The organism is Robinsoniella sp. KNHs210 (genome assembly GCF_000686105.1).
Classification (GTDB): domain Bacteria; phylum Bacillota; class Clostridia; order Lachnospirales; family Lachnospiraceae; genus Robinsoniella; species Robinsoniella peoriensis.
Genome location: NZ_JMLZ01000002.1, coordinates 2,269,973 through 2,385,315, shown reverse-complemented (window position 1 = coordinate 2,385,315; position 115,343 = coordinate 2,269,973). Strand labels below are relative to the sequence as shown.

The window sequence follows — 115,343 nt, the reverse complement described above, 5'->3', positions numbered from 1 at the left end:
CGATTAGTGTTTTTCGGTCAGAGGAAAGGACAGATTCGTTTCGAAAGAAACTGTCGGCAACAGCCGGGCTGACAGAAGATAGTCCTACTTCAGCCGGGGATGCGCCCAGAAGAACTTCAATGGATTCTTCCAGTTTCACCCGGCAGTTATCTAACTTATCGGCATCCCGAATCAGTCGGGAATGAAGTAAAGTGCGGGAATCGTCTATAACCGGCAGGGTAAAATCACTGTGATGTGCAATTGCAGTTTTAATGATTCCATCCCACTGACTGTCTTCTACGAAACGGCGGATCATTCCATCTTCAAACAGAATCTGCACTCCATAGGAGGCATGGTCCATGGTATCCGGTTGAAAGCTGTCATAGCGTTTTAATTGTTCAAATCTTCCGATATCATGCAGCAGAGCGATAATTTTTGCCAGGCCGACATCTTCCGGTGAAAGCTTCATTCGGTCTGCCACCTCCTGACTATAGTCCATGACGCCATAGGTATGTATGATTTTCAGATTGATCTTATCGTTATTGCGGTCATAGCCATCTAAGTATTTCTCAAATTCTTCTTTTGCCTTTTTAAAGTCGATCATAATAATTCCTTTCTGGGTTTGCCATAATTAATGAAATACTACTGATAAAGATAACACAGATGGGGGAATGCTTCAAGAGAACATTACATCCTTCCTTGAACTGCAGAACAATTTATGCTTATTAATTTTTGTCAAACTGTGACGATCATCACCGACTGATGAATCCTCCTGGGATATAATAATTAAGAAAAGCAATAAAAATGATACACAAGAGGAAAAGGAAGGAGATTTATATGTTTCAAGAGGAAGTAGGACTTGTAGGAAATGCATCAAAAGCGAAGGTAAGTCTGCTAAAAAATAATCCGTTGGGCTATTTTCTGGCGTCTATATTTGGAGGGATGTACATAGGATTTGGTATATTGCTGATATTTACTGCAGGAGGGCTTTTAAATGCTGCAGGCTCACCGGCGACTAAGATTGTTATGGGAGCATGTTTTGGCGTTGCTCTGAGCCTTGTTGTGATTGCAGGAGCAGAGTTGTTTACCGGCAATAATTTCGTTATGACCGTTGGGCTATTAAGAAAAGAAGTGACATTGAAAGATACCCTGGCTTTATGGGTAGTCTGCTGGGTCGGGAATCTGCTGGGTTCTGTTATAATAGGTGCGTTATATCATGTTACGGGACTTGCAAATGGTCCGGTTGGAGAGTTCATAGCAAAGACAGCAGAAGCCAAGATGGCAGTTTCTTTCTTACCATTGCTGACAAGAGGGATATTATGTAATATACTGGTATGTATAGCAGTATGGTGCGGATTTAAATGTAAATCCGAAGCAGGTAAGTTAATCATGATCTTCTGGTGTCTGTTTGTGTTTATTACGGTTGGATTTGAGCACAGCATCGCAAATATGACTCTTTTAACCGTGGGACTTTTTGATCCATATACTTTTGCAGTCAGCCTGGGAGGATTTGTGTACAACCTCTTAGTGGTTACACTGGGCAATATGATTGGAGGAATCTTTTTCGTAGCTGTTCCTTACTGCGTGATAGCAAAGCAGAGAAAAAAATAATCAGAGATAAGGAGCACCTGTATGAAAGAGATATCCATAAATGAAATGAAAAAATTAGATTTTTTCCAGGAAATCCCCTGCAGCATGATTCAGACGATCTTAAACCAGTCCATGGTGGTATCTTATGAAAAGCCAGAGGTCATTTTTCATGCTAAGGATAATGTGAACTTTGTGTATATTATTATCAGTGGAAAAGCATCTATTTACAATATAACGAAACATGGAAATCGCAAGATTATTTTCATACTGGGAAAAGGGAATCTGATCAATCATAATATTTTAAGTGAAAAGCCGGTATCAGTATTTTGTGAAGCGGTCTGTCCGTTAAAGCTGCTTCAGATCAGAAAAAAGGACTTTTTAAAATGGATGGACCAGGAGCCGGCTTTGATGCATGCGGTAATGAGATCCTACGAGCGCTATCTGTGGAGAATGAGCCATCAATTGAAAAATACCACAGGCAATATGTACCTGGAACGCAAGATAGCTGCAAAGCTCTGGAAGCTGGGACGTGACTTCGGCGTGGAAACAGAGGATGGAATTAAAATTGATGTGGAGCTGACCATGAACCTGCTGGCTGATCTGTTGGGAGCTCCTCGGGAAAATGTATCCCGGGCATGTAAGAATCTGAGCAGCAGAGAGCTGCTGATCTATAAGAACCGGCATTTTATTCTACCTATGCCGGATGAACTGGCGGCATTTTATAAGGCATAGAGCGACTGGAAAATAACCCAAACTTTTTAATTGCGCTCAGGCACACTTTAAAATAAAAAAGGGAAATAAATATATAAGAAAGGAAAAAGACTATGGGAAATCTTTTAAAAAGAGAAGAAGCAGATCAGTTTTTGATCAGATTGTCAGAATCGTACGATGTTTATGCACCCATGGTATTCGAAGGAGAAGGCTGCTTTTCAGATACGGATGTAATCCGCTATGGTAAGATCAAATCCTTTAGCGATATCGTATGGGATAAGAAATCGGAGTACAGCTTTAAGGAGGTATTGCTGCCTGTTTCAGATACCATTCTTTATTTTACGGAGAAAGAAATGAAGGTCCCGGATCAGGATGAGAAGAAAAAAATCATTCTGTTACGTAGCTGTGATCTGCATGCATTAAAACGTCTGGATGAAATTTATCTGAAAAACGGAGTTGAGGATTATTATTACAAACGGATTCGGGAAAATACCCGGTTTGTTTTGATGGGATGTACCACTTCTTTTGACTCCTGTTTTTGCGTAAGTATGGGAACGAATCATTCGGAAGGATATGATGCGTATCTGAAAATGGATGAAGGACACGTATATCTGGATTGCAGGAATGAGGAACTGCAGTCTCAGCTAGAGGGTTTTGAAAGTAAACAAGAAGAGCGTACAATTGATTTTGTAACAGAAAATGAAGAAAAAATAGAAATCCCGGAAACTTTGCCAGCCGGAATCCAGGATGCAGAGTTTTGGAAAGAGTATGCGGGAAGATGTATCGGCTGCGGGCGCTGTAATTTCGTCTGTCCGACCTGTACCTGTTTTACCATGCAGGATGTGTTCTATAAGGACAATCCGAAAGCAGGCGAGAGGCGAAGAGTCTGGGGTTCCTGTCAGGTGGATGGATTTACGGACATGGCTGGAAACATCAGCTTCCGCAAAGACCAGGGCCAAAGGATGCGTTTCAAGGTGTTACATAAGGTATACGATTATAAGAAACGTTTTGGCTATCATATGTGCGTAGGCTGTGGACGCTGTGAGGATGTGTGTCCGGAATACATTTCTTATATTGCATGTATCCGCAAATTAGCAAAGGAAAAGGAAGGGGGAAATGAAAATGTGTAATGAATATATCCCTTTTTTATCAGAAATTAAAGAGGTAAAGAAGCATACAGAAATAGAATATACCTTTCGGATGGCTTATGTGGGAGATGTAAAACCGGGTCAGTTTTTTGAAGTGTCCATCCCTAAATTCGGAGAAGCGCCGATTTCCGTCAGCGGCATCGGAGAGGACTATGTAGATCTGACAATTCGTAAAGTAGGGAAAGTTACCAATGAGATTTTTGAAAATCAGGTTGGGCAGAGTCTGTTTATGCGCGGTCCCTATGGAAACGGTTTTGAACTGGAAGATTACAAGGGGAAAGAATTGATTATTGTTGCCGGAGGAACCGGAGTATCCCCGGTAAAAGGTGTCATTGATTACTTTGGAGATCATATTGGTGAAACGAAAGGTATGAGCGTGATTGCCGGTTTTAAGGGACCAAAGGATATTCTGTTTAAGGACAGTATCAAACGATGGGAAAATCAGATGAATCTTACGATCACGGTAGATAAAGCAGATGAGCCCGGTTATAAAGAGGGGATGGTTACCGCCTATATTCCGGATCTTGAAATCCGTGATTTGGATCAGGCTGCTGCAATTGTAGTAGGTCCTCCTATTATGATGAAATTTACCGTAATGGAATTGCAGAAGCGCGGTATAAAAGAAGAACAGATCTGGATTTCCCAGGAACGTAAAATGTGCTGCGGAATTGGCAAATGCGGTCACTGCAAAATGGACGATACCTATATCTGTCTGGATGGTCCGGTATTTAACTATACCAAAGGCAAAAATTTATTTGACTAAGGAGGTGTCAGAATGGATATTAATACAAAAAAGATAAAGAAAAATGCTTACCGTATCTCTAAGGAACGGGGCATCACCGCATCCAGAGTGCGAGTTCCGGGCGGAAAATGCAATGCAGAAGTCTTAGGCATGGTAAAGGAGATTGCTGATAAATACGGCAATGGAAATGTGCATTTGACAACCAGACAGGGTTTTGAAATAGAAGGAATTTCATTAGATGATATTGATAAAGTAAATGAAATGCTCCAGCCGATTATCGAAAACCTTGGAACCAACCAGATCAATCCCAATACCGGATACCCATCTTCCGGGACGAGAAATGTATCTGCATGTATCGGAAACCGTGTCTGTCCTTTCGGTAATTATAATACAGCTGAATTTGCCAGAAGAATAGAGGATGCAATTTTTCCGAATGACCTGCACTTTAAAATTGCCCTCACCGGATGTGCCAACGACTGCATCAAAGCAAGAATGCATGATTTCGGAATTATCGGGATGACACTTCCGCAGTATGATCCAACCAGATGTGTTACCTGCGGAGCATGTGTCAAAGGATGTGATAAGCTTTCGGTAAAGGCACTTTCAAAAGAAAATGAAAAGGTCGTAAGAAATGAAGAAAAATGCGTAGGATGCGGCGTCTGTGTTACAAAATGTCCAACCCGTGCATTTACCAGGAGTAAACAAAAGTATTACCGTCTGACAATCATGGGCCGTACCGGAAAGAGAAATCCCAGACTGGGAGAAGACTTTATGGTCTGGGTGGATGAAGATACAATTATCAAGGTTATTTTAAACACCTATAAATTTGTGGAAAAATACATTGACCGCAATGCACCGGGCGGTAAAGAACATGTGGGATATATCATTGACCGCGTGGGATTTACGGAGTTTAAAAAGTGGGCATTAGAAGGCGTAGAGCTGCTGCCGGAAACGATTGTAAAAGAGCATGTTTACTGGAGCGGGATTCATTATCGCTAGAGCGAATAAATTCAGCTTAAATATGGGTTTCGCTGATTAATGACGCTTTGTAGATGGAGGTAGTGTACGGAAAGATGGGTGTGGGAAACTGGCATGGGCTCCGTCAGCTGGCCGCAGAACTGGTATTTTCTAACCTTTCCGAAGCGCTTTTTGGCGGCACGCGGGCATTCGCTCCGAAATCCTGATGCATTTCGCAGCTCAGTGCCCGCTTAGTATCCGATGGGAGCCAGTCGAATACCATCCGCCAAAAAACACTCCGGAAAGGTAAGTAAATACTCAGCTCTGCTCTACGCTTCCTCCGCCCATACCAGTTTCCCACACCCATCTTTCCGAGATAGCATTCGTTGATACAAAGCTGGTTTTCTCAGCCTGGTGGAGACCCTGGGGCTGTGACGGGCTGTTTGTTTTTGGATGCAGCATAGTGTGTTTCTGCAGTGCAGTGTGAAATGTGTGAAATAAGATTAGAGTATACTTGTGTTCCTGTTCATAGACCTAACTGGCTTTAGTGCTGTAACCAAAAATATATGTAGTAGAATGAAGAAACAAGCTGTAGTGAGAAGATCAGCTGCTTTATGGATTTTATATGTTCTATGCCAATAGCGTTCAGCATGCCACAACCCCGGGGTCCCGCCGTGCTGAGAAAACCAGCTTTGTGGCGACAACCTGGATCTCGGAAAGAGAAGGGGGCGGATCATGGCAGGCGTTTGGAAGGCGTATAGCAGAGCTGAGCATTTACTTACCTTCCCGGAGTGCTTTTTGGCGGATAGTATTCGACTGGCTCCCATCGGATACTAAGCGGGCAGTGAGCTGCGAAATGCATCAGGATTTCGGAGCGAATGCCCGCGTGCCGCCAAAAAACGCTCCGGGAAGGTTAGAAAATGCCAGTTCTGCGGTAAGCCTTCCAAACGCCTGCCATGGTCCGCCCCCTTCTCTTTCCGCGCACTACATCTATCTACAAAGCGTCCTTAATCAGCAAAACCCCAATTTATCCCCATATCCAGAAAGGAGAGTAACAATTGAACAGTCTAAAGAAGATAAAATATAATTCGCCTGTTATTTTAACATTCACGATTATTTCATTTGCCGCGTTATTACTCAATTATATTACCGGAGGCTGGACGAACCGCATGTTCTTTTCGGTATATCGGTCTTCCATGGCAAGTCCTATGTACTATATCAGGCTGATTGGGCATGTATTTGGCCATAGCGGATGGGAACATTTTAGTGGAAATATAATTACCCTGTTGTTAATCGGTCCTTTGCTGGAAGAAAAATATGGCAGTATGAATATCAGTATTCTTCTTATCGTTACGGCTGTTCTGACGGGGATTGTTAATATTCTGTTTTTCCCAGGTACGGCATTACTGGGAGCCAGCGGGATTGTATTTGCGCTGATTATGCTTACCTCTTTGAGCAGCATGAGGGGTGAGGGTATTCCATTAACTTTTTTAATTGTAGCAATTTTTTACTTCGGAGGTCAGTTGTATGAAGGACTGTTTATTAAAAATAATATCGCTAATTTAACGCATATTTTAGGAGGCATATTGGGTTGCGTATTTGGGTTTGTGTTCAAACCGCAGATTAGTTATCGAAAATAAAGTTTAGCGATAAAATTTTGTAATAGTATATGTAGTATTCCCTGGTGCGCGGAAAGAAAATATAAGACTGGAACCTCAGATAACAATTGTTTATCAAAGGGACAGTCTTTTTTTGCGGAATTTCATCCGATGCTAAAAAATTATACATTCACCTCCCTTTTTTATAAAGACATAAATAAAGACATATAGTAAAGTCTATTTATAAGTAAACCCGCGTAAATGAAGGAAGGAGTACAGGAATGAAGAGTCGAATGAGAAAGATGAATCAAGTGATTGCAGCGGTAATGGTGTCCGCGTTAGTGATGTCCAATATGGGCAGCTATACGGTACTGGCAGCGCCGGACATGCAGGGGGTAGAAGCAGAGCGTCCGGTTTTAGAAGGCACGGGAGAGGTAATCTTCGAAGAGGATTTTACCAATGCAGACAACTGGAGTACTTACAGTGGATGGGATTCTGGCACATGGTCAGTAAATGACCATACCTACACCGTTACAGAAGGCAGGGGAGACAAGGCGCTGGTGAAGGATCAGAACTTCAGCGATTTTGTTTACGAAGCCGATGTAACCGTGAATAACCAGCAGACAAATCTGGACGACAAGAGCAGTGCCCAGGCAGGTGTGCTGTTTCGCGTAACAAACCCAATCGATAATCATGGGGACGGATACAATGGTTATTATTTTTGCATCGATGCCCATAACGGAAGAGTAATGCTTGGTAAAGTATCCGGGACGAAATGGACGGAAATAGCAGCGAAAGAGACCACCATTGAATATGGAAAAACCTATCATGTAACGGTTGCCGTTTCCGGAAACCATATTGTATGTTATATCGATTATGACGGAGAACACTATGCAAAACTGGATGTTACGGACAGCGACCATGGGGAAGGTACCATAGGATTTCGTAACTGGCTTTCCAGTGCATCTTTTGAGAATGTAAAGATTTCTGAATATACGGAACCGGAATTAGCAGGAGAGACTTACCAGAATCCACTGCTGGATAATTGTGCGGATCCGGATGTGTTATATTATAATGGAACCTATTATCTCTATCCAACAAACGCAGGGGCGGATGAAAACGGGATTAAAGTTTATACTTCTACGGATTTAGTGAACTGGACCGATAAGGGCTGGGCGCTGGAGAAGGATAATGTCTGGGGAAATACACATTTCTGGGCACCGGATGTCATTGAGCGGGACGGCACTTTCTATATGTACTATACCGCAGAGGAACACCTTGGTGTAGCAACCAGCAAGTCTCCCCTGGGACCATTTACCCAGGAGAACCAGGTACCGATGCATACCGATATTAAGGAAATTGACGCCCATGCTTATATGGACGATGACGGACAGTATTACTTGTATTTTGTACGTTTTGACAATGGGAACCTCATATATGGTGCAAAATTAAATGATGATATGAAGACCATTGATGAATCCACATTAAAATGTATCCTGGTTCCCGAAGACGGCTGGGAAACATCCATGGGAAGAATAAACGAAGGTCCGTTTATGCTGAAAAAGGATGGCATTTACTATCTTACCTACTCCGGTGCCCATTTCCAAAGCCCGGGCTATGGATCCGGATATGCTGTCAGCAGTAATCCGCTGGGAGATTATACAAAGTACGAAAATAATCCAATTATGCAGTCAAACAGCCTTGCACATGGTACGGGACATCATGGGATAGTAGAGTCACCGGATGGCAAAGAGTTATTTATGGTGTACCATTGCCATAACAGCCTGGAAGCGGCAGATCCGAGAAAATTCTGTATCGACAGAATACAATTTACCCGGGATCAGGCAGGTGAAACAATCTTAGAAGTGAAAGGCCCTACCGTAACCAAACAACACGTTCCTTCCGGTGCGGTAAACGTGAATAACCTCATTTCCTTTACAAAACCGGATAACCTGAATATTACTGTTGAAGAGGGCAGTGCCCCGGATACATGGCAGCTGCCGGACAGCGTGAAAGGCTTAGTGACATCAAAAAGTGAGCCGGGCGTTACCTATACAGCTGAGATCCAGTGGGAGGAACCTTCCTATGAATCAGAAAACAATGGGAGCCAGTCAGTTATACAGGGGCATATTCTGCTGCCCGAAGGAATTGAAAACCTGGGAAATCTGAATCTGGATCTGGAAGCTGTGGTGAAGTTCACTTTCCAGCCGGTGGCAGAAAAAGAAGTCGTAAAAATGGAAGCTGAAAATGCGGTCATTACAGCACCTGCAAAAATAACGGAAAGAGGAGATGCTTCCGGCAAGAAGAAAGTAGGTATGATCGATAATGGCAATGCAACAGTAACCTTTGAGGTAAATGCAAAGACAGCCGGAACCTACCGGATTGATGTAGCTGCGGGCAGCGGTACGGATCAGCTAAACGCGTCCCATAAGTATTACATTAACGGGGATCAGGAAAATGCAGGAATTGTTAAATATCAGCCGTACGGATGGGATAACTGGAGACTCTATGCAATCGAAGCAGAACTGAATGCAGGAAAAAATACCATAACGTTCACGCATTCCGGGGAAACAAACAGTTTTAGCGAATTGGATTATATCCTTTTCTATACAAGCAATCCTTCCATTGAGCAGATCAAACTAGATGGTAAAGATTTAGAGAATTACCAAAAAGATACACTGGAGTATGATGTGGATGTGGAAAGCCTGGACAATCTTCCGGAAGTAACAGCCGTATTAGGTGAGAAAGTGAGTGAAACATTTGATCTGACGATTACTCAGCCTACCAGAAAAAACCCGGTAAGTGAGATTACCCTTACGGGAAAGACAGATAAAACTTATCCTTTGACCTATACTCTGCATTTTTATGATCAGGATGCATTTACAAATCCAATCGTAAACTATGGGGCAGATCCATATGTTACCTATCAGGACGGTTATTATTACTACGTTAGGGTAAGTCAGGACAAAGCAATCTATGTTTCCAGAGCACCGGAATTAAACCGCATTGCAGCCACACAGCCGGTGGAAGTTTATCATCCCACAGGAACAGAACCATCGAGTGATTTATGGGCTCCGGAAATTCATTTTATCAATGGAAAATGGTACATCTATTATACTGCCGGAAAAGATGCTGACCACAGAATGTATGTGCTGGAAAGCAAAACAGATAATGCAATGGGCGCATATGAATTTAAAGGAAAGCTATCCCCGGATACAGACAGATGGGCTATTGACCAGACTGTTTTAGAGTACAATGGCAAACTATACGCAGTATGGTCCGGCTGGGAAGGAATGGTAAATGAAGAACAGCGGATTTATATTGCCGAAATGACAGATCCCTGCACCATTTCCGGGGAAAGGGTAATGCTTTCCAAGCCGGAATACAATTGGGAGCTGGATGGATTCCCAAGGATTAATGAAGGACCGCAGGTACTCGTTTCACCGGATGGTATTACCAGTATTATTTTCTCGGCAAGCGGTAGCTGGACGGATAATTACTGCCTGGGAAGACTGACCCTGAAAAAAGGCGGCGACCCGATGAATGCAAAAGACTGGGAAAAAGGAACAGAAGCAGTCTTTCAAAAAAATGCACCAAGTACTTATTCTACCGGACATGCCTGCTTTACCGTATCACCGGACGGAACAGAAAATTATATGGTATATCATGCGACAAAAGGTTCCGGACAGAACTGGAACGGACGCGGTGTCCGCACACAAAAATTCACCTGGAATGAAGATGGAACACCTGATTTTGGAAAAGCAATCGCCTACGATGGAAAAGTAAACCGTCCTTCCGGAACACCGGTTATCCGGCGTGACCGTTATGAAGCAGAAGAGGGCGCATTAAGCGGCGGAGCAGTGATCTGTGATACCTATAATTCTTCAGGCGGACAGAAGATCGCCAATTTAACAAAAGAAAACAGCGGTACCACAATTCAGGTTCAGGCAGAAAAAGCCGGCGATTACAGACTTTATGTTGGCGCTGCTACCAAAAGTGATAAGGCTGGAATGGAAGTAAAAGTAAATAATGGAGAGGCGTCTACTTGTAAAGCAATTCCATTTAATGCGGCAGACGCAGAAGGAATATGTCCGGATAACTGGACCGGTTATGAATTCAATGCAGAATTACATGCAGGTACCAATACCGTTTATATCGGCAAAACCAAAAGTCTGGAAGGGGTAGAGCTTGATTATCTGGATGTTGAATTGATCAGTGAGAAGATCCCGCCAGTAATTGTTGATAAATCAAAACTGCAAGGTATATATGATGTAAATAAAGATAAGAAGCAGTCAGATTATCAGGAAACCGGATGGGTAGCATTTGTACAGGAATTAAATAAAGCCAAAGAAATATTAGGCAATAAAGAAGCAACCCAGGAACAGGTGGATGCAGCAAAAACAGCATTAGAAACAGCGGCATCAAAACTGATTAAAAAAGTCCCTGTACCGGAAAAAGTAATGGTCAGCCAGCTGCGGTTTAATCATACAAAGCTTGGCATGAAAAAGGGAAGTACGGCTGCTTTGACAGTCAGTGTGCTGCCTGTGAATGCTTCCAATAAAAATGTGGTCTGGAGCTCCAGCAATCCAAAAGCGGCTGTAGTTAACAGCAATGGGCAGGTAACCGCAGTAAGCGGCGGAACGGCTGTAATCAAAGCTATTGCGGCAGACGGATCAAAATGCGAGGCAAGCTGTACGGTAACGGTAAATTACGAAGTGAAGTATTACTTAAATGGCGGAAAAAATGCAAAACAAAACCTGGCGAGTTATGATGGATCAAAAATAACCTTAAAGGCACCGCAAAAAGCCAGATATGCATTTAAGGGATGGTATAAAGACCGCAGGTTCAAGACAAAAGTGAAATACATCAGCAGCGGTGACTATACCCTGTATGCAAAATGGGAAAAAGTGAAAGTAAGCAAGCCGGCTGTCAAGACCTTGTCAGCGAAGAAAAAAGCATTTACCGTGAAGCTGAAGAAGAAAATCAGCGGAGCAAAAGGATACCAGATTGCCTATAGCACGGACAAGATGTTTAAAAAAGGTGTCAAGTATATAACTACTGGAAAAACGACAAAGTCTGTTACAAAATTGAAATCTAAAAAGACTTATTACGTTAAGGTAAGAGCTTATAAATTGGATTCCAGGGGTAAGAAGGTATATGGAAATTATAGTGCGTCAAAAGTAATTAAAGTGAGATAATAAGGACGAAACTGACAGGCAACATGTTTAAAAGACGGGGTATGTGAAAACATATCCCGTCTTTGGTGGTTTGTGGCTCTATTTATGTTTCGGATTCCATTCCCCGATCACTTCGTTAATGGTTCCCACAGTAACAAATGCTTTTACATCAATTTCACTGAGATATTCTAATAACTTAGCATATTCATTTCTGGAAAGTATGGTCTGCAGTTCCATTTTTTCTTCTTTGTTAAACCCACCGTAAGCAGGATAAAGAGTAACGCCCCGTTTGATCTCTTTTACGATGAACTCCTGGATTTCCAGGTATTTATCAGAAAGGATACAGACTCTCTTTTTCCGGTTAAAGCCGTCTATAAAGTAGTCAATTACAATGCCATTGGCATAGGTAGCTAAAATACTCATAACAACGGATTTGGTGTCGTAGACAAAGATGGAACTCACAGCTACACACATGCCGGTAAGAGTCATTGCCTTACCCATCTCAATATGTGTAATTTTATTCAGCAGTTTGGCAGCAATATCCAGTCCTCCGGAGGAGGCGTTTACATGAAACAACATGGCAAGTCCTACACTGACAAGCAAAATGTAACAGAGCGTATCGATGAGGATATCTCCGGTTAAGGATTTTACATTGGGGAAGAACAATTCAAATAAGAATAAAAATACCGGCAGCAGTGCGGAAGTATAGACCGTCTTTGCACCGAATTCTTTTCCGATAAATATAAATCCAATGACCAGGAGTACCGCATTTAAACAAAACGTCATAACTGATATGGAAAACGGCAGGAAATTAGAAAGTACAATGACAAGTCCGGACAGGCTTCCTACGATTACCTTGCTTGGAATCATAAAGAAGTATACAGAAATGGCAATCAGCAGGGTGCCAAATGTGATTGCCGAATATTCTTTTAGTATTTTATTTGTTTTCATCTCAAAATCCCTCTTATCCTTTATTTGTTTGCTATATATCATCATAAAAGATATCAGGAGAAAAAGCAATCTACTTTTTTATGAAAATAGAAGATCATATTTTTATACTAATTATATTTATAAAAGTTCTTTCTAAAACTGTAAATGTCAGATATAATGTAGTTTAGATGAAAGTAACTGTGATCATGCATACCATGTATGTCAGTTATCTATGGGAAAGAGGAGAGGTATGAAAAATTTACTCAGAGAGAAAATAGTATTTAAATTATTCTTCATGTTATTTGTCAGTATATGTATTCCAATCATTATATTTTCGGCAATTTCCTATTACATGTCATACAGAAGCATTTATGACAGCTATATGGACAGTAAGGGAAACTTAAATAATCAGATTGCCCAAAATATAAAAGAAAACTTTAATGTGTTGAAGAGCCAGTCCATTGCCCTGTATAACTTTGAGAACATCTCCTATGTGCTGGACACGGACACGGAGAACCTTACCGAGGAATACATCAATAATTATAATTCCGTTTACGGGAGCCTGGTGAGCATCATACAGGGGAATTTCAAACTGGACTGTATCAGCATGATTGATCTGGGCGGTGAAGTAAAGTTCTTTTATGACCGGAATATGGCATCACAGAATCTGAAGACGGTGGCAGACGAAAGCTGGTTCCAGGATGCTATCGATGCAAATGGACGAGCTGTCATCGTGGCTCCCCATGAAAATACTTACACCAACTCCCGTGATCCGGTGGTTTCCGTCTGCCGTACCATTGTAAATCCATACAATGATAAAACAGTAGGCGTATTAAAAATTGATCAGAAAATGAAGACCTTTGAACAGATTTTTTCCAATGTAGAGAGAGAAGAAGGGGAAATAAATATTGTATACGATCACCAGGGAAATGTCTTTTATTCAAATTCCGATCTGGATGAGAATGAAATGAAGGATATTTTTAATAATAAAGGATTTAATGACCTGGGAAGTAAAAAAATCATTACCTGGGGGGAATCAACAGACAACTACTGGAAAATGGTATCTATCCTGGATTCTGAAAATATAGCGGCGAAGGCTGAATTTATCAAAAGGAACAATACCGTCCTCACCATAATTCTGTTTTTCGTATGCACAGCCCTGTCAATCATCGTGTCCGTTACCATTAATACTCCCATTCGAAAGCTGATTTCTTCCATTAAATCATTTCAGAATGGAAATATGTATGAGCAGGTGGACATTAAAAGAAAAGATGAATTTGGGTCAATCGCGAATGCATTTAATAATATGATTGCCAACATCCGAAATTTGATTAACAAAGAATATAAATTAGAATTGTTAAAAAAGCAGGCGGAATTTGAAAATTATCAGAGCCAGATCAACCCGCACTTTTTATTTAATACCCTGAATTCCATCAAGGCCGAGGCACTGCAGGGGGACAGCGGTAAGACGGCGGATATGATCCAGTACCTTTCCGATAATTTCCGATATTCCCTGAACCGGGGAGTATATATCGTTTCTTTCTTAGAAGAGCTGGAGTACATAGATAAGTACATCTATTTGCAGAAAATCCGGTTCAATGATAAATATACGATTATAAAAGAAATTGATGACGATGTTCTGGATAATGAGATTCCAAGGATGATCTTGCAGCCCATCATTGAAAATGCTTTTAAACATGGTTTGGAAAAATCCATACAGGAGGGACAAATAAAAATTGTGGCGCTGAATGTAAGGGATGAATTTAATATCTACATCTCAAATACCGGCAAGACGATTGAAGAAGAAAAGTTAAAAGAAATAAATGAACAGCTAGCAGTAAAAGAAGATCAATATGTGATGAAAAATAAAGATAAAGTCGGGATATTTAATGTGAATGCAAGAATCCGTTATTATTATGGGGAACAATACGGCCTGAAGTTTATCAGCAGTCATGATAATGAGACCACGGTCAGAATCAGATATCCAAAGGTGAAAGTGACAAAGGGGGAAGAATGAAATGAAGATACTGGTTATTGATGATGAAAGCCTTGCAAGGGACATTTTAAAAAGTCAATTGAATAAATTTCAATACTGGGATATTTTAATGGAGGACAATGGACAGGACGCATTAAGGACCCTGGAAAGGGAATTGCCCGATGTGGTTTTTCTGGATATCTGCATGCCGGAGATGTCTGGAATAGAGTTTATGGAGAAGGCAGATGCTTTACAAAAGGATATTATCTATATTATTCTAAGCGGTCATAATAAATTTGAATATGCCCAGCGTACCATGGAGCTTGGAGCATATAATTATCTGCTGAAACCCATAGACGATAAAAAGTTAAAAGAAGCAATGGATGCAGTAGAGGAGAAGCTTTCCATTATTCAATTTAAAAAGGAACAGTATGCGGAACTGAATAAAAGCAGGGCAAGAGCCAGGGAATTATTAAAAAAGCAGTATATCTACGATATCATATCCGGCAACAACAGTAATTCGGAAAAATACGGCAATGCATTTCGTGAGGAACCGGTACGACTTGAGAAAACGTTGTTTCAAATCTGCTGCTATACCATCAAAGATTGTTCTGATCAGGAAATTACCAGGGAAGATCAGGAGATTATTCAATTTGGCATTGAGAATATAACAAATGAAATTGCAAAAATGAATGTTATGAATGCCTGTTTCTTTTCCGATAAAAATATAAACGGAATCCTCATGAATTATGATTCTGCAAATAAAGATGATAAACTGATATACCAACAGCTGTTTGATAATATCCGCCGGTATATCAGCTATTTTAAACAAGCAGAGCTGACCTTTGGAGTTGGCAGGGAAGTATCCGGATTACAAAGAATACAAGAGGCGTATACTTCCGCAAAAGATACGGTGAATAAGAGGCTTATACTGGGAGGCGGTGTGATATATTTCGCATCCGAGGAACAGACCAGTGCCAGGAAAAACAGTGATGCGGGTCAGATACTGGAAGAAGCAATTATAAAAAGTTTATATCAGGGTGATATCGGGCAGATTAAAAAATATGTGGATGATTTGTATGCGCCGTTTCTTAATTTAATGCTGGCGGATGTAAAAAAATTAAATAAAATGCATCTGAACCTTTTTGTGCTGCTGCATAAAGAACTGGAAAAAAAGGAGATTGACAGTTCCAGGGTATTGGATAATGAGTTTTCCCTCTATAATAAGATACAGACGTTCGACACGATAGAAGAGATGAAGGCCTTCCTGCTTGAAAAAATTTTATTGTGTATGAAGGCATTGGAACAACAGTCCGGGCTTGGAAATGAAAAAATTATAATCCGGGCAAAAGAATACATCGAACAGAATTTGGGATTTCATCTTACGCTGGAAAGTGTGGCGGAACATGTTAATTTCAGCCCGGCGTATTTTAGTAAGTTTTTTAAAAATGAAGAAGGGCTGAACTTTATAGACTACGTGAATAAGGTTCGGATCGAAGAAGCTAAGCGTCTGTTAGACCAAAATGCGAAAACAGCGGATATCTGTGATAAAATTGGATTTGCGGATGTGAAGCATTTTTATAAGACATTTAAAAAATGGGAGGGAATTACACCCGGACAATATAAGAAAGGGTAATATAAAAAGACCATAAAAGAGAGGAATCCAACGCCGTAAGCAGTGGGATTCCTCTCTTTTGTGGATATATTTCATATTGGGATAAAATAACCCACTGTTTATTAAAAATGACCTATTTCAGGAAATACACTTAATTCGATATAATATGGTTAGATCCAAAAAACGAAAACATTGGGAGGTATTAAAGTATGAGAAAGAGAATCTTATTACTGGCTTTAGCTGGGATCATGGCGGTAAGTGCAGCAGGCTGCTCAAAAGGAGCAGAGACGAAGGGAACAGATGCAAAAGGAGCAGAGAGTCAGTCAGCTGAAGGAGCAAAGGAAACCGGCAGTACCACAGAGCAGACCACAATCCGGTTTGTGTCATGGATGACCGGTGGGGAAGACAAGGCATTCATTGAGAAATTCATGGAAGAGAACCCGGATATCAAAGTAGAGGTTGAGGCAGTGGACGGCACTAATTACGATAAGCTGTTAAAGACCAGACTGATTTCCGATGATGCTCCGGATGTCTTTTTAATTCAGCCGGCACAGTATGAAAAGTTCGTCAAAGAAGGATATCTGATGGATGTAAGCGACCGCCCGTCAAAGGAAACCCTGGCAAAATCCAAATCTCTGGAAGATTTGTATACAATCGACGGCAAACAGTACGGCTTTCCTGTCTGCACCCAGGGAGGACCAGACCCCATCTTCTATAATAAAAAGTATTTTGAAAAATTAAATCTGGAAGAGCCAAAAACCATGGAGGACCTGTGGGCAGCGTCTGATAAAATAAAAGCAGACGGTGTGGAACCATTTGTATTTGGGGATAAAGATGCATGGACTTTTGAAATGTTTTTCAGAAGCAGACAATTTGGTGATTACTTAAAAGACACACCGGAATGGGGACTTGCACTTTACAACGGGGACAAACAGGCATCCGAGCTGTTCAAAAAAGAATTCGAACTGGCGGAAAAAATGTGCCAGGAAGGATATATAGGAAAGTCTTCCCTGACCATGACTTACCCACAGTCCGTTACCTACTTTGTAGAGGGAAAGGCCGCAATGCTGCCACAGGGAACCTGGGTGCCAGGACTGGATGAGATTAAAAATGCGGACCCGGAAAAATTTGAACTGGGATGCTTTATCACTCCGGTTGACGAAACAGACGGCAAAATATATATGACCGGCTCCTCAGACAGAAGTATTGTAATTTCGGCCAACACCAAAAATGCAGAAGCAGCCGGAAAACTGTATGACTGGTTTACGAAGGAAGAAAATTTAAGTGAATATCTGACCTCCCAGTCCTTAACCAATTTCCTGCCAATCGATTATAAAGTGGATCCGGTACTGGAAAGCTACGTAGCAGCATTATCCAGTGATAAATATGAAATCATCATGAGCCAGAAAGCGACCATGCCGGCAGGATTTATGACCATGATGGAAAACGGACTGCAGTCTATACTGGCTGGATCGCCTGCGGAGACAGAACTGCAGAAGTTAAATACAGAATTTGAAAAAATAAAATCATCGGTAGTTGTGTCTGAATAGGTGATTGTTCTTAAGAAGGTGAAAAGAAAACGATGAATAGGTTCGCATAGTTTTAAAGGCGCACGAAACACGTAACGCTGTACTAGCCTTTATGAAACATGTGCAAGGGGGAAAAGAATGAAAAAAACATTTCGTAGATTAATAGCAGTGTTATTAAGCATCTGTGTAGTATTATCTGTTGGTTTGACGGAAAATGTGACGGTTCTGGCGGGCCAGGCTAAGACCGGGAAAACGCTGCCCACAACTCAGGCAGAAGTATGGAAGCGGACGGATATTATCCTGACCAGTGATAAGGAATATACTAATCCATACCTGGATGTTGAGATTGATGCAGTGTTTGAACATACAGACGGAACAAAAATTCATTTATATGGCTTCTGGAATGGAGAAGATGAGTGGCGCGTGCGTTTTTCACCTACTAAGACAGGAACCTGGAGCTATACCATTACCAGTTCGGACGCAGCCAATACAGGGCTGCATAATGTATCCGGCAAGGTAGAGGCTGTGCCAAACACAGGAAACACAGATCTTGACCGACACGGTTTTGTACGCATCAGCGACAATGGAAGATATTTTACATACGATGACGGAACACCTTTTTACTGGCTGGGGGATACCAACTGGCAGGCACCGAACTATGTTTCCACAACCCAGTGCAACTATCCGGACTGTAAATGCCAAAACCAGTTTCAGCATGAAGTAGATGACAGACTGGATAAAGGGTTTACCGTATACCAGACTTACTTTGACAGCGGTGAAAATGATGGGGGCGGTCAGCTTGCTACAACAAGTGAGCCAAGCTTATGGCTGGATAAATACAACACCATTAATCCGGATACATTTACGGACAAGATAGACGGCATGTTTGATTATCTGGCAGATAACGGTATGGTGATTGCACTTGGTTACGGTGTGCACAGCCATACGGTGAATGGCATGGGACAGGAAGCAGTTGAGCAGATTTCACGTTATCTGACTGCGCGATATGCCAGCTATCCGGTGGTTTGGATTACCGCTCAGGAGATTACCGGAGAACCCCATTATAATGTATGGAAAGCCTCAGCTGAAATCGTAGATAAAGGTGACGGGTACAATCATCCCCAGGGAGCGCACATGTTTCCCATGGACAACAATAATGCCTATCCCAGAGATTTGGATAAACAGCCCTGGCATGAATGGTGGGGGTTGCAAAATGGACATGGCCCCACACAGCAGGGCAAGGATTTCTATAAGAGCTACTGGGATAATGAGAAGGTAAAGCCTTTCCTGGAATTAGAGGCAAACTATGAAGATATAACCTGCGGTGGTTTCAATGGATATGATGCGTCACGTATCTCAGCATGGCGCACGAATCTTATGGGCAGCTATGGATTTACCTATGGAACTACAGGTGTCTGGGCAAATAGCTACTCCACAGCCGGAAATATGGGGTGGTATGGGAGTTTTAGCTTTGAACCTTGGTATATGGGGCTGGATAAACCAGGATCATTTGAAATGACATATCTGCGCAAATTTTTTGAATATGTAAGGTTTTATGAACTGATTCCCCGGTTCAATGATACAGCGTATTCAAATTGCACAGCGGAAAATAAAGTAGTGGCATCTACCGAAGATGGGAAAACCTATGTGGCATATTTTTATAATAAGGATTTATCTACCGGTCTCTTGTCAGCCCTGAATACGGATGAAGTGTATACAGCACGCTGGTATAATCCATTAACCGGAAAGTTTACAGATGCGGGAGATGGTATCACGGCGGCAGATGGAACGTATGAGATTCCAAAGAAGCCAACTACCGGGGATTGGGTATTTTTACTGACCAGCGATGATCTGGGAGCATATGAAACAGAAGCAATATATGATGATCCGTATATTTCCCATCGGGAAAATCTGGCGGTTGGAGCTTCAGCTACTGCAAGCTCAGATAATAGCGATCTTATAAGCTTTGCCCCGGATTGTGCAGTTGATGGAGATTATGCTACCTATTGGTGTGCAGACAGCGGAGACATGCCCCAATGGCTGGAAATCGATATGGGTGATCCGAAATCATTCCAGGAAATAAATATCCTGATGCACAGAGGAATGAGTACAAGAACGGAAAAGGTTTCTTATAATCTCAAAGGTTCTCTGGATGGAGAAAACTGGGAGGAGGTCTTTGCAGCAACCGATCAAAAACCGACGGTAGTTAAAAATATGGATCGTTTACGCATCACCAAGGAGGGTACCTACCGTTACCTCAGACTGGAATATACAGACATTACATCAAACTGGGCAGCCGTGTATGAAGTTGAGGTATTTGCAGACAAGTCACCGGAAGAGGAAACAGACGAACTGGAAAATCTGGCAAGTTTTAGCATTGCAGAGTCAGGTTCAGCATCCAGTGATTCCACGGCAGATAAGGCAGTGGATGGCAACTCATCAACCTGGTGGTGTGCTGACAGCGGGAATATGCCTCAATGGCTGAGCGTAGATTTAAAGGAAGAACAGACATTTAATAATATCAAAATGTATATGTATGGAGGCACGTCTTCTGTAGACTATACAATTCTTGGTTCCAATGATAAAGAAGACTGGCAGCCGCTTTATAAAGGAGTGGATGAGAAACCGGAACAGGCAGCAAACTCACAGTCTGTTGTTTTGGATATACCCGCAGCAGGTACCTATAGGTATCTGAAGGCAGAGTTTAACAAGGTAGAAGGAAACTGGGCAACGATTGTAGAATTAGAGGTTTATAACGATCCTGCATTTTCAAATGTCAATCATGCGGCGGATGCACAGGTAACAGCAAGTTCAGCTTCTGCCCCAGTGAGCGCACCGCCCAAATCGGCAGATGGGGACAATACTACCTATTGGTGTGCAGGCAGCGGTAATATGCCCCAGTGGATTGAGTATGATTTGGGTAAAAGCAGAAAAATTGTTTTTATCAATATGTATATGGTTGGAGGAACGTCTGTTGTCAGCTATCGGCTGGAAGGGTCAGAGGATGGAAACAACTGGAGTCTCATAACAGAAGAAACAGACAAAGAAACCATAAATAAAGGTGGTCTCTCCCTTGTGGAGATACTAACAGACTGTAATTACCAGTACCTTAAGCTGACATTCAATGATGTTCAGGGAAATTGGGCTACAATGTCTGAGTTTGAGGTATATAGTGAAGCAATTGCGCCTCCGGAAGATGATGAAGTTCCGCAGTATGAAGGAGTTGTGCAGACTTCGCTGGTAAAAAGTGTCGGCAGTGGCATTTACACGGAAGACGGCATTTATTCAAATACAGATTCTGGTTTATTTGATGGTGATCCCCATATGGAATGGGTACCATACGCTCCTATTGGTTCACAGACCATATTAATGGATCTGCTGCAGGAAAACGGGCTGCACGGCATCGTGGTTAAACTTGGAAATGGTGCGTATCTGCCGAAATACCGGATCGAAGGATCAAATAACAAAACAGACTGGACGATACTGGCAGATGCAACATTACGTGATCCTCAGGTCTTCCAAAAGGATGGCGGACAGGCTGTTTATGAAACACTTGCAGGTCAATACCGGTATGTGAAGCTGTTGTGGCTGAATGCACCAAACAATTCCACGAACAAACAGATTGCTGAAATTGAACTGTATGCTGATCTGGCAACTCCGGATCATCCACAGCCAACACAGACGGATGAAATGCAGACTCTGTATAGTGACTGGAAAACAAAGAATAACAGCAGACAAATATATACAAATGCCAGCTGGGAAGAATTACAGGTACAGCTTCAGGCAGCAGGCAGACTGCTGATGGACCCGTATGCCGCTTCCGCAGATGTGGATGGTGTCACGAATGCGCTAACGGCAGCTGTAAACGGATTAGAGGAAAAGAGTGACAAAATAGATCTGCAGGCATTAGTACGTACCGCAGAGGGAAAACAGGCAAAAGATTATACACCCGAAAGCTGGAAAGTATTCGCCCAGGCGCTTGAAAATGCCAGGAGTGTACTGGCTGTTTATGATGCCGGAAAGCAAACCGTTGACAAGGCATACGTCTCCTTATACCAGGCGGATCAGGCACTTGTACGTGTTACTGTCGAGCCAAATCCTCCGGCAGAACCGGTGAAAGTGGGCAGTATCAAGCTTAATAAGGTCAGTGACAGGCTGTTTGTCAAAGACAGAATGAAGCTGAGCGCTTCCGTAAGTCCGGCAGATGCCAAAGACCGCACAGTTACATGGTCCAGCAGCAATTCCTCAGTAGCAGCGGTAGATGCATCAGGAAATGTGACAGCAAAGAAAAAGGGAACAACTGTCATTACAGCCAGAGCAATGGATGGAAGCGGTAAAAGTGCAAGCTGCAATATAACGGTAGTAAAGGCGGCGGTAAAACTCAATGCAAAATCCATTCCGCTGCAATTGAAAAAATCAACGAAGGCGATTAAAGCGTCCGGTTTACAAAAAGGCGATAAAATTAAGAGCTGGACCAGCTCCAAAAAGTCAGTGGCAGCCGTAGATAAAAAAGGAAAGATTACAGCAAAGAAAACGGGAAAAGCAACCATCACGGTCACAACCCGTAAGGGTGCATCCGCAAAGCTTACCGTTAATGTGGTAAAGAGCAAAGTTACAACTAAGAGTATCAAGGCAGATGTATCAAAACTGACCTTGGCAAAAGGCAGATCCCGAAAACTGAACGTGACAAGAAATCCAGTTACGGCAACAGAAAAAATTACTTTTGAGACTTCTGACAGAAGAGTAGCAAATGTTAATAAGAGTGGCAAAATCACGGCTAAAAGGAAGGGAGAAGCGAGAATTACAGTAAAGACAGCCAATGGCAAGATCTATAAAGTGAAAGTGAACGTAAGATAAATCTATATTTACATCAGGCACCGGGCAGATTGAACCGGCAGCTGTCAGGCAGACATATTATTTTATGAAAAATGTATAAGTTGATGCGGCCACTTAGCTGGTCGCATTTCTTATGTACTTGAAGCCATGCCGCTTCCTGCTGTGATAAAATAACCCACCTTTTATTAAAAATGACCTATTTCGGCGAATGCCTGTTATTCGCTATAATATAAGCAGATCAACAAACAACAAAAAATATAAACAGGAGGTAGTCAGATGAAAAAGAAAATCACATCAATCATTTTAGCCGCAATTATGGTCACCAGCGTTGCAGCTTGTGGTAAAGAAGCAGTTACAAATAAGGCATTCATTGGGAAATTCATGGAAGAAAACCCGGATAACGGTGGTTGTATCCGAATAAAAAATGTTTGATAAGAAGGTGAAAATGTGAACAGTAAAAGAGAAAAGATATATGGAGTATTTGCAACAATACCGGCATTGATACTCTTTTTAATATTTACGTATATTCCATTGCTGATGACTTTGGGATATTCCGTGACAGACTGGAATGGATTCAGTAAGAATTTTAATTTTGTAGGGATTGATAATTTCGTTCAGGTATTCAAAGATACCGAAGTGCTTCAGACATTTGGCAATACAATGTATTTTACCGTATTGGTAGTAGTAATCGGCCTTGCCTTACAGCTGATGCTGGCAATATTTTTATTTGAAAAACTGAAGGGCAGGAATGTACTGAGAGCAATTATTTATGCCCCCTGTATTATCAGCCCGGTCATTGTATCCCTTACCTGGGTAAACTTTTTCCAGTACGCCGGAATCATTAATGAAGTGCTGTCTAAGCTTGGATTAGAGGGGCTGCGGGTGGATTGGCTGGGAGATGTCAGCATCGTGAAAAATGTATTGATATTCATCAATACCTGGCAGTGGGCAGGATACGGTATGATAATCTTCATGACGGGCTTAAGCAGTATTTCCAAGGATGTGTACGAAGCCGGCATGTTAGACGGTGCCTGTGGATTTAAAAAATTCAGGTATATCACACTGCCTCTGTTAATGCCATCAGTAACCGTTAACGTATTTATTTCCATCACAGGAGCGCTGAGACTGTTCGACCTGCCTTTTGTTATGACAGGAGGCGGACCGATTAATGCCAGCAAGACAATCAGTATGACAATTTATGATAATGCTTTTCTATATGAAAGATTTGGATATTCAAGTGCGATCGGCGTTATTTTCTTCCTGATTATAGCTACGGTTACGGTGATCCAATTGAAAATAACCAGAAGCAGGGAGGTGGAATATTAAGATGGTTCGAAAAAAAACAATATTAACGGTTTTAAAATATATTTTCATCTATATGATTGCATTATTGATTATTCTGCCGATCTTATACATGTTTTTATCCTCCTTCAAGAACCCGGGAGAGGTGAACAAAATGGTTTCCCTCCCCTCCGGATTCTACCTGGAGAATTACAAAGCGGTATTTCAAAATGATACGGCGGTGAGAAGTTTTGCCAATTCCGGTATTATATCGATCTTTACCATAGCCATTGATATTCTTCTATGCGCTTTGGCATCCTATGCGATGGCAAGGAGAAAAGAAAAATATTTTTCCTTTCTTTACTTATTATTCTTAAGCGCCATGATGATTCCGGTAGTAGCCAATCTGCCTTCCATTTACAGTATTATCCTGAAATTTGGCTTAAAAGATACCAAGACGGCATTAGTGCTGATTTATGCAGCCACCCAGATCCCCATGGGAATTCTTTTATTCACAGGATTCATTAAGGGGATTCCCAGAGAACTGGATGAAGCGGCAATTATTGACGGATGCGGATATTTACAGCGGTTTTTCAAAGTTCTGTTTCCACTTATGAAACCGGTTATGGTCACTTATGCGCTGACCACTTTGGTATATGTATGGAACGATTTCTTAATGCCTCTTATGGTCATATCATCCGAGAAGAAAAAACCAATTACCCTGGCTGTTTACTCTTTTGTAAATGAACATCAGACGAATTTCGGTGCAATCTACGCAATGCTGGTTGTTGCAGTAGTGCCGCCGATCCTTCTTTTCATCCTGCTACAGAAACAGTTTTATCAGGGAGGGGCAGCAGGAGCAGTCAAGGGCTAAGAGAGTCAGAGAAAGAACATCTGATGGAATGGGTGGACATACAGTAGGAATCTCCCGGGGCAATGCGTAAGGCGCTGCGGTCAGCCGTTTCCGAGAATTGGGTGTTGTCTGGTAAATCCAGGCATTCACGATACATTAGATTAGTTGAAACAATTAATATTTAATACAGAAAGGAATTACATATGAATAAACAATACGAAGTAGCAGCATATTATTTCCCAAATTATCACTATGATGACAGAGTGCAGGAATGGCACGGGGAAGGATGGAATGAATGGGAGCTGGTAAAAAATGCAAAGCCCAGATTTGAAGGACATGTGCAGCCCAAGATACCTCTCTGGGGATACGAAAACGAGGCAGATCCCAGAGTGATGGAGAAAAAGATTGAAGCGGCGGCAAGCCATGGATTAAGTGCATTCATATTTGACTGGTACTGGCATAAAGAAGGGCCATTCCTGGACAGATGCCTGGAAGAAGGATATCTGCAGGCAGAAAATAACAAAGATTTAAAATTTGCAATTATGTGGGCAAATCATGACTGGCTGGAAATACATCCGGCGACCAGATTTCAGCCTTATCCGGTGAGAATGAAAGGCGAAGTCTCTGAAGAAGTATTTATCCAGGCAACAGACCACATAATCGATACCTATTTTGTACATCCATCCTATTGGAAAGTAGACGGCAGGTTATATTTTTCGATCTATGAAATGATGAGCCTCGTAAAAGGTCTGGGAGGACTTGAGAACACAAAGAGGGTATTAGAAGAACTTCGGTCAAGAGTGAGGGAGAGAGGGCTTGGCGAACTGCACTTAAACGCTGTAGTATGGGGAATCGAAACCCTTCCTACGGAAAATACGCTGACCAATCCCAATGAAATCATCGAATATTTGGGAATAGACAGTGTCACCAGCTATGTATGGGTTCACCATATCGAATTCGAACATTTTCCGGACACTTCCTATAGAAAAATGAGGGAAATATGCAAAGATGAGCATGCCAGACTGCAAAATCAGTATCCCCTTCCCTATATTCCAAATGTGACCGTAGGCTGGGATTCCACACCGAGAACCGTGCAGACAGACCGGTTCGACAGTATCGGCTATCCATATTATCCGGTGTATATGGATAATACCCCTATGGAATTTGAAAAAGCGCTGTATGATGCGAAAGAATTCCTGGATAAATCAGAAAAAAGCTTCAATATTTGTACGATAAATGCATGGAATGAGTGGACGGAAGGAAGCTACCTGGAACCGGATACGGTAAATGGAATGGCTTATCTGGATGCCATTAAGAAGGTTTTTGGTGATAAATAAATGTATGTATCCCTCCTCATATCCGAGGGGGGTTATATATTTTCTATAAGTTTTTCAGGTAAGACTTCTCTACAAAGTTAATAATCTTATAAAGTCCCATGGCGATAATGCAAAGTATAACAATGCTCATAATAACCCAATCCAACTTAAAAACCTGACTGCCATATATAATCAGGTAGCCAAGTCCCTGCTTGGAACCTATAAATTCGCCGATTACCACACCAACCAGGGCAAGACCGATATTTACCTTCATGACACTGATAATGGTAGGAATGGTGCTTGGAAGAACGACACGCAGCAGGACGTCTTTTTTCGTGCCCTGCAGAGTGTAAATCAATTTTATTTTATCCGGAGATACTTCTTTAAATCCGGTATATAGATTTAATATTGTACCGAAGATCGCTACCGAAATTCCGGCTACAATAATTGTTTTCATATTTGCACCCAGCCATACGATTAAAAGTGGAGCCAGCGCTGATTTTGGAAGGCTGTTTAAAACGACCAGGTAGGGTTCTAATATTTCAGAAAGTTTTTTGCTGAGCCATAACAGTACGGCAGTTGCGATTCCCAGCAGAACTACTAAAGCGAAGCTGATCAGTGTTTCTGCTAGCGTAACGCCAACATGGAGGAAGATGGATTTATCCTGAACCATGGAAATAAAGGTATTTAATACCCGTGAGGGGCTGCTGAAAATAAAGCTGTCGATGATGCCAAGTCTTGCAGTGATTTCCCAAAGCGCAATAAACAGTACTAAAATAAGAATCCGCATGATTGTTACCATGCGTTTATGGTGAAGCCGCTGTTTTAAATATTCTTTTTGATTGACAGAAGCGTTATTCATTTACATTCAGCTCCTTCCAGATTTGATTGAAATAATCTTTGAATTCAGGAGCGTTTCGGGATTTCATTGGAGTACGGTCTTCGATACTCATATGAACCGGTATAATGCTTTTGATTTTTGCCGGCCGTTTGGTAAGAACGATAATGCGGTCTGCAACGCTGATTGCTTCCGACAGGTCGTGGGTAACCAGAATAGCGGTTTTGTGGGCTTTCTTTAGAATAGAAGAAATATCATCACATACGGATAGGCGTGTCTGATAATCAAGAGCAGAAAAAGGTTCATCTAAAAGCAGAAGTTCCGGCTGCAGTGCCAGTGTACGAATCAGTGCTGCACGCTGACGCATTCCGCCGGATAGTTCGGAAGGCTTTTTATCCTTAAATTTGTATAATCCATAATCTTTCAGCATCTGGTCAACCATTGCTTTACTTTCATCTGTAATTTTTTTCTGAATCTCCAGACCCAGGAGAACATTGCGGTAAATTGTACGCCATTCAAACAAATGGTCTTTTTGGAGCATATAGCCTATATTCGTATGAGCTTCTTTTACATCTTTCCCATTTAGGAGAATGGAACCGGATTCAGGCTTTAAGAGTCCGCTGATTAAGGAAAGCAGAGTAGATTTGCCGCAACCGCTGGGACCGACAATAGCGATGAATTCGCCGTCATTCACCTGAAAGGAGATATCAGATAAAGCATAAGTTTCTCCGCTTACACTATGATAGGAAAAGTTCACGTCTTTTAGTTCTAATAAGGTCTGCATTTCGTACCTCCTATATTGTTATATCATAGTGTATGAAAATGACGCCGAAATGTTCAAGAATTCAGAGTAAGAGAAGCTTCAATCAATTGTTTTGCACCATAAGAACCCAGGACAGGAACATCTTCTGGATGGGTACAGTCTGTAATGCCTTTATCAAAAAGCACATTGATATTCATGGGGAACTCATCATCACCCTCCCAGAGAATATAGGTAATGGCAATCAGGGGAAACAGCTGCAGGCGTACCGACGCATCCCCATAAGTGCAGATAGTACCGTGAAGTGCTTTCCCGGCCTGTATAAACCGGTCTGTATGCCCTTCAAATGCTTTCTTCAGGGGCGGAATTGTCTCGCGAATAAAAGCAGCCTCAAAGTGGCTGACACCGCGGATGGAATGAAAGGGAATTTCCTCTCCGGTAACTGCAGCAGTATCTTTGGCATAAATCAGATAGTGGATCAGCAGCAAACGGGTATGCACCGGAATTTCCAGATCCGGACAAGCCTGGTCAAAGATGCTTCCGTCCGAGATACTGACCATATAGCATTTATCCAGAACCGGCAGCAGCAGGTATTGTCCATCCCCGGAAAATGCAAGCCCGGTTCTAAGTGCAAGTTTCTTAAAATCCATGTGCAGGAAAATCTGACGGTCATGTTCAAAGACCAGTTCATAGTTGTCAGTATTTTTTTGTTTTATTTCCATAAATAGTTCTCCTTAATTAAATATTTAATGTAGGTAAAAAGGTAGTATTCTTGTATTTTAGTTTAGCATAAGAAGAGATACGTGTATAGACTTTTACATCCAAATCAGGATAAAGTTACGATAAGTTCTCCCCAAAACCTCCCCACATTTCTTGCCCTTTATCCCATTTAATGATATAATTGCCAAATCAATAAACCAGAAAATGATAATTGGTGTTCCTCATACTACCAAAACCATATTAGAGCCTGTTTAAAATATCACTAAACCAGAACGGGTATTTTGGAACAAGTAATATCCGGGATTTTAAACAGACTCTGGAAAGCAGAGTTGATTTATGAAATATAAAAAACAAATCTTTATTACACTATTCCTGGTAATCCTATGCTCCTTTTCCATAACCGCAGCAGCAGCCGGCAGGGGAGGGCGCAGAGCGGACAGAAGAGCCGCCAGTAAAAATGCGTGGACTGTTCAGCAGTACGGCAGTGACAGTGATGGAAGTCAGTCTATGTTCTATACCATAAGCAATCGTAAAGGAAAATTAATCGTCATAGACGGTGGATGGAAACAAAACGAATCCCGGGTACGCAGTGCCATTCAAAGGCTTGGTAACAATGTGGATCTTTGGATTATCACCCATCCCCATCCGGATCATGTGGGAGCTTTTAATGCAATCGTATCCAATCCTCAGGGGATTCGTATCCGGAAGGTTTTAGCCCCTAAGATTAATCCGGCAGTTTATCAGAAATATGCCCAGGAGTGGGATGAATACAGCATATTTGAAGAGTTTAACGGCATCATGTCCGGTGCCGGAAATCTTCAGTACATAAAAGGAGGGGATACGATAGATATCTCCGGACTCAGCCTCCAGTTCTTCAGTTCCTATGATGGCAGATTAGAGAAAACCAGCAAGGATATCTGCAATGATTCTTCCCTTGTATTTAAAGCTGCCTACAATGGAAAAAGTATGATTTTTACCGGGGATATTAATTCCAGGCGTGCAAATATGCTGGTGAAAAAGTACGGGAAGAAACTTAGGTCTAACTATTTACAGGCTCCCCATCATGGAAATAATAATAAGAGAGAACGGTTCTTCAAGGCGGTGAGGCCCCGGGTAACATTTATAGATGCGCCCTCCTGGCTCCGTAAATTCCCGGCTGTGAAACATAATATATCCGTTTTGAAAAAGCAGGGAAGCAGGATTATAACCTATGGTTCTTCAAGGAGAACGGTAAAGTTAAAATAGTTACCTGCGTCTTTATTGGGAATAGAAACTTTATGGACTACCAACATCAGAAAGTGATTAAGAGAAGCCGGAGATTATCAGAAATAGTCCGGAGATAAGGAGAGTTTATGAAAAATCTGCAGGAAATGTCAAATGAAGAGTTATGGGAAATATTCCCCATTGTACTGGAGGATTATAATCCTGAATGGAAGGACTGGTACCAGAAAGAACAGGAAATCATCATTAATGCTGCAGGGAAAAATAACGCAGCCAGAATTCATCATATAGGAAGTACTTCGGTCTACGGTTTGCGTGCCAAACCAACCGTTGATATCTTGTTGGAAATAAAAAAAGAATGCGATTTGAATTTACTCATTTCGAATCTGAAAGAGGCCGGATATATGTATTCACCCCAGCCCCATAAACCTGCACCCCATATGATGTTCCAAAAAGGCTATACGCCCTTGGGATTTGAAAGGGAAGTGTATCATTTGCACATACGCTACCAGGGAGATTGGGATGAAATCTATTTTCGGGATTATCTTCGGATTCATTCAGACGCTGCGGCAAAGTATGCAGATCTCAAGGATAGACTGAAAAAAGAATATGAACATGACAGGGATGGATATACCTTTGCAAAGTCAGAATTTGTAAAAAATATCACGGAATTTGCAAGAGAAGAGAAGAAACGAAATTACCAGAAAGAACTGGATCAGGAAATAGAGAAGATCAAGAGAGACGATAAAGTTCCAACTTTGCTGCTTCACAGCTGTTGTGCCCCTTGCAGCAGCTATGTTCTGGAATATCTTTCAAATTATTTTAAAATTACCGTATTCTACTATAATCCTAACATTTATCCACAGCAGGAGTATGAGAAAAGAGTGCTGGAACAACAGCATTTTATTCAGAGCCTTCCGGCGAAGTATCCGGTAGAATTCTGCGGGGGACGCTATGAGCAGGAGGAATTTTACAGCGGTATTCACGGGCTTGAAAAAATCAGAGAGGGCGGGGAGCGCTGTTATGCCTGTTATGAGTTGCGGCTTCGTGAAACAGCACGGATTGCAAAAGAACAGGGATATGATTATTTCACCACTACATTGTCCATCAGTCCTTTAAAAAATGCAGTGAAGCTAAACGAAATCGGAGAACGCCTGGCGGCTGAAATACAGGTTCCGTATCTGGTATCTGATTTTAAGAAGAAAAACGGATATAAAAGATCCATCACACTTTCCGGCCAGTACGGACTTTACCGGCAGGATTATTGCGGCTGTATTTTTTCTAAAAAAGAAAGAGATAATCAGTGAATATACAATCAAAAATATTGTATAAATATAGAATTTATGGTAGACTTATAGGCAAATCCGGCAGATTTATGCGGACATACAGATAAAAGAAAAAGAAATGAGGAAAATATTATGGCACAGTTATGGGGCGGACGCTTCACCAAAGAAACAGATCAGTTAGTGTATAACTTTAATGCATCAATTTCCTTTGACCGGAAATTTTACAAACAGGATATCGAAGGAAGCAAAGCACATGTGACAATGCTGGCAAAACAGGGAATTCTTACACCGGAAGAAAAGGAAGAAATCATCGGGGGCTTAAATGGTATCCTGGCAGATGTGGAAAACGGAACCCTGGAAATTACGGATCAGTATGAAGACATTCACAGTTTTGTTGAAGCAAACCTGATTGACCGTATTGGAGATGCAGGTAAGAAACTTCATACGGGGCGAAGCCGTAATGACCAGGTTGCCCTGGATATGAAACTCTATACCAGAGACGAGATTTTAGAGATGGATGCATTACTGAAGAACCTCTTAAATACGCTGCTTAAAATCATGGAAGAGAATACCAGGACTTATATGCCGGGATTTACTCATTTACAAAAAGCACAGCCCATTACCCTGGCTCATCATGTAGGTGCTTATTTTGAAATGTTCAAAAGAGACCGGTTAAGGTTATTTGATATATATAAGAGAATGAATTATTGCCCACTGGGTTCCGGTGCACTGGCTGGTACTACTTATCCGCTGGATCGTGATTACACGGCTGAACTGCTGGAATTTGACGGACCTACTTTAAATAGTATGGATTCAGTGGCTGACAGAGATTATGTAATTGAATTATTGTCTGCCATGTCTACAATCATGATGCATCTGAGCCGTTTTTCAGAGGAAATTATCATCTGGAATTCTAATGAATATCAGTTTGTGGAGCTGGATGACGCTTACAGTACCGGAAGCAGTATTATGCCCCAGAAGAAAAATCCGGATATTGCAGAACTTGTACGGGGAAAGACTGGCCGTGTTTACGGTGCGCTAATGTCGATTCTGACCACAATGAAAGGAATACCCCTTGCATATAATAAAGATATGCAGGAGGATAAAGAGCTTACCTTTGATGCAATCGATACCGTCAAGGGCTGTATTGCATTATTTACCGGTATGGCAGCTACCATGCGGTTCAATAAAGCAGTTATGGAAAATAGTGCGAAAAATGGGTTTACCAATGCTACGGATGCAGCAGACTATCTGGTAAATCATGGCGTACCTTTCCGTGATGCCCATGGGATCGTGGGACGTCTGGTACTCTACTGTATTGAAAAAAATATAGCGCTGGATGATATGAGCCTTTCGGAATACAAAGAGATCAGCCCTGTTTTTGAAGAGGATATCTATGAAGCAATCAGCATGAAGACCTGCGTGGAAAAGAGAATAACGATCGGTGCTCCTTCTGAAGAAGCAATGAAGAAAGTCATCGCCCTGGAAAAAGAATATTTGCTGAAAAATTAAAAAAGTACTTGCATTTTCGGGAAAAATGGTATACTATTGTTCAAAGGAAAGACAAATGTACGTGGTAGAAAAACACAACCTGCTGTAATGTCCATTTGGCCCTTGAATTTATGAAAAACTTTCTGCCGGAAAAATGCCGGAAGCACGTTTTTTGTAAGAATAATTTGTGTGAGGAGAATGTTAAAATGAGTCAGAAATTAAAAGTAGGCGTATTAGGCGCTACCGGTATGGTAGGACAGAGATTTATTTCATTATTGGAAAATCACCCATGGTTTGAAGTAGTAACCCTTGCGGCAAGCCCGAGAAGTGCTGGGAAAACATATGAAGAAGCAGTAGGCGGAAGATGGAAAATGACCACACCGATGCCGGAAGCAGTTAAGAATATCGTTGTAATGAACGTAAATGAAGTTGAAAAAGTGGCATCTGGCGTAGACTTTGTATTTTCGGCTGTAGATATGAGCAAAGATGAGATCAAAGCCATCGAAGAAGCTTATGCAAAGACAGAAACTCCGGTTGTATCCAACAACAGTGCACACAGATGGACACCGGATGTACCGATGGTAGTGCCGGAAATTAATCCGGAGCATTTTGAAGTAATTAAATTCCAGAAAGAACGTCTTGGTACAACCAGAGGATTTGTAGCAGTTAAACCAAACTGTTCTATCCAGAGTTATGCACCGGTACTTACCGCATGGAAAGAGTTTGAGCCATATGAAGTGGTAGCTACTACTTATCAGGCTATTTCAGGTGCCGGAAAGACTTTCAAAGACTGGCCGGAGATGGTAGAAAATATTATTCCGTATATTGGCGGAGAAGAAGAAAAAAGTGAGCAGGAACCATTAAGACTCTGGGGAAATATTGAAGACGGTGTAATCAAAAAAGCAGCTTCACCAGTGATTACCTGCCAGTGTATCCGTGTTCCGGTATTAAACGGACATACAGCAGCTGTATTTGTAAAATTCAAAAAACAGCCGACAAAAGAACAGTTAATTGAAAAATTAGTGAATTTCAAGGGCTTGCCTCAGGAACTGGAACTTCCGAGTGCACCAAAGCAGTTCATCCAGTATCTGGAAGAGGATAACCGCCCACAGGTAACAGCAGATGTAGATTTTGAGAACGGAATGGGTGTCTCAGTTGGAAGACTGAGGGAAGACACCGTATATGATTATAAATTCGTAGGATTGTCCCACAACACAGTGCGTGGAGCAGCAGGCGGTGCAGTACTTTGCGCTGAACTATTAAAAGCTCAGGGATATATACAGGCAAAATAAGCAGTATGAAACAGTAGAAAACAGCATTTAAAAGAGTATACTTCTAAATGCTGTTTTTTTGTGTCCTGATGGTTTTGGCAATAAGTAATCCTCCTGTTTCGAGAAAATTAACTTGTTTTTTGCCGCATTATATCTTACAATTAATAACAGAGTTTTGTCTGCGGACAAAGCGAAAGGGTTAAAGAGTGGGATATAAATGATTAGGATAAAGAATGTAACAAAAGAATTCGGGAAAACAAAAGGAGTATTTGATTTATCACTGGAAGTAGAAGATGAAGAAGTTTTTGCCCTGATGGGGCCGGCAGGTGCCGGCAAAACTACAGCTATCCGTCTTTTGATGGGATTTATGGCTCCTATGAAAGGGAAATGTGTGATAAATGGGAAAGATACCTGTAAATGGTCCGACAATATTCAGGGATTTATCGGCTATCTGCCGGGAAATGCGGGGCTTCCTAAGGAAATGACAGGCAACAAATTCATACGGCTGATGGGTGCCATGCGGGGAATGAAGAACCTGGAGCGGGCATTTGAACTTGTAGACCGGTTTGAACTGGACATGGAGGAGAAGATACGATTCATGTCAAAGGAAGACCGGAAAAAGGTTCAGATTATCAGTGCGTTTATGCATGATCCGAAAATGCTGATTCTGGACGAGCCGGCTGTGGGTCTGGAGCCGCTGATGCAGGAACGGTTTATTGAGCTGATGCTGGAGGAAAAGGAAAAAGGAAAGACAATTTTTATGACCTCCCAGGTATTTGACGAAGTAGACAGAGTTTGTGACCGTGTAGGGATGATCAGAGATGGAAACCTGGTAAATATCAGTGATATTGAAAGCCTGAGGGCAGACCAGCGGAAGAATTATATTATTAAATTTGCCGACCAGCAGGAAGTGTTTCGATTTATGAAAGAGCCATTTGAGGTAATTCAGATTAAGGAAAAACAGATCATTGTCAATGTAAAAGGTGAGATGATGTCTCTGATTCATACACTCAATGACTACAAAGTGACGAATCTGGAAATGACAGTCCAAAGCCTGGAAGAGATATTTCCACATTTTTACGGAGGTCAGCTGCATGCTTAGTTTTCCATTATTAAAACAGAATATAAAATCAAATTATGTAATTTTCCTTGCATTCCTTGCAATACTTTTGTCGGGAATGCTGGCAGCCCTAGGGCTTCATACCGAAGGGCATACATCAGCAGGATTTTTAGCATCCTATTTTAGTGAATTTACCTTTTTCATTGTTCCTTCCGTATACAGCATTATTATGGCGGGACGTTTGACAGCTCATTTAGTGGATCGGGGAACAATGGCATATTATCTGGCAACGCCCAACAGCAGATCGAGGCTTTTATGTACCCAGGCAGTCACATTGGTGTCATATCTGGCAGTTATGTTTATTTTTACTTCGGTTCTTGGGGTAGCGGGCGGTTTGTATCAATTCGTGGAAAATTGTGATATTACATCTTTTCTGTTGTTGAATCTGGGGGCATTCTGCCTTCATATCTTTGTCAGTGGAATTTGTTTTTTAATGTCCTGTACGTGTCGGTCAGCCGGGAGAGCATGGCTTTTTTCCGGTATTATCATAGCGTTTTTTTATATAGTTCATATCGTATCAGATATGGATGATCGTATGGAGGTTCTGAAATACGGTACCTTTTTTTCACTATTCCATACCGAATATATTCTGAGGATCAATGTCAATATCCTATGGATGCTTCCGGCCTTAATTGTTGGCGGCTGGGCTATGTATTTTATAGGAATAAAAATATTTGAAAAGAGAGATTTGCCCCTGTAATGGGGAATGAGGATTTATAGATGTCAAAAGCTTTATATATTGCAGAAAAACCCAGTGTAGCTCAGGAGTTTGCCAGGGCACTGAAGATAAAAACATCCAGGCATGATGGATATCTGGAGGCTGACACGGCGGTGGTGACCTGGTGTGTTGGCCATTTGGTGACTATGAGTTATCCGGAAGTATATGATGTAAAATTTAAAAGGTGGAGTCTGGACACTCTGCCATTTCTCCCGGATGAATTCCTGTACGAGGTCATTCCTTCTGTAACAAAACAATTTAAAATTGTAAGCGGTCTGTTAAACCGGGAAGATATCGATACCATTTATGTCTGTACTGACTCCGGGCGGGAAGGAGAATATATCTATCGTCTGGTAGAGCAGATGGCAAATGTAAAAGGGAAAGCCAGAAAAAGGGTCTGGATCGATTCCCAGACAGAAGAAGAAATACTGCGGGGTATTGAAACAGCAAAAGATTTATCTGCATATGATAATTTGTCAGAGGCAGCCTATCTGAGGGCAAAAGAAGACTATTTGATGGGAATTAATTTTTCCAGGCTGCTTTCCTTAAAATATGGGAATGCCATTTCAAATTATTTACATACAAAATATACGGTTGTATCGGTGGGCAGGGTAATGACCTGTGTACTTGGAATGATTGTAAGACGGGAACGGGAAATCAGGGAATTTGTGAAAACGCCGTTCTACCGTGTTCTTAATACCATAAATTATAATGGAAAAGTATTTGACGGCGAATTCCGTGCAGTAGAAGGCTCTAAATATTATCTGTCCCCTAAATTATATAAAGAAAATGGATTTAAAGAAAAAAAAGAGGCCCAGGTATTAATTGACGAACTTAGTGTGGAACAGCCATTAACCGCAGTGGCAGATGCCGTTGAGAAGAAAAAGGAAAATAAAAATCCACCGCTGTTATTCAACCTGGCGGAACTACAGAATGAATGTTCAAAACTATTTAAAATAAGTCCGGATGAAACGCTGCGTGTAGTTCAGGAATTATATGAAAAAAAGCTGGTAACTTATCCGAGAACGGATGCCAGAGTATTGTCAACGGCAGTTGCCAAAGAAATTCATAAAAATATCGGAGGACTGCGTAACATACCTATGGTGAAAGAGTTTGCCGAAGAGATTCTAGGCGGTAGCAGTTATAAAAATATCGCAAAGACAAGATATGTAAATGATAAGCAGATTACAGACCATTATGCAATCGTTCCAACAGGGCAGGGGATCAGTGCACTTCGCTCCCTGAATAGTAATGCGGTAAATGTTTACGAGACAATCGTCAGAAGATTTTTAAGTATTTTTTATCCCCCTGCAGTCTATCAGAAAATCAACCTGACTACAAAGATGCAGGGAGAAAAGTTCTTTTCCAGTTTTAAAGTACTGATTTCAGAGGGATATCTGAAAGTAATTGAGAATTCCTTCAGCAAGAAAAAGCCCGAGGAGAACTCAGGAGGGCAGGAGGATGACACGAAATGTGATACAGCCATGCTGGAAGCATTAAAGGATCTGAAAAAAGGCGCCCAGTTAAATGTAGATAAGCTGCAGATTAAAGAAGGAGAAACCTCACCGCCAAAACGATACAACTCCGGTTCCATCATTCTGGCAATGGAAAATGCAGGGCAGCTGATCGAAGATGAAGAACTCCGCTCCCAGATCAAGGGCAGTGGAATCGGAACCAGTGCTACCAGGGCAGAGATACTGAAAAAACTCATAGGGAATAAATATATAGCATTAAATAAAAAAACGCAGATACTGACGCCCTCATTACTGGGTGAGATGATATTTGATGTAGTAAATGCGTCAATCCGTTCACTGCTGAATCCGGAATTAACCGCCAGTTGGGAAAAGGGTCTGAATTATGTGGCGGATGGGGAGATCACACCGGATGAATATATGACAAAACTGGATAACTTCATACGATCCAGAACAGAAGGGGTATTAAAAACCAACTATCAATATGCACTGCGTCAGTATTTTGATGCGGCAGCACAATATTATAAGAAAGGAAGTCAAAAATAATGGAAACATGTAAGATTAAAAACCTTTATAACCTGGAGGAAACAATTGCAAAAGAATTATTTAAGGGAGCAGAATATCCATGGGAAGTTCTTCCTAAGATCAGCAGCTTTATCCTGGAACTGGGAAATTCCCTGAGTGAAGAAGAGTATGAGAAACGTGGAGAAAATGTCTGGATTGCAAAATCAGCAAAAGTTGCTCCTACAGCGTTCATTAACGGACCGGCAATCATCGGTAAAGATGCTGAAGTGCGCCACTGCGCATTTATCAGAGGCAATGCTATCGTTGGCGAAGGTGCCGTTGTAGGGAACTCTACCGAACTGAAAAATGTTGTATTATTCAACAAAGTTCAGGTGCCTCACTATAATTACGTGGGTGATTCCATCCTGGGTTACAAATCTCACATGGGCGCAGGTTCCATTACCTCAAATGTAAAATCAGATAAAACACTGGTTGTTGTAAAAGATGGAGAGCAAAAGATTTCCACCGGCCTGAAAAAATTCGGAGCAATGCTGGGTGATAATGTAGAGGTTGGATGCGGCTCTATCTTAAATCCTGGTACGGTAGTGGGAAGCAATACTAATATTTATCCCCTGTCTTCTGTGCGCGGGGTTGTGCATGGAGGAAGTATTTATAAGAAACGTGGGGAAGTTGCAGAGAAGTTTTAATGTATTTTAGCGGGATACTCAGAATGAGTCAGTAAAAATTGCCCGTTATGTGATGAACCTCGGATAAACCGGGGTTTTTCTTAATTTATTTTAAGAATTATCGTGTGGGAATATTAAGACATTCCAACGGATTCTTTGCTAAAATAATGATAGCCTAGACTTAATTGTCCAGGCTATTCGATTCTAAGCAGAAGGATGATGGGGATATGTCAGAGAATATTTTAGTTGTAGATGATGAAAAAGAAATAGCGGATCTGGTCGAGGTCTACTTAAAAAATGAAAATTTCAATGTTTACAAATTTTACTCAGCGAAAGAGGCACTTGAATGTATTGGATCAGGAGATATTGATCTGGCAATACTGGATGTGATGCTGCCTGATGGAGATGGTTTTGAAATTTGCAGAAAGATCAGGGAAAAGCATAACTATCCGGTAATCATGTTAACTGCAAAAGAAGATGAGATTGACAAAATTACGGGTCTGACTCTAGGGGCAGATGATTATATGACAAAACCCTTCCGGCCATTGGAACTGGTAGCCAGGGTAAAAGCCCAGCTGCGCAGGTTTACACGCTATAATCAGGGGAGCTATGAAAGTCAGGATAATGTGCTTATTGTTTCGGGTCTGGAGCTTAATAAGAGCACCAGGGAATGTATTTTGAATGAAAAACCAATATCACTGACCCCTACTGAATTTTCAATCCTCTGGATTCTATGCGAAAATAAGGGGAAGGTAGTCAGCGCAGATAAACTGTTCCAGGAGGTCTGGGGCGATAAATATTTTTCCAACAGTAACAATACAATAATGGTGCATATCAGGCATCTAAGGGAAAAGATGCAAGATTCCGCTGAAAATCCAAGATATATTAAAACGGTGTGGGGAGTTGGATATCGAATTGAAAAATGAGTTTGCAAGGCTGAAACGAAAGATTGTAAAGCAGGTTTTTATTGTTGCATTATTTGCAATCTTAATAGGTGCCTGCCTGCAGTATATGGTGATCGACGGCATCTTACAGGAACCTTTTGCGGAAGGCTTTGTTGCCTGGTGCCAGAATAAATTTGATCTGGATTATATGGAGGCTGTGAATGTCTATCAGAAAGTGTTTCGCAATATCAAAGATTATCTGATGATGGCTGGATTTATTATATTAATTCTGATTTTATTTTATATCGCACTGCTGAAGTTCACACGCTATTTTGATGAAATCCGCCAGGGCATGAAAAAACTGCTGCAGGAATCCGAAGAACCAATCCGGTTGTCACCCGAGCTGGATTTCATGGAAGCAGAAATGAATCAGGTCAAAGGAACTTTAAAAAAACGCGCGGCAGATGTATTTGAGGCAGAGCAGCGGAAAAACTCCCTTGTGGTATATTTGGCGCATGATATCAAAACGCCGCTTACTTCAGTAATTGGTTATATGAACCTGATGCTGGAATTACCGGATATGCCGCCGGAACAGCGCGCCAAGTATATGGAGATAACGCTGGAAAAGGCATACCGGCTGGAACAGCTGATTAATGAATTGTTTGATGTAACCCGCTTTAACATGCAGTCCATTGAACTGGAAAAAGAAGAGATCCATCTTGCCTATATGCTGATGCAGATGGCAGAGGAGTTTTATCCGGTCTTGATGGAACAGAATAAGCGTGCCCGGGTGGACGCAGATGAATCCCTGTTGATACAAGGGGATCCAAATAAACTGGCAAGGGTTTTTAATAATATCCTTAAAAATGCAATTGCCTACAGTTATGAAAATACAATTATTGAAATTAAAGCAGAAAAATTAGAAAACAATGTACTGATCACGTTTCGCAACCGGGGTGACCAGATCCCTTATGACATGCTCATGAAAATATTTGAACAGTTTTACCGTATGGATTCGGCTAGATCCAGCAATACGGGAGGAGCCGGACTGGGGCTTGCCATTGCAAAAGAAATTGTATTGGCACACGGAGGTAAAATTTATGGACAGAGCGATGAAATTTTTACCACTTTTTCGGTAGAACTGCCATTAATGGTAATATAGTACGGGAATATTAAAAATGAGAACATTTAAACGAAGTAACCGGAGTAACCGGGAAACAGCTTTGGTGAAATGTTCTTGTTTTTATGTAAGCGGTCAGATGGAGAAGTAAACCCTTAATTTTTTATTATGATACTATTTAGGATTCCTGAAGTACTGATAAAGATGCAAAGGAAGTATCAGGAAAATGTTAATGGAGTCCTAAGTCTGGTTTTACACACTTTTCTATGCTTGCTGTTACTATAAAAGCAAGAAGAAAACGGAGGTGTGTATTCATGAGAAGACGAAAGAGAAGAAGGCATTATGGTCTGCAGATCATTTGTATAGCAATACTTTTAATGGTAAGTGCATTTGGAATGAAAAAATTGGCAGACAGCTATTTGGGGGAGGAGGCAGACAGCAGTAAAACAGTGGATTCAGATGAGACGATGCAGTTAATAAGCAACCAAGAAGATAGCGGATTAGATATTGACGGAGACAGGCTTTATAGTGCCTCAGCGCTTCTGATTGACTTGCAGAGCAGGAAAATATTATTTGAAAAAGAAAGTGATAAGAAAATCTATCCTGCGTCCCTGACAAAGATTATGACAGCAATTGCGGCAATAGAAACCATAGGAGATCTGCAGCAGACAGTTACACTTCAGCCAGACAAATTTGATTCATTATATGAAGAAGGGGCATCTATGGCAGGATTTTCACCGGGGGAAGAAGTTTCTGCCATAGACCTGATCTACGGGGCACTGCTGCCCTCCGGTGCGGAATGCAGTATCGGACTGGCTGACTACGCTGCAGGGAGTGAATCATCTTTTATTGAAATCATGAATCAGAAAGCATCTGATTACGGGATGACAGGAACCCATTTCAGCAATACAACCGGACTCCATGACGTCAATCACTATACCACTGTGAAAGATATGGCTATTTTACTGGAACACGCATTGCAAAATGAAAATTTCCGCACGGTATTTACTTCTTTTATGCATTCTGTACCGGCAACGAATCTGCATCCGGAAGGAATTACCTTCTACAGCACATTGTCGCCATATGTGGATTCCGGAGAAATCAGCGGAGGAGAGATAGAGGGAGGAAAGACGGGTTTTACAGATGAGGCAGGTCTATGCCTTGCAAGTCTGGCTAAAGTAAATGGGAGAGAATATGTTCTTGTTACCGCGGGAGCCGAAGGCAGCCATGAGACAGATCCCTTTCATGTGGAAGATGCCCGCTTTGTCTATAATCAGCTGGGACAGATAAACTGAACAGAAAGCTTCCCAAACCGATAACATTTAATTTAAAATGCAAAAAAACAATTGACAATATGCGCAGATTAATATATGATATGAGAATATTCATTTCGTGATGCATATAGCTATCACAAATTCTTATTATCAATGGCACTTTCGCCGATTTTCACAATGCAGAAAAATAAAAGTAAATGGGGTGGCGCTTATGGTTTGAATTGTTTTGAAAATGGCTTAGATTGTTTCAAATAATGGTTGACATTTTGACCGAAATATAATAGTATGGGTATAGAAAACGAACATAAGTTTGCAAATTAAAGGAGATAAATGTTATGGGACAGCAGGAAGATAGATTAAAAGCCCTGGATGCGGCAATTGGTAAGATTGAGAAAGATTTTGGTAAAGGGGCTATTATGAAGCTGGGAGAGTCCGGCGTAAATATGAATGTAGAGACGATTCCAACCGGTTCTCTAAGCCTGGATATTGCTCTTGGCTTAGGCGGTATTCCCAAGGGAAGAATCGTAGAGGTATATGGACCTGAGTCCAGTGGTAAAACCACAGTTGCTTTACATATGGTTGCAGAAGTTCAGAAAATAGGCGGAATTGCAGGTTTTATTGATGCAGAACATGCGTTAGACCCTGCTTATGCTAAAAATATAGGTGTAGATATTGACAATTTATATATATCACAGCCGGATAATGGAGAACAGGCTTTGGAAATCACTGAGACCATGGTACGTTCCGGGGCAGTTGACATTATTATTGTGGATTCCGTAGCTGCATTAGTACCTAAGGCAGAAATTGATGGAGACATGGGAGACAGCCACGTAGGTCTGCAGGCTCGTCTGATGTCACAGGCACTGCGTAAATTGACTGCGGTAATCAGCAAATCAAATTGTATTGTAATCTTCATCAATCAGCTCCGTGAAAAAGTCGGTGTTATGTTTGGAAGTCCTGAGACAACTACCGGTGGACGAGCATTAAAGTTTTATTCTTCCATTCGTTTAGATGTAAGAAGAATTGAAGCATTAAAGCAAAGCGGCGAAGTAGTGGGAAATAGAACACGTATTAAAGTTGTAAAGAATAAGATTGCACCTCCTTTCAAGGAAGCAGAGTTTGATATCATGTTTGGACAAGGGATTTCAAAAGAAGGAGATGTTCTTGATTTAGCAGCAAATCTGGGAATTGTCAATAAGAGCGGTGCATGGTATGCATATAATGATGCCAAAATTGGACAGGGCCGTGAGAATGCCAAGACATATTTGAAGGAAAATCAGGAGATTCTTGCAGAGATTGAAGAAAAAGTAAGAGTGAATTACGGATTGACAGAAGGCTCTGAGCCGGAAGCTCCTGTGAAGGAAGAAGTTACTGAGGATTAAGGATGATTATTACGAATATAGAAGCGGTTACGAAAGCGAAAAGCCGTGTATATATCGATGAACAGCTTGCATTTGTGTTATACAAAGGCGAGCTGTATCGTTATAAGATAAAAAAAGATGAAGAAATCAGCGATGAAACCTATCGTGAAATTATAGATGAAGTGCTGACAAAAAGAGCGAAGATCAGGTGTATTTATTTGCTGAAATCCATGGACCGGACTGAATATCAGCTTCGAACAAAATTAAAGCAGGGCGGTTATCCGGAAGAAGCAATTAATAGGGCAATCGATTATGTAAAGAATCTTCATTATATTGATGACAACCGTTACGCACAATATTATATTGATGGAAGAACAGGAAGCAAGAGTAAACAGCAAATCGTTCAGGACTTGCTGCGAAGAGGGATATCCAAAGAACAGATCCAGAGTATTTATGAACAAAAGGAACCGGAAGACGAGACAGAACAGATCCGTAAATGGGTGGCTAAGAAGAGAGTGGATTTAGAAACGGCAGACCCCAAAGAGATCAACAGGCTTTATGGATTCTTAATGAGAAAAGGATTTCAGGCCAGTGATATCAGCAAAGTTATCCGTGGAAGAGAATATGATTAGGGACCGCCAGCCAGCGGTCTCCAATTGAGACTTTATAGTCATTTTAATGGAGTGCTTTTTATTGAAATTTTTCTTGATTTTTAAATAATTCGTGCTATACTAATAATATGCAGATATGGTTCATCGGTAGAACGTTGGCTTCCCAAGCCGAAGAGGGGGGTTCGACTCCCCTTATCTGCTTGTAAAAGTGCCTGATTTACAGGCGCTTTTTTTGTTTTGTGCCGCACTTTACCGGAAAAAATTGCTAAGAATTCTTGTCAAAATGTTTGTTTTTAAATCAAAAAAGGAAATTTGGTCAATGTTATAAGGTTTCTATGTTTTATGTTGACTTCTTTGTGAAAATAGTATAAAATTAGTATGTTGTATTTGTACAATGAAAATTTAATAAGGAGGTGCTCCTGTGCCGAGTGCAATGTGGTTTGTCATTGCTGTTGTAATCATTGTGATTATAACTATTATTACTTGGTTTGCTGCTATTTCATATAGAAAGAAAATTGTCGAAGAAAAGATCGGCAGTGCAGAAGACAAAGCAAGAAGAATAATAGATGATGCATTAAAAGTTGCGGAGACGAAGAAACGGGAAGCTTTACTTGAGGCCAAAGAAGAGTCATTAAAGACGAAAAATGAACTCGACAAAGAAACAAAAGAGCGAAGAGCAGAGTTACAGCGTTATGAGAAAAGAGTACTGTCAAAGGAAGAATCCATTGACAAGAAAGCGGATGCAATTGAACGCAGAGAATCAGGATTAACAGCAAAAGAAGAAGAGTTAAAGAAAAAGAGTGTTGAAATTGAAAAGATTAGTGAAAAGAGAGTACAGGAACTGGAGAGAATTTCAGGCCTAACCTCCGAACAAGCAAAAGATTATCTTTTAAAAACTGTTGAAGATGAAGTAAAAAGCGATACAGCCCGTATGATTAAAGAAATGGAATGTAGAGCAAAAGAAGAAGCGAACAAAAAAGCAAAAGAGTACATTGTCACAGCCATTCAAAAATGCGCTGCAGACCACGTAGCAGAGACAACAATCTCTGTGGTACAGCTTCCGAATGATGAAATGAAAGGAAGAATCATTGGTAGAGAAGGTAGAAATATTCGTACCTTAGAAACTTTGACCGGTGTAGATTTGATTATCGATGATACACCAGAAGCAGTAATTTTATCAGGCTTTGATCCAATTAGAAGAGAAGTTGCAAGAATAGCACTTGAAAAGTTAATTGTAGACGGAAGAATTCATCCGGCTAGAATTGAAGAAATGGTAGAAAAAGCACAAAAAGAAGTAGAAGCGATGATTCGCGAAGAAGGTGAATCGGCAACTCTGGAAGTTGGTGTACATGGCATCCATCCTGAGTTAGTACGTTTACTTGGAAGAATGAAATTTAGAACCAGCTATGGCCAGAATGCTTTGAAGCACTCCATAGAAGTGGCACAATTGTCAGGTCTATTAGCAGGAGAAATCGGCGTGGATGTCAGAATGGCAAAACGCGCAGGTTTATTGCATGACATTGGTAAATCCATTGACCATGAAATTGAAGGCTCACACATTCAGATTGGTGCAGACTTATGTAAGAAATATAAAGAGTCCGCTACAGTCATCAATGCAGTAGAATCACATCATGGCGATGTAGAACCAGAATCCTTAATTGCATGTATTGTACAAGCAGCAGATACTATTTCTGCAGCGCGTCCGGGTGCAAGAAGAGAGACTCTGGAAACATATACAAACAGATTAAAACAGTTAGAGGATATTACAAATACCTTCAAAGGGGTAGACAAGTCTTTTGCAATTCAGGCGGGTAGAGAGATTCGCGTAATGGTAGTTCCGGATGTAATCAGTGATAACGACATGGTGCTGTTGGCGAGAGATATTTCAAAGCAGATAGAAGCTGAACTGGAATATCCTGGACAGATTAAAGTCAGCGTTATACGTGAAAGTCGTGTAGTTGATTATGCGAAATAGGAATCCTGTGCAGCTGCAATAGCAGCTTAAAATACAGCGTATTCCAGATATAAAAGAAGTACGATTACTTATTAATCTATGTAGTTATTATATAAAGTGTGTCACGATAATTTTATTATCGATGATGCACTTTTTTATCTTTAAAGATAAAAATGGTCGTAAAGAATGTTATGTTATATGAAATGCTTTCTGAACAGAGGGAGGGATATACTTGGAAACTCGGACAAAAAAGTCATTGGCAATCCTAATAGGTGTTTTGCTGATTTACGCAATGTGTTTTTTAACATATACCTTACATGAAGAAAAGCAATTTAAACATCTTGAGAATGACCTGAAACGGGTTTACTTTACCGGTACTTATCAAAGTAATTCTGATCTGACACCGAAAGAATTCAGAGAAGGCACTGTTATAGATGCGAATCAGAGCAGTAAAGTTACATTGACAGGACGTTTTGACCAGGAGATTAAAGAAAGTCAAAGCCTGCTGTTTCGGATTCCTAATATCAAAGTGAAAATATTTAAAGATGAAAATCAAATCTATTCTTTTGGTGAACCGGGAACTTATCCTGGATTTTCTAAATCTCCTGGAAATACATGGGATATATTCAATTCTCCTGGTATCAAAACGAGTGATGAGATAAGAATTGTGCTTGAAAATATTTATCCAAACAATGTGAAGACTGTATATAACCTTTTCATAGAACAAATATTGTCCGGAGATTCCGGAGTTTTATTTCATGCGATTTTTCCCAGAGTAGGATTATCGGTGTTCCTGGGTGGGGGCATTTTCCTTTTAGGGTGTCTTTTGCTGATTATCTTAATTTTCCTCCGGGTTATGAAAACGCCTTTTTCCAGAAGACCTTTTTATTTTGCATTTTTAGCTATCATAAGCGGCTTGTGGTTTTTCTTCGACTTTAAAATTATATCGCTGATCATTCCTTACAATATTTTTAATAATATATTAAGTATGATTTGCCTGTCTATGGTCATGCCACTTTTTTGTATGTATATTCTGGAATTTTTGAGTGGTAAGACGAGAATTCCATTGATAATCAGTGTCTATATACAAATCGGTTTTGCGGTTTGTTATCTGATTTGTCAGGGATTGGGGATATATGATGGATATGATTTGCTTAGTCCACTGTTAGTAATAATGGGAATCAGCATTGTGATTGTTTTTGGATGCCTTGTATATGAAACCGTTTTTTATAAAAATTCAGAGGCTAAATTTTTGCTGCTGGTAAGCAGTGTATTACTATTATGTGGTTTTGATGTGGTAAATTACTTCACCAATTATACACCAACTTATTTTATGACAAAAATTTCGTATGGTTTGTTTATGCTGATTCAATTTTTTTATATGCTGCGCTGCATACAGATAAATATAAATGATATTAAAAATGCCAGAATACTGGAAGTGGAGCTTGCACAAAATCGTATTGCTATTGCTATTAGTCAGATCCAGCCCCATTTCCTTTATAATTCCTTAACGGCTATCAAACAACTGTGTGTGATTGATCCGGTCAGGGCAGAGCAGGCGGTGGGAGAGTTTGCCGGTTTTCTGCGGGAGAATCTGGATTCGCTGACCAGTTCCTCTCTCATTTCATTTCATAAGGAGCTGAATCACATTAAAAACTATCTGGCATTGGAACAGCTGCGGTTCGGCAGTCGGCTAAAGGTTCATTACAATATTCAAACATATGATTTTGAATTACCTTCTTTGACGATACAGCCGATAGTAGAAAATGCAGTTCGTTACGGTGTGACAAAAAAGGCAGAGGGTGGAACGATTACGATTTCAACAAAGAATGGGGAAGATACAATAATCATTACTGTGTCTGATGACGGGGCAGGATTCGATATGTATCATAGAAAAGAAGATGGACGTTCCCACATTGGAATTGAAAATGTGAAAAACAGGCTGCAGGCACAGTGTAAAGGTGATCTTACCATTAAAAGTGAATTGGGTAAGGGGACTGTGGTTACGATTCTGATCCATAAAAGATGATGTCATCAGTTGGAATTTTACGCATAAAATGAATATGGCGGGCATATAATAATACCATAAATAACCATAGGAGGTGTAAAATGGCAAGAGGACCCAGAAGAAAGTTGGATGAACAGATCAGAAATGTAGACGAGCAGGTAGCAAAGGCCAGTAGAAAACTGGACGAGTTGTTGGCATTAAAAGAGACATTGGAACAGCAAAAGCGAGAAGAAGAAGTTGGCAGACTATATAATCTTATGGTAGAAAACGGGAAAACCCTGGAAGAGATAGAACAGATTATCTTAGCTTCAACAGAATCTCAGGAAATTGCATAAAGTATAGCAAATAAAAAGACAGCTAAATCAGCTGTCTTTGTTTCTCTTATGTAGATCATCTTGTGTATTTAATCAATCATTAGTAAGTCATCTGGTGTATCTTAACCAATCATTAGTAAGTCATCTTGTGTATCTCAATCAATCATTAGCAAGTTATCTTATGTATCTTAATCAATCATTAGTAAGTTGTCTGGTGTATCTCAATCAATCATTAGTAAGTTATCTTGTGTATTTAATCAATCATTAGTAAGTTATCTGGTGTATTTAATCAATCATTAGTAAGTTATCTGGTGTATCTTAATCAATCATTAGTAAGTTATCTGGTGTATTTAATCAATCATTAGCAAAGTTATCTGGTGTATGTTAATCAATCATTAGCAAGTTATCTTATGTATCTTAATCAATCATTAGTAAGTTGTCTTATGTATCTTAATCAATCATTAGTAAGTTATCTTATGTATCTTAATCAATCATTAGTAAGTTGTCTGGTGTAATTCAATTAATCATTAGTAAGTTATCCGGTGTACCTCAATAAATCATCTGTAGGTTTTCCTATGTATTTCTCAATCTTTTGTAAGTTATCCTGTATAATTTATCAGATATTCTGATGTTATCTTCTGTACTTTTTTAAAATCTTTTGTACTTTACCGAATCTTTTCGTCTTTTGTGTTTTTATCATTTGTACTTTGCATATCTATTAAGATAAGCGGTCTTTTGTGTTTTATAAATTTATCATTCGTGACATGTATGCCTCGTATGTTTTGTACATCTTTATAATAAAACAAAAAGAGAAAAGAATCAAGAGGAAATTACGGGAATTTTGCAGAAAATTGAAATTTATAGTGGGGAAAAGGAGATATGTTTGCCGAATTTTGTTCTTCACAGGTTATTTTCCACGGCATATAATAAATGAAAGCAGAAAGTGAGGTTGTTTTAGATGGAAAATTCTAATTACGTTGCTGTATACGGAGTAATCCAGGATATACGGATGTTTGGAAATGAATGCTGTCAGCAGATCGTGTCGATTTTGACAGACAACGGGGTGGTTAATTTTATAATTTCGCCAAATACCTATGTGGTGAATGAAAAGAGACTGCGCAGGGGCATGAATGTGGCTGCTTTTTATGATGCGAACCTACCGGTTCCGTTAATTTACCCTCCACAGTATCAGGCTGTGATAATTACGGAGAAAAGACCCCAGGAAAATGTAATGGTAGATTATTTTAACAATCGCCTGGAAGCAGTGAACAATTCCTTAAAACTGAACGTTGGACGTGGAACAGATGTGGTGACTCCAAATGGACAGCGGTTTACATGTAATTTACGAAATCGTTTGCTTATTGTATTTTATGGCGCTACGACCAGGAGTATTCCGCCCCAGACAACACCGGATAAGATTATCGTAATGTGTTGATTTGGCTTTTCTTGTTATGATATGGACATTCCCGGCATAGAATAATAGTAAAGGGCCGGGAGTGTTTAAAGATGAAAAAAATAGATTGGATAGGGAAACATTTTTGGATATTTGCCGGAGTTTTCTTTCTGGGTTTTCTGGGGGGGATCCTCTGGACAAATTTTGCGGGGGATGTTTATATTAATCAGACAGGAATACTAAGCAATTATTTTATCAGACAGTATAAGTATATGGAGCTGGATTTGAACAGTTTCTTCTTCTTTGTGCTTGAAAGAAGGTTAAAGTGGATTCTTCTGCTATGGTTATTGGGGTATACTGTAGCCGGACTGCCATGTATATTTATTTTTCTGGTATGGCTAGGATATTCTGCAGGAGTAGTAATTACATTATCCGTATTGAAAATCGGCATGTTTGGGATTTTGTTTTTCATTGCGTCAATCCTGCCACACTGTTTGTTTTATATTCCTGCACTTTTAGTATTTTTGAAATCGGTTTATGAAAAAGCAATCAAAAGGTTTCAAAATAAGAACCATAATCGAAATGTAACCTTCGAATGGAACTATGTTCTGCTTTTAGTGGGAACATTAGGGGTTATGTTATTGGGCATATTCACGGAAAGTTATATCAATCCCTGGATCGTAAGACAGATTTTGAAGATTTATTGAAAATAAAAGGAAATATAATGGCGAATTTTTACCATATGTGGTACATAGCAATAGAGTCGAGGCGATATCTGGTATCTTCAGGTCTATTGCTGTAAATTTAGGTATTTTTGTGTAAAAAAACTATTTGATTTTATGCAGGAATATTATTATAATGTTAACATAATATTAGCTGCGGGGAGATCAAGGGACACGCGTAACCTTGATTTTTCTTATCTTTTTAGAATAATTCCGTTAGGAGCTGTTGACATGACACAAGATATACCACAATTTCTTACTTATTTAATACAAATTAAAAATGCATCGAACAGTACTGTAATGTCTTATCAAAGGGACTTAAAAAAGCTTTTTGCTTTTTTGGATGAAAAGGGAGTAAATGAACCGGAGCAGGTTACGTCTACCAATTTAAATTCTTACGTACTGCATTTGGAGAAGCAGGGACTATCCACTGCAACAGTGTCCAGGAATATTGCATCGATGAAAGCATTTTTTCATTACATGTTCGGATTACATAAGGTCGAAAAAGATCCTACGGATGTGATAAAGGCTCCCCATATAGACAAAAAAGCGCCGGAAGTACTTACCATGGAAGAGGTGGTTCTTCTTTTAGAACAGCCAGGCAGGGCAACGCCAAAAGAAATCAGGGACAAGGCTATGCTGGAACTGCTGTATGCAACCGGTATGCGAGTATCCGAATTGATATCTCTGCGGGTTCAGGACATTAATCTGAATATGGACTATGTGCTTTGCAAAGAAGGAGATAAGGAGCGTTTTATTCCTTTTGGAAAGGCAGCTGAGACTGCACTTAAAAAATATTTGTCCGAAAGCAGGGCTGTATTATTAAAAGACAGTGAAAATGAATGTTTATTTGTGAATTGCTCCGGAAAACCCATGAGCAGACAGGGATTTTGGAAATTGATTAAGCAGTATACCACCAAAGCGAACATTACAAAGGACATTACTCCTCATACACTGCGCCATTCATTCGCACTTCATCTGGTACAAAATGGTGCAGATTTAAGGGCGGTACAGGAAATGCTTGGACACTCGGATATTTCTACAACACAGATGTATGTGAATATGAATGCAAACAGGGTGAAAGAGGTATATGCCAAAGCGCATCCGAGAGGATAAACAAAAATGATGTCACTATTTAAGATATAAACAAAAATGAAATTACTATTTAAGATAAAAAAATCCGGATACTCAGAAAAATATCTCTGTGTATCCGGATTTATTATGTCAGAATTATTTCTTTTAACACATATCATGAATCTGGTAAATCAGATCTTCTGATTCCGGCCAGCCAAGACAAGGATCAGTGATAGATTTTCCATAAACATGATTAGCCGTACCGATCTTCTGGCATCCCGGTTCTATATAACTTTCTACCATTACACCCTTGATCATTTCGTTGATACGTGGATTTACACTGCGGCTGTGCAATACTTCTTTTACAATACGCACCTGCTCTGCATATTGTTTCCCTGAATTGGAATGGTTTGCATCAATGATTGCTGCCGGATTTTTTAAATCCCTTGCGTCATACATTTCTAACAGAAGATTCAAATCCTCATAGTGATAATTTGGCAGGTTGTTGCCATGCTTATTTACGGCACCGCGAAGAATGACGTGAGCCAGGTCATTGCCGGTAGTTTTTACTTCCCAGCCGCGATAGCTGAAGCTGTGTGAACACTGGGCAGCAACTACAGAATTTAGCATTACGGAAAAATCGCCGCTGGTAGGGTTTTTCATACCTGCAGGCACATCCATGCCGCTTACTGTCAGACGATGCTGCTGATCCTCTACGGAACGTGCGCCAATAGCAACGTAGGAGAGTAAATCGGAGAGATACCGGTAGTTTTCCGGATACAGCATTTCATCAGCGGCTGTCAGTCCGGTTTCTTCAATAGCGCGGATATGTAATTTACGAATAGCGATTAGTCCTGCTAATAAATCCGGTTTTTTTTCAGGATCCGGCTGATGTACCATTCCTTTATAGCCTTCTCCCGTTGTTCTTGGCTTATTTGTATAGATACGGGGTATTAAAATAATCTTGTCGGATACTTTCTCCTGAACTTTTGCCAGGCGGTTAATATAGTCGCAGACAGCATCTTCATTATCAGCAGAACAGGGTCCGATGATTACGAGAAATTTGTCGGATGCACCTGTAAATACGTCTCGGATCATGGCGTCTCTTTTCTGTTTCACATTGGCAACATAATCAGATACTGGATATTCTGTACGGATTTCTTCCGGTGTCGGAAGTTTTTTGATAAAATCAAAGCTCATAATTTCCTCCTCTTTCCCAGGCTCCAAAACAGTCTGGATATGTAAAATTGGGCGGATTTGAATGCTCCGCCGGCCCAGAACGGTCTAAAACAGTTCCATTATAATACATCTATAATAAAAATTCTAGATATTTCTTGTAAAATCAGGTTTAACTTTATTTTCGCATGTGATATGATGGTAAGCGTAAGAAAATAGGAATACATGGCAAGGGAGTGAGGAAGATGGCAGAAAAGAAAAAACCCTATTTTCCAATGTTTGTGGATTTGTCCGAAAAAAAGGTGGTAGTTGTAGGTGCAGGTACCATAGCCAAAAGGAGAATCCGTTCCCTTATTGAATTCACAAACCATTTGGTAGTAATCGCACCGGAAGTAAATCCGGAACTGCAGGAGCTGGAAAGCAGCGGCGTGATTGGAATCCTCAGGAAAAATTATGAGCGTGAAGATATTTATGGGGCAGATATTGTGATCGCTGCCACAAATGATCACAAAACAAATGATGATATCTACAGTGTCTGTAAATGCATGGGGATTACAGTAAATGTATGCAGCGACAAAAATAAGTGCGATTTTTACTTTCCGGGTATAGCCAGGAAAGAGCAGATTGTAGTAGGAGTTACAGCAACAGGAACAGACCACAGGAAAGCAAAAGATGTGGTGGAAAAAGTGAGGCAGATCTTATAGCTGGAGAGGAGCAAGATGGAACAGGGACTAGTTGTGTTAGCCGTGGTAATACTCGTGCTGGTATGCTTTGGCGCATATTGCGTGTTTGATAATAACAGACGGAAGAAGAGCATATTGCGAAAGGCACGTCTGGCATGGGGGCAAAGGCCGGAAAGGGAATATGAATATGCGGAATTTGAGGCTATCAGCCATTATTTTGAGTTAAACGGAAAAAAAGGATATGCAATTGATGATATTACCTGGAATGATTTGGACATGGATACAATTTTCATGCTTTTAAATAATACAGGTTCCAGTATTGGAGAAAGCTGTCTGTATGATGTGCTGCGCAGACCATCATTTTCGAAAGAGGAGTTAGAAGAGCGGAACCGTTTAGTTGAGTATTTTATGACTCATAAGGAGGAACGGGAAAAGCTGCAGGTGAGTTTTGGGGAAATGGGAAAATCAGGACGCCGTTCCATGTTTGATTATGTCTATAATCTGGCAGATCTGGAACCCCAGACCAATGCGAAGCATTACATTACGATTCTGATAACAATAGCTATGGCAGCGTTGATTTTTGTCAACCCGCCGTCGGGTGTCGTGGGAATGATCTGCGTACTTGCTTATAGCTGGACATCCTATTTTACAGAGGCAAGGAAGGTATCTCCCTATACGCTTTCCTGTAAAGTAATGGTGCAGCTGATAAAAATGGCCGATCACATAACAAGCACTGACAGTGTGGAAGTGAAAAAATATGTGGAGCAGGCGATTGAGGCAAGGAAGAAGTTCAATAAGTTTAAACGTAATACATTCTTTTTACTGGCGGGAAGTGCCAGCAGTGACCGTGGCGGCGGTGTAGGGAATATTATAGTGGATTATGTAAATTACACATTTCATATCGATATGATTCAGTTTCGTACCGTAATTAAAGAACTAAAAGATAACCTGGAAAGCTTTAAAGTCATGGTGGACAATATGGGAATGCTGGAAGTTGCAATTGCCATCGCATCTTTTCGAACCATGATGGAGGATTATGCCATTCCCGAACTTTCAGATTCCAAAGATGCATTTCTGGAAGCACATGACCTTTATCACCCAATGATTGATAACCCTGTGAAAAATTCCATTACTGCGAATAAAGGTGTACTATTGACCGGATCCAATGCTTCGGGTAAATCTACATTTTTGAAAACTGTAGCCATTAATGGAATTCTGGCACAGACCATTTATACTTGTATGGCAACAACTTTTAAATCGAATTTTTACGAAGTGTATTCTTCCATGGCATTAAGAGATGACCTGATGAGCCAGGAGAGCTATTACATTGTAGAGATTAAATCCTTAAAACGTATTCTGGATAAGATGGAAGAGGGAAAACCGATTATGTGCTTTGTGGATGAGGTACTCAGGGGAACGAATACTGTAGAACGTATTGCGGCTTCTTCCCAGATACTGAAAAGTATGGCACAAAGTTATATTTTAAGCTTTGCGGCAACCCACGATATCGAGCTGACACATATTCTGGAACAGGATTATGACAATTACCATTTCCAGGAAGAAGTCTATAAAAATGATATTTTATTTGATTATAAGCTGTATTCAGGAAGGGCAACATCCAGAAATGCGATCAAGCTGCTGAGCATTATCGGATATGAAAAAGAGATTATTAATAATGCCGAAAATACAGCGAAGAGGTTTATTGAGACCGGAGAATGGTCTCTGTAATTGAAAAGATTCAAAGGATTTAAAGGAGGAGTAAAATGCTGGTAAAAATTTATACCGACGGTGCGGCAAGAGGAAATCCCGACGGACCAGGGGGCTATGGAACGATTCTGATCTGTGTGGATGCTCAGGGGCAGGAACATAAAAGGGAATACAGCCAGGGATATGTGAAGACTACCAATAACCGTATGGAGCTGATGGCTGCAATTGTGGGGCTGGAAGCCCTGAACCGTCCCTGCCAGGTAGAGCTGTATTCTGACTCTAAATATGTGGTAGATGCATTTAACCAAAAATGGATTGACGGCTGGCTTAAGAAGAACTGGAAACGGGGAAAAAATGAACCGGTTAAGAATATAGATCTGTGGAAAAGGCTTCTTGCTGCAAAAGAGCCGCATGAAGTGAAATTCATCTGGGTGAAGGGGCATGATGGCCATGCACAAAACGAGAGATGTGATGAATTAGCTACTACAGCAGCAGATGGCAGAAATCTGATCGTAGACGAAGGATTAATGCAGTAAAAGTTACCTGGGTTAAGGAGAAAGATATATGTGTGTTATGAAAAAGTTATTTAAGGGAGGGATCTTTCTATTTGCACTTGTATTACTATTTGTTCCGGTATCGGTGCAGGCGGCGAAAAAAGGGATGGAGATCCAAAGCTGTATGATTAATACGGCGAACAGGAATCAGGTGGTGATTCGTGCGAAAGGCTCTGTGTCTGCATCGGGTACGGATGGAAAGTATTACTTGTTTGCATTAAGGCCTTATGCCTCCAGAATAAAGGGAAGCACCAAGCCATTGGCATCCTGTAGGCGTAGTAAATCCATTGGGCTTAAGGCTGCATTGAATAAGGATAAGCCCGACAGTGTACTTTACAATAAGTTTGTCATTGCAGTGAAGAGAAAGTCCGGAGGATATGAGATTGTCAGCGATCCGTCTTATATTACCAATCCGGATGCGGCAGCAAAATACCGCTATGCTTTTCCAAAAGCAACATCTAAAAAAGGGCTGCAGGTTAGTCCGCAAATGCTGGCAGATGCAGAAGATCTGGGGATTAAGCACGCAGCAGTTAACATTCTGATGGATGAATTTATGGTAGATGAATGGCAGAAAAATGACAGTAATGCATATCGTTATAATTTTGAAGGAAAGACTTACTGGTTTTCCAAGTCAGGCTGCAGTGGTGTGGATTCACAGGTGAGAAGCCTGACACAAAGCAATGTGGTTGTCTCGGGAATCCTGCTTCTGCGTGGTGAGCCACAGGCATCTGTGCTGGTTCCTCCGGGTGCCCAGGGTGGAGCAGAAGCTTATTATGGGCTGAATACCATGAATGAAGAAGGGGTTAAGAATCTGTCGGCGCTGGTTTCATTCCTGGGAGAGCGTTATATGGGCTCGTCCAAAGCAAATGGCAGGATATCTAACTGGATAGTAGGCAATGAAGTAGATTATTATATCCGGTACAATTATATGGGCGGAATGTCAAGGTCCAAATATACGAAAAGCTATGCCAGAAGTTTCCGGGTGATATCAACAGCTCTGAGAAGTATCTACAGCAATGCACGGGTATATATTCCTTTGACAAACTGCTGGAACCAATTACAGCCAAACGGAGGATCCTATACAGCAAAAAGTACCCTGGACGGCTTTGTAAGTGCTTTGAAAAAAGAGGGGAATATACCATGGAATGTGGCATATCATGCTTACCCGCAGCCACTGACTGACCCTGTTTTCTGGGATGATATCGGCTGGGGCAGCAGCAGCTCCCAATATATTACCATGAATAATATCAAAGTATTGACTGATTATGTAAAAAAGAAGAATAAAAATTGCAGAGTAATTTTGTCAGAACAGGGATTTTCCTCTTATACAGGCGGTCGTGGAAAAGATGAAAAATTGCAGGCGGCAGCCTATGCCTATGCTTATTACATCACGGAGTTCAACAGCCAGATTGATTCCCTGATTATTACCAGGCATGTTGATCATGTGGAAGAAGAAAATCAGGGGATTTTTGCCGGAATCTGGAGTAATCGCCCGGGTCAGACTGAAAACGCATATAAGCAAAAAAGAATCTGGGATGTATTTAAATACATTGATACAACGGCATCAGAAACTATTAGTAAATTTGCATTAAAAGAAATCGGTATTTCAAGCTGGAGCAGCAAGATTTCAGGGTTTAACTGGAGCAGATTTAAAAAGATGACCACCTATAATAACGGAAACCTTTATCTGGTTAAGAAGAGTAAGGGGCAGAAGAACCTTGCTAATCTCTGGAATTATACATATAACGGAGGTACGGATTCCTCCGGAAATGAAACTACACTTAATGTGGACAGTAATGCAAATAATAATTTATACCGCGGTGTGGGACAAAAATTTAAAAAGCCGCTGAGCTTTAAGTCGAGAAGCCGTTTTATCTTCGATATCATGGTCAGTGGAACCAGGGCAAAGGAAGCAGATGTAAGGGTCCGCTTTTTCAACGGAAAGCATATATTTGAAGCTGCCTCATCCATTTTAACCGGCAGAAAGCAACAGTTCTCAGCAGACTTATCAAAGTGGAAATACAGACAGAAGGTATCGAAGATTCAAGTCTGGGTGAAACCGGCAAGAGGAGTTTCCTGGAAGACGAATGGTAAAATTACAATTGCAAATCTGAAACAGGCATCCAGGATCAGCTCTGTTTATATATCCGGATTTAAATCCAGCCTTCAAGTTGGTAAAAAGATGCAGTTGAAAGTAAAAGGAGTTTCTCAAAAAGTAACATGGGTAAGCAGTAAGCCATCTATTGCCACAATTAATAAAAAAGGCTTGGTAAAAGCAAAGAAAAAGGGCATGGTGACCATCAAAGCGATGATCGGGCAAGATATGATTACCAGGTCATTGCAGGTAAAATAAAAATACCCGTTGACAAAACCGAAAACGGCTCTTATAATGAATGCATTAGATAAGGCGATGATAAGAATAAGTAGCAATAAGAGGTATCATACAGAAAGCAGCCGGTTGATGAGAGGCGCATGAGAGACTTGTTGTGAATACCTCTTTGAGCTGCGTACCGAACTTTTAATATATATTGAAAAAGTAGGCTGCGACGGATTGTGCACACGTTATAGTGACAAAGTATAGAATTTCTGTACTTAGAGAGGCAGACAGTGCGAGCTGGCTGTGAAAAAAGGTGGTAACACGTGAGTTTTTACTCTCGTCCTTTTCAATTTAAAGGGCGGGAGTTTTTTTGTGGGTAAAAACAGATGCTCGTCCTACTTGAAATACACAAACCCATATGTTATATTAAAAACAGTGAATTAGGAGGAATGATGATGGCAGCAAATGTATTCGATATTTTAAAAGAAAGAGGATTTATCGAACAAACAACACACGAGGAAGAAATACGCGAATTATTAGGTAAGGAGTCCGTAACATTTTATATTGGTTTTGATGCGACGGCAGACAGCCTTACCGCAGGACATTTCCTCACCGTTATGGCTATGATGCATATGCAGCAGGCCGGACACAGGCCAATTGCTCTTTTAGGCGGCGGTACCACTATGATCGGAGACCCATCCGGAAAATCTGACATGCGTTCCATGATGACAATGGAAACAATTCAACACAATGCTAAGAGATTCCAAGAGCAGTTATCCAGATTTATTGATTTTGACAATGATAAAGCAATCATTGCCAATAATGCAGACTGGCTTTTGGATTTAAATTATGTAGAATTCTTAAGAGAGGTCGGCGTTCATTTTTCTGTAAATAAAATGCTCACTGCGGACTGCTACAAGCAGAGAATGGAGAAAGGACTTACTTTCTTTGAATTTAACTACATGTTAATGCAGTCCTACGATTTCTGGAAATTAAACAAAATGTATGATTGTAAAATGGAATTAGGCGGCAATGATCAGTGGTCCAACATTATCGGAGGTGTGGAACTGATCCGTAGAAAAGAACAGAAGCCGGCATTTGGACTTACCTTCAAACTTCTGACAACCAGTGAGGGGATTAAAATGGGTAAAACCATGAAGGGAGCCGTATGGCTTGATCCGGAAAAGACTTCTCCTTACGAATTCTACCAGTACTGGAGAAACATTGAGGATGTAAAAGTAGAAGAATGTCTTGGACTGTTAACCTTCCTTCCGATGGATGAAGTCCGCAGGCTGGGAGCGCTGGAAGGTGCAGAAATCAACCATGCGAAAGATGTCCTGGCATTTGAAATAACCAAGATTGTCCACGGGGAAGAAGAAGCGAAAAAAGCACAGGATGCAGCACGTGCATTATTTGCAGACGGAGGCAAATCAAAGGACATGCCCACCACGGTTTACAGCAAAGCAGAACTGGATGAAGGAAAAGACCTGATTACACTTCTGGTTGAGACCAAACTGGCAGCATCACGTTCCGAAGGACGAAGAATTATACTCCAGGGCGGTGTCAGCGTAAATGATGTAAAAGTAACGGAAATTGACCGTAAGTTTACTTCTGCTGACTTGGATGCAGACGGTGTTTTAATGATTAAAAAAGGGAAAAAGGGGTATCATCAAATTAAGGTGGACTAATATCACATCAGCCGGCAGGCAGCGTTAAACGTTGCTGCCGGCCAGAGCGTGTTTGAATAATCATTGTACCAGTCTGCACGCTCTTAACCACAATTTATGGAGGTAGCTAAATGGAATTTTGGGTAGTGTTTATACAAACAGTAGTGAAGATGATTCTGGTAGCAGCAGTGGCATTCGGGGGAATAAGATTTGGCAAGTTTCTGCGTGACCGCAAGGATGCAAAAGTTGCTGCAGAGCAGGTGAGTACGTCTATGCAGAAATAAAGTGTGTTCCGATACAGGTAAGACACGATCCAGCGGTCTAAATATAAACAACGAAGGATAATCAGGAGGATAGATTTGTGAAGAAATACGGTGTAAATGAACTGCGTAAAATGTTCTTGGAATATTTTGAAAGTAAGGGACATTTAGCAATGAAGAGCTTTTCTCTGGTTCCGCATAATGATAAAAGCTTATTATTGATCAATTCGGGAATGGCTCCATTAAAGCCATATTTTACAGGTGCGGAGATTCCGCCGAGAAAGAGAGTAACTACCTGTCAGAAATGTATCCGTACAGGCGATATTGAAAATGTAGGCAAAACAGCAAGGCATGGTACATTTTTTGAAATGCTTGGTAATTTCTCTTTTGGGGATTATTTTAAAAGTGAAGCTATTGCATGGTCTTGGGAGTTTTTGACAAAAGTAGTCGGTCTGGATGAGAACAGATTGTATCCGTCAATTTATCAGGATGACGAAGAAGCATTTGAGATCTGGAATAAAGAAATCGGTATTGCACCCGAACGTATTTTCCGCTTTGGTAAGGCTGATAACTATTGGGAGCACGGTGCCGGACCTTGTGGTCCATGTTCCGAGATTTATTATGACCGCGGTGAAGAGTACGGCTGCGGAAGCCCTGATTGTACCGTTGGATGTGAATGCGACCGCTATATGGAAGTATGGAACAACGTATTCACTCAATTTGAAAGCGATGGAGAAGGCAACTATGCAGAACTGCAGCAGAAGAATATCGATACCGGTATGGGATTGGAAAGACTGGCTGTTGTAGTTCAGGGAGTAGATTCTATTTTTGATGTAGACACCATAGCAACTCTGCGTAACAAAGTCTGTGAACTTGCAAATGTTAAATACAAAGAAAATGATGAATCAGATGTATCGATCCGTTTGATTACAGATCATATCCGTTCTGCAACATTCATGATTTCCGACGGAATTATGCCGACAAATGAAGGCAGAGGATATGTTCTTCGCCGTCTGATCCGCCGTGGGGCCCGTCATGGACGTTTACTTGGAATCAAAGGTAAATTCCTGGCTGATTTAAGTGCTACAGTTATTGCAGAATCCAAAGACGGATATCCGGAACTGGATGAAAAGAAAGACTTTATCTTCAAAGTATTGACACAGGAAGAAGATAAATTTAATAAAACAATTGATCAGGGTCTCACGATTCTTGCAGGAATGCAGGAAGATATGGAAAAAGCAGGAGAGAAGACATTGTCTGGTGTAAATGCATTTACCCTGTATGACACATATGGCTTCCCGCTGGATCTGACAAAAGAGATTCTGGAAGAAAAGGGCTATACCATCGATGAAGAGGGATTTAAAGCAGAGATGGAAGAACAGAGGAAAAAAGCCCGCGCTGCCCGTGAAGTAACAAACTATATGGGGGCGGATGCTACGGTTTATGATGAAATTGATCCATCTGTGACTACGGAATTTGTAGGATATGACAGCTTGAGCGTGTCTTCTAAGATTACAGTTCTCACAACAGATAAAGAAATTGTGGAAGCAATTGCGGATGGGGAAGTAGGAACGATTTTCGTAGAGCAGACTCCTTTCTATGCTACCATGGGTGGTCAGGAAGGCGATAAAGGTATTATTAAGACTGCTGATGCAGAATTTGCAGTGGAAGATACTATTAAGCTGCTGGGAGGCAAAGTAGGTCATGTAGGTAAAGTAATAAAAGGTATGTTCAAAGTAAATGATACCGTTACGCTGGAAGTGAGTGCAAAGAACAGAACAAATACCTGCAAAAACCACAGTGCCACCCACTTACTGCAAAAAGCATTAAAGACAGTATTAGGTGCTCATGTTGAACAGAAAGGTTCTCTTGTAACTCCGGACCGTCTTCGTTTTGATTTTGCGCATTTTGCCGCTATGACAGAAGAAGAGATTGCAAAGACAGAAGCTCTTGTAAATGAAGAAATTCAGGCAGCGCTTCCGGTGGTGACACAAGTAATGAATGTGGAAGAAGCCAAAAAGAGCGGTGCGATGGCACTGTTTGGTGAAAAATATGCCGATGATGTGCGCGTGGTTTCCATGGGTGATTTCTCAAAAGAATTATGTGGTGGTACCCATGTTGCAAATACCGGTGTTATTACAACGTTCAAGATTGTTTCGGAAGCAGGGATTGCAGCAGGTGTCCGCCGTATCGAGGCACTGACTGGCGATGGTGTATTTGCATATTATAAAGAGATGGAAGAAGAGCTGCTGGAAGCTGCCAAACTGGTAAAAGCAACTCCCGCAACTTTGTTAGACAAACTGAACCACATGACAGCGGAAGCAAAAGCGATGCAGAGTGAAATTGATTCTCTGAAGAGCAAGCTGGCAAAAGATGCACTTGGAGACGTTATGGATCAGGTAGTAGAAGTAAAGGGTATTAAACTATTGGCAGCAAAACTTGCAGATGTAGATATGAACGGACTTCGCGATCTTGGAGACCAGTTGAAAGAAAAACTGGGAGAAGGCGTAATCGTTCTGACATCCGTTACCGATGGAAAAGTAAGCCTTCTTGCAATGGCAACCGATCAAGCTTGCAAACAGGGCGCACATGCAGGTAATCTGATTAAAGGAATTGCAGCTCTTGTTGGCGGTGGCGGCGGCGGCCGTTCGAACATGGCTCAGGCAGGCGGAAAGAACCCTGCGGGTGTGGATGATGCAATTGCTAAGGTAAGAGAAGTACTGGAAAGTCAGATAAAATAAAGACAATTATAAAGAAAAACATCGGCAAAAATGTCGGTGTTTTTCCTTTTCACAATTCAATTAAAACCCAGTTACTTTAATTTTTTAATATTCTCCCCAATACTTTCTCCTAATAATTTTTTAACAGGAAACAGACAAATGATAAACATTCCAATATTATATATAAGTAGTACTACTGTAAGTGTGGCCCATGGTGACAGAAAATTAAAATTTGATATTACGTATGATATTTTATCAGCTACTGTCATTTCAGCCACATTAAGAAAAATAGAAGTATCCAAAAAATATTTACAAAACCAGGTACTGAGACCTGTAAAAAGAACTAAAATCACCGCAATACTTTGGGTTCGTAAAAAAGAACTGAGATACATATATAATAAATCTTTCTTACACATTCCAAGAGCCCGGAAAATACCACATCGTTTTTTTATGCTTTCTGCCCTGGCTAGCATAATATTCCAATGTATGATAGCTGCTAAAAGTATCGTAGAAAGTATCAGGATGACTGACAGGCTTAAATTTGAAAACATACTTTTTTGTTTAAGTTCTTTCTCTATTCTCCAGTTCTGAAAATCGGGGATGTTATTTTGGAGAGAAGACATCTGCCTATCAGTTAATTCGTAGTTGGCATCTTTGCTGGCGTAGGCAAATAAAGCCTCATATGTAGTTACTTTTTCGGGCCTTTCTAACTTTTTATAAAAATTATTAGAACCGATTATGCTATAAGGGAATTCTGTTAAGTAACCTATCGTTGATTCATACTTGTCATTTATTTCTCGTATAATACCACCGATTTTTACGTTTATCCATCCGTTTTCACCTTTGATACGAAGCGTATCTTGTGGTGAAAGCGTTTTTTCCTTCAACATGGATGCGTTGTTAAGACCTTGTTTAACAGTTGTACTGGAAATATCTTCATAGTTTGGCAGTATTAAAATAACTTCATTTCCTTTTGTGAAGTTTTCTTTATCTATCCCTCCTTCATCAATCTCATTTTCAAAATAATTATAAAAAAGTTCATCTGGGTTAATTCCGAATACATAAGTAAAAACATCGTTTGCTTTTGTTAAATAGTCCAGGGAGTTGTCCGTTTCCGTATGAGCGCGTTCTGGATAATATTGCCTTATTATTTGTTTTGCATAATTACTAGAATATTTTTTATCCCATGATAGAGGAAGATATCCACTTGCACGCAAAGAACATACGCTCTCAATTCCATAAACCAAACTGATTTGTGATGGCATATCTTTCGAAAAATGATATAGAGGATTACTTTTTATTGCTAATGTAGAACCATAAATATAATCTGGTTTCCACTCATGGTTCCATTGTTGATATGTTCGATATCTTGTTAGTGAAAGGAATATGAATAAAAATATAATTCCCATGCACAAAGTAGAGGTAATCAGAGAGAGCATGGAATTCTTTTTATCTAAAACCCGTTCCCGGCGGAATATTTCATTTTTCGAAAAAATTCTTTTACCTGCTTTTAGGACATTAAATGAATTCTGCTTTTTCGGTTTAAAGTTATGAAAAAGGGGGATACACATTCCACTCCACATAGATAGTGAGACAATAAAAATACCCAACGCTATGTGAGCAGTAACAAAGTCAGGATAAATGATCATTACTTTTGTCCGATTTAGTAATTCCAGTATCGTAACAGTAATTCCCAGCCCTGTGATACAACCAAAAGGAATTGACAAAGCCCAAATATTGAATGCTTCCCAAATAATTAGTTTTTTTATCTTTTTTTTATCGGCACCAAGTACAGACATTAAGCGAAAACCCCGATCCCGGCGTTGTAAGGAGTACGAGAAAATCTGGCATAAAAAAAATATAGTCAGGGTACTTATAATAGCAACAAATAAGTTTGGGCTTGACAGCAGATCTATCTCTTTTTTTGCTCCACCGGGTAAATTATAATAGGTATAATCATTAACAAGAAAGGTTCTGTTTGTTATTTTTTTCAAATCCTGCAAAGCTGGAAAATATTCTTCTTCCACATCTATAAGCAGCTTTTTTTGAGATGGAAGATCCTCAAAGGTAGAAGGGATACCGATTGCAGAAGGCAGTGCGTAAGCATCTGTTTTCCAATAATTAGAGTAATCCTGTAGTACTCCACATAAGCGAAAAGATTTAACGGTAGATTTTTCTATGTGATCCATGCTATCTTGATATACAATGGTAAAGTTTATTTTCTGTCCTAAATCATAGGAATAGCCCATATTGCTTAAAGCACTCATTTCGATTGCTATATCCTCGGCATATTCTGGAAATCTACCGTCTAAAAGAGTTAATCGGCCAGTATCAACGGTATTTTTATCAACAGATCCTATCCATCCTTTTGCTTTATCGTTTTGTACAATATAGCCGTATGTTTCAATACTTGCAACGTTTTTTACTATTTTATGCCCTTTAAGGTCGTTTAACATGGAATCAGTTGCCATAGAGGCAGATGCACACCAGGCTCCATAGAGATTTTTCCTCTGTTCTAACTCTGTTTTGCGCATACTATCCTGAAGGATTAAAACAACCAATATTAAAATTATGGCACATGCAGATACAATAATCATTGTGAAGCTATCTTTTTTTCTTCTTCTGATACCCAGACAAGCAAGGGAATAATTATTCATCTTCATCTTTTTCATACCTTTCCTTAATTAAGCCAGAGCATGTCTTTAAAATACTTGTGGTAAATGTATCTTAAGTCAGTCTTTTGGAAAATTATCTTTTATTTTGCCATCTTCAAGCATAATAATCCTGTCTGCCTGACGGGCTAAATCCAGATCATGCGTGACTATAATAGTTGTCTGTCCAATTTCTTTTTGGAGCGACTTCAAAAGATCCATGACTTCCCCACCACTTTTATTATCAAGATTTCCCGTAGGTTCGTCTGCTAACAATAAATCTGGGCATATACTGACAGCTCTTGCAATTGCTGCCCGCTGTTGCTCTCCCCCAGATAATTGCGCAGGATAATTATTTTTTTTAGACTGTATATTTAGCTTTTCCAGTAGATATTCAATGAAGTCAGTATCTATTTCCTGTTCATCTAAAAATGAAGGTATAAGGACATTTTCATAAAGCGTAAATTCAGGAAGAAGATAAAAGGCCTGAAAAACAAATCCCAGTTTTTTTCTCCGTACAGCTGCCAGCGAAGAATCATTTAGCTTTGCTAAATCAGTATCATTTAACATTACCCTGCCGGTACTGGGAGATTCTAAGCCTCCCATGATATTTAAAAGGGTTGATTTACCAGACCCGCTTCTACCGATGATGGCATTGAACGTACCCTTTTCGATAGACAAATTTATCTCCTGTAAAGCAGGTATGGATATGGTGCCATTTTGATAAATTTTTGTTACATTTTCTATGTACATAATCTCCATATATCGACCTCACTATTAATTAGAAATTATTTGAAAAATTGTTTTGCTATTATTTTAATTATAACGCATAAACCTTACAAATCAGTGACAAACAGCCATACACAGCGGCATGTATCAGGTTTTAGTTTCATATGTATCAGGACCCGTTAATACAGGAAGAGATATGATGATACTTACGCCATCTCTTTTGTTTTCTGCTTTTATTGTTCCGTGATGACCTGAAATGATTGTTTTAGCCATGTGCAGACCAATACCTGTATGTCCGGACTGAGCCTGGGGGAGTTTTGAATAGTACCTTTCAAATATTTTGTTATGATCTTTTCCTTTCAGCAGTTCCCCGGTATTTCTTATTTCTATTTTCAGATTTCCCGGATTACGTTCTAAAATAATGCTGATGACACTATTTAGGCGGGCTGCTTGAATGCTATTTTTAAGCAGGTTTTCAAAAGCTTCCGTCATCCATCTATCATCATAGTCAAATTCAATATTTTCGAAACTACCGTATTTAACTGCAACATTCTTACGGCGGGCTAACGGAGTCAGTCTAATCCAGGCATTATTTATAGTATGCTTTATATTATTATGGCAATAGTGAAAGACAGATGTTTCATTCACACTCTTTTGATGAGTTAATAATTCTTGGATCATAATATTTATTTTGTTTAATTGATTAAGGCACAATTGCAGTTTTTTACTTTTCCTCATATCAATTTCTTTCTGTTGAAGATTTTCGATATATAAGCAACATGCAGACAGAGGGGTTTTAAGCTGGTGTACCATATTCTCAAATTCTTTTTCCATGTTCTGTTTTTCAAAATATTGAAAAGCTTCCTGCCATTCTATTTTATCTGAAACCCATTTTATATTTTGGGATATTTCTTTCCATATACCAGATGCCGGTAGAATAGGGTTTGTATTTTGGGAAAAGTGAATTATTGTTCTGATTTTAACGCTGACATTATGAAGGTCGTTATAAAGATTGCATATTTCTTTTCTGGTAATAAAAAGAAAAAGTATAGTACAAATTAATATACCAAGACATGGAAACAAAACATTTTTTTTCATTCTATTCAGCATTATAAGGAAACGAGTAATTTCATAGCCGTGATTATTAAAATATTTTTTGCCTTCTGATTCGGCACCAATGTCTTTTATAGAAATCAGGCGATTGATAAATTGATTATCCGGATTTCCGTACTCCTGTATAATAAGGCCTAATGCTGCATTTTCGTACTTTTCATACCTTTTCTCCATATTATAGAAGGAGTAGAGCAGCAGACAGAAGAAAAGAATTGCTGTTATGGCAGCTGCCAGGATTATGTTTCTGAAATAAAGTTCATCTTTCCACTTCATAGTAACGCCTTTCTTTGGCATAAATTGCAATTGACCAGCGATAGCCATAGCCTCTGACGGTTTCTATATATTCACAATTTTTGAAAGTACCGATTTTCTTTTTTATTCGGCTGAAATATACCGTGAGGGTATTATCTTCTGGAAAACTGCCTGTTTTATCACTGATCAGCTGTAATAACTGGCTTCTGTTAACCAATGCACCTTTGGCATTGAGTAATTCTATACAAAGCAGGAATTCGATCGGAGATAGGTTCAATTCTTGATCGTTGCGTTCAACTGTATAATTTTGTATATTAAATGTCAGAGTGCCACTGTGGATAATACTTTTTAGCTCTTGAATGTTATGTTTTTTTAACTGAACCCTAATTCTTGCCAGAAATTCACCAAGGCGAAAAGGTTTACTAAGATAATCATCCGCACCTATTTCAAGGCCATGGATGATTTGCTCTTCTTTATTGAGAGCGGTCAAAAAAATAATTGGGACATCAGATATTGTTCTGATTTTTTTACATAGGCTATAACCGTTTCCATCCGGTAAGCGTATATCAAGAATACATAAATCAATTTGTTCTTTTCTAAAAATATGCAGAGCAGATACAAACGTATTGGCTGGAAAGACCTTATAGCTTTCATCCGTCAGAACTTCAGTTAATTCAGTTCTCAATTCTTCATAATCTTCCACTAATAAAATTCTTATCATAACTTTCTCCCTATTCTTAGAGCGTGTTTTAAACTTGCTTTTTGCCAGCTGCGCGTCACAGTTTGTGGGAATGAAATTTCAAACACGCTTTAGTACATTTAAGATGACAGTTTTTGGTTTTAATGTTATTTTAATCATCTTCAAACAAAGTATAACATTTTATGTTTTGTTAATCTATGAAAAACAAAACATGTTTGTAATTTTTTCCTCTGGAATGGGGAAATGGTTTAACACCTATATTGGTGGAAAACATAAAATTGCTCGTTCAGTCTACAGCAGTGGCTTATAGTTCACTATTACAGACAATCTTATGGGACAGAACTTGAAATAGAGAGGGACTGCTAGTTAATTAAATTTGGGTTTAGCTGAGGAAGGGACGCTTTGTGTAATATAGGTAGTGTGCGGAAAGATGGGGGTGGGAAACTGATATGGACTCCGTCAGCTTGCCGCAGAACTGGTATTTTCTAACCTTTCCGAAGCACTTTTTGGCGGCACGCGGGCATTCGCTCCGAAATCCTGATGCATTTCGCAGCTCAGTGCCCGCTTAGTATCCGATGGGAGCCAGTCGAATACTATCCGCCAAAAAGCACTCCGCAAAGCTAAGTAAATACTCAGCTCTGCTCTACGCTTCCTCCGCCCATATCAGTTTCCCACCCCCATCTTTCCGAGATTCAGTTTATCGCAACAAAGCTGGTTTTCTCAGAATTTTGGAACCCTTGGGCTGTGGCAGGCTGTTCTTTATTGGATGCAGCGTAGTATGTTTCGGCTGTTTATGCGTAAAAGATGAAAGTTTGCTATTTTTTCTGAAATGAAGAAACAAATCACTGTGATTAATTCAGTTGCTTCATGGTGCTCTTTTTCAGCATGACAGATCCCCTGGGTGTAGATGGATGTTCTTTATTGGACGTAGAGCTGTGTATTTTGACAGTTTATGCATAATAGAAGATGAAAGTCTACTCCTTTCTCTGACTGCAGAATGTAAAACAAATCCCGTTCTCAAGATCAATTGCTTGACATCATTAGCTTAACGCCAATAGTGTTCAGCATGCCACAACCCCAGGGTCCCATCATGCTGAGAAAACCAGCTTTGTATCAACGAATGCTATCTCGGAAAGAGAAGGGGGCGGACCAGGACATTGGTTTGGAAGGCGTATAGCAGAGCTGAGCATTTACTTACCTTCCCGGAGTGCTTTTTGGCGGATACAATTCGACTGGCTCCCATCGGATTGTAAGCGGGCAGTGAGCTGCGAAATGCATCAGGATTTCGGAGCGAATGCCCGCGGGCCGCCAAAAAGTGCTCCGGGAAGGTTAGAAAATGCCAGTTCTGCGGTAAGCCTTCCAAACCAATGTCCTGGTCCGCCCCCTTCTCTTTCCGTACACTACATCCATCTACAAAGCGTCCTTAATCAGCTAAACCCAAATTTAAGCCTTATCAACTACTAGAACGAATTTAATGGTACTTCGAAATTTACTGGAAAGTCAGCTTCAGTAAAAAAAATTGCAAAATTAGTTGACGTATGTAAAAAATATGATATAATAACTATTAGTGCAATAAAAATACCCGTACAGTTGTATTATGCACAATCTACAACTGGAGGGAGGTTAGGTGTGAGACTATGTCGAATGTAATCGTAAAAGAGAATGAGACTTTAGATAGCGCTTTACGTCGTTTTAAAAGAAACTGCGCTAAAGCTGGTATCCAGCAGGAAATTCGTAAAAGAGAACATTACGAAAAACCAAGCGTAAGACGTAAGAAAAAATCTGAAGCTGCTCGTAAACGTAAATTTAATTAATTTGTGCAGTTAAAATCCTTGGCCATAGTTTAGATTATGGTCAAGGATTTTTTAAAGGAAAAATTTGAAAGAAAATTGCTTTCAAACTACTAATTAAGGAATAGCATAAGCCAGCTTGCGCTGTTCAGGGGTAAAATTATGAAAAAAATACTAAAGCTTGTTTTCAGCAGGCTGTTTTATGTTGGAGTTGCTATTTGTTTTCAAGTCTTCTGGATTGTACTTATGGCATATCGATTGGAACGAATGTTTCCGGTGTTATCTGTATTTATAACGGTAGCTTGTATAGCTGCAGTTCTATGGATTGTCAATAAACGTATGAATCCGTCTTATAAGCTGGCATGGACCATGCTGATTTTGTCGGTTCCTGTTTTTGGAGCAGTGATTTACCTGATTTTTGGAAAATCCAGACTGGCAAGCGAAACCCAGAAAAAATTTGATAATGAAGTAAAAAAAACAGATGTTGTTCTGAAAGAAAAGAAAGATGTCAGGGAGAATTTAAATGAACTGGATTATCATATGGATAACCAGTCTAAATATATCCGTGATTATGCCGGATTTCCGGTATATCAAAATACAGAGACGGAATACTTCAGAATTGGGGAAGAGCTGTATAAAAGCCTGATACAGGAGTTGGAGAGGGCAGAACATTTTATCTTTATGGAATACTTCATCATAGATAAGGGGATGATGTGGGAGTCTGTATTGGAGATTCTGGTGAGAAAAGTAGCCGAAGGAGTAGATGTCCGGCTGATTTATGATGATATGGGATGCGTTAATACCCTGCCTGCGCAGTTTTACAAACAGCTTCAGGCAAAAGGAATCAAATGCGCAGCTTTTAATCCCTTCCGCCCCATTGTATCCGTAATCATGAATAATCGTGACCACAGGAAGATAACTGTTATTGATGGGCACACCAGCTTCACCGGGGGAATTAACCTCGCCGACGAGTATATAAACCGTAAGAAGCGTTTTGGCCACTGGAAAGATACCGGGGTTATGTTAAAAGGAGAAGCGGTACGGAATTTTACGGTTATGTTCATTCAGATGTGGAATGTAATTACCGGTATGGAAGATAAATTAGAAAATTATATGCCTCACGTATATCATAAAGAACCATTTAGAGGGGAAGGCTTTGTTCAGCCTTACGCAGATACCCCATTGGATGATGAAATCGTGGGAGAAAATGTTTACATAAATGCAATTACAAAGGCTAAGCGGTATGTCTATATTTTCACTCCTTATCTGATTATCGATAATGAGATGATGACAGCGCTGTGCCTGGCTGCAAAAAATGGAGTGGATGTAAGAATTGTTACACCAGGGATACCGGATAAGAAGATGGTCTTCTTACTGACCCAGTCTTACTATGCACAGCTCCTGGAAGCAGGAGTGAAGATCTATGAATATCAGCCTGGATTTATACATGCCAAATCCTTTGTCTGTGATGATGAACTGGCAATTGTAGGCACTATTAATATGGATTATAGAAGCCTGTATCTGCATTTTGAATGTGCCGTCTGGATGTACAGAACGAAAGCGGTGATGCAGCTTAAGAAAGATGTTTTTGAAACCATAGAAGTAAGTACCAGAATAACGGAGGAATTCTGCAGAGACCGTAATATTTTAATCCGCGGCCTGCAAAATTTACTACGCTTATTTGCTCCTTTATTATAAAAATTTTATATTATTAATTTTTTTTTAAGTTTCTCTAAGTTTTCCTAAAGTGTATAGTATATTTAGAAAAAGTATGATAAGATAATTGCAAATCAGGACAAGTTACTGAAATATTTGAAAAAGATGAGCAAAGGGGAGTGAATATATGCCTTGGAATTATCCGGTTATAGGAACGGACATTTATCATATCGTACAGTGGTTTTTTATATATAGTATTTTAGGCTGGGTTGTAGAATCCATTTATATGTCATTTTGTGAAAAGAGATGGGTGAACCGCGGATTTATCTTTGGTCCAATCTGCCCGATCTATGGTTTTGGAGCTGTGGCTGCTTATTTTATATTAGAGCCGTTAGCAGGAAATTATGTGGTACTGTTTATTGCGGGAAGCCTTCTGGCCACTGGCTGGGAATGGTTCGTAGCAAAAGTAATGTTACATATTTTTGGGGAAGTATGGTGGGATTACTCTAACAAACCTTTTAACTATAAAGGAATTTTATGTCTGGAAAGTTCGATTGCATGGGGTTTTTACACCATTATATTATTTACTTTCCTGCAAAAGGGAGTCATGATGATGGCCGACAGCTACAGTTATAAGGTAGGCTGTGTGGCAGCCGGTATCTTAATGGTTTATTACATGATCGATTTTACCATTCACCTTTGTAAAGCCAAATTCCCGTCTGTGCCAAAACGTGCCAGAAAGTTTCGGGACAGCCTTGTGAACTTTTATCGGGGATGATTTTCAGAAAACTGAATAAAAGAAGCATAAACCGCTCTCAAATCGCTTATATTTAGGTATAGAATGATTTGGGAGCGGTTATTTTTATGAAGAGATGGTTAGCATTATTTATGGCTGTCATTCTGCTTTTTCAAAATGTTGCAATTGTAAAAGCAGAAGAAGAGACAGCATCGGATGCTGCGGTGACGATTGAAGCGCCCTCCGCAGTGTTAATGGAAGCTTCAACGGGAACAATACTTTATGAAAAAGATGCACATCAGAAATTAAACCCTGCCAGTGTCACAAAGATTATGACACTGCTGCTGATATTTGAGGCATTAGATGCAGGTAAGATTAAAATGGACGAGGAAGTGGTTACCAGTGCTCATGCAAAGTCTATGGGCGGATCACAGGTTTACCTGGAAGAAGGAGAGAAACAGACAGTTGAGACCTTGATAAAATGTATCGTTATCGCTTCCGGAAATGATGCTGCGGTAACAATGGCAGAAAGAATTTCAGGCAGTGAAGAGGAATTTGTCCGTCAAATGAACCAAAGAGCAAAACAACTGGGAATGAATGATACCAATTTTATTGACTGCTGCGGTCTTACCGATTCACCGGATCATTATACATCGGCATACGATGTTGCAGTGATGTCCAGAGAACTGGTTACAAATTACCCTAAGATCTATGAATACTCTACTATATGGATGGAAAATATCACCCATGTAACGAATAAAGGTTCTTCAGAATTTGGACTGACTAATACGAACAAACTTCTGCGCAGCTATGATGGATGCATGGGACTTAAAACCGGAAGTACCAGTACGGCAAAGTATTGTCTTTCGGCTACGGCGATCCGTAACGATATTGAGTTAATCAGCGTGATTTTAAAGGCTCCGGATACGAAAACCCGGTTTAACAATGCTGCAACACTTTTAAACTATGGATTCGGAAAGTGTGCCCTGTACATAGACAAGAATGATGATAAACTGCCGATGCTCACAGTGAAAAAGGGGGTAGAAGATCAGGCAGGCTGTAACTACGAAGGCGAATTCCGATATCTGGATACAAAAGGACAGGATTTATCACAGATAAAAAAAGAGATTAAAATGAGTGAAGAGATTACAGCACCGGTAAAAAAAGGTGATGTAGCAGGAAAAGCAGTATATCTCATTAATGGAAAAGAGATCGGAAGTGTAAATATTCTGTTTGACCGGGATATTGAAGAAGCAGGATTTTTGGATTGTCTGAAAGAAGCCTGGGAAGAATATTGTTTCTAAAGGGTATTGGAATGAGGGCCTCGAAAGGGGCTCTTTTCATTTTTGTAAAACTATGATATACTTTTGAAAACCCAAACGGGTTTTTTAAAGATGAAATTATATGGAGAATAAATGAGAAAATTTAAAATAGCAACATATAAAATAAAGACAATGCAAAAAAATAATTCCCCCAGCCGTCCGGTGAGAATAGTGGTACTTGCGGATTTGCACTGCACGGTTTACGGGGAAAATAATATCCGGCTGATACAGGCAGTATATAAAATTAATCCCGATATAGTTATGGTAGTAGGTGATATGCTGGTATCCAAACCGGATAAGCCTACGGATATGGATTCCACAGTGTTTCTGCTAAAAGCCCTGGTAAAGAAGTATCCGGTTTATTACAGCAATGGGAACCATGAATACCGGATGAAAATATATCCGCAGATTTACGGAGATGTTTATGAACGGTTTCAAAAGGAGATCCGTTCCATAGGCGTTGTCCTGTTGGAAAATGAAAGATGTCTCTGCAAGGCGGCAGGAATGAAAATGATTATTCACGGATATGAACTGGATAAGCGGTTTTTTAAACGTTTTTCCAGGGAAAGGCTGGGCGTGGAGGAAATGAACCAGGCTCTTGGAAGACCGGATGAAAAAGGATATCATATTCTGCTGGCTCATAATCCGGTATTTTTTAAAACTTATGCCGGCTGGGGGGCAGATTTAACCTTATCGGGGCATTTGCATGGAGGAATGATACGCCTTCCGCTGCTGGGCGGTGTTATCAGTCCACAGGTACAAATATTTCCAAAGTATGATAAGGGGCTGTTTCATATAGGAAGACATCAATTAGTAGTAAGCGCAGGGCTGGGCAGCCATTCCATCAAACTGCGGTTTCATAACCCTACCGAGCTGGTTGTTGTGGAATTGCAGTAATTTGCTTGCAAATCTTAAGAAAACTTAGTACAATAAAGAATATGCGTTTTCCACATAAAGTGGAGAAGAGATTTAGATTAGTAAAAGAAGGCAGGAAATATTATGGGAATTCCCGTCAAGCTGGAGGCATTTGAAGGTCCGCTGGATCTGCTCTTGCATTTGATTGATAAAAATAAAGTTAGTATCTATGATATTCCCATTGTGGAAATCACCAGACAGTATCTGGAATATATACAGGAAATGGAACGGCAGGACTTAGGCGTAATGAGTGAGTTTTTGGTTATGGCGGCAACCTTAATCGATATCAAGTCCCGGATGCTCCTTCCCAAAGAAGTAAATGAAGAGGGGGAAGAAGAAGATCCCCGGCAGGAGCTGGTAGAACAGCTGCTGCAGTATAAATTGTTTAAATACATGTCATATGAATTGCGTGACCGCCAGGAAGATGCCCAATTATTTTTATATAAGCCTCCAACCGTACCGGATGAGGTAGAAGAGTATCGCGAGCCGATCCATTTAGAAGAACTGCTTTCGGGAGTGACGCTGGCAAAACTGAATGCGATATTTAAAGCGGTAATGAAACGGCAGGAGAACAGAATTGACCCTATTCGAAGTACCTTTGGAAATCTGGAAAAAGAAGAAGTCAGTCTGGATGATAAAATGGAGTTCGTGGAACAGTATGTACTGACCAGGAAATCCTGCAGATTTCGTGATCTGTTGGTATTACAGACCAGTAAAATACATGTAATTGTTGCTTTTTTAGCCATTCTGGAACTAATGAAAGTGGGTAAAATCAATATCATGCAGCAGGATATCTTTGATGATATCTACATAACGGCCAATTAAGTGTAAATTGTAAGACAGAAAATTATTTCTGATACGTATTTGGGGGATGTTATAAGCAGGCTTATGATATGCATACGATGAAGTGTAAAGGAAAAGCGAGGAATACGAGTGGATTTAAAGAAGACAGAAGCTGCAATTGAGGCGATTCTCTTTACTATGGGAGAATCCGTGGAAGTGGATAAAATTGCAAAAGCAGTAGAACAGGATTCAGAAACAACTAAAAAAATAATACATAATATGATGGACCGTTATCAGACGGAAGAGCGTGGCATTCAGATCATAGAATTGGAAAATGCCTTTCAAATGTGTACAAAGAAGGATATGTATGAGTATCTGATTCGAATTGCAAAGCAGCCGAAAAAAATGGTTTTAACGGATGTTGCACTGGAGACTCTTTCCATTATAGCATATAAACAGCCAATCACAAAAATGGAGATTGAAAAAATCCGTGGTGTTAAGAGCGACCATGCAGTGAATAAGCTGATTGAATATAATCTTGTAAAAGAACTGGGGCGGCTGGATGCACCGGGACGTCCGCTTTTATTTGGAACAACAGAAGAATTCTTAAGGAATTTCGGGGTACACTCTTTAGAGGATCTGCCAACTGTAAATCCCGTGCAATTAGAGGATTTTAAGGCAGAGGCTGAAGAAGAAATTCAATTAAAACTGAATATCTAGAGTGGTTTACAGGCTCTGGAATACAGATGGGAGAGTTTTTATGCCTACAACTTATGCACATGATGCTTTTGGAAAAATTGTTTATCAAAAGCTTCCGGAAGAAATGAAACAGATAATAGGAAATGAAAGAACCGCATATTTGATCGGACTGCATGGACCTGATATACTTTTCTATAACAGACCCTTTTGTAATAACCCAATCAGCCAGAAGGGACACGAGATGCATGACGAGATTGCATCTGTCTTCTTTGCGGAATGCAAGAAAAAATATATGCAGGAAGAAAGTGAGATACTCCTTGCGTATATGTTTGGATTTGTATGTCATTATATGCTGGACAGTACCTGTCATCCATATATAAATGAATATATCGAGAAGACAGGGGTATCCCACGACGAAATCGAAACAGAGTTCGACCGTGAATTGATGGAACGCAATAACCGCAATCCTTTCCGTTTCCATCCCTCCGATTCAATTCACCTGGAAAAAGAAACAATCAGGGAAATTGCCAATGCGCTGTCAGATATCAGCGAATGCCAGGTGCGCCATTGTTTAAAAGCAATGAAGTTCTATACGAATATAACGGTTTGCTCCAACTGTTTTAAGAGAAATCTTTTTCTTAATCTGGCTCATTTTACGAAAGCATCTGATGCAATTCAGGGTAGAATTATAAAAAAGAAGAAAAGCAAACGCTGTGAGGAAAGTAACCAGATGCTTTTGCATTTGTTTAGGCTGGCGGTACCGGAGACGGTTACGGTAATGGAAGATTTTTATAATACCATTACGGATATGGACTACCTCAATTACCGTTTTGAAAGAAACTACAAATAAATAGAGATACTCTGAAATACTTTATAATATTCTTTCACATCCAACATATACTAGTAGAAAAGCCATAGGAAGTGAAGTGGATGAAGAAAATAACAGCAATTCTTTTAATACTGCTGCTCAGTATTTCCGGAAATCGCCTGGCTGCTCTGGCGGCAGAGGATCAGACGCCGGAAGAGCTGAATAATTTATACGCCCGTAGTGCCGTTTTAATGGATGGTGATACAGGGCGTATTCTTTATGGAAAGAATGAAAATGATGTAATGCCAATGGCAAGTACTACAAAGATCATGACCTGTATACTCACACTGGAAAAAGGAGATCTGGATTCTGTAGTTACCGCATCTTCCCTTGCTGCGTCTCAGCCAAAGGTTAGGCTGGGTATGAATACAGGAGAACGGTTTTATCTCAAAGACCTGCTCTATGCACTTATGCTGGAGTCTTTTAATGATGCCGCTGTTGCCATAGCCGAGCATCTGGGTGGAAGCGTGCAGGGATTTGCAGATATGATGAATGCAAAAGCAAAAGAGATAGGATGCACGGATACATATTTTATATCACCCAATGGATTAGACGCAACCGATGAAAAAGGAACCCATTCGACTACTGCAGCGAATCTGGCACGTATTATGAAGTACTGTATCACAGAATCACCACAAAAAGATATGTTCTTAAAAATTACAAGAGCTGCGAACCATAGTTTTGCTAATGCGGATCAGACGAGAAATTTTTCCTGTGTAAACCACAATGCATTTTTAAGCATGATGGAAGGGGCACTTTCCGGAAAGACAGGGTTCACCAACAATGCAGGGTACTGTTATGTAGGGGCACTTAAAAAAGACGGCAAGACCTTCATTGTCGCTTTGCTGGCATGCGGTTGGCCAAATAACAAGAGCTATAAGTGGAGTGATACCAGAAAGCTGATGAATTATGGGCTTCGGCATTATGATTTCAAGGAAATACATATTGGAAATGAACCTGGCGTATTTGTAGCATCCGATGTTATAAAACCCCTGAAAGTAGAATCTGGAATTCCGGAAAGCCAGAACCTGCAGGATACTGCTTTCGTAAATACCAGCCTGAAGTGTTCCAAAGATGATACTATCAAAATGCTCTTATCTGAAAATGAGAAAATAACAGCCGATTACCAGATGAAAGAACAACTTACGGCACCGGTAAAAAGTAATACTGAGATTGGGAAGGTTACTTATTACCTGAATGGAAAGCCACTGAGAGAATATCCGATTATTACCACCCAGAATATTGAAAAACTGGATTTTTCCTGGTGCCTGGATAAGATATGGGGATGGTTTGCTGCCTAAGTTGTAATGTGAGCCTGAAGTATAAAATTTCTACTTTGAAAAACCTCTGTGCAATGCTATAATAACAGGAAGCGGATTTTTCGCAAATACGACATAGAAAAGCAGAGGATGAATTAATATATGAAATCACTAGTAATCGCAGAGAAACCATCTGTTGCAAGGGATATCGCAAGGGTTTTGAAATGCCAGAAAAAGCTTCCGGGTGCTATGGAAGGCGGGCAATATGTTGTGACCTGGGCGCTGGGGCACCTGGTTACGCTGGCTGATCCGGAAGGATATGATGTTAAATATAAGGAATGGAAAATGGAAAGTCTTCCTATGATTCCTGAAAAAATGCAGCTGGTTGTAATTAAACAGAGCGCGAAACAGTATGCAGCTGTAAAAACGCAGATACACCGCAAAGATGTGGGAGAGATCATTATCGCCACAGATGCAGGAAGGGAAGGCGAGCTGGTAGCCAGATGGATTTTGGAAAAAGCCGGCAGTCACAAGCCGGTAAAGCGTCTGTGGATTTCTTCGGTAACGGATAAAGCAATCCGGGAAGGTTTTGGTCACTTAAAGGATGGAAGAGAATATATTCCGCTGTATGATGCGGCAGTGGCAAGGGCGGAAGCAGACTGGCTGGTGGGAATCAATGCTACCAGGGCATTGACCTGTAAATATAATGCCCAGTTGTCCTGTGGCAGGGTACAGACTCCAACCCTGGCAATGATTGCAGCAAGGGAGGAGGAAATAAGGAAATTTAAGCCTGAGGCTTACTATGGACTTACCCTTCGTACGAAAGGCATGGTCTGGAACTGGCAGGATGAAAAAAGTGGAAGCAGCCGGACGTTCCAGAAAGATAAGACAGATAAGATAGCAGAGAAACTTAAAAATGCAAAATTAACGGTAGTATCCGTTGAAAAGAAAGCGAAGCAGTCACAGGCTCCGGGCCTGTACGATCTGACGGAGCTTCAGCGTGAGGCAAATAAAAGGTTCGGATTTTCAGCAAAAGATACATTAAATACGATGCAGCGTTTATATGAGAATCACAAAGTACTGACCTATCCCCGAACGGATTCCAGATATATCAGTACAGATGTGGTAGATACATTAAAGGAAAGGCTGAAAGCATGTGCAGTCGGTCCCTACAAAAAGCTGGCTGGAACCCTGATTATGAAACCCATACGGGCAAACAAGTCATTTGTGGATAATGCGAAAGTCAGTGACCATCATGCGATTATTCCAACGGAGCAGTTTGTTCAGATGGATCATATGTCCGTGGATGAACGTAAGATCTATGATTTGGTAGTAAGGCGTTTTCTGGCTGTTTTATATCCGGCTTTTGAATATGAGCAGACGACAATGAAAGCAAAAGCAGGAGAGGAATTATTCACTGCAAAAGGGAAAGTTGTCAAAAGCCTGGGATGGAAAGCTGTGTATGAAGACATGGCTATGGATGATGAGGAAGACGATGAAAAGGATTCTGCAGGAAGCCTTCCGGCATTAAATAAAGGACAGGTTCTGGAGATTGAGAAAGTCACCATGACGGAAGGAAAGACGAAGCCTCCTGCACCCTTTAACGAGGCTACACTTTTATCCGCTATGGAGAATCCCGTGAAATATATGGAGAGCAAAGATGCCCAGGCAGCCAAAACACTTGGAGAGACCGGAGGACTTGGTACTGTGGCAACCCGTGCGGATATTATAGAAAAGCTGTTTAATACCTTCCTGATGGAAAAACGTGGAAAGGATATCTTCGTTACTTCCAAAGCAAAACAGCTTCTGGAACTGGTGCCGGAAGATCTGAAAAAGCCGGAACTGACAGCGGACTGGGAGATGAAGCTGTCTAAAATTGCAAAGGGGAAGTTAAAAAGAGTATCTTTTTTAAATGACATCCGCAGTTATACCCATGAAATTATAACAGAAATCAAACAGGGTGAAGGAAATTTCAGGCATGATAATCTGACCAATTCAAAATGCCCCGTCTGCGGAAAACGTATGCTTGCGGTTAATGGAAAGAACAGCCGTATGCTGGTATGCCAGGACAGGGAATGCGGACATCGTGAAACAATTGCCAGAGTGACAAATGCCAGATGTCCAAACTGCCATAAGAAAATGGAAATGGTGATGAAAGGGAGTGAAGAAACTTTTGTCTGCGTCTGTGGACATAAGGAAAAATTGTCAGCTTTTCAGGCGAGAAGGCAGAAGGAAGGTGCGGGTGTCAGCAAGAAAGATGTCCAGAACTACCTGAGCAAACAGAAGCAGGAAGCCAAAGAACCAATCAATAATGCATTTGCTGCAGCATTTGCTAAATTGGATATAAAAGAATAAATAAAATAAATGCATTATCAGACATGAGCTGGCGTCTATGGTAAAAAATTGTTAAAATATAGACAAAACACTTGCGTTTTTTATGTAAACAAGATAAAATATAATTGGCAGAAATTTGGTTTTACTTTAATAATATAGAAAATGGAGGGCTGAAAAATGAGTAATACAGCACAAAGCTTGGCAAGTACTAGAATCGCTTCTTTACTTGATGAGAACAGTTTTGTTGAAATCGGCGGATATGTAACTGCCAGAAATACTGATTTCAACATGCAGCAAAAGGAAACCCCTGCAGACGGCGTCATTACCGGTTATGGTGTGATCGACGGCAACCTGGTATATGTATATAGCCAGGATGCATCCGTACTTGGAGGTACCATTGGAGAAATGCATGCAAAGAAAATTGCTGGTCTTTATGATCTGGCGCTTAAAATGGGTGCACCAGTGATCGGTTTAGTTGACTGCGCAGGTATGAGACTTCAGGAAGCAACCGATGCTTTAAACGGATTTGGTGAAATCTACATGAAGCAGTCAGTGGCAAGCGGTATAATTCCCCAGATCACAGCCGTATTTGGTAATTGCGGCGGAGGACTTGCGATCGCTTCCGAACTTACCGACTTTACATTTATGGAAGAAAAGAAAGCAAAATTATTTGTGAATTCTCCAAATGCACTGGATGGAAATGATGTATCTAAATGTGATACAGCTTCCGCAAAATTCCAGAGTGAAGAAGCAGGAACGGTAGACTATACAGGCAGCGAAGCTGACGTACTGTCCCAGATCAGATCTCTTGTATGTATGCTCCCGGCTAACAACGAAGACGATATGTCTTATGAAGAGTGTACAGATGATTTGAACCGCGTATGTAAAGATCTTGCAAATGCCGCAGGTGATACATCCATTCTTTTATCTGATATTTCTGATGACAATCTTTTCTTTGAAACAAAAGCAGCTTATGCAAAAGAAATGGTAACCGGTTTTATTAAATTAAACGGAATTACCGTAGGTGCAGTTGCCAACCGTACAGAAGTTTGTGATGAAGAAGGCAACGTTGCAGAAACATATGAAGCAGTATTAACTAACAGAGGTGCAAAAAAAGCAGCTGAATTTATTCAGTTCTGTGATGCTTTTAATATTCCGGTATTATCCTTGACAAATGTCAAAGGATTTAAAGCAGATACTCATTCTGAAAGATGTATCGCAAAAGCTGTTGCACAACTTACTTATGCGTTTGCAAACGCTACTGTTCCTAAAGTTAACGTTATTATCGGTGCAGCTTACGGAACAGCTTATGTAGCAATGAACAGTAAATCAATCGGTGCAGACATGACATTTGCATGGACAGATGCCCAGATCGGTATGATGGATGCAAAATCGGCTGCCAGGATTATGTATGCGGATGCTGATGCGGCGACAATCAGTGAAAAGGCAGCAGAATATGCAGCTTTACAGTCAAGCGCTATGTCAGCAGCTAGAAGAGGGTATGTTGATACGTTGATTGAAGCAGAAGATACCAGAAAATATGTTATCGGAGCTTTTGAAATGTTATTCACAAAAAGAGAAGATCGTCCGAACAAAAAACATGGCACGGTTTAAGCGGGGTGAATGATATGAAACGAAAACTTAAAGGAATCTTATTGGCTATGTGCATGGCGGTAATCACCCTTGCAATGCCAATGTGTGTTTATGCAGAAGAAGCGGCTGTTTCTGATTCAGACCGTGCGACTATTGAAAGTTTTGCGCAGCAGACAGTAGAGCAGATTACTTCCATGACAGATGAGCAGATGGATGAAATTATGAAACCGTCTTCCATATTAACAGCACCAAACAAATTTTTTGTTGAAGCTGTTCAGGCGTGGCAGGATGTCAGAGATGAGCTTGGAGCATTTAAAGCGACTACCGGACATGATATCGAAGTATCCGAGGATAATATTGTAGTTACAACCAACGTAACCTTTGAAAAAGCGGATGGTGCAGTTGTACTGACAATAGGACGTGAAGATCTTGCGCCATCAAGCATGACTTTTGATACAGGCGCGGATTCATCCATGGCTGCAAAGATGGAAAAAGCGGCATTAAATACCCTTATGGGACTTGTAATTGTATTTGTAATGCTGGTTTTCTTAAGCTTTTTAATTTCCCAGTTTAAGCATTTTGGCAAACTGGAAAACCGTGGTAAAAAGAATGAAAATGAATTAGATGTTGCAGCAAAAGCAATTCCGGTTCCGGTGGCTCCGGTCCAGGAAGAGGAATTAGCAGATGATGGAGAATTAGTTGCAGTAATAGCAGCTGCAATTGCAGCAAGCGAAAATACATCTACAGATAGTTTTGTAGTTCGTTCAATCAGAAAAGCAAATAAAAGAAAATGGCAGAATGCTTAAGTATAGGAGGAAATCGTAATGAAAAATTATACAATTACCGTTAACGGAACAGCATATGATGTAACTGTTGAAGAGGGTACCACAGGTGCAGCACAGGCTGCAGCTCCAAAAGCAGCACCGAAGGCAGCACCAAAAGCAGCTCCAAAGGCTGCAGCACCGGCAGGTGGATCCGCAGGAGCTGTAAAAGTAGCTGCATCCGTACCTGGAAAAGTATGTAAGATTGAAGCCAGTGTTGGACAGGCTGTGAAAACCGGTGATAATATCATGATCCTGGAAGCAATGAAAATGGAAATTCCAGTTGTTGCACCTCAGGATGGAACCATTGCAAGTATTGATGTAGCTGTTGGTGATACCGTTGAAAACGGAGATGCTTTAGCATCTATGAATTAGAATTTGCATAAATAATGTAAATTCCCACCAGTAGAAAAATCTGCTGAAATACTAAAATGGGAGGTAAAAACATGTCTTATATTCTTGATACTTTGTCGAACTTACTTCACCAGACAGCGTTCTTTAATCTGACAGTAGGTAACTATGTTATGATTGCAGTTGCATGTATATTCTTGTACCTGGCTATTAAACATGGGTTTGAGCCTCTGTTGCTGGTACCGATTGCGTTTGGTATGCTTTTGGTAAATATCTATCCGGATATCATGATGAGACCGGAAGATTCTGCCAATGGAGTAGGTGGACTTCTTCACTACTTCTATATTCTGGATGAGTGGAGTATTTTACCATCACTTATTTTTATGGGTGTTGGTGCTATGACTGACTTCGGTCCGCTGATTGCGAATCCGCGAAGCTTCCTGCTTGGCGCTGCAGCTCAGCTTGGTATTTATGTTGCATATTTCCTGGCAATCCTCTTAGGATTTAATGGAAAAGCGGCAGCAGCAATCTCCATCATTGGTGGTGCTGATGGTCCTACCTCAATCTTCCTTGCCGGTAAACTGGGGCAGGCAACCCTAATGGGGCCAATTGCGGTGGCGGCATATTCATATATGTCTCTCGTACCGATTATTCAGCCGCCGATTATGAAGCTGTTAACAACAGAAAAAGAAAGAAAGATCAAAATGGAGCAGTTAAGACCTGTTTCCAAATTAGAGAAAATCTTATTCCCCATCATTATCAGTATCGTTGTATGCTTAATCCTGCCTACAACCGCGCCACTTGTTGGTATGTTAATGCTTGGTAACTTATTCAGAGAATCCGGTGTTGTAAAACAGCTCACGGAAACTGCATCAAATGCGCTTATGTACATCGTAGTTATTTTACTTGGAACCTCTGTAGGTGCATCTACCAGTGCAGAAGCATTCCTGAATCTGAATACTATTAAAATCGTTGTTTTAGGTCTTGTAGCCTTCGCATTCGGTACTGCCGGCGGTGTTCTGCTTGGCAAGCTGATGTGTAAACTGACACATGGCAAGATTAATCCGTTAATCGGTTCAGCAGGAGTATCTGCCGTTCCTATGGCGGCTCGTGTATCACAGAAGGTAGGTGCGGAAGCAGATCCTACAAACTTCCTTCTGATGCATGCGATGGGACCAAACGTAGCGGGTGTTATCGGTACGGCAGTTGCCGCCGGTACCTTCATGGCTATATTTGGGATTTAGCCTGAATTAAGAGACAGGTTATAAAGTAGAAACCGGACGGATTATGACAATCCGTCTGAGCGCCTAAGCACGCTCTAGTGACAAAATATAAGGAGGTCAGAAAATGTCAGAAGTAGTAAAAAAACCAATTAAAATTACCGAGACAATACTGCGTGATGCACATCAGTCCCTGATTGCAACCAGAATGACAACAGAACAGATGCTGCCAATCGTAGAGAAACTGGATAAAGTGGGATATCATTCCGTAGAGTGCTGGGGTGGAGCAACCTTTGATGCATCTCTTCGTTTCTTGAAAGAAGATCCATGGGAAAGACTTCGTAAATTCCGTGACGGATTTAAAAATACAAAGTTACAGATGTTATTCCGTGGACAGAATATCCTTGGATACCGTCCATACGCAGATGATGTGGTAGAATATTTTGTTCAGAAATCCCTTTCAAATGGTATTGATATAATTCGTATATTTGACTGTATGAATGATTTACGTAACCTAAAAGCAGCTGTTGATGCTGCAAATAAGGAAAAAGGCCATGCACAGGTAGCGCTCTCTTACACTTTGGGAGATGCATACACACATGATTACTGGATCAAAATGGCTAAAAATGTAGAAGAAATGGGTGCAAACTCAATCTGTCTGAAGGATATGGCAGGCCTTTTACTTCCTTATGAAGCTACAGAACTGATCGGCAAACTGAAAAAAGCAGTTAAAATACCGATTCAGCTGCATACCCATTATACATCAGGTGTTGCTTCTATGACTTACTTAAAAGCAGTAGAAGCTGGAGTTGACGTAATTGATACGGCAATGTCACCATTCGCTCTTGGAACATCCCAGCCGGCAACAGAAGTTATGGTTGAGACTTTCAAAGGAACACAGTATGATACTGGATTCGATCAGAAATTATTAGCAGAAATCGCTGATTACTTCAGACCAATCAGAGATGAAGCTTTAAGTTCCGGTTTATTAAATCCGAAAAACCTTGGTGTTGATATTAAGACATTGTTATATCAGGTACCTGGCGGTATGCTTTCTAACCTGACTTCTCAGCTGAAAGAACAGCACGCAGAAGACAAATATTACGATGTGCTTGCAGAAGTTCCAAGAGTGCGTAAAGATCTTGGTGAGCCGCCGCTTGTAACACCTTCTTCACAGATCGTTGGTACACAGGCTGTATTTAACGTAATCATGGGAGAGCGTTACAAAATGGTTACCAAAGAAACAAAGGCAGTTCTGTCCGGAGAATACGGCGCAACTGTTAAACCATTCAACAAGGAAATCCAGAAGAAATGTATTGGTGACAAGACACCGATTACCTGCCGTCCGGCTGACTTGCTGAAACCAGAATTAAAGACAATCGAAGCTGAAATGTCACAGTGGAAAGAACAGGATGAAGATGTCCTGACCTACGCACTGTTCCCACAGGTTGCTACCGATTTCTTTAAATACAGAGAAGCTCAGAAAACGAAAGTAGATCCGAAAACGGCTGATACGAAGAATGGGGCTTATCCGGTTTAGAAATTTATAATAAGAGGTTTGGGGAATTAAAATTCCTCAGACCTCTTTTTGCTTGTTTTTACACAATGCTGAAAAAACCAGATAAAAATTGAAATTTCCCTGGTTTCATGTTAATATTAATATTTGAAAGAAAATCGCTTTCAAATTACTAATTAAGGAATAGTACAAGCCTGCTTGCGCTATTCAGGGGAATTAGAATGAAAATTATAGAGAATACGAAGGAATATAAATGTTATGCCAACGACCAATGAATTGTTAAGTCAGAGAAACCGAAAAGGAAAAAAGATAAATATAAACCCCAACGGTCCCAACCGTGTGCACCGGGCCATGAAAATGGATGCGGTATTCAGTGATATGCCTCAGGAAGATATTCTGAAGACGATTCTGAAGTCTGATATTCGAAATCTTCAAATGACACTTGATGAAGCTGATGAGACTTCTTTCGAAGTGGCAGTGGAAATGATTTTAAATGCCAGGGATATATATGTGATTGGTGTCAGAAGCTGTGAACCACTGGCTAATTTCCTGGGATTTTATTTAAATCTGATGTTTAAAAATGTAAAGGTAATCAGTACCAACAGTGCCAGTGAGTTGTTTGAACAGCTGTTTCGGATTGGTGCCGAGGATGTGATTATCGGTATCAGTTTTCCACGCTATTCCATGCGTACCTTAAAGGCGATGGAGCTGGCGAACAACCGGAGTGCGAAAGTGATATCCATTACGGACAGCATCTATTCGCCCATGAAACTGTATGCGACCTGTAATTTGACGGCTAAAAGCGACATGGCTTCGATTGCAGACTCTCTGACAGCGCCTATGAGCCTCATTAACGCCCTTGTAGTGTCTCTTTGCATGAGACGCCAGGCTGAGATGGCAGAGTCCTTAAAAACGCTGGAACAGGTCTGGGAGGAGTATCAGGTATATAACAATGATGAGATTAATTATATTGATAATCATATAGAAGTGAAATTTCCCGGCAGAACCGATGAAAATTAAGAAGGAAGAACAGGTGTGGATATAAAAATGAGTAAGGTTTTAATTATTGGCGGTGGAGCAGCCGGAATGTTTGCAGCATGTGCAGCAGCTTCGAATGGCCATGAAGTACATGTGTTTGAAAAAAACGAAAAGCTTGGCAAGAAGCTGTTTATCACCGGTAAGGGAAGATGTAATCTGACCAATGCCTGCGATATGGAAGAATTATTTGATAGTGTCTGCACAAATAAGAAGTTTTTATACAGTGCTTTTTATGGATATACCAATCAGGACGTAATTGATTTCTTTGAAGAAGCTGGCATGAAAACGAAAATTGAGAGAGGCAGCCGGGTATTTCCGGTTTCAGATCATTCTTCTGATGTGATTGCCGCTCTGACCAGGAAAATGAAATCTCTTGGAGTAAAGACGTATTTTAATACAACGGTAAAAGGAATTATTATTGAAGAAGAGTCATGTAAAGGAATTATTCTGGAAGATAAAACTAAGCTGTACGGAGATGCTGTGATAGTTACTACAGGAGGTTTTTCTTATCAAAGTACAGGATCTACCGGGGATGGATACCGCTTTGCAAAAGATGCGGGACATAAAGTAACAGATTTGCTTCCTTCCCTTGTCCCTATGAATACCAAAGAAGAATTTGTGAAGCGCTTACAGGGACTTTCCCTGCGTAATGTAAGAATTACTCTGTGTGATGGAAAAAAATGCCTGTATGAGGATTTTGGAGAAATGATGTTCACTCATTTTGGCATCACCGGACCATTAATTCTTACGGCCAGTACTACGGTGACGAAAAAATATCGCGGAAAGGATCTGCAGCTTTATATAGATCTGAAACCGGCACTTTCCGAAGAGCAGCTGGATCATCGTATACTCCGTGAATTTGAAGAGGGAAAGAACAGGCAATTTAAAAATGTCATAAACACCCTGTTTCCGGCTAAGCTGATTCCTGTTATGATAGATCTGTCGGAAATTTCTCCGGAAAAGAAAGTGAATGAAATTTCCAGGGAAGAACGGCAGAATTTAGTATCTCTGATTAAGCATCTGCCCCTTACGGTAACGGGACTGCGGGATTATAATGAAGCCATTATTACCAGAGGCGGTGTGGCGGTGAAAGAGGTCAATCCGTCTACAATGGAGTCAAAACTGGTATCCCGCCTGTATTTTGCAGGGGAGGTTTTGGATCTGGATGCAGTGACAGGTGGATTTAACCTGCAGATTGCCTGGTCAACCGCTTATGCTGCAGGGCAGGCTATTGAGTAGCTGAGGGTTCAAAATTTATGGACTGCCCGGCATTTTAGGGAGGAAATGATGTGAACAAATGCGGCAGATGCCGTAATTAAATAAGTAATGGAGGTTTTCAATGAGTTTTAATATTGCAATTGACGGACCTGCAGGAGCAGGAAAAAGTACTATAGCAAAAAGAGTGGCAAAAGAGCTTTCTTTTATTTATGTGGATACCGGAGCGATGTATCGGGCGATTGCACTTTATCTGATTCGCAGTAAGGTGTCTCCTGCAGACCAGGAAGCGCTGAAGAAAGCCTGTGAGAATATAGAAATTACGATTTCCTATGAAAATGGAGAACAGCAGGTCATCCTGAATGGAGAGAATGTGACAGGATTAATCAGAACCGAAGAAGTGGGGAATATGGCTTCAGCCGCATCCGCTAATCCACCGGTACGGGAAAAGCTGTTAGACCTTCAAAGAAATCTTGCCCGGAATTCGGATGTACTGATGGATGGCAGGGATATAGGGACAAATGTACTTCCAAATGCCCAGCTTAAGATTTACCTGACAGCTAGTTCTGCTACCAGGGCAGAGCGGCGTTATCTGGAATTGCAGGAAAAGGGAGAGAACTGTCAATTGGAAGAAATCGAACGGGATATCATCGAACGCGACCAGCGTGACATGAACCGTGATATTGCGCCTTTAAAACAGGCAGAAGATGCAGTTCTTGTAGACTCCTCCAACATGGGAATAGACCAGGTGGTTGAGTGTATATTGTCCCTCTATGAAGAAAGAAAAGGCAGGTAGGACATGGAAGTAATTGTGGCAAAGACGGCTGGATTTTGCTTTGGAGTAAAACGTGCTGTTGATAAGGTATATGAGCAGGTAGAAAAAGGAACAGAACCTATCTGCACTTATGGGCCGATTATTCATAACGAAGAAGTAGTAAAAGATCTGGAGCGTAAAGGTGTTTCCGTGATTAACTCTGTCTCTGAATTAAAAGCGCTTAAGGAAGGCACGGTTGTAATCCGTTCTCATGGCGTAGCAAAAGAAATTTACGATATAATAGAATCAAAAGGGCTTCATCTGGTTGACGCAACCTGTCCTTTTGTTTTAAAAATACACAATATTGTAAAAAAGGAAAGCGCCAGTGGATCAGAAATTATCATAATCGGAAATGATCAGCATCCGGAAGTAGAAGGAATCAAAGGTTGGTGTTCGGGACCTGTTACGGTGATAGAATCGGCTGCTGAAGCGGAGAATTTCGTACAGGAAAGTGGAAAAAGGCTCTGCATTGTGTCCCAAACGACATTTAATTACAATAAATTTAATAAATTAGTTGAAATTCTTTCTAAAAAGGGTTATGATATAATTGTTTTAAATACGATTTGCAACGCGACTGAAGAGAGGCAGACCGAAGCGAGGGCGATTGCAAAGCGCGTAGATGGCATGATTGTCATCGGGGGCAGGCATAGTTCCAATACGCAGAAGCTATTTGAAATATGCAAAAATGAATGTGAAAATACTTACTATATACAGACACTCGTTGATTTGGATGTACATTCTTTACCATCCATGGGTTGCGTAGGTATTACCGCAGGGGCATCGACCCCAAATAATATTATTGAGGAGGTTCAAAAGAATGTCAGAAATGAGTTTTGAACAAATGCTGGAAGAATCATTTAAAACAATTCATAATGGAGAGGTAGTCGAAGGTACAATCATCGACGTCAAAGAAGATGAGATCATCTTAAATATAGGCTATAAAGCTGACGGTATCATCACAAGAAGTGAATATACAAACGAACCGAACGTAGACCTTCGTACACTTGTTAATGTCAATGACAAAATGGAAGCAAAAGTATTAAAAGTGAATGATGGCGAAGGTCAGGTATTACTTACTTATAAGAGATTAGCAGCAGAAAAAGGCAACAAGAAACTGGAAGAAGCTTTCAATAACCATGAAGTATTAAAAGCACAGGTAGCTCAGGTACTTGGCGGCGGATTAAGCGTTGTAGTAGATGAGTCCAGAGTATTCATTCCTGCAAGCCTGGTTTCTGATACCTATGAGAAAAATCTGGGTAAATATGAAGGACAGGAAATTGAATTCGTAATCAGCGAATTTAATCCACGCAGAAGAAGAATCATTGGTGACCGTAAGCAGTTATTAGTTGCTAAAAAAGAAGTAATGCAAAAAGAACTCTTTGAAAGAATCCATGAAGGTGACGTTGTAGAAGGCGTTATTAAGAATGTTACAGACTTTGGAGCATTTATTGATCTTGGCGGAGCTGACGGTTTACTTCATATTTCCGAAATGTCCTGGGGCAGAGTAGAGAATCCAAAGAAAGTATTCAAAGTTGGTGAAACAATTTCCGTATTGATTAAAGAAATCAGCGGAACAAAGATCGCATTAAGCTTAAAATTTGAAAACCAGAATCCATGGCTTACAGCAGCTGAAAAGTATGCAGTAGGAAATGTAGTTGATGGAAAAGTTGCAAGAATGACTGACTTTGGTGCATTTGTAGAATTAGAGCCAGGAGTTGATGCTTTACTTCATGTATCTCAGATCTCTCATGACCACGTAGAGAAACCATCTGATGTATTATCCGTTGGACAGGAAATTACAGCAAAGGTAGTGGATTTCAATGAAGATGATAAGAAAATCAGCCTGAGCATGAAAGCTTTGGAAAATGCAGAAGATGCGGTATCCCAGGAAATGTATGAAGATGTAGCAGAAGATGCTGCAGAGGATATGGTTGAAGAGTCAATTACAGAATAATTGATACAGGCATTTCCAGTTATCTGGAAATGCCGTTTTTGTTGGATTTAGAGGACAGAGGCCCACATCGAAAATTGTTAAATAAACAACTAGCCTGTTAATTATACAACTAGCTCGTTAAATAAACAACTTTCCGAAATTGGGCTTTTTTTCTGTTTTTTTTCTGAAATATGTGCTATACTGTCTCTGGAGTTTAAAACAAATTTTGAATATAAGTCAGGAGATTTTCCGTGTTTTCCAGGAACTCCGGAGTACATTCAAAGTACGCGACAGGGTCAGAATAATTTTCTTTAAAGGCAGGGACATAAAGTTCCGCGGCCTGCGGAAGAAAGCTGCCGGATTTTTTTTGAAAGCAGGTAGCAGCTTTTGCGGGAACCCGGTAGGCTTTATCTATGAAAGATGCCACGCTTTTGTGCATGGCGGTATCTTCAGCCGGTAAATAGTAGTAATTTTTATAATCACGGAAAAAATACTTTAAGGTACCAGTGAATCCCGGTATTTGGATTTTACAGGTTTTGTCATGGGCTGTTATATACCCGAAATCCAGTTTGCATGAGATGGGTTTTGGCAGATTACAGGAAAGAGAAGCTGTAATCAAAAGGGAAAAGGCATGATCAGATTCTTCTGATATTTCGGTGTGGGTAATCGCAAATCTCCCATTTATAAGGTCCAGATAGGATAACAGTGGGAATAATCCGGCTAATCCCCTTAAATCATCGTGATTATGCCAGAGCAGTTGTTCACAAAGCCGCGGATCATGGTTTTTCTGGTATTCCCGGCAAATTGGAATCAGTTCCCCGCCATTGGCTGTGTCTGTGCGGTCTGTTTCCAAATATTCCTCTAACGATCGCTGGTTTAAATGAGTAAGCTTTAAGTATTTCTTCAGTGGTTTTACTTTCAGATATATGTCAATGCTGTTAAGCTGTTCTGGCAGAAAGGTCTGGTTATGGGTTTCACATTTTGCTTTCACATAAGGAAGGTCAAAGCGATCCCCATTAAAATGGATCAGGTATACATAGTTGGCGGCAAACTGGATGAAGCTGTGGAGCAGCAGCGGTTCGTCTGACTCTGTTTCAGCCAGCCATTGACGAAGTTTCCAGGAATCATGTTCATAATACATTACTCCAATGAGGTACAGGCTGGAGCTGCGAGGTGAAAAGCCGGTGGTTTCGATATCAAAAAACAGTACATCTGCAGGATTGTAATGTCTGGCTATCAGATGAACGTTAGGAATAGATATATCAGTTGTTTTAGTAATCATAGGATCGCCTCCAAATTTTTCATAAGTAACTGTTCAGCAGAATTATATCACATTTCAAGCAATTGTCATAGGTGATTTATTGCAGGAAAGAGGAGATCAGGTAATATGTGGGATTTTCAGATTTTGGGTGTCGACTTGTATCATATATTGAGTTGGCTGTACTTATATAGTTTTTTGGGATGGCTCTGGGAGAGCTGTTATGTCTCTGTAAAGGAGAAAAAGATCATTAACAGAGGATTCGTTACCGGACCACTGTGTACGATTTACGGAGTGGGGGCTGTGGGTGTCTACCTGATTCTAAGGCCTCTTGAAGACAGACTCATCATCCTGTATCTGGGCGGAGTTCTTGTCGCTACGGTTTTGGAATATGTTACCGCGCTGCTGATGGAAACTCTTTTTCATACAAGCTGGTGGGACTACAGCAGCAAACCATATAATTTTCAAGGCAGAATATGTCTGGGCAGTTCTATTGCCTGGGGATTTTTTACCGTTATCATGTTTAAAGTGTTCCAGCCTTTTGCAGAATGGGTAGTGAATCTCTTTTCTGTACCAACGGGGCATGCCATGATTATCATTATTACTGTTTTGTATGTGGTTGATTTTTCATTTTCTACACTTACTGCTATGAAACTGGGACAGAAGCTTGGTGGATTGGAACGGGCTATGGGAGAATTGGTAGAGTATGTTCAGAATACCAGGATCTATAGTTCGGCGGGAGAGCTGGTAGAACGGCTTGAACCTTATCGTCAGTCCTTTAACAAACAAAATGTGAAAGAAAAAATGGATCAGTACCAGGCAGGTATCTTAAAATTCCTGAATCTGGAAGGGAAAGAAGAGAGTCTGGGTGAAATCAAAAATAAACTGTCTGCAGTCAGGGATCAGTATGTTAAAATGGCTTCCGGTATTAACTGGAATGACAGGCGTCTGTTCCGCGCATATCCGAATCTGAGTAAAGCAACCGGAACAAAGAGATGGATGAAAAAGAAAAGTAAAAAAAGGAATGCAAAAAAATGTGTAAATGATAAATCAAAAATGAAGGATAGATCAAAAAAAGAATGATAGATAAAAAAACGATAGATAAAAAAACGATAGATCAAAATTAGATTTTTAATGAGGATGAAATAATTTACGCTATAAAATTATCCGTGGGTAACTGCTGATAATCTTTATGATATATTTAAAAAGAAGGAAGGTAAAAAAAATGGCACGATTCACGTTTAAGGGCGGGATCCATCCAAACGATGGAAAAGACCTGTCTAAAGACAAACCGATTCGGACTGTGTTGCCAAAAGGCGATCTGGTGTATCCGCTTTCTCAGCATATCGGTGCGCCAGCCAAACCGATTGTAGCAAAGGGTGACCATGTAGTAATCGGACAGAAAATTGCTGAAGCCGGTGGATTTGTATCCGCTCCGATTCATGCTTCCGTATCTGGTACGGTTAAGACAATTGAGCCAAGGCTGACAGTTACAGGAGTAATGGCAGATGCCATCGTCATCGAAAATGACGGTAAGTATGAAGAACTGCAGTGGCCAAAAAGAAAGCCATTGAAAGACCTCACAGGGCCTGAAATTCTGGAGATGGTAAAGGAGGCCGGCATTGTCGGTATGGGTGGAGCTGGTTTTCCAACTCATGTAAAATTATCTCCGAAGGAACCCGATAAGATTGACTACATTATTGCAAACTGTGCAGAATGTGAGCCATATCTGACAAGCGATTACAGGAGGATGTTAGAATCCCCGGAAAAAATCATTGGCGGAGTACGGGCAATTCTTAGGATATTCCCAAAAGCAAAAGGTATTATTGCGGTGGAAGACAATAAGAAAGATGCAATTGCCATTTTAAAAGAAGCAGCAAAGGATGATTCCAATATTGAAGTCATGGAATTGAAAACAAAATATCCCCAGGGTGCAGAGCGTCAGCTTATATATGCAACTACAGGGAGAGCGATTAATTCATCTATGCTTCCGGCAGACGTTGGATGCATTGTAAATAACTGTGATACGGTTACTGCCGTTTACCGGGCTGTTTATGAAGGAAGACCGCTGATGCACCGTATTGTTACGGTAACGGGAGATGCAATTGCTAATCCCCAGAACTTCAGTGTGTGTACCGGAACAAATTATCATGAACTGATTGAAGAAGCAGGGGGATTTAAGACACAGCCGGAGAAAATTGTATCCGGAGGTCCGATGATGGGATTTGGGTTATATAATCTGGATGTTCCTACAACGAAGACATCTTCTGCTCTTTTATGCCTGACAAAGGATGAAGTTTCCCAGTATGAGCCTACCGCATGTATCAACTGCGGCCGCTGTGTGAGTGTCTGTCCGGGACGTATTATACCGTCCAAACTGGCGGATTATTCCATGCGCCATGACGAGGAGTCCTTTGTTAAATATGAAGGTATGGAATGCTGCGAATGCGGCTGCTGTAGCTTTATTTGTCCTGCAAAGCGCCCGTTAACCCAGTATATTAAATCTATGCGTAAAATTGTTCTTGCAAATAGAAAAAAGAAGTAGAAGGGAGAGTGAACAAAAATGAGCGATTTATTAAAAGTATCCTCAAATCCTCATATCCGCTCGCCATATAAGAGCAGCCAGATTATGCTTATGGTACTGGCGGCACTGCTTCCGGCAAGTGCGTTTGGCGTTTGGAATTTTGGATTAAATGCTTTTATTATTATTATCATATCTGTTGCATCCAGTGTAGCAACTGAGTATATCTACGAAAGGCTGATGCATAAAAAAATCACGATTAACGATTACAGTGCTGCTGTAACAGGTCTTTTACTGGCATTGAACCTGCCGGCGACGGTGCCCTGGTGGCTGCCCATTATTGGAAGTGTATTCGCAGTCTTGATTGTAAAACAATTATTTGGAGGCCTGGGACAAAATTTTATGAACCCGGCTTTAGGAGCAAGATGCTTCCTGTTAATTTCTTTTACCGGAAGAATGACAGACTTTACATATGACGGTATTTCCGGAGCAACACCTCTGGCTGCATTGAAAGCAGGAGAGGCAGTGAGCCTGAAGGATATGTTTTTTGGAACAACTGCAGGAACCATCGGTGAGACATCCGTAATTGCTATCCTTATTGGAGCAATTTTTCTCCTTGCAACGGGGATTATCAATCTTCGTATCCCTGCAACATATATTATCACCTTTGCGTTATTTATCGTAATTTTTGGGGGACATGGTCTGGATGGAAGCTATCTGGCAGCGCAGCTTTGCGGCGGTGGTCTGATGCTGGGGGCATTTTTCATGGCAACGGATTATGTGACTTCACCGATCACGAAGAATGGACAGCTAATTTTTGGTATTGTCCTGGGTATATTTACCGGACTGTTCCGTATGTTTGGAAATTCTGCGGAAGGTGTTTCTTATGCAATTATTATCTCAAACATGTTAGTACCGCTGATTGAGAAAGTAACCTATCCGAAGCCTTTTGGAAAAGGAGGCGAAAAGTTTTGAATAATATAATAAAAAATGCATTGATTCTCATGGCGATTACACTTGTGGCAGGTATATTGCTTGGCGGCGTATATGAGATTACAAAAAATCCGATTAAACAGCAGCAGGAAACTGCGAAAGCAGAAGCCTACAAAGCGGTATTCCCCGGTGCAGACAAACTGGAAGCAATTGAAGATCAAAAAGCTTCTCTTGATTCTGCCGCAGCGGTATTAAGTGAAAATGGTTTTTCGGCTGAAAAAATTAATGAAGTGCTGCGAGTTCTGGATGCTTCCGGCAAATCGCTGGGTGTTGTTATGAACGTGACAACCGGTGAAGGTTACGGCGGTGATATTATATTTACCATGGGAGTCCGAAATGACGGAACCTTAAACGGTATAGAAATATTAACCATCAATGAAACAGCAGGTCTTGGAATGAAAGCAGATGAAGATGCTTTTAAGTCCCAGTTTAAAGATAAGAATGTGGAAAAGTTTTCTTATACAAAAGGAGGGGCACAGTCCGATGACCAGATTGATGCCTTGAGCGGGGCAACGATTACAACAAATGCTATGACAAATGGTGTGAATGCCGGTCTTGCTTTCTTCAAGTCTTTAAGTGAAGGAGGTCTTTTAGATGAATAAAATGACAGAACGTCTTTATAATGGTTTGATTAAAGAAAATCCTACCTTTGTGCTGATGCTTGGTATGTGTCCCACGCTGGCGGTAACCACTTCTGCCATTAACGGCGTAGGTATGGGGCTGACAACGTTGGTTATTCTGGCAATGTCAAATCTGATTATTTCAGCACTCCGTAAAGTAATACCGGGTGGTGTGCGTGTGCCGGCTTTTATTGTAATTGTAGCTTCCTTTGTAACGATTGTTCAGTTCTTACTGGAGGCGTATATTCCATCCCTGTATGACAGCCTTGGAATCTATATTCCGCTTATCGTTGTAAACTGTATTATCCTTGGTCGTGCGGAGTCTTATGCTTCTAAAAATCCGGTTATGCCGTCCTTATTCGACGGAATCGGTATGGGACTTGGATTTACCGTAGGTTTGACCTGTATTGGCGCTGTAAGGGAATTAATCGGCGCAGGACAGCTGTTTGGATTTCAGATCATGCCGTCCGCCTATGAGCCGGTTACGATCTTTATCCTGGCACCTGGAGCATTCCTGGTACTGGCTATGCTGACTGCAATACAGAACAAAGTGAAAATCAATGCAGAAAAGAAGGGCAAAGCAACAAAGATTGGTTCCGGATGTACCGGTTCCTGTGATTCTTGCGGGAGCAGCTGTAAAGGAGGAGAAGCATAATGAAAGAATTAATCATGATTGGCATAGGCTCCGCTTTTATCAATAACGTAGTATTAAGCCAGTTCCTGGGATTATGTCCGTTCCTGGGCGTATCTAAAAAGATCGGGACGGCAGCCGGGATGGGTGCAGCGGTTATATTTGTTATCACCATATCATCCTTTATAACGGGACTGGTATACCAGTTTATACTGACGCCACTGAATTTGACGTATTTGCAGACCATCGTATTCATTCTGGTAATTGCTGCGCTGGTACAGTTTGTGGAAATGTTTTTGAAAAAGTCAAGCCCCGGTCTCTACAATGCACTGGGTGTTTACCTGCCTTTAATTACAACAAACTGTGCAGTACTTGGTGTAGCATTACTGAATGTACAGAAATCATATAACCTGTTAGAAGGTGTTGTAAACGGATTTGCTACGGCAGTGGGATTCTTCGTAGCGATCGTGCTTATGGCCGGTATTCGGGAAAAGACAGAGCATAATGACGTTTCACCTGCATTTCAGGGTTCCCCGATTGTATTGCTCACAGCGTGCCTGATGGCGATTGCCTTCTTTGGTTTCGCAGGATTGAAATAAGGGGGGATGATAAGTATGTTAACAGGAATATTACTAGCGGCAGCGATTGTAGGAGGTACCGGTTTATTATTGGGACTTTTCCTGGGATTTGCCGGCAAGAAATTTAATGTAGAAGTAGATGAAAGAGAACTTATGATCCGTGATGAACTGCCGGGAAATAACTGCGGCGGCTGCGGATATGCAGGCTGTGATGCTTTGGCAAAAGCAATCGCTTTAGGTGAAGCAGAAGTAGGGGCTTGTCCCGTTGGCGGAGCGGCGGTAGCAGCAAAAATCGGTGAAATCATGGGTAAAGCAGCCAGTGACAGTAAACGTATGACGGCTTTTGTAAAATGCGCGGGAACCTGTGAAAAGGTTACTAATGATTATGATTACAGCGGCGCACAGGACTGCGAAATGCTGGCATTTGTACCAGGCGGCGGTCCAAAGAGCTGTAACCACGGATGCCTGGGATTTGGAACCTGCGTTAAGGTTTGTCCTTTTGATGCCATTCATATCATTGACGGGATTGCAGTAGTGGATAAAGAGAGCTGTAAAGCCTGCGGCAAATGTATTGCCCACTGTCCGAAACATCTGATTGAAATGGTTCCTTACGAGGCAAAACATCTTGTAAAGTGTTCTTCCAGGGATAAAGGCAAGATTACGATGCAGTCCTGTAAAGCAGGATGTATCGGATGTAAAAAGTGTGAAAAAGAATGTCCTGCCGGAGCGATTTCCGTAACAGACAATGTAGCCCATATTGATTATGAGAAATGTACCGGCTGCGGAATCTGTGCTGAAAAATGTCCGGTTAAGATAATAACAGGAAAACCAGCTTAATGGCATGGAGACTGCCGTGAGGGTCAAAAATCCCGCCGTTTGAGGCGGGGTTTTTGATTTATAAAAAGTAGTGAACAAAAGGAGGACTATAATTGCAGCAATCATTGATTAAGCGTCTGAAACCCATCACAGAAGAGGAACAGAGGATTTTAACCGGAGACAGGCATATCCAGAAGGAGATTTATACTACCGGCAGGGAATTCACGGTGGACAGTGCAAAGATGCTTGAGAAGGGAAGACTGATAGATATTCGTACTCATACCAGGTTCATTGCTTTTCCTTCCCATAAGCACAATTATATTGAGATTATGTATATGTGTGCAGGCCAGACTTCCCATATTATAAACGGCAGCACCAAAGTGACGCTGAAAGAGGGGGATCTGCTTTTTATGAACCAGTTTTCCGCTCATGAGATTTTAGCGGCAAAGGAAGAGGATATTGGGATTAACTTTATTATACTCCCGGAGTTTTTTGATGAAGTACTGCCCATGCTTACCAAGGGAAATGTACTGAGTAATTTTCTGGTCAGTACTCTTCGCAGGAATACCAATACGGCAGGATATCTGCATTACCGGGTAGCCCAGGTGCTTCCGATTCAAAATCTGATCGAAAATCTGGTATGGTCCTTGCTTAACCATCAGCCGAATTACCGCCAGATTAACCAGACCACTATGGGACTGCTGTTTATGCAGCTGGTGAATGCAACAGACTGCATCGAAGCGGGTAATCAGGAACAGCATCAGGATTTATTTATTATGCAGGTGTTAAAATACATTGAAGAAAACTATAAAGCGGCAACGCTGAGTGAAATTGCAGGTGATATGAACCAGTCTGTTTCCAATATGAGCAAGCAGATTAAACATGCCACAGGAAGAACATTTAAAGAACTTCTTCAGGAGAAGCGGCTTTCCCAGGCGGAACATCTGATACGGGATACCACAATTCCAATAACTGACATTATTTATCTGGTAGGATATGACAATACAAGCTATTTTCACCGTATTTTCAAGGAAAACTATCATATGAGCCCGAAATGTTATCGAAAAGCTATCGTTGACAACGGCAGTAATTCTTTATAGAATAGAAGAGTAGTTGTTCAGCAAAAGACAGGAGGGCATATGAATAAGAAAAAATCAGGGATTATCTGCTTACTGGTTCTGTTGATCTGTCTGTTGATTCCGATGACGGCTTCGGCAGCATCGAAGAAAAATGGATGGTATCAGAAGGGCAGTAAATGGTACTATGCGAAAAATGGGAAAAATGAAACCGGATGGAAGAAGTACCAGGGGAAAAAGTTCTATTTACAGAAAGATAAGAATGGCCGGATGGCTACCGGCTGGTGCAAGATAGGAAGCAAGTGGTATTATTTTGAACCGACTAAATCACCGGTGGGTGCAATGCGCACAGGATGGTTGAATGTTGGTGGAAAGAAGTATTACCTTGGAAAAAAAGGTGTGATGTACACCGGCAAACGGAAGATCGGAAAAAACAGATACCAGTTTGCCGTATCCGGAGAATTGGTCCGAAAGCTGAAAAACCCTCAGTGGAGAACCAACAGTAAAGGGAAATGGTACGATAATGGCGATGGTACATACCCCAAATTCACCTGGATGACGATAGGTGGGAAACGGTACTATTTCGACAGAAACGGATATGTAATTACCGGGTGGCAGGAGATAAACAGCAAGTATTATTACATGGGTACAGATGGGGCTATGCATGCAAATAAGTGGATTACCACCAATGGACGTAAGTTTTACGTACAGAGTGATGGTACCATGGCCACCTGTAAATGGGTGGGTAAAAAGTATGTAGGTGCAGACGGCTACTGGATTAAAAAATATCAGTCTGCCAGCAACAAAGGAAAAGACGGCTGGACAGGAGATAACAGTACGGTTCGCTTCAAAAAAAATAATGCTGCAGTCGTTAACTGGAGATACTTTAAAAATGGAAGGAAACTGAGGGGCTGGAACCTGATCGGTGGAAAATATTACTATTTTGAAAATGATGGCTATATGCGAATCGGATGGCTGAAACGCGGCAGTTCCATGTATTTTATGAGCACCTCGAAGTCCGGTAATATCGGAGCGGCAGTAAAGGGATGGATGAAAATAGACGGCAAGCTTTATTATTTCTTCCCAACAGGTAAGATGGCTAGAAACCAGACTCTTCTGGCAAGTGATAAAAAATATTATACATTTGATAATAATGGTGTTTGTGTGAAGGTTAGCTGACAGTTGTATTGGTAGCATTGCACAACTTCATAATTGGAAAATAAGGACGTAAATTAGAAAAATTGCGTCCTTGTTTTTTTGCCCTGAAAAAACTATAATGAAGAAAAATAACAAATGAAAGGCGGAAACACTTATGTATAATGTTGAAAAAGGGTATGAAGCAGCAAAAGAATTTTATGCACAATATGGTATTGATGTAGATAAAGCAATTGAAATTGCAGACAAAACGCCAATTTCCATGCATTGCTGGCAGGGAGATGATGTAGCTGGAACAGAAGTAAAAGAAGACAAGTCTCTTACAGGAGGAATTCAGGCTACCGGTAACTATCCCGGAAAAGCTACAAACGGAGAAGAATTAAGGGCTGATATCGAAGAAGCCATGAAATTCATCCCAGGTGAATTAAAAGTAAATGTACACGCAAATTACCAGGAAGCAGACCGTTTCGTAGACCGTAATGAAATCCAGCCTGAACATTTCGCAAAATGGGCTGACTGGGCTGTAGAAAAAGGATTGGGACTGGATTTTAACCCAACTTATTTTGCTCATCCAAAGAGCACAGAAAAAGGAACACTTTCCTGTGCAGATGAAGATATTCGTAAATTCTGGGTAGAACATGGTATTAAATGTCGTCAGATCGGTGAATATTTCTATAAGAAAACAGGAAAACCTTGTGTCATCAATCACTGGACACCGGATGGAGATAAAGAAGTTCCGGTTGATACCTTAGGACCGAGACAGCGCCTGAAAAAGAGCTATGATGAAATCTTTGAAGCAACCAAGGACGTAGAAGGCGTTGTTGATGGTATTGAATCAAAAGTATTCGGTATCGGAGCAGAAAGCTATACGGTAGGATCTCATGAATTCTGTATGGGTTATGTAATGAATGCAAATAAAGATCACATCATTATGACTTTAGATGCTGGACATTATCATCCGACAGAAACAGTTTCCGGAAAATTGTCCAGTATTTATACCTTTGATAATTCCGTATTACTGCATGTAACACGTCCGGTACGCTGGGATTCCGATCACGTAGTAGGATTTGATGATGAAACCAGAGCTATTTTTGAAGAACTGGTTCGTATGGATAAATTAAAAGATACATATGTTGCAACTGATTTCTTTGATGCATCCATTAATCGTGTTGCTGCATGGGTAATCGGTCTTAGAAATACCAGAAAAGCAATGTTGGCAGCTTTATTACAGCCAGTAGACCAGATGAAGAAAATGGAGGCAGACGGTGATGTAAGTGCAAGACTTGCATACAAAGAAGAATTCAAAGCAGCTCCATTTGCAATGGTTTGGGATTATTACTGTGCAAAGAAAAATGCAGGAACCGGATTAGAGTGGTTAAAAGATGTGAAACAGTATGAGAGTGATGTATTGTTAAAGAGATAATGAATAATGGAAGGGCTGTTACACTTGTGAAGTGTGCAGCTCTTTTTTTGTGGAAAGAGGTGGCTGATAAGAAGAAGTTTTATATTCAATTTACCTCTTGACATTTTTTATAAAGTGTACTATATTGTACTTGTACAATAAGTACACTTAAGTACACCGGATGATACTTGGAGGTTAGAATGTGGAAATAATCATTAGTAACAATAAGAGTAAACCTATTTATGAGCAGATCACATCACAGATTAAAGCTGCCATAATGAGCGGGGAGATGCAGCCCGGGGAAATGCTTCCTTCTATGCGGGCGCTGGCTAAATCTTTACATATCAGTGTGATTACGGCACAGAAGGCTTATGAAGACCTGCAGCGCGATGGATTTATAGAAACGGTAACCGGCAGGGGAACTTTTGTGGCTAGCACTAATAAAGAATTTTTTCAGGAAGAAAAACTGCGAAATGCAGAAGAAAAGCTTCAGGAGGCAGCAGAGATTGGCAGAAGCAGTGGGATCAGCCTAAAGAAGCTGATAGAGCTTTTGACCATATTTTATGAGGACGAGGAGGATTCATGATGGATTATATTTTAGAAGTAAGGGATCTGGAGAAAAAATATAAGGATTTTACATTGGACAAAATAAGTTTTTCTATTCCGTCGGGTACAATTGTAGGTTTAATCGGTGAAAATGGAGCAGGAAAGAGTACTACAATTAATTCTATTTTAAATCTTATTAAAAAAGATGGCGGAGAAATTAAGATTCTAGGGAAAGAGATGACGGATAACGACACGGGAATGCGTAATGACATCGGAGTTGTATTTGACGGAGATAACTTTTATGAGACTCTGACCCCCAGAAAAATCGGAAATATAATGAAGAAAATTTATTCTAATTGGGATACAGACTGTTTTCAGGGATACTTGAAAAAATTTCAGCTTTCTGAAAATAAGGAGATAAAGGAATACTCAAAAGGCATGAAGATGAAGTTTACAATAGCAGTGGCATTGTCTCATAATCCAAGATTATTGATCTTAGATGAGGCAACCAGTGGACTGGATCCTATTGTCAGAGATGAAGTGCTGGATATTTTCCTTGATTTTGTGCAGGATGAGACACATGCGGTTTTAGTTTCTTCCCACATCACCAGTGATCTGGAAAAGATAGCGGATTATATTACCTTCATTCACGAAGGTAAACTGATATTTTCTTTGGCAAAGGATGAACTAATTTATAACTATGGAATTATCAAGTGCGGTAAGGAACAGTTTGTAAAAATAGACAGAAATGACATCATTACTTACCGGAAAAAAGATTATGAATATGAAGTTCTGGTATCGGATAAAGCAAAAATGGAACGAAAATATAAAAACTGTCTTATGAATGATGTTTCCATTGATGATATTATGCTTCTGTATGTGAAAGGAGAAACGGTATGAGAGGATTAATATTAAAAGATTTGTACAATATAGCACATAATGCAAAATTAATGGGGTTGATGCTGGTGGTTATGGCTGTGATACTGGTACCTACCAATGGAATTATCAGCTTTATGGGAGTCTGTGTTATTATATGCAGTATGATGTTAATAACGACGATCAGTTTTGATGATATATCAAAATGGAACCGGTATGCAATGATTATGCCACTTTCACGAAGAGATGTAGTAAAAAGCAAATACATAGTTTTGATTATTTTCTCCCTGGTAGGAAGCATAGTGGGAATCGTTATATGCAGTGTTGGCGGCATTCTTTTAAAAGAATTTGATATGGTTAATATTTTGGCAACGGCAGTCGGCTGTATCGGAATTGCTTTGGTGTTTGGAAGTGTTATATTACCGCTTCTCTATAAATTTGGAGCTGAGAAAGCCAGATTGTTAATGATGGTATGTTTCCTGATTCCCACAGCGGTTGTGTACTTCGCTGCAAATGTGATGCAAAGCGCAGGACTGCCGCCATTGGGAGAGACTTTTATAATATTAATAATCGCCTCTCTGCCGTTTTTATGCATTCTGATTATGTATATCTCTTATCGTATCAGCCTGAAGATTTTTCTAAATCAGGAATTGTAATCAGTGTCTCTGGAGTCATGAAGCTGATAATCATCGGTTATGAAAATAGCATCTATATCAGGAAGAGACCGGATCAGTTCCATGCCCTTTTGAAGCCCCAGGGCGAAGCAGGTTGTGCTGAGGGCGTCACCATCTACGGATTGTTCGGAAATTATGGTGACACCAAGCAGCCCGTTTTGAAAGGGGTAACCTGTTTTGGCATCCAGAATATGGTGATAGATTACACCGTCCTGTTTAAAATACCGTTCGTAAACGCCGGAGGTAACGACAGACTCATCGCTTAAATGTACAGAAGTAATCGCAGCATTTTGTTCATCAAAAGGTTTTTGAATACCGATATTCCAGGCAGAACCGTCTGGCTTTGTACCGATAGTAAGTACATTGCCGCCCAGATTAATTAATCCGCTTTTTACATTTTTTGAAACGAGATAGTCTTTAATTTTATCAGCGATATAACCTTTGGCAATGGCTCCAAGATCAATTGAGGCTTTGGGATTTAAAAGGGTTACGGTATTGCCACTGATCGAAATGGTATGATAATCCACAAGATTCTTTGCTTTTTCAATATCCTGACTGTCGGGTATTGTTTTCTTATCCTTGAAATCCCAGAGTGAACTTAAAGGTGCTATCGTGATATCAAATGCACCATCAGATAACTCGCTGTATGTAAGGGATTTCTGAATTAATGCAATGGTTTCATCAGATACCGTGACGGGTTTTCCTTCTGCTTGATTTATACGGGAAACATCGCTGGTTGCAACGGTTTTACTTAAAAGTTGTTCATATTTCTCGCAGACAGCAAAGGATTCATCTAAAAGAGATTCATTTCCAGTATCATAAAGGGTAATCTGAATAACCGTATCCAGTAAAAAGCCCTGCTTACTGATTGGTTCCCTGGAAGAACTGCACGCTGAAAGCAACAGACAACAGGCAAGCATGCAAAAAGTAAGCAGTTTATAAATAGTTTTCATAGCAGAGCCGATCCTTTCGTATTATGTGTAAGATATTTTATGTCAGCCTTATTATAGCACCAAAGGAGACCTGCCGCAAATTATCCGCGATGCTGGTAGAAAAATATTGCCAGTTGTGTCCGGTCTCTCAGGTCTAATTTATCTAAGATGGTGCTAAGGTAATTCCTTACGGTTCCTTCGCTTAGATACAAAGTCTCAGAAATTTCTTTATTACTAAGTCCATCTGCAACCAGTTTGATAATTTCCAGTTCTTTTGGCAGAACACCATGGGAACTATAATTGTATTGTTCCGTGTTCTGCATTAACTCAGGTATTTTCCTTACAATTTCACTTCCGAACACACTTTGACCGGAATAGACAGCTTTTAGGGCAGGTACAATGCTTTCGTAGTTCTGTTTCAGAAGATAACCTTTTGCACCGATATGTAATGCCCGGATAATATATTCATCATCCGAAAAAGTAGTTAAGTAAAGGATTTTTGCCAATGGATCTTTTTTTAAAATTTTCTCTCCGGCTTCCAGGCCGCTCATATGTACCATACGGATATCCATTAAAAGGATGTCCGTTTCTTTCTGATGTGCTTCAAAAAGTTCAATTGCTTCATTGCCGCTGCTTCCAACGGCAGTGACCTTTATCTCCGGATCACTTTCTAAGATTGTTTTCAGTGACAGGGCAACCAGCTGGTCGTCATCTACAATTATTATATTCATATATTTTCCTTTCTGATAAGAGTCAGTACGTTTTTGGAACTGACGCAAATATCTTAAAACCGTGATCAATGCCGGTACGGAAAGTACCATGTAAAGCCTGAACCCGTTCCTGCATATTTTCAAGCCCGATTCCGTGGGAAGAAATGTTCCCGGGAACAGGATTGCCATTGTCGCTGATATGAATCTGATAAAAGGAAGGATGTTCTCTGACGATGATAACAATATTGCTGGCATCACTGTGTTTTACTATATTTGAAAGTCCTTCCTTGATCAGCATGATAAAACAATACTTTACATTTCTTGGAATGGTATCACTCATATCGTATTCTAACGTTGTTTCGTAAGTTTTATAATCTTTCAAAATAGTGCGGATGGTATCATAAAGGTCAATGGAGTCATCATGGAGATCGTGGACGCTTTCCCGAATGCTGTCCATAGCACTGGAAAGCGTATCTTTTACGGAAAGCAGAGGTGCTTTCAGGCTATTGTCTTTATTAACCGCCAAAAGTGCACCGGTCTGTAATATAGAGCGGGACAGCATATGTCCCACATTATCATGTATTTCTCTTGCAATGCGGTTTCGTTCTTTCAGCGTGGCAAGGTGTATTTCATAGTCTTGCTTTTCTAACAGGTCTTTGTTTTTGTTTTCCAATAAAAGATTGAGTTCACGGCTGCTGTCCCGGGATATCTTCAGCTGTTGGGACAGTTTTTGAAAGGTTTCTGTCCGGTAGCAGAGCAGGTAACTCAATATAAAAAAGACGAAAACAGACAGGTTTAACGGATGGAAATCGATTGCCAGATATCGAAAGCATGCTGCTGCGCCGATAATAGTCAGGATCCTTAGTTTCCAGGTGCAAAAGTCGTAAATAATCAGAGGAAGCAGCAGGCAGAATGGCGGGATCAGAAAACACAGGAAAAGATACAGACAGCCTGTGAGAACCGTGACTTTGAGCTGATCGAAATAAGTATTTAGACAGCTGATGCCAAATGCAGTGACAAATACAAATACGGGCAGGATAGATAGGGAACTGTCGATTAAAAATATACAGCAGCAAATCAATATAATGCATTTATCAATTAATGTATCCATGGGGGGTTCCTCCTTGCATGTAACAGTCGAAAGTGTTGAATTTACAGACATGCTCTGCTGTAGTTTACTTCTTTATTATACCTATTAGCGATTGAAATCTCAATAACAGATTCATCAAAACAGGATGTTATGACAAATGTCATCTAACATCCTGACATACGGCACTTCTCTGGGTCTGCCGATTGGTTTATAATGGCAGTATCAAATAAATGGAGGGTGCTAAGGATGAGTGAAACAATTGTTAAAATAGAAAATCTTGTAAAACGATACAAAGAACTGGTAGCATTAGATCATTTCAATCTGGATATTAAAAGGGGAGAGATCTTTGGGCTGCTGGGCCCAAATGGATCGGGAAAGACAACGGCAATCAGCTGTCTCTTATCCCTGCTTTCTTATGATAAGGGAAAGATAGAGGTATTTGGTAAAACGATGCATCCGGACAGCTATGACAGCAAGCGGAAGATCGGGGTTATTATGCAGAATGTAGCCGTTTTTGAGGAACTGACAGTCCATGAAAATCTGGATTATTTTTGTGGACTGTATGTGAATGATAAACAGGAAAGGAAGAACCTGGTGGAAGAGGCAATTGACTTTGTAGGACTTCAGGAATTTAAAAAATTTTATCCCAGAAAGTTATCCGGTGGACTTCTTAGAAGATTAAATATCGGATGCGGGATTGCCCACAAACCAGAACTGATTATCATGGATGAACCTACCGTAGCAGTGGATCCCCAGAGCAGAAACCACATACTAAAAGGAATACAGAAACTGAATCAAGAGGGGGCAACAATCATCTATACTTCCCATTACATGGAGGAAGTGGAACAGATCTGTACCCGGGTTGCCATTATGGATAATGGGCAGAATCTGGCAATTGGGACAACGGAAGAACTTAAGAACATGATCAAAGTTGGTGAAACCATCCGGATCGAAATACTGGGTCTGGAAAGCAGCATTCTGTTGAAAATCAAAGAACTTCCACATGTCTATTCAGTGGCATATGAAGAGAACGTATTAAAAATAAAGTGCAGCAGTGCGAATCATAATCTTATAAGAATATTGAATTATCTTCAGGATCAGGGAATTTCTTTTGGCAGGGTTTTCTCAGAAATGCCAACTTTAAACGATGTGTTTTTAGAGATTACAGGCAGAGAGCTGAGAGATTAGGAGGGCGTTATGTTTTTTCATATTTATAAATACCGCCTGAAAGGGCTGGTACGAAATTGGCAGGGATTATTTTGGACATTGGCTTTTCCCATGATTCTGGGTACTCTTTTCTTCGTGACCTTTGGAAACTTTATGAATCGGGAAGAAAAATTACAGGCGATTCCGGTGGCAGCAGTGATGGAAAACCAGGACAGCTATTTTAAAGAACTGCTGGATGAATTATCCAAACCGGGGGCAGACCAGATACTGAACATTCAATATACGAATGAGGATGCCGCAGGGAAACTCCTGAGTGACGGTGACGTAGATGGTGTGTTTTATGTGTCGGATACAGTACAATTAATGGTTAAAAAGACTGGAATCAATCAAAGTATTTTAAGTTCCTTACTGGACAGTTATCTCCAGGCGGAAAATATGATTAAAAAAGCAATAAAATTAAATCCGGCTTCTGCGGAGATTATAATGAAAAATCTGAATGAAGATGTGACCGTAAATAAAGAAATAACCCTGAGCAGCGGAAATCAGGATGCAATGATGCAGTATTTCTATGCCCTTCTTGCGATGGCATGTCTGTACGGGTGTTTTCTGGGATTATACAATGCAGGATATATTCAGGCAAACCTTACCACACTGGCTGCCAGAAAGATGACTTCGCCTGTCCACCGTATGACTATGATAATGGGTGAATTTGCGGCAGCAGTCTCTGTGCAATTTTGTTCCCTGCTGATATTGATGGGATATCTGCGGTTTATACTTGGGGTAGACTTTGGAAATAAAATACCGGCAATTCTGTTATTGGCATTCGTCGGCACTTTACTTGGCGTATCCATGGGATTTTTTGCAGGCTGTATCGGAAGAACATCCCTGAGTGTAAAAACGGGTATCATGATTGCACTCAATATGTTTTTATGCTTTTTCAGCGGTTTATTCATAAATACAATTAAAAATGACGTGGAACAGGTCTGCCCTATTATAAACCGTATCAATCCTGCAGTGGTGCTGTCAGATGCATTTTACGCACTTGATATTTATGATACTTACGACCGCTATTTTAAGAATATTATTATATTATTGATTTTTACCGCAATATTCTGCATAGGGGGATTTTTGCTGGCAAGGAGGAAGAAATATGCAAGTCTTTAATTGTTTTTACAAAATTATTAAAAAAAACATAGGAGGATTATTACTTTATTTTGGGATTTTTATCGGCCTTGCAATATTAATGTCTAATGTTACTTCCGGTACAGAGATGCAGAGTTTTCAGGATACTAAGATACAGATAGCAGTCATTGACCGTGACGGCAGTGAACTTAGCAGGGCACTTAAGGAATATATGGGATCCAGACAGAATCTGGTTGAGATAGAAGATGATAAGGAAAAGATGCAGGACAATTTATTTGCCAGAAAAGTAGAATATATTCTGATCATCCCTGCTGGATTTGAAGAGAAAATAAAGAATGGGGAAGAGGTTTATACCGAAAATATTAAGGTTCCCGGCTCCTATACCGGATATTTTGCAGACAGTCAGGTAAGCCAATATTTAAAATCTTTGAAAACATATTTAGCGGCGGGTTATTCGGTGACAGATGCAGCAAAAAATGTATCTGAGGATCTGGAATTAAGAGGCCAGGTTACGCTGCAGGGGGATACAGTAAAGGCGAGTATGCCATCTGTTTACTATTATCTGAGGTATATTCCATATGCGCTGATGGCGGTGCTGATATATGGAATCAGTCCGGCACTGCGTGCTTTTCAAAACAGGGATCTGAAAAAAAGGAATGAGTGCGGTGCCATGACAATGAATCAGAGGAATAAACAGATTATGACTGCCTGCGTGGCATTTTCTGCCATCGTATGGGGTGTATTTATGATCATGGCAGTCGTGCTTTACAGGGGACAGTTATTAGATGGGAACATAAAATACGGTATATTAAATACAATAGCGTTTTTATTGCTCGCAGCATCAATAGCATTTATGGTGGGCATGCTGGTAAAAAGTGATAATGCCCTTACGGCGCTGGTAAATATTATCAGTCTCGGCTTCTGCTTTATGGGCGGGGTCTTTGTTCCCCAGGAAGTCATGAGTGAAAAAGTATTGGCATTCTGTAAGTTTGTACCGTCCTTTTGGTATGTAAAAGTGAATGATATGCTGGGAGGAGCAATCGGCATTACCCACCAGATGAGAACGGATGTATGGATGGGGATTTTGGTGCAGGTAGGATTTGCAGCAGCAATTTTTGCTCTTACTTTAGTACTGATTAAAAAAACAAGAGTTTAGACATACCTCTGGATCATAACAGGTTAACGGTTTCGTCAGAAGAAGCAGTATGAGTCTGCTGCTTTTGGCGGAGCCTTTTTGCTGTTCCTGTTCTTGAAAATGCAGTGAGAAATATAATATATTCTATAATTCTATATAGCGGAATGTATTATATAAAAAAAATAATTATATATGTTGACAAAGTATATTATACGACATATAATATAGTCAAACAAAAGGTATTAGATTTACTTTTTGAACAAAACGAGAGGAGGCGGTAAGATGACTTATCAATTGGGAGCGGCACTTACAGATGCAATTGTCTTGGCGATTATTGCAAAGGGAGATACGTATGGATACTCTATTTCCCAGGAAATGAAAAAGGTAACGGATTTAAAGGAGTCTACGCTTTACCCGGTATTGAGAAGATTACAGAATCATGGCTATCTGGGAACTTATGACCAGCCATTTCAGGGGAGGAATCGAAAATATTATTATCTGACTCCCGAAGGAAAGAAACAATATCAGCATTTTGTAGATGAATGGATTACTTATCGAGCAGGAATAGAAGAAATAATTTTGGGAGGAACTAAAAATGGGCAAGAATGAATATTTGCGGACTCTGGCGCGTGAACTTCGAAAGCTGCCAAAGGAAGAGTTCAATACAGCGATGGATTATTATACGGAATATTTTGAAGATGCCGGACCGGAAAAGGAACAGGAGATCATTCAGGAACTTGGAACTCCCCGTGAAGTAGCATATCAGATTATTACGGATGCTGCAATTAAGCGGATGGAAGAACAGGTAGATGTAAAAAAAGGATTCAGCACTCTTTGGATCATAATATTAGGGATCTGTGCAGCTCCTGTGGCACTTCCAATGGCATTTGCGATGGTAGCCCTGTTTGCTTCTATGCTCCTGGTGGTAGTTGCGTTTGTGGGGTCTGCAATTCTGGTTGACCTGTGTGCATTGGCCGGAGGGATTGTTACGGCATTTTGTGGAATTTACCTTTTATTTACCCAACCAGCGACCGGCATTGCATTGCTCGGACTTGGAATGGCAGCTGTTGGAATTGGAATCTTTGTAGGATTTGGAATTATCGGAATCGGCAGACGTATGGTAAAAGGGATTGGTAAAATGTTCAGAAACATTTTAAAGAGGAGGAAAAAGTCATGAAAAAGTATCAGAAAGTTTTGCTGATCACCGCAGGATGCCTGACACTTGCAGGAGGCATTGTTATGGTAACCGGTCTTGCACTGGGTGGCAGCCTGGGATTGAGACTGACTTCAGAAGGAATTTATACTGGAAATGATCAGGGAAAATATTTAGAAGAAACAAAAAGTTTAAAAGATATAAAAAATTTAGAAATAAGTGCGGGTTATGGCAATATCTATATAGAACAGGGGGATTCATTCCGGCTGGAATATGGCTACGATGATATGTTCGCCAAACCGGAATATAAAGCTGATAATGGGAAGGTTAGTTTCAACCTGAAAAGTGTCCATCAAAACGGGATTAGTCTCATTGGCATTGGTAATTTCGCTAATCAGAAAAAAGAAGATTATATAAAACTGATTCTGCCAAAAGGCATTGAATTGGATCAACTGAAAGTGCGCTCAGATTATGGTGAGCTGAGTCTGAATCAGGCGGATATTAAGAATCTGATATTAGAAGGCGACAGCGGAAATATCAATATTACGAATGTAAATATGGATGAACTCAGTCTGAATCTGGATTATGGTAAATTAGAAATGGAAAATTGTGTTGTTCCAGAACTGAAGATTGATAATGATACCAGTTCCGGTGATTTGGAATTGAAAAATATTACTGCAAAAAATGTGAAAATAAGCACAGACTACGGTAATGTTACAGTTGATCAGATGAAAGCCGATCAGGTAGAGATTATGAATAACAACGGCTCTGTGGACCTGCGTAATATGGAAGGAAACACGAAAAATAAAAGAATGAATCTGCTTACAGTAAACGGTGAATACGGAGCTATCGGTCTTAGAAACGTTAAGACTAATAGTCTGAACATAGAAAGTGATTATGGAACAGTCAAAGGAACAGATATTACGGCTGTAAAAAATAATATTCGTCAGGAAAACGGAAAATGCAGTATAGATAACCTGAACACGTCAGATACTAATATCAAGAACGAATACGGTGATGTTGACCTGACTCTGGCAAAATCAGAAAAAGAATATGATTTTTATCTGGATACGGATGATGGAGAAGTCAGCATTAACGGTGAGCATTACGGAGACGATTATACCAGGGATAACGGAAAAGATAAACAGATCAGAGTAAGCGTTGAATATAACGCCAGAATCTCTATCAGCGCAGAAGAGTAGTTTACAATAAGTTGATAAATTCTTGATATTTGTCTGTTAGAGTGATAGAAAAACGAAAGCAGAATTTATACGAAGGGAAGAAGCCTATGAAAATTTTATCTGTCATAGTACCTTGTTATCAGTCACAGGATTATATGGAACATTGTATCAAGACCTTACTGACCGGTCAGGATGATGTGGAAATACTTGTAATTGACGACGGTTCAAAAGACCATACACTATCTATTGCACAGAAATATGAATCAAAATATCCAAACATAGTGCGTGCTATACATCAGGAGAATAAGGGGCATGGCGGAGCTCTGAACACAGGAATTGCCAATGCAAAAGGACTCTACCTGAAAGTTGTAGACAGTGACGACTGGGTTAATCAGGAGGCATACAAAAAGATTCTGGAAGAACTGAAAGAACTAATTGCTTCAGATGAAATGCCGGATCTGGTAGTATCTAATTTTGTATATGAAAAACAGGGTGCAAAGCGGAAGAAGGTAATTAATTACCGGCGGTATATGAAAACCGGAGAAACATTTACCTGGAAAGATACCAGAGGACTTCCGGTAACCAATTATCTGATGATGCATTCCCTTATTTACCGCACAGAATTGGTGAGAAACAGTGGGCTGGTATTGCCTGAACATACTTTTTATGTAGATAATATTTATGTCTTTCAACCCCTGCCTTATGTTCGGACAATTCGGTACCTGGATTTAAATTTCTACCGGTATTTTATAGGAAGAGAAGATCAGTCGGTTCAGGAATCCGTAATGATTGGACGAATGGATCAGCATTACCGGGTAACCCGTAACTTAATTGACTATATGCATAAGAAACAGTTTATGATCAAAGAACGTTCTTTGCGTAAGACGATGTATACAAATCTGAAACTGGCAATGGCAATTGCCACGATCCTGGCAATGCTGAAAGATACACCGGACAGTGGTAAAGAACTGAAACAGATTTGGAGATATTTAAAAAATCTTGACAGCCGCATGTATCGAAAAGTGAGATATAGCTGCATTGGTATTGGTGTAAATCTTCCGGGTAGATTAGGAAGGCGCACAGTACTTGGCTGTTATCATTTACTTCAAAGACTTTATGGATTTAATTAATGGAATGTATCCCGGGGATTGTGGCATATTCCTGCCACAGACTGGGAAGCACATTATAAATGAAGGAGGCAAAGTTTGAAAGAAAAGTGCTTTCAAACTATTTATTAAGGCAGTATCGCAGGCAGGACTGCGATATGCGGGAGGTATAACTATGAACACAAAGGGAAGTTTGAAAAGAGAAAGATTTGCAGTAGGATATAATAAATATAAAATATTTTGGATTTTTATGATGGGAGGGATAATGGGATGCATCCTGGAGACAATCTGGTGCTATTTTGCATTTGGGGAAATTTCCAGCAGAACCAGTAACCTATTCCTGCCATTCAGTTCCGTATGGGGTCTTGGATGCGCCTTATTTACTGTTTTTTTACATAGCACGAAAGAAATGAAAACTTTTAATATATTCATTAAAGGATATGTTTTAGGGGGCATATTTGAATTTATCTGCGGTTATGTCTGCCAGGTGATGCTGGGGGTTACATTTTGGGACTATTCCGGATTGCCCTTTACCCTGGGACATTATGTGAATTTAATATTCTGTATTTTCTGGGGAGTGGTAGCGATCGCCTGGGCAAAATGGGTTTATCCGCTTCTTTCCGGATTAATTGAACGGGCGCCGAGAAAAGCAGGGATATTAGTAACAAAAATAGCGGTATGTTTTATGGTAGTGACTGCAACCATATCTGGTGTGGCGCTGCTTCGTATGTCAGAGAGACAGTTAAACAGACCTGCTAAAAATGTGGTGGAAATGAGGTTGGATAAATATTTTCCCGACCATGTAATGAAAAAGTACTTTCCGAAAATGAAATATATCTCAGAACCTCATTTGAGAGGTGGTGTGGTGAAATCGGATACATAAAATAAAGGAAATAATCCCTGAAACTGTGCAGTTATGAGGGGAATCATGACTTGTATTTTTTATTGATTGAAATTATCCCTGATTCATATTATAATCCCGTTTTCGACACTTGCAAGAAGACGAAAAGCCGATACACCTTATAAATACTGAGGTTATCGGCTTATACTGATTATGAAATTGTTGTATGTAAACGTTACTTTAAAATTTTTTTAATTGTTCCATTCAGTTCCTTTGGTTTATAATGCAGCCTGTCCAAGTTTAGCGATGTTAGTTGGGTTAGGGCATCTAGTGCCTTGCTACCATTATAGAGAGCCATATATTCGACGTCGTGAATATTCGTCACATTCATATTTTTCAAGGTATTAATTAAGTTTTCTGTCGTCACATGTGTATGCTGGTCATCAAGTTTGGCTTCCAGTAAACGGTACACAAGCAGCGCAGTATAGCAGATCATGAAGTGAGCTCTAATGCGATTTGGCAGACGGTGGTTTACAGGTCTTCCGGTAAAATTTGTTTTCATGATTCGAAAACAGTCTTCAATCTGATATCTTTTGTGGGATACAGCCAATATATCTTTAGCTGGATCCAGAAGATTTGTGGCGACCGCATAATAACCATCATATTTTTCTTCTTCAGCAATCTTTGTTTCGTCAAGTATATATGCGACCGTTGCTTTTTCTACTGAGTTTGTGCTGGCTATGCGTTTCAGAAATCGCTTCACATCATTCGCTCCTTTCTTGATTTCTTCGGGATCTTTCATACCTAAGAGTTTCCTGGCACGTTCAATCTGACGGTTTCGCACAGCCCTCTGGTATTCCATCATCTTTCGCGAGAAAGTGATAATCAGTCTCTGTTTCAGCTGTCCTGTTGTTTTTACACGTTTTGTTTTGCCATTTTTTAATGTTTTTTCTTCATACAGTCCAAGATCAATAGCTTTGTCTGCAATAATCACTTTATAGGCAGAATCATTGTACAGTTCGCGGTTTTCTATCTCATATCTGTCAAAAGTTTTCATATCGCTGATTGCGACAGCGGAGTCATCTGAGAGAAGATGATAATCATAGTCGTTGAACACGGCCTTTTTGAGTGTGTCACTCAGTTTTTTTATAGATTGAGTGACAATAAAGGCTCTGCCGCCCATACTGTTGAATTTGCGGATGTTATAGGAACCAAGCCCCGCATCTGCACAATAAATGAATTGGGCATTATCCAGCATTTTCATAACTTCTTTTTCTAATGGGACAGCGGTAATCTGTTCGCTTGTAT

Annotated in this window: 99 protein-coding genes, 1 tRNA gene and 1 other annotated feature (2 of these 101 running past the window's edge); of the genes, 84 read left to right on the top strand and 16 right to left on the bottom strand. The window is 40.4% G+C overall.

Annotation, left to right across the window (positions count from 1 at the left end; all coding sequences use genetic code 11):
* Window positions 1-580 carry the 5' portion of an HD domain-containing protein gene (locus tag CD03_RS0117370; protein ID WP_027294732.1) on the bottom strand. The gene continues 182 nt to the left of window position 1, outside the view, so only the first 580 of its 762 coding nucleotides appear in the window; it begins with the start codon at window positions 578-580; its stop codon lies off the left edge, out of view.
* Window positions 581-816: 236 nt separating this feature from the next.
* On the opposite strand from CD03_RS0117370, the gene CD03_RS0117365 reads away from it, so the two are divergent.
* From CD03_RS0117365 to CD03_RS38930, 6 genes are all read left to right on the top strand, one after another.
* On the top strand, window positions 817-1,590 hold the full coding sequence (locus tag CD03_RS0117365) for a formate/nitrite transporter family protein (protein WP_027294731.1): 774 nt from the start codon (window positions 817-819) through the stop codon (window positions 1,588-1,590).
* A gap of 21 nt (window positions 1,591-1,611) precedes the next feature.
* Window positions 1,612-2,301: a Crp/Fnr family transcriptional regulator gene (locus tag CD03_RS0117360; RefSeq protein ID WP_027294730.1), complete on the top strand. Its 690-nt coding sequence runs from the start codon at window positions 1,612-1,614 to the stop codon at window positions 2,299-2,301.
* A 92-nt stretch (window positions 2,302-2,393) separates the two neighbouring features.
* Complete coding sequence (gene asrA / locus CD03_RS0117355; protein ID WP_027294729.1) at window positions 2,394-3,410, top strand: anaerobic sulfite reductase subunit AsrA; 1,017 nt, start codon at window positions 2,394-2,396, stop codon at window positions 3,408-3,410.
* Entirely contained in the window at window positions 3,403-4,191 is a 789-nt protein-coding gene (asrB, locus tag CD03_RS0117350) for an anaerobic sulfite reductase subunit AsrB (protein ID WP_027294728.1), read from the top strand. Before asrA ends, asrB begins: the two co-directional genes overlap by 8 nt.
* 12 nt (window positions 4,192-4,203) lie before the next feature.
* Window positions 4,204-5,169, top strand: coding sequence for a sulfite reductase subunit C (gene asrC, locus CD03_RS0117345; protein ID WP_027294727.1), 966 nt, complete (start codon window positions 4,204-4,206; stop codon window positions 5,167-5,169).
* 62 nt (window positions 5,170-5,231) lie between these two features.
* On the top strand, window positions 5,232-5,354 hold the full coding sequence (locus CD03_RS38930) for a hypothetical protein (RefSeq protein ID WP_255348096.1): 123 nt from the start codon (window positions 5,232-5,234) through the stop codon (window positions 5,352-5,354).
* Between the two features lie 91 nt (window positions 5,355-5,445).
* On the opposite strand, the gene CD03_RS37925 is transcribed toward CD03_RS38930, so the two are convergent.
* Window positions 5,446-5,589 (bottom strand): hypothetical protein, encoded by a 144-nt coding sequence (locus CD03_RS37925; protein WP_156042932.1) that lies wholly within the window; start codon window positions 5,587-5,589, stop codon window positions 5,446-5,448.
* 596 nt (window positions 5,590-6,185) lie between these two features.
* On the opposite strand from CD03_RS37925, the gene CD03_RS0117325 reads away from it, so the two are divergent.
* Together CD03_RS0117325 and CD03_RS36200 are read left to right on the top strand one after the other, a co-directional pair.
* Window positions 6,186-6,767, top strand: a complete 582-nt coding sequence (locus CD03_RS0117325) for a rhomboid family intramembrane serine protease (RefSeq protein ID WP_027294725.1) — start codon at window positions 6,186-6,188, stop codon at window positions 6,765-6,767.
* A 260-nt stretch (window positions 6,768-7,027) separates the two neighbouring features.
* Window positions 7,028-11,923: a family 43 glycosylhydrolase gene (locus tag CD03_RS36200; protein ID WP_197041671.1), complete on the top strand. Its 4,896-nt coding sequence runs from the start codon at window positions 7,028-7,030 to the stop codon at window positions 11,921-11,923.
* A gap of 78 nt (window positions 11,924-12,001) precedes the next feature.
* Here the strand turns inward: CD03_RS36200 and CD03_RS0117315 are convergent, their stop codons facing one another.
* Window positions 12,002-12,853: a YitT family protein gene (locus CD03_RS0117315; RefSeq protein WP_027294724.1), complete on the bottom strand. Its 852-nt coding sequence runs from the start codon at window positions 12,851-12,853 to the stop codon at window positions 12,002-12,004.
* 229 nt (window positions 12,854-13,082) lie between these two features.
* Here CD03_RS0117315 and CD03_RS0117310 point away from each other — a divergent pair, with 229 nt between their 5' ends.
* The 8 genes from CD03_RS0117310 to CD03_RS33870 all read left to right on the top strand — a co-directional run bounded on the left by CD03_RS0117310 (window position 13,083) and on the right by CD03_RS33870 (window position 26,258).
* The gene (locus tag CD03_RS0117310; protein WP_027294723.1) at window positions 13,083-14,849 is read left to right on the top strand and encodes a cache domain-containing sensor histidine kinase; all 1,767 of its coding nucleotides are present in this window, start codon (window positions 13,083-13,085) and stop codon (window positions 14,847-14,849) included.
* A 1-nt stretch (window position 14,850) separates the two neighbouring features.
* Window positions 14,851-16,443, top strand: coding sequence for a response regulator transcription factor (locus CD03_RS0117305; protein WP_027294722.1), 1,593 nt, complete (start codon window positions 14,851-14,853; stop codon window positions 16,441-16,443).
* Between the two features lie 188 nt (window positions 16,444-16,631).
* A complete protein-coding gene (locus CD03_RS0117300; protein WP_027294721.1) occupies window positions 16,632-17,972 on the top strand; it encodes an ABC transporter substrate-binding protein in 1,341 nt (446 codons plus the stop codon).
* A 117-nt stretch (window positions 17,973-18,089) separates the two neighbouring features.
* Entirely contained in the window at window positions 18,090-22,808 is a 4,719-nt protein-coding gene (locus CD03_RS0117295) for a discoidin domain-containing protein (RefSeq protein WP_027294720.1), read from the top strand.
* 255 nt (window positions 22,809-23,063) lie between these two features.
* Window positions 23,064-23,219, top strand: coding sequence for a surface glycoprotein (locus tag CD03_RS37920; RefSeq protein WP_138002553.1), 156 nt, complete (start codon window positions 23,064-23,066; stop codon window positions 23,217-23,219).
* Window positions 23,220-23,234: 15 nt separating this feature from the next.
* On the top strand, window positions 23,235-24,113 hold the full coding sequence (locus CD03_RS33875; protein WP_044289459.1) for a carbohydrate ABC transporter permease: 879 nt from the start codon (window positions 23,235-23,237) through the stop codon (window positions 24,111-24,113).
* 1 nt (window position 24,114) lies between these two features.
* Entirely contained in the window at window positions 24,115-24,942 is an 828-nt protein-coding gene (locus tag CD03_RS0117280) for a carbohydrate ABC transporter permease (protein WP_027294719.1), read from the top strand.
* A gap of 182 nt (window positions 24,943-25,124) precedes the next feature.
* Entirely contained in the window at window positions 25,125-26,258 is a 1,134-nt protein-coding gene (locus CD03_RS33870; RefSeq protein WP_044289458.1) for a glycosyltransferase WbsX family protein, read from the top strand.
* 43 nt (window positions 26,259-26,301) lie between these two features.
* On the opposite strand, the gene CD03_RS0117270 is transcribed toward CD03_RS33870, so the two are convergent.
* From CD03_RS0117270 to CD03_RS0117260, 3 genes are read right to left on the bottom strand one after another with little or no spacing between them, the layout of a single operon-like run.
* A complete protein-coding gene (locus CD03_RS0117270; RefSeq protein ID WP_027294718.1) occupies window positions 26,302-27,099 on the bottom strand; it encodes an ABC transporter permease in 798 nt (265 codons plus the stop codon).
* Window positions 27,092-27,859, bottom strand: a complete 768-nt coding sequence (locus tag CD03_RS0117265; protein ID WP_027294717.1) for an ABC transporter ATP-binding protein — start codon at window positions 27,857-27,859, stop codon at window positions 27,092-27,094. Before CD03_RS0117265 ends, CD03_RS0117270 begins: the two co-directional genes overlap by 8 nt.
* 53 nt (window positions 27,860-27,912) lie before the next feature.
* On the bottom strand, window positions 27,913-28,557 hold the full coding sequence (locus tag CD03_RS0117260; protein ID WP_027294716.1) for a DUF3786 domain-containing protein: 645 nt from the start codon (window positions 28,555-28,557) through the stop codon (window positions 27,913-27,915).
* A 334-nt stretch (window positions 28,558-28,891) separates the two neighbouring features.
* Between CD03_RS0117260 and CD03_RS0117255 the strand changes: the two genes are divergently transcribed.
* The 20 genes from CD03_RS0117255 to xerD all read left to right on the top strand — a co-directional run bounded on the left by CD03_RS0117255 (window position 28,892) and on the right by xerD (window position 51,081).
* Complete coding sequence (locus CD03_RS0117255) at window positions 28,892-29,800, top strand: ComEC/Rec2 family competence protein (RefSeq protein WP_027294715.1); 909 nt, start codon at window positions 28,892-28,894, stop codon at window positions 29,798-29,800.
* A 107-nt stretch (window positions 29,801-29,907) separates the two neighbouring features.
* Entirely contained in the window at window positions 29,908-31,083 is a 1,176-nt protein-coding gene (locus CD03_RS39990) for an epoxyqueuosine reductase QueH (protein ID WP_197041670.1), read from the top strand.
* Window positions 31,084-31,194: 111 nt separating this feature from the next.
* Window positions 31,195-32,574: an argininosuccinate lyase gene (argH, locus tag CD03_RS0117245; RefSeq protein WP_027294713.1), complete on the top strand. Its 1,380-nt coding sequence runs from the start codon at window positions 31,195-31,197 to the stop codon at window positions 32,572-32,574.
* A gap of 185 nt (window positions 32,575-32,759) precedes the next feature.
* Window positions 32,760-33,845, top strand: a complete 1,086-nt coding sequence (gene asd / locus CD03_RS0117240; RefSeq protein ID WP_027294712.1) for an aspartate-semialdehyde dehydrogenase — start codon at window positions 32,760-32,762, stop codon at window positions 33,843-33,845.
* A gap of 196 nt (window positions 33,846-34,041) precedes the next feature.
* Entirely contained in the window at window positions 34,042-34,926 is an 885-nt protein-coding gene (locus CD03_RS0117235; protein ID WP_027294711.1) for an ABC transporter ATP-binding protein, read from the top strand.
* Entirely contained in the window at window positions 34,919-35,644 is a 726-nt protein-coding gene (locus CD03_RS0117230) for an ABC transporter permease (RefSeq protein WP_027294710.1), read from the top strand. Before CD03_RS0117235 ends, CD03_RS0117230 begins: the two co-directional genes overlap by 8 nt.
* Window positions 35,645-35,664: 20 nt before the next feature.
* Window positions 35,665-37,680 carry a DNA topoisomerase gene (locus CD03_RS33865; protein WP_044289457.1) on the top strand — a complete coding sequence of 672 codons (2,016 nt, stop codon included), beginning with the start codon at window positions 35,665-35,667 and terminating at the stop codon, window positions 37,678-37,680.
* Complete coding sequence (locus tag CD03_RS0117220) at window positions 37,680-38,345, top strand: acyltransferase (RefSeq protein ID WP_027294709.1); 666 nt, start codon at window positions 37,680-37,682, stop codon at window positions 38,343-38,345. The genes CD03_RS33865 and CD03_RS0117220 overlap by 1 nt, the downstream gene beginning before the upstream one ends.
* Window positions 38,346-38,551: 206 nt before the next feature.
* Entirely contained in the window at window positions 38,552-39,250 is a 699-nt protein-coding gene (gene vanR, locus CD03_RS0117215) for a VanR-ABDEGLN family response regulator transcription factor (RefSeq protein WP_027294708.1), read from the top strand.
* Window positions 39,240-40,370 (top strand): sensor histidine kinase, encoded by a 1,131-nt coding sequence (locus tag CD03_RS0117210; RefSeq protein WP_027294707.1) that lies wholly within the window; start codon window positions 39,240-39,242, stop codon window positions 40,368-40,370. The genes vanR and CD03_RS0117210 overlap by 11 nt, the downstream gene beginning before the upstream one ends.
* A 272-nt stretch (window positions 40,371-40,642) precedes the next feature.
* Window positions 40,643-41,623 (top strand): D-alanyl-D-alanine carboxypeptidase family protein, encoded by a 981-nt coding sequence (locus CD03_RS0117205; protein WP_027294706.1) that lies wholly within the window; start codon window positions 40,643-40,645, stop codon window positions 41,621-41,623.
* Window positions 41,624-41,937: 314 nt separating this feature from the next.
* The gene (gene recA / locus CD03_RS33860) at window positions 41,938-42,984 is read left to right on the top strand and encodes a recombinase RecA (RefSeq protein WP_044289456.1); all 1,047 of its coding nucleotides are present in this window, start codon (window positions 41,938-41,940) and stop codon (window positions 42,982-42,984) included.
* 2 nt (window positions 42,985-42,986) lie between these two features.
* A complete protein-coding gene (locus CD03_RS0117195; protein ID WP_027294705.1) occupies window positions 42,987-43,595 on the top strand; it encodes a regulatory protein RecX in 609 nt (202 codons plus the stop codon).
* 109 nt (window positions 43,596-43,704) lie between these two features.
* Window positions 43,705-43,775: transfer RNA gene (locus CD03_RS0117190), tRNA-Gly, on the top strand.
* 232 nt (window positions 43,776-44,007) lie between these two features.
* Entirely contained in the window at window positions 44,008-45,549 is a 1,542-nt protein-coding gene (gene rny, locus CD03_RS0117185) for a ribonuclease Y (RefSeq protein ID WP_027294704.1), read from the top strand.
* A gap of 211 nt (window positions 45,550-45,760) precedes the next feature.
* Window positions 45,761-47,557 carry a sensor histidine kinase gene (locus CD03_RS36195; protein WP_052377849.1) on the top strand — a complete coding sequence of 599 codons (1,797 nt, stop codon included), beginning with the start codon at window positions 45,761-45,763 and terminating at the stop codon, window positions 47,555-47,557.
* 80 nt (window positions 47,558-47,637) lie between these two features.
* Complete coding sequence (locus tag CD03_RS0117175; RefSeq protein ID WP_027294703.1) at window positions 47,638-47,871, top strand: hypothetical protein; 234 nt, start codon at window positions 47,638-47,640, stop codon at window positions 47,869-47,871.
* Window positions 47,872-48,808: 937 nt separating this feature from the next.
* Window positions 48,809-49,285 carry a hypothetical protein gene (locus CD03_RS0117170; protein WP_027294702.1) on the top strand — a complete coding sequence of 159 codons (477 nt, stop codon included), beginning with the start codon at window positions 48,809-48,811 and terminating at the stop codon, window positions 49,283-49,285.
* 71 nt (window positions 49,286-49,356) lie between these two features.
* Entirely contained in the window at window positions 49,357-49,950 is a 594-nt protein-coding gene (locus tag CD03_RS0117165; RefSeq protein WP_027294701.1) for a stage II sporulation protein M, read from the top strand.
* Window positions 49,951-50,196: 246 nt separating this feature from the next.
* Window positions 50,197-51,081, top strand: a complete 885-nt coding sequence (gene xerD / locus CD03_RS0117160; RefSeq protein WP_027294700.1) for a site-specific tyrosine recombinase XerD — start codon at window positions 50,197-50,199, stop codon at window positions 51,079-51,081.
* A gap of 123 nt (window positions 51,082-51,204) precedes the next feature.
* On the opposite strand, the gene CD03_RS0117155 is transcribed toward xerD, so the two are convergent.
* Window positions 51,205-52,239, bottom strand: a complete 1,035-nt coding sequence (locus tag CD03_RS0117155) for a 3-deoxy-7-phosphoheptulonate synthase (protein WP_027294699.1) — start codon at window positions 52,237-52,239, stop codon at window positions 51,205-51,207.
* Between the two features lie 221 nt (window positions 52,240-52,460).
* On the opposite strand from CD03_RS0117155, the gene CD03_RS0117145 reads away from it, so the two are divergent.
* The 7 genes from CD03_RS0117145 (at window position 52,461) to alaS (ending at window position 62,144) form a co-directional block, all read left to right on the top strand.
* Window positions 52,461-52,919 carry a precorrin-2 dehydrogenase/sirohydrochlorin ferrochelatase family protein gene (locus CD03_RS0117145; protein WP_027294698.1) on the top strand — a complete coding sequence of 153 codons (459 nt, stop codon included), beginning with the start codon at window positions 52,461-52,463 and terminating at the stop codon, window positions 52,917-52,919.
* 15 nt (window positions 52,920-52,934) lie between these two features.
* The gene (locus CD03_RS0117140) at window positions 52,935-54,626 is read left to right on the top strand and encodes a MutS-related protein (RefSeq protein WP_027294697.1); all 1,692 of its coding nucleotides are present in this window, start codon (window positions 52,935-52,937) and stop codon (window positions 54,624-54,626) included.
* Window positions 54,627-54,661: 35 nt separating this feature from the next.
* Complete coding sequence (rnhA, locus tag CD03_RS0117135; RefSeq protein ID WP_027294696.1) at window positions 54,662-55,141, top strand: ribonuclease HI; 480 nt, start codon at window positions 54,662-54,664, stop codon at window positions 55,139-55,141.
* Window positions 55,142-55,169: 28 nt separating this feature from the next.
* The gene (locus CD03_RS0117130) at window positions 55,170-57,512 is read left to right on the top strand and encodes a DUF5722 domain-containing protein (protein WP_027294695.1); all 2,343 of its coding nucleotides are present in this window, start codon (window positions 55,170-55,172) and stop codon (window positions 57,510-57,512) included.
* 48 nt (window positions 57,513-57,560) lie between these two features.
* Window positions 57,561-57,824, top strand: a binding site (T-box leader).
* Between the two features lie 107 nt (window positions 57,825-57,931).
* Complete coding sequence (gene tyrS, locus CD03_RS0117125) at window positions 57,932-59,164, top strand: tyrosine--tRNA ligase (RefSeq protein WP_027294694.1); 1,233 nt, start codon at window positions 57,932-57,934, stop codon at window positions 59,162-59,164.
* A 110-nt stretch (window positions 59,165-59,274) separates the two neighbouring features.
* Window positions 59,275-59,427: a hypothetical protein gene (locus CD03_RS38295; RefSeq protein ID WP_197041669.1), complete on the top strand. Its 153-nt coding sequence runs from the start codon at window positions 59,275-59,277 to the stop codon at window positions 59,425-59,427.
* A gap of 77 nt (window positions 59,428-59,504) precedes the next feature.
* Window positions 59,505-62,144, top strand: coding sequence for an alanine--tRNA ligase (gene alaS, locus CD03_RS0117115; protein WP_027294693.1), 2,640 nt, complete (start codon window positions 59,505-59,507; stop codon window positions 62,142-62,144).
* 71 nt (window positions 62,145-62,215) lie between these two features.
* Here alaS and CD03_RS0117110 read toward each other — a convergent pair whose 3' ends face one another.
* From CD03_RS0117110 to CD03_RS0117095, 4 genes are all read right to left on the bottom strand, one after another.
* Window positions 62,216-64,795, bottom strand: a complete 2,580-nt coding sequence (locus tag CD03_RS0117110; protein WP_027294692.1) for an ABC transporter permease — start codon at window positions 64,793-64,795, stop codon at window positions 62,216-62,218.
* Between the two features lie 60 nt (window positions 64,796-64,855).
* On the bottom strand, window positions 64,856-65,536 hold the full coding sequence (locus CD03_RS0117105; RefSeq protein ID WP_027294691.1) for an ABC transporter ATP-binding protein: 681 nt from the start codon (window positions 65,534-65,536) through the stop codon (window positions 64,856-64,858).
* 114 nt (window positions 65,537-65,650) lie between these two features.
* Window positions 65,651-66,889, bottom strand: a complete 1,239-nt coding sequence (locus CD03_RS0117100) for a sensor histidine kinase (RefSeq protein WP_027294690.1) — start codon at window positions 66,887-66,889, stop codon at window positions 65,651-65,653.
* Window positions 66,873-67,589: a response regulator transcription factor gene (locus CD03_RS0117095; protein ID WP_027294689.1), complete on the bottom strand. Its 717-nt coding sequence runs from the start codon at window positions 67,587-67,589 to the stop codon at window positions 66,873-66,875. Before CD03_RS0117095 ends, CD03_RS0117100 begins: the two co-directional genes overlap by 17 nt.
* A 1,616-nt stretch (window positions 67,590-69,205) precedes the next feature.
* Between CD03_RS0117095 and rpsU the strand changes: the two genes are divergently transcribed.
* The 20 genes from rpsU to rpsA all read left to right on the top strand — a co-directional run bounded on the left by rpsU (window position 69,206) and on the right by rpsA (window position 90,452).
* Window positions 69,206-69,382: a 30S ribosomal protein S21 gene (gene rpsU / locus CD03_RS0117090; RefSeq protein WP_006864570.1), complete on the top strand. Its 177-nt coding sequence runs from the start codon at window positions 69,206-69,208 to the stop codon at window positions 69,380-69,382.
* Window positions 69,383-69,520: 138 nt separating this feature from the next.
* Window positions 69,521-71,056, top strand: a complete 1,536-nt coding sequence (cls, locus tag CD03_RS0117085; RefSeq protein WP_027294688.1) for a cardiolipin synthase — start codon at window positions 69,521-69,523, stop codon at window positions 71,054-71,056.
* A 145-nt stretch (window positions 71,057-71,201) separates the two neighbouring features.
* The gene (locus CD03_RS0117080; RefSeq protein ID WP_027294687.1) at window positions 71,202-71,792 is read left to right on the top strand and encodes a putative ABC transporter permease; all 591 of its coding nucleotides are present in this window, start codon (window positions 71,202-71,204) and stop codon (window positions 71,790-71,792) included.
* An 86-nt stretch (window positions 71,793-71,878) separates the two neighbouring features.
* Window positions 71,879-73,054, top strand: coding sequence for a D-alanyl-D-alanine carboxypeptidase family protein (locus CD03_RS33850; RefSeq protein WP_044289447.1), 1,176 nt, complete (start codon window positions 71,879-71,881; stop codon window positions 73,052-73,054).
* Window positions 73,055-73,165: 111 nt separating this feature from the next.
* A complete protein-coding gene (locus tag CD03_RS0117070; RefSeq protein ID WP_027294686.1) occupies window positions 73,166-73,969 on the top strand; it encodes a metallophosphoesterase in 804 nt (267 codons plus the stop codon).
* Window positions 73,970-74,071: 102 nt separating this feature from the next.
* Window positions 74,072-74,812, top strand: coding sequence for a segregation and condensation protein A (locus CD03_RS0117065; protein WP_027294685.1), 741 nt, complete (start codon window positions 74,072-74,074; stop codon window positions 74,810-74,812).
* Between the two features lie 108 nt (window positions 74,813-74,920).
* The gene (gene scpB / locus CD03_RS0117060) at window positions 74,921-75,490 is read left to right on the top strand and encodes an SMC-Scp complex subunit ScpB (protein WP_027294684.1); all 570 of its coding nucleotides are present in this window, start codon (window positions 74,921-74,923) and stop codon (window positions 75,488-75,490) included.
* Between the two features lie 40 nt (window positions 75,491-75,530).
* Complete coding sequence (locus CD03_RS0117055) at window positions 75,531-76,319, top strand: zinc dependent phospholipase C family protein (protein ID WP_027294683.1); 789 nt, start codon at window positions 75,531-75,533, stop codon at window positions 76,317-76,319.
* Between the two features lie 80 nt (window positions 76,320-76,399).
* Complete coding sequence (locus CD03_RS0117050) at window positions 76,400-77,638, top strand: D-alanyl-D-alanine carboxypeptidase family protein (protein ID WP_027294682.1); 1,239 nt, start codon at window positions 76,400-76,402, stop codon at window positions 77,636-77,638.
* Between the two features lie 120 nt (window positions 77,639-77,758).
* A complete protein-coding gene (locus tag CD03_RS0117045) occupies window positions 77,759-79,951 on the top strand; it encodes a DNA topoisomerase III (protein WP_027294681.1) in 2,193 nt (730 codons plus the stop codon).
* Window positions 79,952-80,107: 156 nt separating this feature from the next.
* Complete coding sequence (locus CD03_RS0117040; RefSeq protein ID WP_027294680.1) at window positions 80,108-81,544, top strand: acyl-CoA carboxylase subunit beta; 1,437 nt, start codon at window positions 80,108-80,110, stop codon at window positions 81,542-81,544.
* A gap of 14 nt (window positions 81,545-81,558) precedes the next feature.
* The gene (locus CD03_RS0117035) at window positions 81,559-82,329 is read left to right on the top strand and encodes an OadG family transporter subunit (protein ID WP_052377848.1); all 771 of its coding nucleotides are present in this window, start codon (window positions 81,559-81,561) and stop codon (window positions 82,327-82,329) included.
* Between the two features lie 18 nt (window positions 82,330-82,347).
* Window positions 82,348-82,719, top strand: coding sequence for a biotin/lipoyl-containing protein (locus CD03_RS0117030; RefSeq protein WP_027294678.1), 372 nt, complete (start codon window positions 82,348-82,350; stop codon window positions 82,717-82,719).
* Window positions 82,720-82,790: 71 nt separating this feature from the next.
* Complete coding sequence (locus CD03_RS0117025; protein WP_027294677.1) at window positions 82,791-83,939, top strand: sodium ion-translocating decarboxylase subunit beta; 1,149 nt, start codon at window positions 82,791-82,793, stop codon at window positions 83,937-83,939.
* A 103-nt stretch (window positions 83,940-84,042) separates the two neighbouring features.
* The gene (locus tag CD03_RS0117020) at window positions 84,043-85,455 is read left to right on the top strand and encodes an oxaloacetate decarboxylase subunit alpha (protein WP_027294676.1); all 1,413 of its coding nucleotides are present in this window, start codon (window positions 84,043-84,045) and stop codon (window positions 85,453-85,455) included.
* Window positions 85,456-85,689: 234 nt separating this feature from the next.
* Window positions 85,690-86,451, top strand: a complete 762-nt coding sequence (locus CD03_RS33845; protein WP_052377847.1) for a MurR/RpiR family transcriptional regulator — start codon at window positions 85,690-85,692, stop codon at window positions 86,449-86,451.
* Window positions 86,452-86,478: 27 nt separating this feature from the next.
* Window positions 86,479-87,708 (top strand): NAD(P)/FAD-dependent oxidoreductase, encoded by a 1,230-nt coding sequence (locus CD03_RS0117010; protein ID WP_027294675.1) that lies wholly within the window; start codon window positions 86,479-86,481, stop codon window positions 87,706-87,708.
* Window positions 87,709-87,808: 100 nt separating this feature from the next.
* The gene (cmk, locus tag CD03_RS0117005; RefSeq protein WP_027294674.1) at window positions 87,809-88,480 is read left to right on the top strand and encodes a (d)CMP kinase; all 672 of its coding nucleotides are present in this window, start codon (window positions 87,809-87,811) and stop codon (window positions 88,478-88,480) included.
* Between the two features lie 3 nt (window positions 88,481-88,483).
* Entirely contained in the window at window positions 88,484-89,335 is an 852-nt protein-coding gene (gene ispH, locus CD03_RS0117000; protein WP_027294673.1) for a 4-hydroxy-3-methylbut-2-enyl diphosphate reductase, read from the top strand.
* On the top strand, window positions 89,316-90,452 hold the full coding sequence (gene rpsA, locus CD03_RS0116995) for a 30S ribosomal protein S1 (protein ID WP_027294672.1): 1,137 nt from the start codon (window positions 89,316-89,318) through the stop codon (window positions 90,450-90,452). The genes ispH and rpsA overlap by 20 nt, the downstream gene beginning before the upstream one ends.
* Window positions 90,453-90,645: 193 nt before the next feature.
* Here the strand turns inward: rpsA and CD03_RS33840 are convergent, their stop codons facing one another.
* Window positions 90,646-91,713, bottom strand: a complete 1,068-nt coding sequence (locus CD03_RS33840) for a ribonuclease H-like domain-containing protein (protein ID WP_052377846.1) — start codon at window positions 91,711-91,713, stop codon at window positions 90,646-90,648.
* 105 nt (window positions 91,714-91,818) lie between these two features.
* Between CD03_RS33840 and CD03_RS36190 the strand changes: the two genes are divergently transcribed.
* From CD03_RS36190 to CD03_RS0116920, 13 genes are all read left to right on the top strand, one after another.
* Window positions 91,819-92,772, top strand: coding sequence for a putative ABC transporter permease (locus CD03_RS36190; RefSeq protein ID WP_052377845.1), 954 nt, complete (start codon window positions 91,819-91,821; stop codon window positions 92,770-92,772).
* 142 nt (window positions 92,773-92,914) lie between these two features.
* On the top strand, window positions 92,915-94,234 hold the full coding sequence (gene rsxC / locus CD03_RS0116980) for an electron transport complex subunit RsxC (protein ID WP_027294671.1): 1,320 nt from the start codon (window positions 92,915-92,917) through the stop codon (window positions 94,232-94,234).
* Window positions 94,235-94,252: 18 nt separating this feature from the next.
* Window positions 94,253-95,185 (top strand): RnfABCDGE type electron transport complex subunit D, encoded by a 933-nt coding sequence (locus CD03_RS0116975; protein WP_027294670.1) that lies wholly within the window; start codon window positions 94,253-94,255, stop codon window positions 95,183-95,185.
* A complete protein-coding gene (locus CD03_RS0116970; RefSeq protein WP_027294669.1) occupies window positions 95,182-95,805 on the top strand; it encodes an RnfABCDGE type electron transport complex subunit G in 624 nt (207 codons plus the stop codon). The genes CD03_RS0116975 and CD03_RS0116970 overlap by 4 nt, the downstream gene beginning before the upstream one ends.
* Complete coding sequence (rsxE, locus tag CD03_RS0116965; protein ID WP_027294668.1) at window positions 95,798-96,478, top strand: electron transport complex subunit RsxE; 681 nt, start codon at window positions 95,798-95,800, stop codon at window positions 96,476-96,478. The genes CD03_RS0116970 and rsxE overlap by 8 nt, the downstream gene beginning before the upstream one ends.
* Window positions 96,478-97,053 carry an electron transport complex subunit RsxA gene (gene rsxA, locus CD03_RS0116960; protein ID WP_027294667.1) on the top strand — a complete coding sequence of 192 codons (576 nt, stop codon included), beginning with the start codon at window positions 96,478-96,480 and terminating at the stop codon, window positions 97,051-97,053. Before rsxE ends, rsxA begins: the two co-directional genes overlap by 1 nt.
* A gap of 15 nt (window positions 97,054-97,068) precedes the next feature.
* Window positions 97,069-97,869, top strand: a complete 801-nt coding sequence (locus CD03_RS0116955; RefSeq protein WP_027294666.1) for an RnfABCDGE type electron transport complex subunit B — start codon at window positions 97,069-97,071, stop codon at window positions 97,867-97,869.
* A 92-nt stretch (window positions 97,870-97,961) separates the two neighbouring features.
* On the top strand, window positions 97,962-98,948 hold the full coding sequence (locus CD03_RS0116950; RefSeq protein ID WP_027294665.1) for an AraC family transcriptional regulator: 987 nt from the start codon (window positions 97,962-97,964) through the stop codon (window positions 98,946-98,948).
* Window positions 98,949-98,987: 39 nt separating this feature from the next.
* The gene (locus tag CD03_RS0116945) at window positions 98,988-100,103 is read left to right on the top strand and encodes a hypothetical protein (RefSeq protein ID WP_027294664.1); all 1,116 of its coding nucleotides are present in this window, start codon (window positions 98,988-98,990) and stop codon (window positions 100,101-100,103) included.
* A gap of 133 nt (window positions 100,104-100,236) precedes the next feature.
* Window positions 100,237-101,502, top strand: coding sequence for an L-rhamnose isomerase (locus CD03_RS0116940; protein ID WP_027294663.1), 1,266 nt, complete (start codon window positions 100,237-100,239; stop codon window positions 101,500-101,502).
* Window positions 101,503-101,683: 181 nt separating this feature from the next.
* On the top strand, window positions 101,684-102,067 hold the full coding sequence (locus tag CD03_RS0116930) for a GntR family transcriptional regulator (protein ID WP_027294662.1): 384 nt from the start codon (window positions 101,684-101,686) through the stop codon (window positions 102,065-102,067).
* Window positions 102,067-102,927 carry an ABC transporter ATP-binding protein gene (locus CD03_RS0116925; RefSeq protein WP_027294661.1) on the top strand — a complete coding sequence of 287 codons (861 nt, stop codon included), beginning with the start codon at window positions 102,067-102,069 and terminating at the stop codon, window positions 102,925-102,927. Before CD03_RS0116930 ends, CD03_RS0116925 begins: the two co-directional genes overlap by 1 nt.
* A complete protein-coding gene (locus tag CD03_RS0116920) occupies window positions 102,924-103,559 on the top strand; it encodes an ABC-2 transporter permease (RefSeq protein ID WP_027294660.1) in 636 nt (211 codons plus the stop codon). Before CD03_RS0116925 ends, CD03_RS0116920 begins: the two co-directional genes overlap by 4 nt.
* On the opposite strand, the gene CD03_RS0116915 is transcribed toward CD03_RS0116920, so the two are convergent.
* The 3 genes from CD03_RS0116915 to CD03_RS0116905 form a co-directional block, all read right to left on the bottom strand.
* Window positions 103,547-104,530 carry an FAD:protein FMN transferase gene (locus CD03_RS0116915; RefSeq protein ID WP_027294659.1) on the bottom strand — a complete coding sequence of 328 codons (984 nt, stop codon included), beginning with the start codon at window positions 104,528-104,530 and terminating at the stop codon, window positions 103,547-103,549. The genes CD03_RS0116920 and CD03_RS0116915 overlap by 13 nt on opposite strands.
* Window positions 104,531-104,610: 80 nt before the next feature.
* Window positions 104,611-105,240, bottom strand: coding sequence for a response regulator (locus tag CD03_RS0116910; RefSeq protein WP_027294658.1), 630 nt, complete (start codon window positions 105,238-105,240; stop codon window positions 104,611-104,613).
* 22 nt (window positions 105,241-105,262) lie between these two features.
* On the bottom strand, window positions 105,263-106,330 hold the full coding sequence (locus tag CD03_RS0116905) for a sensor histidine kinase (RefSeq protein ID WP_027294657.1): 1,068 nt from the start codon (window positions 106,328-106,330) through the stop codon (window positions 105,263-105,265).
* Between the two features lie 225 nt (window positions 106,331-106,555).
* Here CD03_RS0116905 and CD03_RS0116900 point away from each other — a divergent pair, with 225 nt between their 5' ends.
* The 8 genes from CD03_RS0116900 (at window position 106,556) to CD03_RS33830 (ending at window position 114,077) form a co-directional block, all read left to right on the top strand.
* On the top strand, window positions 106,556-107,497 hold the full coding sequence (locus CD03_RS0116900) for an ABC transporter ATP-binding protein (protein ID WP_197041668.1): 942 nt from the start codon (window positions 106,556-106,558) through the stop codon (window positions 107,495-107,497).
* A gap of 9 nt (window positions 107,498-107,506) precedes the next feature.
* The gene (locus CD03_RS0116895; RefSeq protein ID WP_027294655.1) at window positions 107,507-108,640 is read left to right on the top strand and encodes an ABC transporter permease; all 1,134 of its coding nucleotides are present in this window, start codon (window positions 107,507-107,509) and stop codon (window positions 108,638-108,640) included.
* Window positions 108,627-109,775, top strand: coding sequence for an ABC transporter permease (locus tag CD03_RS0116890; RefSeq protein ID WP_027294654.1), 1,149 nt, complete (start codon window positions 108,627-108,629; stop codon window positions 109,773-109,775). The genes CD03_RS0116895 and CD03_RS0116890 overlap by 14 nt, the downstream gene beginning before the upstream one ends.
* Window positions 109,776-110,036: 261 nt before the next feature.
* Window positions 110,037-110,363, top strand: coding sequence for a PadR family transcriptional regulator (locus CD03_RS0116885; RefSeq protein ID WP_027294653.1), 327 nt, complete (start codon window positions 110,037-110,039; stop codon window positions 110,361-110,363).
* Window positions 110,350-110,931 (top strand): DUF1700 domain-containing protein, encoded by a 582-nt coding sequence (locus CD03_RS0116880; RefSeq protein WP_027294652.1) that lies wholly within the window; start codon window positions 110,350-110,352, stop codon window positions 110,929-110,931. Before CD03_RS0116885 ends, CD03_RS0116880 begins: the two co-directional genes overlap by 14 nt.
* Complete coding sequence (locus CD03_RS0116875) at window positions 110,928-112,109, top strand: DUF4097 family beta strand repeat-containing protein (protein ID WP_027294651.1); 1,182 nt, start codon at window positions 110,928-110,930, stop codon at window positions 112,107-112,109. The genes CD03_RS0116880 and CD03_RS0116875 overlap by 4 nt, the downstream gene beginning before the upstream one ends.
* An 86-nt stretch (window positions 112,110-112,195) precedes the next feature.
* Window positions 112,196-113,218, top strand: a complete 1,023-nt coding sequence (locus tag CD03_RS0116870) for a glycosyltransferase family 2 protein (protein WP_027294650.1) — start codon at window positions 112,196-112,198, stop codon at window positions 113,216-113,218.
* Between the two features lie 151 nt (window positions 113,219-113,369).
* Window positions 113,370-114,077 carry a putative ABC transporter permease gene (locus CD03_RS33830; protein WP_044289443.1) on the top strand — a complete coding sequence of 236 codons (708 nt, stop codon included), beginning with the start codon at window positions 113,370-113,372 and terminating at the stop codon, window positions 114,075-114,077.
* A gap of 193 nt (window positions 114,078-114,270) precedes the next feature.
* On the opposite strand, the gene CD03_RS0116855 is transcribed toward CD03_RS33830, so the two are convergent.
* Window positions 114,271-115,343, bottom strand: partial view of an IS1634 family transposase gene (locus tag CD03_RS0116855; protein WP_027294649.1) — the 3' portion only. 787 nt of this gene lie beyond the right edge of the window; the window shows 1,073 of its 1,860 coding nt (coding positions 788-1,860); the start codon falls outside the window, past its right edge; it ends in the stop codon at window positions 114,271-114,273.

What these genes read in the sequence shown, in the direction of transcription:
- CD03_RS0117365 (WP_027294731.1), top strand. Translation starts at nt 817, where the DNA reads ATGTTTCAAGAGGAAGTAGGACTTGTAGGAAATGCATCAAAAGCGAAG.
- CD03_RS0117360 (WP_027294730.1), top strand. Translation starts at nt 1,612, where the DNA reads ATGAAAGAGATATCCATAAATGAAATGAAAAAATTAGATTTTTTCCAG.
- asrA (WP_027294729.1), top strand. Translation starts at nt 2,394, where the DNA reads ATGGGAAATCTTTTAAAAAGAGAAGAAGCAGATCAGTTTTTGATCAGA.
- asrB (WP_027294728.1), top strand. Translation starts at nt 3,403, where the DNA reads ATGTGTAATGAATATATCCCTTTTTTATCAGAAATTAAAGAGGTAAAG.
- asrC (WP_027294727.1), top strand. Translation starts at nt 4,204, where the DNA reads ATGGATATTAATACAAAAAAGATAAAGAAAAATGCTTACCGTATCTCT.
- CD03_RS37925 (WP_156042932.1), bottom strand. Translation starts at nt 5,589, where the DNA reads ATGCTGCATCCAAAAACAAACAGCCCGTCACAGCCCCAGGGTCTCCAC.
- CD03_RS36200 (WP_197041671.1), top strand. Translation starts at nt 7,028, where the DNA reads ATGAATCAAGTGATTGCAGCGGTAATGGTGTCCGCGTTAGTGATGTCC.
- CD03_RS0117315 (WP_027294724.1), bottom strand. Translation starts at nt 12,853, where the DNA reads ATGAAAACAAATAAAATACTAAAAGAATATTCGGCAATCACATTTGGC.
- CD03_RS0117310 (WP_027294723.1), top strand. Translation starts at nt 13,083, where the DNA reads ATGAAAAATTTACTCAGAGAGAAAATAGTATTTAAATTATTCTTCATG.
- CD03_RS0117305 (WP_027294722.1), top strand. Translation starts at nt 14,851, where the DNA reads ATGAAGATACTGGTTATTGATGATGAAAGCCTTGCAAGGGACATTTTA.
- CD03_RS0117300 (WP_027294721.1), top strand. Translation starts at nt 16,632, where the DNA reads ATGAGAAAGAGAATCTTATTACTGGCTTTAGCTGGGATCATGGCGGTA.
- CD03_RS0117295 (WP_027294720.1), top strand. Translation starts at nt 18,090, where the DNA reads ATGAAAAAAACATTTCGTAGATTAATAGCAGTGTTATTAAGCATCTGT.
- CD03_RS37920 (WP_138002553.1), top strand. Translation starts at nt 23,064, where the DNA reads ATGAAAAAGAAAATCACATCAATCATTTTAGCCGCAATTATGGTCACC.
- CD03_RS0117280 (WP_027294719.1), top strand. Translation starts at nt 24,115, where the DNA reads ATGGTTCGAAAAAAAACAATATTAACGGTTTTAAAATATATTTTCATC.
- CD03_RS33870 (WP_044289458.1), top strand. Translation starts at nt 25,125, where the DNA reads ATGAATAAACAATACGAAGTAGCAGCATATTATTTCCCAAATTATCAC.
- CD03_RS0117270 (WP_027294718.1), bottom strand. Translation starts at nt 27,099, where the DNA reads ATGAATAACGCTTCTGTCAATCAAAAAGAATATTTAAAACAGCGGCTT.
- CD03_RS0117265 (WP_027294717.1), bottom strand. Translation starts at nt 27,859, where the DNA reads ATGCAGACCTTATTAGAACTAAAAGACGTGAACTTTTCCTATCATAGT.
- CD03_RS0117260 (WP_027294716.1), bottom strand. Translation starts at nt 28,557, where the DNA reads ATGGAAATAAAACAAAAAAATACTGACAACTATGAACTGGTCTTTGAA.
- CD03_RS0117255 (WP_027294715.1), top strand. Translation starts at nt 28,892, where the DNA reads ATGAAATATAAAAAACAAATCTTTATTACACTATTCCTGGTAATCCTA.
- CD03_RS39990 (WP_197041670.1), top strand. Translation starts at nt 29,908, where the DNA reads ATGAAAAATCTGCAGGAAATGTCAAATGAAGAGTTATGGGAAATATTC.
- argH (WP_027294713.1), top strand. Translation starts at nt 31,195, where the DNA reads ATGGCACAGTTATGGGGCGGACGCTTCACCAAAGAAACAGATCAGTTA.
- asd (WP_027294712.1), top strand. Translation starts at nt 32,760, where the DNA reads ATGAGTCAGAAATTAAAAGTAGGCGTATTAGGCGCTACCGGTATGGTA.
- CD03_RS0117235 (WP_027294711.1), top strand. Translation starts at nt 34,042, where the DNA reads ATGATTAGGATAAAGAATGTAACAAAAGAATTCGGGAAAACAAAAGGA.
- CD03_RS0117230 (WP_027294710.1), top strand. Translation starts at nt 34,919, where the DNA reads ATGCTTAGTTTTCCATTATTAAAACAGAATATAAAATCAAATTATGTA.
- CD03_RS33865 (WP_044289457.1), top strand. Translation starts at nt 35,665, where the DNA reads ATGTCAAAAGCTTTATATATTGCAGAAAAACCCAGTGTAGCTCAGGAG.
- CD03_RS0117220 (WP_027294709.1), top strand. Translation starts at nt 37,680, where the DNA reads ATGGAAACATGTAAGATTAAAAACCTTTATAACCTGGAGGAAACAATT.
- vanR (WP_027294708.1), top strand. Translation starts at nt 38,552, where the DNA reads ATGTCAGAGAATATTTTAGTTGTAGATGATGAAAAAGAAATAGCGGAT.
- CD03_RS0117205 (WP_027294706.1), top strand. Translation starts at nt 40,643, where the DNA reads ATGAGAAGACGAAAGAGAAGAAGGCATTATGGTCTGCAGATCATTTGT.
- recA (WP_044289456.1), top strand. Translation starts at nt 41,938, where the DNA reads ATGGGACAGCAGGAAGATAGATTAAAAGCCCTGGATGCGGCAATTGGT.
- CD03_RS0117195 (WP_027294705.1), top strand. Translation starts at nt 42,987, where the DNA reads ATGATTATTACGAATATAGAAGCGGTTACGAAAGCGAAAAGCCGTGTA.
- rny (WP_027294704.1), top strand. Translation starts at nt 44,008, where the DNA reads ATGTGGTTTGTCATTGCTGTTGTAATCATTGTGATTATAACTATTATT.
- CD03_RS0117175 (WP_027294703.1), top strand. Translation starts at nt 47,638, where the DNA reads ATGGCAAGAGGACCCAGAAGAAAGTTGGATGAACAGATCAGAAATGTA.
- CD03_RS0117170 (WP_027294702.1), top strand. Translation starts at nt 48,809, where the DNA reads ATGGAAAATTCTAATTACGTTGCTGTATACGGAGTAATCCAGGATATA.
- CD03_RS0117165 (WP_027294701.1), top strand. Translation starts at nt 49,357, where the DNA reads ATGAAAAAAATAGATTGGATAGGGAAACATTTTTGGATATTTGCCGGA.
- xerD (WP_027294700.1), top strand. Translation starts at nt 50,197, where the DNA reads ATGACACAAGATATACCACAATTTCTTACTTATTTAATACAAATTAAA.
- CD03_RS0117155 (WP_027294699.1), bottom strand. Translation starts at nt 52,239, where the DNA reads ATGAGCTTTGATTTTATCAAAAAACTTCCGACACCGGAAGAAATCCGT.
- CD03_RS0117145 (WP_027294698.1), top strand. Translation starts at nt 52,461, where the DNA reads ATGGCAGAAAAGAAAAAACCCTATTTTCCAATGTTTGTGGATTTGTCC.
- CD03_RS0117140 (WP_027294697.1), top strand. Translation starts at nt 52,935, where the DNA reads ATGGAACAGGGACTAGTTGTGTTAGCCGTGGTAATACTCGTGCTGGTA.
- rnhA (WP_027294696.1), top strand. Translation starts at nt 54,662, where the DNA reads ATGCTGGTAAAAATTTATACCGACGGTGCGGCAAGAGGAAATCCCGAC.
- CD03_RS0117130 (WP_027294695.1), top strand. Translation starts at nt 55,170, where the DNA reads ATGTGTGTTATGAAAAAGTTATTTAAGGGAGGGATCTTTCTATTTGCA.
- tyrS (WP_027294694.1), top strand. Translation starts at nt 57,932, where the DNA reads ATGGCAGCAAATGTATTCGATATTTTAAAAGAAAGAGGATTTATCGAA.
- CD03_RS38295 (WP_197041669.1), top strand. Translation starts at nt 59,275, where the DNA reads ATGGAATTTTGGGTAGTGTTTATACAAACAGTAGTGAAGATGATTCTG.
- CD03_RS0117110 (WP_027294692.1), bottom strand. Translation starts at nt 64,795, where the DNA reads ATGAAAAAGATGAAGATGAATAATTATTCCCTTGCTTGTCTGGGTATC.
- CD03_RS0117105 (WP_027294691.1), bottom strand. Translation starts at nt 65,536, where the DNA reads ATGGAGATTATGTACATAGAAAATGTAACAAAAATTTATCAAAATGGC.
- CD03_RS0117100 (WP_027294690.1), bottom strand. Translation starts at nt 66,889, where the DNA reads ATGAAGTGGAAAGATGAACTTTATTTCAGAAACATAATCCTGGCAGCT.
- CD03_RS0117095 (WP_027294689.1), bottom strand. Translation starts at nt 67,589, where the DNA reads ATGATAAGAATTTTATTAGTGGAAGATTATGAAGAATTGAGAACTGAA.
- rpsU (WP_006864570.1), top strand. Translation starts at nt 69,206, where the DNA reads ATGTCGAATGTAATCGTAAAAGAGAATGAGACTTTAGATAGCGCTTTA.
- cls (WP_027294688.1), top strand. Translation starts at nt 69,521, where the DNA reads ATGAAAAAAATACTAAAGCTTGTTTTCAGCAGGCTGTTTTATGTTGGA.
- CD03_RS0117080 (WP_027294687.1), top strand. Translation starts at nt 71,202, where the DNA reads ATGCCTTGGAATTATCCGGTTATAGGAACGGACATTTATCATATCGTA.
- CD03_RS33850 (WP_044289447.1), top strand. Translation starts at nt 71,879, where the DNA reads ATGAAGAGATGGTTAGCATTATTTATGGCTGTCATTCTGCTTTTTCAA.
- CD03_RS0117070 (WP_027294686.1), top strand. Translation starts at nt 73,166, where the DNA reads ATGAGAAAATTTAAAATAGCAACATATAAAATAAAGACAATGCAAAAA.
- CD03_RS0117065 (WP_027294685.1), top strand. Translation starts at nt 74,072, where the DNA reads ATGGGAATTCCCGTCAAGCTGGAGGCATTTGAAGGTCCGCTGGATCTG.
- CD03_RS0117055 (WP_027294683.1), top strand. Translation starts at nt 75,531, where the DNA reads ATGCCTACAACTTATGCACATGATGCTTTTGGAAAAATTGTTTATCAA.
- CD03_RS0117050 (WP_027294682.1), top strand. Translation starts at nt 76,400, where the DNA reads ATGAAGAAAATAACAGCAATTCTTTTAATACTGCTGCTCAGTATTTCC.
- CD03_RS0117045 (WP_027294681.1), top strand. Translation starts at nt 77,759, where the DNA reads ATGAAATCACTAGTAATCGCAGAGAAACCATCTGTTGCAAGGGATATC.
- CD03_RS0117040 (WP_027294680.1), top strand. Translation starts at nt 80,108, where the DNA reads ATGAGTAATACAGCACAAAGCTTGGCAAGTACTAGAATCGCTTCTTTA.
- CD03_RS0117035 (WP_052377848.1), top strand. Translation starts at nt 81,559, where the DNA reads ATGAAACGAAAACTTAAAGGAATCTTATTGGCTATGTGCATGGCGGTA.
- CD03_RS0117030 (WP_027294678.1), top strand. Translation starts at nt 82,348, where the DNA reads ATGAAAAATTATACAATTACCGTTAACGGAACAGCATATGATGTAACT.
- CD03_RS0117025 (WP_027294677.1), top strand. Translation starts at nt 82,791, where the DNA reads ATGTCTTATATTCTTGATACTTTGTCGAACTTACTTCACCAGACAGCG.
- CD03_RS0117020 (WP_027294676.1), top strand. Translation starts at nt 84,043, where the DNA reads ATGTCAGAAGTAGTAAAAAAACCAATTAAAATTACCGAGACAATACTG.
- CD03_RS33845 (WP_052377847.1), top strand. Translation starts at nt 85,690, where the DNA reads ATGCCAACGACCAATGAATTGTTAAGTCAGAGAAACCGAAAAGGAAAA.
- CD03_RS0117010 (WP_027294675.1), top strand. Translation starts at nt 86,479, where the DNA reads ATGAGTAAGGTTTTAATTATTGGCGGTGGAGCAGCCGGAATGTTTGCA.
- cmk (WP_027294674.1), top strand. Translation starts at nt 87,809, where the DNA reads ATGAGTTTTAATATTGCAATTGACGGACCTGCAGGAGCAGGAAAAAGT.
- ispH (WP_027294673.1), top strand. Translation starts at nt 88,484, where the DNA reads ATGGAAGTAATTGTGGCAAAGACGGCTGGATTTTGCTTTGGAGTAAAA.
- rpsA (WP_027294672.1), top strand. Translation starts at nt 89,316, where the DNA reads ATGTCAGAAATGAGTTTTGAACAAATGCTGGAAGAATCATTTAAAACA.
- CD03_RS33840 (WP_052377846.1), bottom strand. Translation starts at nt 91,713, where the DNA reads ATGATTACTAAAACAACTGATATATCTATTCCTAACGTTCATCTGATA.
- CD03_RS36190 (WP_052377845.1), top strand. Translation starts at nt 91,819, where the DNA reads ATGTGGGATTTTCAGATTTTGGGTGTCGACTTGTATCATATATTGAGT.
- rsxC (WP_027294671.1), top strand. Translation starts at nt 92,915, where the DNA reads ATGGCACGATTCACGTTTAAGGGCGGGATCCATCCAAACGATGGAAAA.
- CD03_RS0116975 (WP_027294670.1), top strand. Translation starts at nt 94,253, where the DNA reads ATGAGCGATTTATTAAAAGTATCCTCAAATCCTCATATCCGCTCGCCA.
- rsxE (WP_027294668.1), top strand. Translation starts at nt 95,798, where the DNA reads ATGAATAAAATGACAGAACGTCTTTATAATGGTTTGATTAAAGAAAAT.
- rsxA (WP_027294667.1), top strand. Translation starts at nt 96,478, where the DNA reads ATGAAAGAATTAATCATGATTGGCATAGGCTCCGCTTTTATCAATAAC.
- CD03_RS0116955 (WP_027294666.1), top strand. Translation starts at nt 97,069, where the DNA reads ATGTTAACAGGAATATTACTAGCGGCAGCGATTGTAGGAGGTACCGGT.
- CD03_RS0116945 (WP_027294664.1), top strand. Translation starts at nt 98,988, where the DNA reads ATGAATAAGAAAAAATCAGGGATTATCTGCTTACTGGTTCTGTTGATC.
- CD03_RS0116940 (WP_027294663.1), top strand. Translation starts at nt 100,237, where the DNA reads ATGTATAATGTTGAAAAAGGGTATGAAGCAGCAAAAGAATTTTATGCA.
- CD03_RS0116925 (WP_027294661.1), top strand. Translation starts at nt 102,067, where the DNA reads ATGGATTATATTTTAGAAGTAAGGGATCTGGAGAAAAAATATAAGGAT.
- CD03_RS0116920 (WP_027294660.1), top strand. Translation starts at nt 102,924, where the DNA reads ATGAGAGGATTAATATTAAAAGATTTGTACAATATAGCACATAATGCA.
- CD03_RS0116915 (WP_027294659.1), bottom strand. Translation starts at nt 104,530, where the DNA reads ATGAAAACTATTTATAAACTGCTTACTTTTTGCATGCTTGCCTGTTGT.
- CD03_RS0116910 (WP_027294658.1), bottom strand. Translation starts at nt 105,240, where the DNA reads ATGAATATAATAATTGTAGATGACGACCAGCTGGTTGCCCTGTCACTG.
- CD03_RS0116905 (WP_027294657.1), bottom strand. Translation starts at nt 106,330, where the DNA reads ATGGATACATTAATTGATAAATGCATTATATTGATTTGCTGCTGTATA.
- CD03_RS0116900 (WP_197041668.1), top strand. Translation starts at nt 106,556, where the DNA reads ATGAGTGAAACAATTGTTAAAATAGAAAATCTTGTAAAACGATACAAA.
- CD03_RS0116895 (WP_027294655.1), top strand. Translation starts at nt 107,507, where the DNA reads ATGTTTTTTCATATTTATAAATACCGCCTGAAAGGGCTGGTACGAAAT.
- CD03_RS0116890 (WP_027294654.1), top strand. Translation starts at nt 108,627, where the DNA reads ATGCAAGTCTTTAATTGTTTTTACAAAATTATTAAAAAAAACATAGGA.
- CD03_RS0116885 (WP_027294653.1), top strand. Translation starts at nt 110,037, where the DNA reads ATGACTTATCAATTGGGAGCGGCACTTACAGATGCAATTGTCTTGGCG.
- CD03_RS0116880 (WP_027294652.1), top strand. Translation starts at nt 110,350, where the DNA reads ATGGGCAAGAATGAATATTTGCGGACTCTGGCGCGTGAACTTCGAAAG.
- CD03_RS0116875 (WP_027294651.1), top strand. Translation starts at nt 110,928, where the DNA reads ATGAAAAAGTATCAGAAAGTTTTGCTGATCACCGCAGGATGCCTGACA.
- CD03_RS0116870 (WP_027294650.1), top strand. Translation starts at nt 112,196, where the DNA reads ATGAAAATTTTATCTGTCATAGTACCTTGTTATCAGTCACAGGATTAT.
- CD03_RS33830 (WP_044289443.1), top strand. Translation starts at nt 113,370, where the DNA reads ATGAACACAAAGGGAAGTTTGAAAAGAGAAAGATTTGCAGTAGGATAT.